Origin of the sequence: Streptomyces sp. WAC 01529 (assembly GCF_003945545.1) — a bacterium.
In the GTDB taxonomy this organism is placed as follows: Bacteria; Actinomycetota; Actinomycetes; order Streptomycetales; family Streptomycetaceae; genus Streptomyces; species Streptomyces anatolicus.
Map to the genome: position 1 here is coordinate 4,635,001 of NZ_CP029617.1, position 113,885 is coordinate 4,748,885.

The following is a 113,885-nucleotide window of genomic DNA, read 5'->3' on the forward strand; positions in this document are numbered from 1 at the left end:
AGGCAGTGGTGGACGGTTCACGAGTGAGAATGCAGGCATGAGTAGCGATACATACGTGAGAAACGTGTGCGCCGATTGACTAAGGGTTCCTGGGTCAAGCTGATCTGCCCAGGGTAAGTCGGGACCTAAGGCGAGGCCGACAGGCGTAGTCGATGGATAACCGGTTGATATTCCGGTACCCGCTGTGAAGCGTCAAACATCGAGCCCATTAATGCTAAGGCCGTGAAGCCGCCCTGATCTCTTCGGAGTTGAGGGGAGTGGTGGAGCCGCTGACCCAAGGTGGTAGTAGGTGAGTGATGGGGTGACGCAGGAAGGTAGTCCAGCCCGGGCGGTGGTTGTCCCGGGGTAAGGGTGTAGCCCGTCATCTAGGTAAATCCGGATGACATACAGGGTGAGACCTGATGCCGAGCCGATTGTGGTGAAGTGGATGATCCTATGCTGTCGAGAAAAGCCTCTAGCGAGTTTCATGGCGGCCCGTACCCTAAACCGACTCAGGTGGTCAGGTAGAGAATACCGAGGCGTTCGGGTGAACTATGGTTAAGGAACTCGGCAAAATGCCCCCGTAACTTCGGGAGAAGGGGGGCCATCACTGGTGATCCGTTTTACACGGTGAGCTGGGGGTGGCCGCAGAGACCAGCGAGAAGCGACTGTTTACTAAAAACACAGGTCCGTGCGAAGCCGTAAGGCGATGTATACGGACTGACGCCTGCCCGGTGCTGGAACGTTAAGGGGACCGGTTAGTGCACTTTCGGGTGTGCGAAGCTGAGAACTTAAGCGCCAGTAAACGGCGGTGGTAACTATAACCATCCTAAGGTAGCGAAATTCCTTGTCGGGTAAGTTCCGACCTGCACGAATGGCGTAACGACTTCTCGACTGTCTCAACCATAGGCCCGGTGAAATTGCACTACGAGTAAAGATGCTCGTTTCGCGCAGAAGGACGGAAAGACCCCGGGACCTTTACTATAGTTTGATATTGGTGTTCGGTTCGGCTTGTGTAGGATAGGTGGGAGACTTTGAAGCGGGCACGCCAGTGTTCGTGGAGTCGCCGTTGAAATACCACTCTGGTCGTGCTGGATGTCTAACCTCGGTCCGTGATCCGGATCAGGGACAGTGTCTGATGGGTAGTTTAACTGGGGCGGTTGCCTCCCAAAGAGTAACGGAGGCGCCCAAAGGTTCCCTCAGCCTGGTTGGTAATCAGGTGTTGAGTGTAAGTGCACAAGGGAGCTTGACTGTGAGACCGACGGGTCGAGCAGGGACGAAAGTCGGGACTAGTGACCCGGCGGTGGCTTGTGGAAGCGCCGTCGCTCAACGGATAAAAGGTACCCCGGGGATAACAGGCTGATCTTCCCCAAGAGTCCATATCGACGGGATGGTTTGGCACCTCGATGTCGGCTCGTCGCATCCTGGGGCTGGAGTCGGTCCCAAGGGTTGGGCTGTTCGCCCATTAAAGCGGTACGCGAGCTGGGTTTAGAACGTCGTGAGACAGTTCGGTCCCTATCCTCTGTGCGCGTAGGAATATTGAGAAGGGCTGTCCCTAGTACGAGAGGACCGGGACGGACGAACCTCTGGTGTGCCAGTTGTCCTGCCAAGGGCATGGCTGGTTGGCTACGTTCGGAAAGGATAACCGCTGAAAGCATCTAAGCGGGAAGCCTGCTTCGAGATGAGTATTCCCACCCCCTTTGAGGGGTTAAGGCTCCCAGTAGACGACTGGGTTGATAGGCCAGATCTGGAAGCCCGGTAACGGGTGGAGGTGACTGGTACTAATAGGCCGAGGGCTTGTCCTCAGTTGCTCGCGTCCACTGTGTTGGTTCTGAAACCACGAACAACCCCGTCATGCCACATGGCGGTGCGGTTGTCAGTTTCATAGTGTTTCGGTGGTCATAGCGTGAGGGAAACGCCCGGTTACATTCCGAACCCGGAAGCTAAGCCTCATAGCGCCGATGGTACTGCAGGGGGGACCCTGTGGGAGAGTAGGACGCCGCCGAACTAATTTTGAACGGGAAACCCCCGCACCTTTTGGTGCGGGGGTTTTCTGCGTTTCGGGGCGAAGTGTTGTACGTCCGTTTTCCTTGCCGCCGGACCGGGCCGGTACGGTGACGGGCATGAGCGGGCGCGCACAGCTGATGTGGGACGAGGCAGTAACGGGCTATGACTTCGGCCCGGGGCACCCCATGGATCCGGTCAGGCTCGGGCTGACCCGAAGTCTTGTCGGTGCCTTCGGGCTCGACCGGGAGCTGGACGTGGTCGCGGCCAAGCGTGCCGGGGACTCGACGCTGCGGCTCGTGCACCGCGAGGACTATGTGGCGGCGGTGAAGGCGGCCTCCGCGGACCCCGCGTCCGCGCGCGGGGAGTACGGCCTCGGTACGGAGGACGACCCGGCCTTCGCCGGCATGCACGAGGTGTCGGCGTTGATCGCCGGGCAGTCCGTCGGGGCCGCCGAGGCGGTGTGGCGCGGTGAGGCGCTGCACGCGGTGAACTTCGCGGGCGGACTGCACCACGCCATGCCCGGCGGCGCCTCCGGGTTCTGCATCTACAACGACGCGGCGCTGGCGATCGCGCGCCTGCTGGAGGTGGGCGCCGAGCGGGTCGCCTATGTGGATGTCGACGTGCACCACGGCGACGGGGTGCAGGCCGCGTTCTGGGACGACCCGCGGGTTCTGACGATCTCCCTGCACGAGCACCCCCGTACCTTGTTCCCGCAGACCGGATGGCCCGAGGAGACGGGCGGGGCGGGCCTGGCCGAGGGCTCCGCGGCCAATGTCGCGCTGCCGGCCGGGACCGGTGACGCGGGCTGGGTGCGGGCCTTTCACGCCGTGGTGCCCGAGCTGCTCGCGGAGTTCCGCCCGCAGGTGCTCGTCACACAGCACGGCGCCGACACGCACTTCGAGGACCCCCTCGCACACCTCGCCGTGTCGCTGGACGCCCAGCGGGCCGTACAGGTCGCCTGCCACGAGCTGGCCCACGAGTACGCGGAGGGGCGGTGGGTGGCCCTGGGAGGCGGGGGGTACGCCGTGGTGGATGTGGTGCCGCGCTCCTGGACGCATCTCGTGGCCATCGCCGCAGGACGCCCGGTCGAGCCCGAGGCCCCGGTCCCCGAGGAGTGGCGGCAGGAAGTGTTCGCCCGTACGCGGCAGTTGGCGCCGGGGCGGATGACGGACGGGCGGTGGCCCGTGGGCTGGCAGGAGTGGGAGGCGGGGTACGACCCGGCCGACCGGCTCGACCAGGCCGTCCTCGCGGCTCGGCGGGCCACGTTCCCGCTGCGGGGGCTGCTGGCGTAGCCGCACGAACGCCGGAGCGGGCTCAGTAGGGCACCGGCGGGCCGCATATGCGCCCGCATTGTGCCCCTGTTAGCCCAACTGTGGGGGTTTTTCGGGGTTTTGACGTCCCGTCGTCCGCCGATGCGCCAGCATCGGAGCGTGTTGACCACCGGCGCCCTGCGCGCGCACCTCTTGGCGGCTCGGCTGGCCGGGCCCGTGGCCACCTCCCGGGAAGAGAGCCTGCGCAGTTACCGGCTCTTCGCGGCGAGGGATCCGCGGATACTGCTCGGGCTCGACCCCGAGTGGAGCTGGGGGTGTACGGATCTGCTGCGGCTGATGGCCGACAAGTGCGGGGTGTCCGCGGATCCTCGGCACACCACGGGGGCCGATGTCATCGATCCGGAGCGGACGTTGAGGGCGCTCGACGCCTTCGCGGACCGGCTCTCGGAGGCGGCACGGCGGCGGTTGCCGGTACTCTTCGGGACCGGCCACCCCCATCGATTGCTGGGCTTCTACGCCGCGTTGGCGGACGCCTTGTCGGCGGCGGGATGCACCGTCCTCACCCCCGCGCAGGGCAGCAGTGTCGACATAACGACCCGGTTCGGCCTACGCACGTACAACCTTGACTACGCACAAGGCGTCGCGCTGGTGCGCGAACCCGGCGTGCGTTCCACCGGGAGTGCGACCGGCGCACACACCCATTCTCCGCTCCCGGTTCGGGCCGTTCTGGATGCCGCGGCACAGGCCGGCGGACCGCTTCCCGAGTTGGTCGTCGGAGACCACGGATGGGTCTGCGGGGCAGGTCAGCTGGGGTTTGAGGCGATCGGTCTGGCGGATACGGATGATCCCGCGCTGTTCGTCGGAGAGGCCGAGGGGCGGGTGTCCGTCGTCGTTCCGCTTGATGACGCTGTGCGGTCTGATTACTACCGACCGCTTACTCGCTATGTACTCAATCGAGCGTGTCTGTCACAGTAGGCGGCCGATGGCTGCTCCTCTTCCCCACTCGCATCATCCGCCCCTAGTCTGGGGAGTGAGCGCGCAGCGACGAAGAGTCACCGGAAGGGGAAGCCGGTGCCCGTCATGTGCGGAAGGTTCAGGTGGGGTGTCATGGCTGAGAACCAGAGGCCGCTGAACGAGGTTCAGTTCCTGACCGTGGCGGAAGTCGCCTCGGTGATGCGAGTGTCCAAGATGACCGTGTACCGCTTGGTGCACAGCGGTCATCTGCCCGCCATTCGGGTCGGAAGGTCCTTCCGGGTTCCCGAGCAGGCGGTTCATGAGTATCTCCGCGAGTCGTATGTGGGGGTGGAGGCCGGCTGAGCGCAGGGGCTTTCGGGCCCCTCGCCGCAGGGTCCGCGCGGATCCTTTGGCCCTCGATTACGCCCTTCACGCGGGGGCGGGTAGGCTAGGCCGACGTAGGTCGTGTGGGCCCAGTCTGCTGCCCCGCACCGAGTGAAGAGAAGTGAGCGAGGGTAGTCGTGGGCTCTGTTATCAAGAAGCGGCGTAAGCGGATGGCCAAGAAGAAGCACCGCAAGCTGCTGAAGCGCACTCGCGTTCAGCGTCGCAACAAGAAGTAGGCGATCGCTGCACAGCGGGTTTCGAAGCCCCCCCACCAACCGGTGGGGGGGCTTCGGCATGTTTGGGGCCCCGCAGCGCGGTACTTGCTTGAGGGGCGGGAACTTGGTCCGTACGTAGCCCTGTGTCCGTCGTCACTTCCCGCAGCGCGCGGTCATCACAGCGCAACACCGACCCGCTAGCGTGGGCCCGGACACAGTCTGCGGTGTGCGGCGAGGGTTGGGGAAAGGCAGGCGCTGATCTTGGGCAAGGTCGTGCTCGTGACCGGAGTGGCCCGGCAGCTGGGCGGACGGTTCGTCCGACGCGTCCAGCGAGATCCCGAGGTCGACCGGGTGATCGCCGTCGACGCGGTCCCGCCCGAGCACCATCTCGGCGGCGCCGACTTCGTCCAGGCCGACATCCGGCAGCCCGCGATCGCCAAGGTGCTCGCCGAGTACGGCGTGGACACGGTCGTCCACATGGACGTGACGGCGACCGCGCTCGGCAGGGGCGGCCGGGGCTCGGTCAAGGAGACCAACGTCATCGGCACCATGCAGCTGCTCGGCGCCTGCCAGAAGTCGGCGACCGTGAAGCGGCTCGTGGTGAAGTCCAGTACGAGCGTGTACGGCTCCGCGCCCAGGGACCCCGCGGTCTTCACCGAGACGACACCGCCGAAGTCACTGCCCAGTGGCGGCTTCGCCAAGGACACCGTCGAGGTCGAGGGCTATGTGCGCGGCTTCGCGCGGCGCCGCCCGGACGTGGCGGTGTGCGTCCTGCGCTTCGCGAACATCCTGGGACCCGCGGCGGAGTCCCCGCTCGCCGAGTACTTCTCGCTGCCCGTCCTGCCGACCGTCTTCGGCTACGACCCGCGCCTGCAGTTCGTCCACGAGGACGACGCGGTCGAGGTGCTGCGCCTCGGCTCGCACGAACCGCGGCGCGGGACGCTCAACAGCGGCACGTTCAACATCGCGGGCGACGGCCAGCTGCTGCTCTCGCAGTGCTCGCGGCGGCTGGGCCGCCCCACCGTGCCCGTGCTGCTCCCGGCCGTCACCTGGGTCGGCTCGGCGCTGCGCACGCTCGGCGTGACGGACTTCTCGCCGGAGCAGATCCGGCTGCTCACCCACGGCAGGGTCGTGGCCACCCGCCAGATGCGCGAGACACTGGGCTTCAGGCCCAAGTACACGACCGCGGAGACCTTCGCGGACTTCGTACGCAGCCGGGGTCCCGGCCTGCTGCCGCCAGGTGCCCTCGCGGGGGCCGTGGACCGGATCGCCGCGCTGCCCCTCGCGGGTGGCAACCGATGCGCCAACTGAGGAGAGCGTCAACGATGGCGGACGCCAAGGTCATTCCGTTCGACGACGACCGTTCGCGCGCGGGTGCGCAGCGCGCACCGCGCCGCAGGCCCGCGCCGCGGCGCGCGGGCGATCCCGGGCCCGTGAGCGAGGTCAAGGCACTGCCGGGCCAGCAGGCCCCCGAGGAGCCACCACCTCCGCGCCCGGAACCCGAGGCCCGGGCCCAGGAGGCGCGCGGCGGCGAGTGGGACCGGCGCATCGCGGGAGGCCTGGCCTTCCTCCGGCGGCGGCTCACCGGTGAGTACGAGGTCGACGACTTCGGTTACGACGAGGAGCTGACCGACCAGGTCCTGATGTCGCTGCTCCGCCCCGTCTACGAGAAGTACTTCCGGGTGGAGGTGAAGGGCGTCGAGAACATCCCCGCGGACGGCGGGGCGCTGATCGTCGCCAACCACTCTGGGACGCTGCCGCTGGACGGCCTGATGATGCAGGTCGCGGTGCACGACAACCACCCGCAGGGCCGCCATCTGCGGCTGCTCGCCGCCGACCTCGTCTTCATGCTGCCGGTCATCAACGAACTGGCCCGCAAGGCCGGCCACACGCTGGCCTGCGCGGAGGACGCGGAGCGGCTCCTGGAGCGGGGCGAGCTGGTCGGGGTGATGCCGGAGGGGTTCAAGGGCATCGGGAAGCCGTTCAGCGAGCGCTACAAGCTCCAGCGCTTCGGCCGTGGCGGCTTCGTCTCGACGGCGCTGCGCACGGGCTCGCCGATCGTGCCGTGCTCGATCGTCGGGGCGGAGGAGATCTACCCCATGATCGGCAACGCCAGGACGCTCGCCCGCATCCTCGGCTTCCCGTACTTCCCGATCACGCCTACGTTCCCGCTCCTCGGCCCGCTGGGCGCGGTGCCGTTGCCGACGAAGTGGACGATCCAGTTCGGGGAGCCGATCCCGACGGACGGCTATCCGCCGGAGGCGGCGGAGGACCCGATGCTGATGTTCAACCTGACGGATCAGGTGCGGGAACAGATCCAGCATTCGCTGTACAAGCTGTTGGTGCAGCGGCGGTCGGTCTTCTTCTGACCGCGGGATTGCCCCGCGCGTGTACGTACGCACGCCACTGGGGGCGCTCTCCTCGGAGGGAGGGCGCCCCCAGTGGCGTACTGATGAGGGTTACTTCGCGTCCCCCTCTTCGATGCCCAGCTCCGGGAGCAGACCGGGCAGGAGCGGGGGCAGGGTGACGTCCGGCTTGGCGGAGGGGCGGTCCTTGCCGGGTTTGGGCTTGCCGGCCGACGGGGGCTGTGTGGTCTTCTCGTCCGGCGGGTCGAGGAGGCCGCCCACGCTGCCGCCCAGGACGTCGTCGCCCTGGCTGTGCGGTGAGGAGGGTCTGGGCTTGCCGGAGTCGCCCGGGTCGCCGCGGTGTCCGCCGCCGCTGCCCGAGGGGGCGGAGGGCCGTCCGTCGGTGCCCTCGGAGCCGCTGGGGCGCTGGGGGGACCGGCCGGAGGGGCCGCCCTTCTCGGGCGCGCGGGGCAGCAGTGCGCGCAGGGGTTCGACCTCTTCGTCCATGGCGTCGAAGACGGAGTCCACCTGTGCGCCCACGTCCCCCAGCTGGACCGGCAGGCGGTCCTGGAGGTCGCTCCAGCTCTCCCGGTGCGACCGGGAGAACGCGGAGAGCGCCTGGATGGGGCCGAGTGAGCCGTCGCGCTCGTACGCCTCGAGGAGCAGGCGGTGGCCCTCGGTGGCGTCGTGCCGCATGCCGGAGAGGGCACGCCTGACCTCGCCGAGCGACTCGTGGTCGAGCGTGCCGGAGCGGCCGCGCTCCATGAGCCTGCGGGCCTCGTTCAGCCGGGTGGAGGCCTGGTCGAGGTAGAGCCTGCCGCGGTCGACGTCGCCGTCGGCCATGCCCAGCTTGAGGTCCTCCATGCCGCGCTTGAGGCCGTACAGCGAGTCGCCCGGCAGGGCGTCCGAGCTGGCGGCCGCGACTCCGCCGAAGGCTCCGGCCGCGACGCCGACGGTGAGGCCGCCGGCCGCGATGCCCTTGGAGAGGCGGGAGCGGGGCCGCAGCTTGCGCAGCGGGCCCGCTCGGTGGGCGCCCTTGCGGGAGCGCTGTTCGGGCACCGAGGCGCCGGCGCCGCCCTCCAGGAACATGGCTTCCATCGCGGCCACGAGCTGGGCGCGCTGGACGACCTTGACCTCGGGGTCGAGGACGGGTTTGGGCAACGCGTCGAGACCGTCCGCGAGGGCCAGCATGCGGCCCTGCTCGGTGGGCTCGGCGCGGGCCACGGTGGTTTCGGTGGACTCCACGGACGCGGCCGCGGGCGCGGTGGGCGCGGAGTCCTCGGACTGCTCGGACTGCTCGGCCGCCGGGTCCTGGTCGGAATGCTCCTCCAGGGCCTGGGCGAAGGCGTTCGCCCGCCGGTGGGCCGATACGTTCGCGATCACTGGCGGCACCTCCTCTCGTCATGACGGTCGACTCCCCAGGGGGTCCTGAGGGTTGCTTGCCCGGAACGCTTCCACACGATCGAGTGAGCGTAGGCGATCAGGGGGCAACCACAGGGAGCCTGCATCCCGCACAACGAGCGTCGCGGCACTTGGGTTACGGACGGCGGATGATCGGACCGCGAAGAATCGACGAAGGGCCGTGGCGGCCATCTGGCCGCCACGGATGGTGAGTTGAGCGCCACGGACCGTGAGCGGGTGCCGTGGGAGAGGCGCTAGCGCGCGTCGTCCGGCAGGAGGCGGGCGAGCGTGCGCACCGCGCGGTACTGGAGCGTTTTGATCGCGCCTTCGTTCTTGCCCATGACGCGCGCGGTCTCGGCCACGGAGAGGCCCTGGAGGAAGCGCAGGGTCACGCACTCCTGCTGCTGGGGGTTGAGGCGGCGGACGGCTTCGAGCAGTGCCGCGTTCGAGAGGGACTCCAGGACGGAGTCCTCGGGGCTGCGCTCGACCTCGTTGGCGTCGAGCATTTCGCCGGTGGTCACTTCGAGGCGGAAACGGCTCGATTTGAAGTGATCGGCTACCAGATTGCGAGCGATCGTGACCAGCCAGGCGCCGAAGTCGCGGCCCTGCCAGGTGAAGGTTCCGATACGGCGCAGGGCGCGCAGAAAGGTCTCGCTGGTGAGGTCCTCGGCGGTCGCCTTGCCGCCGACGCGGTAGTAGATGTAGCGGTAGACCGTGTCGCTGTACTGGTCGTAGAGGCGGCCGAAGGCGTCGGACTCGCCGGCCTGGGCGCGCTCGACCAGCTCCATCATGCGGGCGCTGTCGCTGTCCGCGGCGGGACGGCGGGGGGTGGGCGTTGAGGTGGCGGCAGCGGCGCCGGAACGGGCCCGTCTGTTGACTGCCGCACCGCCGTCCGCCAGGGCATAGCACGGCCCGGCGGGTGCGGGGACGGCGAGGGCGGGGACGGCCGGGACGGCATACGCGGTGGGGACGAAGCCGCGCAAGCGGTCGATGACCGTTGCGCGCAGCGTAGCCAGGCCCGAGGCGTCAACCCCGACGTGTGGGTACACGGGACTCCCAGAGGCAGAGCTTCCATCACGTGCAGTACGGAACCGTTCACTCGTCGTAGCGACGCGCGGGGTCCGTCATGCGTTTGAGGAGAATAACGCTTCGTACAGGCAGTGCTACACCCAGTTGCTCAAATCATCGATTACGTCGCTTCTGTAACCGAATGGCGGCGCTTCAAGTACCAGAGAGTGACCGCTTGTTGATCAGAATGGTTCACATTCCGTCGCCACGCGGGGCGTGTTGTGGCCGAGTGCAACCATCGGGACTGGCCGGATGCGGGGCGGGGTAGGAGCGGGGGAATGCGCGGTGACCGGCGGCGTTACGGGCGCGGGCCGGTGACGGTCGGTCAGTGGCGGCGGCGGTGCAGGGCGATCGCGGCGGCCGTGCCGCCCGCGAGCGCGCCGACGCCGGCCGCGGCGGGGATGCCGACCTTGGCGGCCTTGCGGCCGGTGCGGTAGTCGCGCAGCCGCCACTCCCGCTCGCGTGCGTATTTGCGCAGCTTGGCGTCGGGGTTGATCGCGTACGGGTGTCCGACGAGCGAGAGCATCGGGATGTCGTTGTGCGAGTCGCTGTACGCGGCGCAGCGGGCGAGGTTTAGGCCCTCGGCGGCGGCCAGCGCGCGGACGGCCTCGGCCTTCGCGGGGCCGTGCAGCGGTTCGCCGACGAGCTTGCCGGTGTAGACGCCGCCGATGGACTCGGCGACGGTGCCGAGGGCGCCGGTCAGGCCGAGGCGGCGGGCGATGACGGTGGCGATCTCCACGGGGGCGGCGGTGACCAGCCAGACCTTCTGGCCCGCGTCGAGGTGGGCCTGGGCCAGGGCGCGGGTGCCCGGCCAGATGCGCTCGGCCATGTACTCGTCGTAGATCTCCTCGCCGATGGTCATCAGCTCGGTGACGCGGTGGCCCTTGACGATGGAGAGGGCGCTGTCGCGGGCGTCCTGCATGTGCTCGGGGTCCTCGACGCCCGCGAGCCTGAACCACGCCTGCTGCCAGGCGAATCGGACCAGTTCCTGGCGCTCGAAGAACTTCCGCTTGTACAGGCCGCGGCCGAAGTGGAAGATCGCGGCGCCCTGCATCACGGTGTTGTCGAGGTCGAAGAAGGCGGCGGCGGCCACGTCGCCGACGACGGGGAACGCGGGTTCCGCCGGGCCCTGCTCGGGCGTGGTCCGGCCGGTGAGTTCCTCCAGCTCCTGGGAGGACTTGCGGGCGGCCTCGGCCGAGGCCTCGCCTGCCAACACGCTCCGCGCCGTGGCGGAGCGCCTACGGGGGGTGAGCCATCCGAGAGCGGCCATGCCGTGAGCATAGCTAGTTCGTTCGGTGGTTCCGGAGTCGGCGGGATGCGCCCTTGTGAACTCTTCGCGACCGAGCAGTTAAACGGTGCGGGCCCGGTGCGGCCGCCGGGCGCGTCGGCGGGGCGAGAATGGGGGGCATGAGCCCGATTTTTCGTCGTACGGAGAAGAAGAACCCGGCGGACCGCACGGTCACCTTGATCGGGAAGCCGGGCTGTCATCTGTGTGATGACGCACAGCTGGTGATCGAGAAGGTCTGCGGGGAGTTGGGGGCCGCGTGGGAGAAGAAGGACATCACGCGGGACGAGGAACTGCACCGCGCCTACTGGGAGCAGATCCCGGTGGTCCTGGTCGACGGGGAGCAGCACACCTTCTGGCGCGTGGACGAGGCCCGGCTGCGGCGTGAGCTGACCGGCTGACCGGCCGAGGTTACTGACTGGGTAGTCCAAACTGGACCCCAAGTCGTTTACGCTTTGGGGCGGTTTTGGTCTCGGGGGCGATGATCGTGAGGAGAGTGTGCGGTTTTGCCCCCATCCAGTGAGCAACGATGTCGCCCGTGCGCCGGTTCCACGATCGTGCGCCGGGGGCGCGTGACCCCGGTCACGTTGGCCGGGCAAATCGGACACAATCTTTGTGCACGCGTTCACAAAGACATAGCCTGCTGTCGACGGGGCGGTCTGGGGACGTGTGACCGCCTGCAGCCCCGCTCTACCCGCAGGAGCACCGTGGCAACTGGCCGAACTCACCGACCGGCGACCCGCAGCCGAGGGATTCCCGAGGCCACCGTCGCCAGGCTTCCGCTGTACCTCCGAGCCCTCACCGCACTGTCGGAGCGCTCGGTGCCCACGGTCTCCTCCGAGGAGCTGGCGGCCGCCGCGGGGGTCAACTCCGCGAAGCTGCGCAAGGACTTCTCGTACCTCGGTTCGTACGGGACGCGAGGCGTGGGCTACGACGTCGAGTATCTCGTCTACCAGATCTCCCGTGAGCTGGGCCTGACGCAGGATTGGCCGGTTGTCATCGTCGGCATCGGCAACCTCGGCGCCGCGCTGGCCAACTACGGCGGGTTCGCCTCCCGTGGCTTCCGCGTCGCCGCGCTGATCGACGCCGATCCGGCAATGGCCGGAAAGCCCGTCGCCGGGATGCCCGTGCAGCACACCGACGAGCTCGAGAAGATCATCGAGGACAACGGCGTCTCGATCGGCGTCATCGCCACCCCGGCCGGCGCCGCCCAGCAGGTCTGCGAGCGGCTCGTCGCCGCCGGTGTGACCTCCATCCTGAACTTCGCGCCGACTGTCCTCTCCGTGCCGGACGGTGTCGACGTACGCAAGGTCGATCTCTCCATCGAGCTGCAGATCCTCGCCTTCCACGAGCAGCGCAAGGCCGGCGAGGAGGCCGCCGCGGACGGTGTCGTGCCGCCCGTCGCCGCCAAGCCGCACCGCAAGGGACCCGACGGGGACGTCCCCGCCGTGATGCCGGCATGAGTCTCCTGGTCGTAGGGCTGAGCCATCGCAGCGCTCCGGTGAGCGTCCTGGAGCGGGCCGCGCTGCCCGCGGACACGCAGGCCAAGCTGTTGCAGGACTCGGTGGCCGCCGAGCCCGCCGCCGAGGCCGCCGTGCTCGCCACGTGCAACCGCATCGAGCTGTACGCGGACGTCGACAAGTTCCACGCGGGCGTCGCCGAGCTGTCGACGCTGCTCGCGCAGCACAGCGGCGTGGGCCTGGAGGAGCTGACTCCTTATCTGTACGTCCACTACGAGGACCGGGCCGTCCACCACCTCTTCTCGGTGGCGTGCGGTCTCGACTCGATGGTCGTCGGCGAGGGGCAGATCCTCGGGCAGATCAAGGACGCCCTCGCGCGTGCGCAGGAGCTGCACACCGCGGGCCGTCTCCTCAACGACCTGTTCCAGCAGGCCCTCAGGGTCGGCAAGCGGGCGCACTCCGAGACCGGCATCGACCGCGCCGGGCAGTCCCTGGTCACCTTCGGCCTCGAACAGCTCGCCGTGCGCGAGCCGGTCGAGACCTGGGCCAAGGGCAAGCGCGCCCTGGTGATCGGCGCGGGTTCCATGTCCTCGCTCGCCGCGGCGACGCTCGCGCGGGCCGGGGTCGAGGAGATCGTCGTCGCCAACCGCACGCTGGAGCGCGCCGAGCGGCTCGCCGCCATCCTGGGCGAGCAGGGCGGCGCGGCCGTGAGCGCGCGCGCCGTGCCGATGGACCAGGTGGCCCACGAACTGACACGTGCAGATGTGGCGGTCTCCTGCACGGGCGCCACCGGTCTGGTGCTGACGGCCGAGGCGGTCACCGCGGCCGTCGAGGGGCGCGTGCCCGCGGGCAGCTGGGCCGGTGACGTACCGGCGCAGGCGAGGAACGGATCGGGCGGGCAGACCGCGCAGCCGACCGTCGCCGACGAGGGCTGCCCCGTCGACCTGGCAGCGCCGCGCGGCTTCTCCGTCGCCGGTGAGGCCGCGGTCGCCGGGATGGACGCCGCCTCCCTGGAGCAGCACGCCGCCTGGGTGGACAACGCCCCGGCCGAGCGGCGCGAGGAGAAGGCCGACCCGCGGGCCGAGGCCGACGCCATCACCGCGCTGGTGGCGGCCGCGCGCGTCTTTGGCCGGCTGCCGGAGCGGCGCAGGCCCGTCTCGTCCGCGAGCGCGGCCCGCCCGGCCGTGCTCGCCCTGCTCGACCTCGCCATGCCCCGCGACATCGACGCCGCCGTGCACCGCGTCCGCGGCGTACGGCTCGTGGACATCGAATCGCTTGCCGAGGCCTCCGCCGACGCCCCCATGGCCGCCGACGTCGAGCAGGTGCGCGGCATTGTCTCCGACGAGGTCGCCGCCTTCGGTGCCGCGCAGCGCGCCGCGCACATCACGCCGACCGTGGTCGCCCTGCGCACCATGGCCGCCGATGTGGTGGCGAGCGAGATCGCGCGGCTCGACGGACGGCTGCCGGGCCTCGCGGAGAAGCAGCGCGCGGAGATCACCCAGACGGTGCGCCGCGTGGTGGACAAGCTGCTCCACGCGCCGACGGTACGGGTCAAGCAGCTGGCCGGTGAGCCGGGCGGCGCCGGGTACGCGGACGCGCTGCGCACGCTCTTCGACCTCGATCCGCAGACGGTCGCGTCGGTCAGCAGGGCCGACCACCTGGGCGCGGACCGCACGGGCGCGGAGCAGCCGGACCCCGATCACGTGAACCCCGACCACTCGAACAACGAGAACGACGACCCGAATAGAGGCCGGGCATGACCGAGAGGGCTCTGAGGCTCGGGACCAGGCGCAGCAAGCTGGCCATGGCCCAGTCGGGCCAAGTGGCGGAGAAGGTACGGCAGTTGACCGGCCGCCCCGTCGAACTCGTGGAGATCACGACGTACGGCGACACCTCGCGCGAGCACCTGGCGCAGATCGGCGGCACCGGCGTCTTCGTCGCCGCCCTGCGCGAGGCGCTGGTGAAGGGCGAGGTCGACCTCGCCGTGCACTCGCTCAAGGACCTGCCCACCGCGCAGCCCGCGGAGCTGGTCCTGGCCGCCGTGCCGGAGCGCGAGGACCCCCGCGACGTCCTGATCGCGCGCGACGGGCTGACCTTCGCCGAGCTGCCCGAGGGCGCTCGCGTGGGCACCGGCTCGCCGCGCCGCATGGCGCAGCTGAACGCGTACGCGCGCAGCCACGGCATGACCATCGAGACCGTGCCGATCCGCGGGAACATCGACACCCGCGTCGGATACGTGCACAACGGAGAGCTGGACGCCGTCGTGCTCGCCGCCGCCGGACTGAGCCGCATCGGCCGGACCGACGAGGTGACCGACTTCCTGTCGGTCGACACCGTTCTGCCCGCCCCCGGCCAGGGGGCACTGGCGATCGAGTGTGCCGCGCACAACGCGTCACTCGCCGCCGCGCTCGCCGAGCTCGACGACCCGTACACCCGGGCCGCCGTCACCGCCGAGCGGTCCCTGCTCGCCGCCCTGGAAGCCGGTTGCAGCGCACCTGTGGGTGCGTTGGCCGACCTCCTGGCCGACGGGCAGATTGTCAAGGAAATGCGCCTGCGCGGCGTCGTCGGTACGACCGACGGCTCGACGCTGGTGCAGCTGTCCACCACCGGTCCCGTGCCCGAGACGGAGACCCAAGCCATGGCGCTGGGCCGCGAACTCGCGGTCGAGATGCTCGCCAAGGGCGCGGCCGGTCTGATGGGGGAGCGAGCACTTTGAGCCCCACCTCGAACCTTCCCGGCATTCCCGCACACGGGCACGTCACCTTCCTCGGTGCCGGACCCGGAGATCCGGGACTGCTGACCCTTCGCGCCGTCGAGGCGCTGGCCCGAGCGGATGTGCTGATCGCCGAGCCGGATGTGCTCGATGTCGTCCGTGTGCATGCCAAGGGAGGTGTGGACACACCCCTGCCGCCGGCGGCTGACGACACGTCAGCGACCGCGGACACGGCGACGATCCGAGTCGCCACCAATCTTGTCATGGAGGCCGCGAGGGGCGGCAAGCGGGTCGTGCGCGCGGTCAGCGGCGACCCCGGCCTCGACACGGACGCGGCCGAGGAGATGCTCGCCTGCGCCGCCGCGGGCGTCTCCTTCGAGGTCGTGCCGGGCATCGCGGCCGCGGTCGGTGTGCCCGCGTACGCCGGTGTGCCGCTGCGGGACGCGCAGGGCGCGGACGTCCGTTTCGTCGACGCCCGCACGGCCTCCGACCGTTGCTGGAGTGAGGTCGGCGCGTCCGACGGGACCGCGGTGGTCTCCACGTCGCTCGACTCCGTCGCGGCGGCCGCGGGCGAGCTGGTGGCCGCGGGCCGCAAGCCGGACACCCCGATGACGGTGACCGTCGCCGGTACGACGACGCGCCAGCGCACCTGGAACGCGACGCTCGGCACCATCGCGCAGGTGCTCAAGCAGGCGAAGGTGCTGCCCTCGCCCGACGGGGGGCAGCCCGTCATAGCCGTGGTCGGCGAGCGCTCCGCCGCCGCCCGGCGCGAGCAGCTGTCGTGGTTCGAGTCGAAGCCCCTCTTCGGCTGGCGCGTGCTCGTGCCGCGTACGAAGGAGCAGGCGGCCTCGCTCTCCGACCAGCTGCGCTCCTACGGCGCGGTGCCGCACGAGGTGCCGACCATCGCCGTCGAGCCGCCGCGCACGCCCCAGCAGATGGAGCGCGCGGTCAAGGGCCTGGTCACCGGGCGGTACGAGTGGATCGCCTTCACGTCGGTCAACGCGGTGAAGGCGGTGCGGGAGAAGTTCGAGGAGTACGGGCTCGACGCGCGTGCCTTCGCCGGGATCAAGGTCGCGGCCGTCGGTGAGCAGACCGCCGCCGCGCTGATCGCCTTCGGCGTCAAGCCCGACCTGGTGCCGAGCGGCGAGCAGTCGGCCGCGGGGCTCCTGGAGGACTGGCCGCCGTACGACCCGGTCTTCGACCCGATCGACCGTGTCTTCCTGCCGCGGGCCGACATCGCCACGGAGACGCTGGTCGCCGGTCTCATCGACCTGGGCTGGGAGGTGGACGACGTCACGGCCTACCGGACCGTGCGCGCCTCGCCGCCGCCGGCCGAGACGCGGGAGGCCATCAAGGGCGGCGGTTTCGACGCCGTGCTCTTCACGTCCTCCTCGACCGTGCGCAACCTCGTGGGCATCGCGGGCAAGCCGCACAACGTGACCGTGATCGCCTGTATCGGCCCCGCCACCGCGAAGACCGCGGAGGAGCACGGGCTGCGGGTGGACGTGATGGCCCCGGAGCCGTCGGTCCTCAAGCTGGCCCAGGCGCTGGCCGACTTCGGTTCGCAGCGGCGGGCGGCGGCGCTCGACGCCGGGGACCCGGTGACGCGGCCGAGCGAGCGGCGGCCCGGTTCGCGCAGGCGACGCACCGCGCCGTAGGTTCTTGTGGGCGGGCCCCCGGGCCCGCCCACAACGACATCAGCAGCGAATCCAGGTGACGTCAGTGACGAAGTACGGATCTTTCCCAGGAGCGCGGCCGCGGCGGCTGCGGACGACTCCGGCCATGCGGCGCATGGTCGCCGAGACGCGGCTGCACCCGGCCGATCTGATCCTGCCCGCGTTCGTGCGCGAGGGGATCAGCGAGCCGGTGGCGATCGGCTCCATGCCCGGCGTCTTCCAGCACACCCGCGACACCTTGAAGAAGGCGGCCGTCGAGGCGGTGGAGGCCGGGGTCTCCGGGATCATGCTCTTCGGCGTGCCGGAGGAGTCCAAGAAGGACGCCGCGGGGACGGTGGGCACCGAACCCGACGGGATCCTGCAGCTCGCTCTGCGGGACGTGCGCTCCGAGGTCGGTGACGACCTCATCGTCATGTCCGACCTGTGCCTGGACGAGTTCACCGACCACGGCCACTGCGGTGTCCTCGACGCCGAGGGGCGGGTCGACAACGACGCGACCCTGGAGCGGTACGCGGAGATGGCGCAGGTCCAGGCCGACGCGGGCGCCCATGTGGTGGGTCCGAGCGGCATGATGGACGGTCAGGTCGGCGTCGTCCGCGACGCGTTGGACCAGTCCGGGCACGAGGACGTGTCGATCCTCGCGTACACCGTGAAGTACTCCTCGGCGTTCTTCGGCCCCTTCCGCGAGGCCGTCGGCTCCTCCCTCAAGGGCGACCGCAAGACCTACCAGCAGGACCCGGCCAACACCCGGGAGTCCCTGCGGGAGCTGGCGCTCGACCTGGAGGAGGGCGCCGACATGGTGATGGTGAAGCCGGCCGGGCCCTACCTCGACATCCTCGCGAGGGTCGCCGACGCGGTGGACGTGCCGGTGGCCGCGTACCAGATCAGCGGTGAGTACGCGATGATCGAGGCCGCGGCCGAGCGGGGCTGGATCGACCGGGACAAGGCGATCATGGAGTCCCTCACGGGGATCAAGCGCGCGGGCGCGAACATGATCCTCACGTACTGGGCGACCGAGGTGGCGCGGCAGCTGTAGCGGGCCCTTGACCTGAAGTTCGGTTGAGGTCGCAGGGTGGTGTGCAGAGGCCCACGGAGGGCCTGTCCGAGGAGGACATGATGCACGCCGTTGTTCTGCATGAGTTCGGGCCCGCCGAGAATCTGCGGTACGAGACCTGGCCCGACCCCGTCGCGGGGCCCGGCCAGGTGCGGATCGCCGTGCGGGCGGCCGGGGCGCACTTCGTGGAGACCGTGATGCGGGCCGGTGAGGCCTCGGACAAGGCGCCGCCGCTGCCGGAGCTGCCGTCCGTGTTCGGCGGCGAGGTCGCGGGCGTCGTCGACGCGGTCGGCCCCGGTGTGGACGCCTCATGGCTGGGCCGGTCCGTGGTGACCTCGCACGGGGCGCCCGGTGGGTACGCCGAACTCGCGGTCGCCGACGTCGGCGGGCTGCATGCCGTGCCGGACGGCCTCGGCTTCGAGTCCGCGGTGACCATGGTGATGACCGGGGCCACCACCATGGGGCTGCTCGGGGTCGCCCGACTCGGCGCCGATGACGTGGTGTTGGTGACGTCCGCCGCCGGGGGCGTGGGGCGGCTCGTCGTGCAGTACGCGCACGCTCTCGGGGCGACGGTCGTGGGGGCGGCGGGCGGCCCCGGCAAGGTCGACGCGGTGCGGGCGCTGGGCGCCGATGTCGCCGTGGACTACAACCGGCCCGGGTGGGCCGACACCGTCCGCGAGCGGCTCGGGGGGCGTCCGGTCACCGCCGTCCTGGACGGGGTCGGGGGCGAGAAGGCCGCCGCAGCCTTCGAGTTGATCGGGCGGGGCGGGCGGTACGTCGTCATCGGCTGGGCCTCCAAGGAGGCGTTCGAGCCCGCGCCGGAGCTTCTCGCCGAGCGGGAAATCTCGTACGCCAATGCCCTCATGGAGCTGCTCGGGCACCCCGAGGAGGCGCCCGCGCGCGAGCGGGAGGCTCTGGAGGCCGCGGCGAAGGGGGAGTTGGTGCCCTCCTGGCAGGCGTTCCCGCTGGCGCGGGCGGCGCAGGCGCACGCGGCGATGGAGCGGCGGGAGACGACGGGCAAGGTGGTCCTGGTCCCGTAGCCGGATGTCTGCCGGCCGCGCGCGGCGCCGGTCAGAAGGCCGGTGCGGAGCCCTCCAGGCGACGCGTGCGGTAGCTGTCGGCGTCGAGGGTGATGATCTCCGCGTGGTGGGCGAGGCGGTCCACCGTCGCGGAGGCCATCGCGCTGTCGCCGAACACCTCGTCCCAGCGGCCCAGCGGACGGTTGCCGGTGACGATCAGCGAGGCCCGTTCGTAGCGGTGCGAGACGAGCTGGAAGAGCAGGTGGGCGACCTCGGAGTCGAAGGGCACGTAACCCACCTCGTCCACGACGAGCACGGGGTACGCGTCGAGCCGGGCCAGTTCCTTGCTCAGCCGTCCCGCGGCCTTGGCGTCCGCGAGCCGGGCGCCCCACTCGGCGGCGGTCGCGAACAGCACCTGGTGACCGGCCTGGCAGGCCCTTACGCCGAGGGCGACGGCCAGGTGCGTCTTGCCCGTGCCCGGCCCGCCGAGCAGCACCACGTTCGCCTTGCGGGTGACGAAGTCGACCTTGCCGAGCCGGGTGATCACGTGCGGTTCGGGCGCCCGCAGATGGCCCTCGTCGAACATCTCAAGGACCTTCCGCGCCGGGAACCCGGCGGCCTCGATGCGCTCCTCGGCGCCGTCGCCCGGCTCCGCCGCCTCCTCGGCCCCGTCGGCCGCACCGCCGTCCCGCTGGGCCGGGATGACGGTGCGGCCCACGGGGTGCACGCCCTCCTTCGCGGTGCGCGACCTGCTCTCGTGCGCCGCCATGGGCCCGGACATGTAGGCGAGGATCGCCGCGGAGGCGATGAACGCCATGTGGATGACCGTCCCCCACAGCAGGTCGTGCCGGGGCGTGTGGTGCACGTCGACGAACATCTGGAGCAGATGCACCGACGAGATGCCCACGATGGCGGTGGCCAGCTTCACCTTCAGCACGTTGGAGTTGACGTGGGAGAGCCATTCGGGCTGGTCCCGGTGGCCTTGCAAGCCGATCCGCGAGACGAAGGTCTCGTACCCCCCGACGATCACCATGATCAGCAGATTGGCGATCATCACCACGTCGACGAGCTTGAGGACGGCGAGCATGACGTGCGTCTCGTCCGCGTGCCCGCTGATGACGTGGTGGATGAGGTGCCACAACTCGTTGAAGAATTTGTACACGTACACCCCCTGCGCGGCCACCAGGCCGAAATACAGGGGCGCTTGGAGCCAACGGGTCGCGAAGAGGGCACACCCCAGAGTGGTCATGTTCGGCGGGGACGAGGCGGAGCGGGACACGAGACCTCCAACGGCCGTAAGGCTCGTCATTCTTGTGCGCCGCCGCCGACAATCTGAATTCGTGCCACCCGTTGGGGTTAATAGAAATCCAGTCGGACCGGTCCTCCCCTCCGGCCGTTCGACCCCGTCCTCACTCCTTCTTGATCAGGGTGGCGAGGCGGGAGAGGCCGTCGGCGCCGTATCCCTCCTCGACCGAGCGGTCCAGGAGGGCCTGGAGCGGCTCGAACAGGGCGCCGCTCAGGCCCTGCTGGGCGAAGGCGTCCAGGAAGTTGGGGAGCGCGGCCTGGTTGATCGCCAGGGACGACACGTCCGTGAGGTGCTGCCCGGAGTCCAGCGCCTCGGCCATGCCGGGCACCAGGCCGTCCGTCATCGCGTTGACCCACTCCTTGAGCAGGGGCGCGAAGTCACGGGCCGGGACCCCTCCGGTGCCGATCAGGGCGTAGGCCTGGGCGACGCCCATCACCATGCCGTACATGCCGGTGAGCAGGGACAGGTCGTACAGCGCGGCGGCGCCCGGGTCCTTGCCGACCCACTTGGTCTCCGCGAGCGCCGCCAGCGTGGGCCGGTGCGTCTCGTACGCCTCTTCGTCGGTGCCGCTGTACAGGATGTACGCGCCGGGTGTGGCGATCATCTGCGGTACGGCCATGATGCCGCCGTCGATGTACGTGATGCCGTGCTCGGCCGCCCAGTGCGCCAACTCCCGTGCCTGTGCCGGGGTTCCGTTGGTGAGGTTCACGACGGTGCGGCCGGCGAGGGCGGCGGCCTCGGGCTCCAGGAGGGTGCGGACGTTGTCGTTGGTCGTCAGGCAGACGATGACGAGGGCGCTCGCCTCGATGGCCTCCGCGGCCGTCTCGGCGGGGGTCGCGCCCTGGGCGGCCAGGGGGCCGGTCTTGGCGGCGGTGCGGTTCCAGACGGTCGTCCGGTGGCCCGCCCTGAGCAGGGCGGCGGCGAGAGCGCTGCCCATCAGGCCGAGGCCCAGGACGGACACGGACGCGGGGTATGCGGTGCGGGTGGGCACGGGGGCTCCTTCAGAGGCGCTGTTCCGGGGACTCCTCCGAGCTTCGCGTGACCCTTCGGTTCGGACAAGTACCGACTAATTAGTGCGGTACTTACCTTTCGGTGTGTGAGCGGGGCCGCGCGGTGCGCCGGTTGGCGGTCGGACGCGGAACCGTGCTGTGCTTGTTCGCCGTCTGTGCCAGGGGTGTTGCCTCACCCGGCAGGTGGTGGGAAACGTGGGACGGAAGGGTGGAGGGTGTGCATGGCGTCTCTCGCGGAGCTGCTGCGGGAGCTCAAGGAGCGGTCCGGGCTCAGCTACGGGGTGCTGGCCAAGCGGCTCCACATGAGTACGTCCACCTTGCACCGGTACTGCAACGGCGACGCGGTGCCGGTGGACTTCGCCCCCGTGGAGCGGCTCGCCCGGCTCTGCAAGGCGTCGCCGGAGGAGATGGTGGAAGTCCACCGCCGGTGGATCCTCGCGGATGCGGCGCGGGGGCGCAAGGCGGGGCCCGCGGGGGAGCCGGAGGCCGAGGTCTCGCCGTCTGACCTCCCGCCTCCGTCCGGTGGCCCGGCGCCAGGCGCCGTGCCCGCCCGCCCCGCCGTGCGGGGTGCCCGCCCTGCCGTGCGAGATGCCCGCCCTGCCGTGCGAGATGCCTGTCCCCAGCGGGAGCCGGGGCCCGCCAAGAGGCGTCGCGTCATCGCTCTCGTCTCCGGTGTCGCCGCCGCCGTCGTCGGCATAGGGTCCGCCGCCCTCGCTCTCAACGGCGGTGACGACGACGGACGTAAGCGGAACGAGGCCGCAGCTTCCGCGCAGGCAAGCCCGGAGGCCTCCGCGGGCGCCCCCTCCGGCGCGGGCGGCCCCAAGGGTCCCGCCGACGCACCCGAGGCGAAGAGGGGCGAGGGCAAGCCCTCCTCCTCGCCCTCGCGGAAGGCGAGCCCGCGGCCCGGCACCTCCCCGGGCGAGCGCGGCGGCAAGGGTCCCGCCTCCGTGGGGGAGGCGCGCGGCGACGATCTCGGGGCGCCGATCGCCGTCCGCACCAGGCCCTACGTCTACGAAAGCCCGTGCAGCCAGCGCTTCCTGGTCAACCGCAAACCCCACCAGGTGCCCCAGCCGCCCTCCGTCGAGCAGGACGCGCCGGGCTGGGCCGCCGACCTCGGCGCGGTCTCGGCCGGCGAACAGCTGATCGAGGTCACCGTGCAGGGGCTGAGCAAAGACACCGTCGTCCTGCAGGGGATGAGCGTCCGCGTGCAGAGCACCAGTTCGCCGCTGGCCTGGAACGACTTCCAGATGGGCGTCGGCTGCGGCGGCAGGGTCTCCACCAAGTCCTTCGCCGTCGACCTCGACGACGGGGCGCCGCGCCTCACGCCCAAGGCGGGCCAGCGCGACTTCCCGTACAAGGTGAGCGAGGACGACCCCGAGGTCTTCTACGTCAAGGCCGATGTGGAGGCCCACGACGTCCGCTGGTACCTGGAGCTGGAGTGGTCGAGCGGCAAACGGCACAACGTGCTCCGCATCGATGACCAGGGCAAGCCGTTCCGCACCAGCGGCAACGAGGGCCGGCCCACGTTCGGCTGGCCGCTCGGCGGGTCCAAGTGGGAGGCCCCGCTCGGCAGTTGAGACCCCAGGGCGGATGAGGCTCGTCCGTATCCCGGAATGGCGCGTGTAGACGGCACGGACGTGCCTAGGGTGCGGGCAGAGCCGTCCGAGCCGAAGGAGTCACCGCCGTGACCGTCACCGAGCCAGCCCCCGCCGTCGCCCCCATGCCGCCGCTCGCCGCGCGCGCCGCCACGGTCGGTGGCTCGCCGGTACGGGACATCCTCGCGGTCACCGCGCGCCCCGAGGTCATCAACTTCGCGGGCGGCCTGCCCGCCCCCGGCCTCTTCGACGCCGAGGGCATCGCGGCCGCCTTCCGCGCGGTCCTCGCCGAGACGCCCGAGCGGGCGCTCCAGTACTCCACGACGGAGGGCGAGCCCGTCCTGCGTACCGCCATCGCGGCGCGGACCTCCGCGCGCGGGCTGGCCACCGGACCCGACGACGTACTGATCACCACGGGGTCGCAGCAGGCCCTCTCGCTCCTCGCGACCGCGCTTGTCGAGCCCGGAGACACCGTCCTCGTCGAGAACCCCTGCTATCTCGCGGCGCTCCAGGCCTTCGCCTTCGCGGGCGCGCGGATCGTGCCCGTGCCGGGTGACGAGCGGGGCATGGACCCCGCCGCCCTGGACGAGCTGGTCGCCCTGCACCGGCCGAAGCTGCTCTACACCGTGCCCACCTTCCAGAACCCGACAGGCCGGACCCTGCCCGCGGCTCGGCGCGCCGCGGTCGCCGAGGTCGCCGAGCGGCGCGGGGTGTGGATCGTGGAGGACGACCCGTACGGGGAGCTGCGGTTCGAGGGGGAGCGGGTGCCGTGGATCGCCACGTATCCGGGGGCCGAGGAGCGGACCGTGCTGCTCGGGAGCTTCTCCAAGGTCATGGCGCCGGGGCTGCGGCTCGGCTGGCTGCGGGCGCCCGGCGCGTTGCTGCGGGCCTGCGCGGTGGCCAAGCAGGCGGCGGACCTGCACACGCCGACCGTCAACCAGCTTGCCGCGGCGCGGTACTTGGCGGACTCGGATCTGGACGCGCATGTCGCCCGCGTCGCGGGCGTCTACCGCGAGCGGCGGGACGCGATGCTTGCGGGCCTCGCGGACGCGTTGCCGGAAGGGGCCGGCTGGGTTCGGCCGGAGGGTGGGATGTTCGTGTGGGTGAAGTTGCCTGAGGGGTACGACACGGGGGCGTTGCTTGGGGGTGTCGTTGCGCATGACGTGGCGTATGTGCCGGGGGCGCCCTTCTTTGCGGGGGCGCCGGACGTTTCTACGTTGCGGCTGTGCTTTGTGACGCAGGGCGTCGCGGAGATCGCCGAGGGGCTGCGTCGGCTGCGGGCCGCGTTCGTGGGGTGAGATCTGCGGGCCGTATGGGGCTGGGCGCGCAGTTCCCCGCGCCCCTTACGGGGCTTTCCCCGCGCCCCTCTTCGGGGCGCGGGGTCAGCAGGGGCTCAGAGGCGCTCAGGGGTCCTGATGCCCAGGAGGGCCATGCCCTTGTGCAGGGTGCGGGCCGTGATGTCGCAGAGGAACAGGCGGTTCTCCACCTGCGCCGGGGTCTCCGCCTTGAGCACCGGGCACTTGTCGTAGAACGAGGTGTACAGCGACGCCAGCTGGTAGAGGTACGCGGCCAGCTTGTGCGGGGCGTACTCCGCGGCGGCCTCCGCGAGCGTGTCGCCGAACGCGTCCAGGTGGAGGCCGAGCGCCCGCTCCGCCGGGGCCAGTTCCAGCTCGGGGTGGGCCGCCGGGCCGCCGGTCTCCGCGCCCGCCTTGCGCAGGATCGACTGGATCCGGGCGTAGGCGTACTGGAGGTAGACGGACGTGTCGCCGTGCAGGGAGACCATCTGGTCGAGGTCGAACTTGTAGTCGCGGTTGGCCGAGGTCGACAGGTCCGCGTACTTCACCGCGCCGATGCCGACCTGGAACGCCCGCTCCTGGATCTCCTCCTCGGTGAGGTCGCGCGCCTTCTCGCGTACGACCTCCGCCGCGCGCTGCACCGCCTCGTCGAGCAGGTCCTCCAGGCGTACGGTCTCGCCCTCACGCGTCTTGAACGGCTTGCCGTCCGCGCCGAGCACCGTGCCGTAGCCCATGTTGTGGGCCGTGACCTCGTCGTTCAGCCAGCCCATCCGGCGGGCCGCCTCGAAGACCATCTTGAAGTGCAGCGACTGCCGCACGTCCACCACGTACAGCAGGGTCGTGGCGTGCAGGTCGACGACGCGGTCGCGGATCGCCGAGAGGTCGGAGGCCGCGTACCCGAAGCCGCCGTCCGCCTTCTGCACGATCAGCGGGACCGGCTTGTCGTCCTTGCCCTTGATGTCGTCGAAGAACACGACGAGCGCGCCCTCGGAGCGGACCGCGACGCCCGACTCCTCCAGGAGCCGCGCCGTCTCGGCCATCATGTCGTTGTACGCGGACTCGCCGACGATCTCCTCGTCGCGGACCTCCATGTCCAGCTTCTCGAAGACGGAGTAGAAGTAGACCTTCGACTCGTCCACGAAGCGCTGCCACATCTCCAGCGTCTCCTTGTCGCCGGACTGGAGGGCGACGACCCGCTTGCGGGCCCGGTCCTTGAACTCCTCGTCCGCGTCGAAGACGGCGCGCGAGGCCTTGTAGACACGGTTGAGGTTGCTGATCGCCTGCTCGCCGTCGACGTCGGCGGCCGGGGCCAGCTGGTCGGGGTTCTCGACCAGGTACTGGATGAGCATGCCGAACTGGGTGCCCCAGTCGCCGATGTGGTGGCGGCCGATCGTCTTCTCGCCCGTGAAGTCCAGCATCTGGTGCAGGGCGTCACCGATGACGGCGGACCGCAGGTGGCCGACGTGCATCTCCTTGGCCACGTTCGGCTGGGCGTAGTCGATCACCGTCGTGCCCGCGCGCGGGTTGAGCGGGACGCCGAGCCGGTCGCCGTCCGCCGCACGCGCCGCGAGGTTCTCGGTGATCGCCCCGTCGGCCACCGTGATGTTGAGGAAGCCGGGGCCCGACACCTCGATGTCCTTGATCAGGTCCGGGGCGGTGATCCCGGACACGACCTGCGCGGCCAGCTCCCGCGGGTTGCCCTTGAGCTTCTTGGCGAGCGCCAGGATGCCGTTGGCCTGGAAGTCGGCCCGGTCGCTACGTCGCAGCAGCGGGTCCGCGGAACCGGCCTCCGGCAGGGCAGCCGAGAGGGCGTCCGCGAGGCGCTGGTGGACGGAGGCGGTGAGGGACGTGACCGAGGCCATGAATGGGTGCCGTTCTGCTCGGGTGCCTGGGTGTGCTGAAGCTACGAAAACCGAGTATCCCACGCGGTGAAAAGCGGTTTTCGCGGTTACGGGGCTACCTGGGAGAATGGCTCCGTCAAGCGGTACTCACAGAGAAGAGGAAAGGCGTGCCGATCGTGGCTCAGAGCACCGATACCACCGACTGGGTCTCCCGCTACGCGGACGAGGTCATCGCCGAGTCGGAGCGTCGTGCCCCGGGCGCGAAACAAGCCGGTGCCGCCGCGCCGGTGGTGGTCGTCGCCTCCGGACTCTCCCCCTCCGGCCCGATCCACCTCGGCAACCTCCGCGAGGTCATGACCCCGCACCTGGTCGCCGACGAGATCCGCCGGCGCGGGTACGAGGTCCGTCACCTGATCTCCTGGGACGACTACGACCGCTACCGCAAGGTGCCGGCCGGTGTCCCCGGCGTCGACGAGACCTGGGCCGAGCACATCGGCAAGCCGCTCACCTCCGTGCCCGCCCCCGCCGGGTCCGCGTACCCGAACTGGGCCGAGCACTTCAAGGCCGCCATGGCCGAGGCGCTCACCGAGCTGGGCGTGGAGTACGACGGGATCAGCCAGACCGAGCAGTACACCTCGGGTGCCTACCGCGAGCAGATCCTGCACGCGATGCGGCACCGCGGTGACATCGACGCGATCCTCGACCAGTACCGCACCAAGAAGGACCCCGCGAAGGGCGGCAAGGGGAAGCAGGCGCAGAAGCCCGTCGACGAGGCCGAGCTGGAGGCCGCCGAGGGGTCCGGCGCCGCGAGCGAGGACGACGGCAGCGGCGGCGCCAGCGGGTACTACCCGTACAAGCCCTACTGCGGGAAGTGCGAGAAGGACCTGACGACCGTCGTCTCGTACGACGACGAGTCCACCGAGCTGGTCTACACCTGCACGGCGTGCGGCTTCGGCGAGACCGTCAGGCTCAGCGAGTTCAACCGCGGCAAGCTGGTCTGGAAGGTCGACTGGCCGATGCGCTGGGCGTACGAGGGCGTCGTCTTCGAGCCGAGCGGCGTGGACCACTCCTCGCCCGGGTCGTCGTTCGTCGTCGGCGGGCAGATCGTGCGGCAGATCTTCGACGGCGTGCAGCCGATCGGCCCCATGTACGCCTTCGTGGGCATCAGCGGCATGGCGAAGATGTCGTCCTCCAAGGGCGGTGTGCCGACCCCGGCCGACGCCCTGAAGATCATGGAGGCGCCGCTGCTGCGCTGGCTCTACGCGCGCCGCAGGCCCAACCAGTCCTTCAAGATCGCCTTCGACCAGGAGATCCAGCGGCTCTACGACGAGTGGGACAAGCTGGAGGCCAAGGTCGCCGACGGTTCCGCGCTGCCGGCCGACGCCTCCGCGCACTCCCGCGCGGTGCGCACCGCCGCGGGTGAGCTGCCCCGGACCCCGCGGCCGCTGCCGTACCGGACGCTGGCGTCCGTCGCGGACATCACCGCGGGGGCGGAGGACCAGACGCTGCGGATCCTGAGCGACCTGGACCCCTCGGCGCCGCTGGCCTCGCTCGACGAGGTCCGGCCGCGGCTCGACCGCGCCGAGAACTGGATCACCACGCAGGTGCCGGCCGACGCCCGCACCATCGTGCGGTCCGAGCCGGACACCGAGCTGCTCTCGTCCCTGGACGACGAGGCGCGCGAGTCGCTGCGGCTGCTCCTGGAGGGCCTGGACTCGCACTGGTCCCTGGACGGGCTCACCCACCTCGTGTACGGCGTGCCGAAGGTGCGGGCCGGGTTCTCCGCGGACGCGACGGCGAAGGAGCTGCCGCCGGAGATCAAGGTGGCGCAGCGGACGTTCTTCGCGCTGCTGTACCGGCTCCTCGTGACCCGGGAGACGGGGCCCCGGCTTCCCACGCTGCTGCTCGCCGTGGGCGCGGAGCGGGTGCGCAAGCTGCTGGGCGCGTAGCGGCTGGCGCCGGGCTGCTTCGGAGCTGTCTGCATCCTTTGGACTACCCGGGGTTCGGTCCTCGGCAGGACGCCGGGGGCCGATCCGTCCGTGATCGTGGACGCATGAAGGAAATCATCGCCATCGTCGGATGGGTCGTGGGAATCCAGGGCGGCCTCGGGGCCGCCGGAAGGATTTTCGGGGACGGCCCCTGGGGGCTGCTGCACAAGTGGTGGGACGTGCCCACGCCCCTGTATGTCGCGCTCTTCCTGTTGGGGGCCGTGCTCGCGGTCTACGGGGAGCTGGGGAAGAAGCGGGAGAAGAGCAGAGCCTGACCGGCCCGGGGGAAGAGATCAGGGGCTGCGGCGGCGGAGGGTGAAGAAGGCCAGGGCGGCCATCGCTGTGAGGGCGATGGCCGCGATGGTGATCGTCGTCGGGGTCCAGTCGTCGGACGTGCCGGACTTGGCCGCGCACTCGGGGCGGGGAGACGAACGGCCGGGTGCGCCGACCCGTACCTCGCCGTTCGTTTTTGCCTCGTCGGGCGGGACCGGCTGGTCGAAGCGGAGGGCGTGGCTGCCGGGCTTCGCGTCGCAGCGGACCGTGGCCCGGCCCTGCCAGGAGACCTTTCCGGAAGGGGCCAGCTTCACCGGCCCGGTGAAGGCGTCGGAGTGGACGGTCACGCGGTGAGCGTCGTCCATCTGGTCCATCAGTTCGGGGTTGAGGACGGAGAGGGTGACGCTCTCGCCCGGGGCCACCACGCCTGGTGTGGCGGTGAGTTCGCCCTTTCCGCCCGCCTCCGCGGCGGCGCTCGGAATTCCCGCCAGTGAAAGGGCGAGGGCGAGCGCTCCAGCGGCCGCGGCGGGTTTACGTGGCATAAGGTGCAGTCCTCGGGTTCGGCCGGCCGGAGTCCATTCCCGGTTCGCTGGATCCGTTCTTTGCGATCTTAACCAGGGGGAGTCTGGACACCCGCCGACCTCGGGTGTGCCAGCAGAAAGGCAGTAGTGCGCATTTCCCGTTGGGCTAGGGCTCTCGCCGTGGGGGTGAGCAGCGGATTCCTCGTTGCTTCGGCGACGGCCACCGCATCCGCAGAACCCGTCGCACCCATTGACGGAGACGGTGGTAACGCCGCCGTTCCGAAAGAAAGCGGGCCCCAATGGGGGGTCGCCGCGGCGGAACGTTTCTGGACCGCCGCGCGTATGGAATCGGCGACCCCGCCGGAGCCGAAGCCAATGCCGGGACCGGTACAGGGACCGGTGCAGGGCGGCGCGTCCGCCTCCACGGTGGCCGCCCCGGCCGCGTACACCGCCGCCGCCTCCGTCCCCAAGGCCGAGACCGGCTACGCGGGCTCCAGGACCATCGGCGTTCTCTACTACGTCGACAAGGGCATGGCCACGCACAACTGCACGGCCAGCGTGGTGCACAGCCCCAAGGGCAACCTCATCCTCACCGCCGGGCACTGTGGCAACGGCGACAAGTACGCCTTCGTGCCGCAGTACCGCACCGGGAAGACCCCGGCGCAGCAGCCCCACGGCATATGGGCGGTCGACCGGGTCTTCCGGGACCCGCGGCACACCGACTACGGCCCCGGATCGGACCTCGACTTCGCGTTCGCGACCGTCAAGCCCGACAAGGAGGGCCGGCAGGTCGAGGGGGTGACGGGCGCCAACACGCTGACGCGTACGCCCGGTTACCAGGTGGCGGTCACCGTCGTCGGCTATCCGTCGGCCAGGAACGCGCCCAGGGACCAGGCGATCAAGTGCCGGGTGAAGACCACCCGGCTCTCCGGCTACAAGCAGCTGCGCATGGCCTGCGGCGGCTTCTACGGCGGCACGTCCGGCAGCCCGTGGCTGATGGACTACGACGAGCGGACCGGCACCGGCAAGGTCGTCGGCAACCTCGGCGGCGTGGGCGGCGGCGGCGCGACCGACTCCGTCTCCTACGCCCCGTACTACGACGGCGAGGTCTTCAAGCTCTACGACGACGCGGTCAACGACGTCGGCGTGGTCGAGCGGCCCCCGCTGCCCGCCTCGCTCGGCACCGGCGAGACCTGGCAGCACGCCAAGCACCTGGCGGGCGGCGACTTCACCGGCGACGGCAAGGCCGACCTCCTCGTGGTGTGGGACGACGGGAAGGTCACCCTCAACTCCGGCGACGGCAAGGGCGGCTTCACCGGCGAGGCCCGCCTGAAGAAGGCCAACGCCACCTGGAAGCACGCCACGACCATCACCGGCGGCGACTTCACCGGCGACGCGCGCTCCGACCTGATCGTGCGCTGGTCCGACGGCGAGGTCACCCTGTACGGGGACGTGTCCGCCACCGGTCTCGGCACGGAGACCAAGCTCGCCGCGGCCGGTTCCGTCTGGAAGCACGCGGGCCAGCTCACCGCGGGCCGCTTCAGCGGCAACAAGCGGATCGACGACGTGGTCGTACGGTGGAGCGACGGCGAGGTCAGCCTCCACACCGACGTGGGCGCCGGCCTCAAGAAGGAGACCAGGCTCCGGAAGGCCAACGCCACCTGGAAGCGGGCCACCCTGCTCGCCGGCGGTGACTTCACCGGCAACGCCTCCTGGGACCTCGTCGTCCGCTGGTCCGACGGCCGGCGCTCCCTCTACCAAGACGTGGGCGCGGGCGGCCTCGGCAAGGAGACGCGCACGTCGGCCTCCGCCTCCTTGTGGAAGCACGCCAAGGCGGTGACGGCGGGCGCCTACACAGCCAACGGCCGGCCCGACGATCTGCTCGTGCGGTGGAGCGACGGAGAGGTCAGCCTCTACGCCGACACCACGACGAAGCTCGGCCGCGAGGTCAACCTGGTTCCGCCGAAGGCCTCCTGAGCCGCGCGACGGGGTTAAGCGACAGGGTTACGCGATGTGTTCCGCGCCCGCGTCCAGGTCCTGCTGGTAGCGGGAGCGGAAGTCGCGCAGGTACGGGCGCAGGGTGCTCTCCGTGAGAGGACCGCCGGCCTGGCCCGTCACGCCGTACAGGTCCATCAAGTACAGGCTGAACTGGCGGGCGTTGGGGTAGTCGCCCAGCTCGCTGACGTACTTGCGGAACGCCGTGAAGTACGCCTCTTCGCGGCTGATGTCCTCCGGGAGGCCGGGGATGTCGACCACGGGCTCTGCTTCTGCCTCCGCCTCTGTGACTGCTTCCGGCTCTGCCTCTGGCCCGGCTTCGGGTTCCGGGGCGGTCTGCCGGGGAGTTTCCTCGCGCTCGTCGGCGTGCGGCCCGTGGTCGTAGGGCGCCTGCTCCTCGTACCACTGGTCGTACGGCTCCTCGGGGACGTACGACGCGGGGTACTTGGCGAACCACGGGCTCGCGTGCGGCAGGACCTCGGGCTCGGGCTGCGGCTCGGGCTCCCGCTCCCGCTCGGGCCGGGGTTGGGGCCGAGGCTCGGGCTCGGGCTGCGGCTGGGGGCGGCGCGAGGCCTGGGGGAGTTCCGCCTGCGGGGGCGTCGTCAGCTCCGGCTGGCGCGGGGCCGGGACCGGGGCGGGGGCTGGGGTCGGGGCCGGGGGCAGCAGGGCCGGTTCGATGCCCGCCGCGGCCAGGCCCGCGGGGGCCGTCTCCGCCAGCGGGACGCCGTAGCGGGCCAGCCGCAGCGGCATCAGGGACTCCACCGGCGCCTTGCGGCGCCAGGCGCGGCCGTAGCGGGAGCGCAGGCGGGCCTGGTAGACGAGACGTTCCTGCTCCAGCTTGATCACCTGGTCGTACGAGCGCAGCTCCCACAGCTTCATCCGCCGCCAGAGCCGGAACGTCGGCACCGGCGAGAGCAGCCAGCGCGTGATCCGTACGCCCTCCATGTGCTTGTCGGCCGTGATGTCCGCGATCCGCCCGACCGCGTGCCGGGCCGCCTCGACCGCGACGACGAAGAGCACCGGGATCACCGCGTGCATGCCCGTGCCGAGCGGGTCGGGCCAGGCCGCCGCGCCGTTGAAGGCGATCGTCGCGGCCGTCAGCAGCCACGCCGTCTGGCGCAGCAGCGGGAAGGGGATGCGGATCCAGGTGAGCAGGAGGTCCAGGGCGAGCAGGACGCAGATGCCCGCGTCGATGCCGATCGGGAAGACCGCCGAGAAGCTGCCGAAGCCCTTCTGCTCGGCGAGTTCGCGCACGGCCGCGTACGACCCCACGAAGCCGATCGCGGCGATGACGACCGCACCGGCGACGACCACCCCGATGAGTATCCGGTGCGTGCGTGTCAGCTGCATCGCGGCCACCCGCGAACCCCTCCCTGTTCAGCCTGTTTCGGCTTGTTGCGATCGATAGCGTGGCACACGTGTGCGGGGCGCCCGGCGGCCGGTACGGCGGAAGCCCGGTCCCAGGGGGCCGGGCTTCCTCAACTACCGCACGGGCGCGGCCACTTCGCCACTCCGCTACTTCTCCGCTTCAGGACTTGGCCTTGGCCTTCGGCTTGCTGTCGTCCGACGCGGAGTCCTCGGACGTGGAGTCGTCCGACTTCGAGACGGCCTTCTTCGGCTCGTCCTTCTTCGGCTCGTCCTTCTTGGGGTCGTCCTTCTTCGCGTCGTCCTTCTTGGGCTTCTCGCTCGCGCCGGACGGTGCCTTGGCGCCGCCCTCGTTGGCGGCGACGACCGACGCCGCGGCCTCCTTCGCCGCCTTCTGCGCGGCCTTCGACAGGTCGCCGGCGTCGGGGGACTTGTCGCCCGCGAGGCCCGCGCCGTTGTAGTCGACCGTGACGACCGCGTTCTCCACGCGCGTCACGAACGTCTGCTGCTTGAAGGTGTCCTTGTCCTTCTTCAGGTCATAGCGCACGAGCGTCGCCTGCTCGCCCACGCCCTGCACCGGCTCCGCCTTGACGCCCTTCGCGTCCTTGGTCGCCTGGGCGTCCGCGACCTGCTTGGCGAAGTTGTCCTGCGCACGCTTCGCGCCGCTGCCGAGCGAGGCGTCCGAGTCGAAGCGCATCAGCGAGACGCGCAGCCAGCGGAACTGGGAACCGTCCACGCCGTTGTTGTCGAGGCTGTCCCAGGAGCAGCTGCCGCGCAGCGCGGTGTCCGTGGACGTGCCGGCCTTGCCCTTGTCCTTGGCCTTCGGCACCAGGTCCGCGAGCGTCTTCTTCGACAGGACCTCGCAGGGCTCGGGGAGCTTGCTGTACGCGGCCTTCTCCACGGTCGCGGGCTTGTCCCCGGCCTTCTTCGACGCCGACGCCTTCGCGCCCGCGTCCTTCTTGGCGCCGTCGGAGCCGGAGCCGGAGTCGGAGGAGCAGCCGGAGGCGACGAGGATCACCGGTACGGCGGCCGCGCAGACGATGATGCGGCTGAGGCGCTGTCGCTGTCGCTGTGCAGGTCGGTGCATGGTTCCTTCACTCAGTTCGTCTCGTGACGTCCAGTTCGTCTCGTGACGTCGTCGGGTCCGGGGCCACGGTACGCGCATGGGGCGGCGGGTGGCTCCGCGTCGAGGGTGCCCGGCTCCTGCCCGTACCCGCCGCGGCCACCGGTCACTCGTCGAAGGTCCCGGCGAGCGCGTCGGCCAGTTCCAGCGCCTTGTCCTGCATTTCCTTGCTGTCGGGGACGTCCGTGCGGCGGCCCGGCTGCTCGTCGTACTCGATGGTGACGATGACGTTCGACGTGCGGAACACCACAGTCACGGTGCGGTGTCGGGTGGCCGAGGCGGCGGTGGTGAGGGCGTCGTCGAGGAAGGCCTCCTCGCCGAGGTCGTCGAGGGTGCGGGGTTCGAGGCCGGGGGGAGGGGTCGCGGGGGCGGTGGCGGGCGACTCGTCGTCGCCGCTCTCCTCCGCGCGGGTGCCCTTGGTGCTCTTGCCGTCCTTGCCGCCCTTGTCGGGTTTGTCGTTGTCGTCCTCGTCGCGGGTCGCGCTTCCGGCGCTCTTGCCGCCCTGGGCCTTGTCGCCCGCGGAGTCGTCGGAGTCGTCGGACTCCCTCCCGCCGGAGCCGGCGGGCTGGGAGAGGTCCGCTTCCCGGAGCTTGGTGGCGTAGACCTCCGTGGCGCGGTCGTCGTCGCTGACCGCGCCGTCGTAGGAGACGACGCGCTCGAAGTCGATGAGGAGGTGGTGGGAGGCGCCGGACGACTCGACCTTCCAGCTGCATCCCACGCGCCGGTCGGTGTCATAGGTGACCGTGGGGGTGCCCTCGTACGCCTTCTCGCGCTGTTCGGTGTCCATCTCCTTGAGGCCGGGCAGCATCGCGTCGAGCGTGCCGGGCTCGACCTCGCCGCAGGGCTCGGGGAGGGTGCGGTACTTGCCCGGCTGGGCGGGAGCGGCCGAGCTGCCGGTGTCGCCCGGTTTGGAGTCGGCGGACTCGTCGCCGCCGCCGGAGCCCGCGGTGCAGCCGACGAGCAGCGCCGCGAGGAGCGCGGCGATACCGGGCACGTAGACCTTCCGCTGCACCGTGAGGGCTCCTCTCGAGGGGGATATTCGGTTGCCGCTGGTGGGCGACCGGTGGACACAATGTCTATCGCACGCGCTGCCGTGGACGCCGGTCCGTCATCCCTTTCGTTGACCTTGGCTCCGGTATTTGCGCTTCATGTGCTTCTAGGCTTGTAGTAAACAACGGGGGAATGAGGACGATATGTCGTACGTAGAGGTTCCTGGGGCGAAGGTACCGATCCGGATGTGGGCCGATCCGGCGTCGGTCGAGGAATCGGCGATGCGCCAGCTGCAGAACGTGGCGACGCTGCCGTGGATCAAGGGCCTGGCGGTCATGCCGGACGTCCACTTCGGCAAGGGCGCGACGGTCGGCTCGGTGATCGCCATGCGGGGCGCGGTCTGCCCGGCGGCGGTCGGTGTCGACATCGGCTGCGGCATGTCGGCGGTCAAGACCTCACTGACCGCGAATGACCTGCCGGGGGATCTCTCGCGGCTGCGGTCGAAGATCGAGCAGGCGATTCCGGTGGGGCGGGGCATGCACGATGATCCCGTCGAGCCGGAGCGCTTCCACGGGATGGCGACCGCGGGGTGGGACGACTTCTGGTCCCGCTTCGACGGGGTCGCCGAAGCGGTCAAATTCCGCCAGGACCGGGCGACAAAGCAGATGGGAACGCTTGGATCCGGAAACCACTTCATCGAGTTCTGTCTCGATGAGGCGGGCGCGGTGTGGCTGATGCTGCACTCCGGTTCGCGGAACATCGGCAAGGAGCTGGCCGACCACCACATCGGCGTGGCCCAGAAGCTCGCGCACAACCAGGGCCTGGTCGACCGCGACCTGGCCGTCTTCATCGCGGACACCCCGCAGATGGCGGCGTACCGGAACGACCTGTTCTGGGCGCAGGAGTACGCGAAGCACAACCGCGCCCTCATGATGGCGCTCTTCCAGGACGTGGTCCGCAAGGAGTTCCGGAAGGCGAAGGTGACCTTCGAGCCGGTGATCTCCTGCCACCACAACTACGTCAGCGAGGAGCGGTACGACGGGATGGACCTGCTGGTCACCCGCAAGGGCGCGATCCGTGCCGGAAGCGGTGACTTCGGGATCATCCCGGGCTCGATGGGCACGGGCTCGTACATCGTGAAGGGCCTCGGCAACGAAGCGTCCTTCAACTCCGCCTCCCACGGCGCCGGCCGGCGCATGAGCCGGGGCGCGGCCAAGCGCCGCTTCACGGCGAAGGACCTGGAGGAGCAGACGCGGGGCGTCGAGTGCCGCAAGGACTCGGGTGTCGTGGACGAGATCCCGGGTGCGTACAAGCCGATCGAGAAGGTCATCGATCAGCAGCGTGACCTCGTCGAGGTCGTGGCGAAGCTGAAGCAGGTCATCTGCGTGAAGGGGTGAGCGCGGGCCGCCCGGCCGCCGTGGGGGCCGGGCGATCCGTCGGGCGCCGCTGCCGTCGAGTTCCGCCGCGTGGCGGGCGCGGGCGGCGGTGAGGGCCTTGTCGAAGTCGCGCTGGGTGTCGTCGCACCAGTGGAGCAGGTCGGCGAGGACGCGCTGGAGGGTTTCGCTCGGGCTGTCGCGCCAGCCTTCCTCCGAGAGCGTGTACGCCTGGAGCGCCTCGGCCGCCCGGCGGGAGGCGGCGTCGCGGGGTGAGGTCGTCTCGCGGGGTGGGGTCGGCATCAAAGCTCCCTGTGCACCTTGGTGTTGGAGGCCTGGGCCCGGGGGCGGACCACCAGCAGGTCGATGTTGACGTGGGGCGGGCGGGTGACCGCCCAGGTGATCGTCTCCGCCACGTCCTCGGCCGTGAGCGGCTCGGCGACGCCCGCGTAGACCTTTGAGGCCTTGTCGGAGTCGCCGCCGAAGCGGGTCAGCGCGAACTCCTCCGTCTTGACCATGCCGGGCGCGACCTCGATGACGCGGACCGGGGTGCCGACGATCTCCAGGCGGAGGGTCTCCGCGAGGACGTGCTCGGCGTGCTTGGCGGCGACGTAGCCGCCTCCGCCCTCGTACGTGCCGTGCCCGGCGGTCGAGGAGAGGACGACCACCGTGCCGTCGCCGCTCGCGGTGAGCGCGGGCAGCAGGGCCTGCGTGACGTTCAGCGTGCCGATGACGTTCGTCTCGTACATCTGGCGCCAGTCGGCCGGGTCGCTGGTGGCGACGGGGTCCGCGCCGAGCGCGCCGCCCGCGTTGTTCACCAGGACCGCGATCTTCTTGAACGCCGTCGCGAAGGTGTCCACCGCCGCGCGGTCGGTGACGTCCAGCGCGTACGCCATCGCGTCGTGCCCCGCGTCGGTCAGCTCGGCGGCCAGTGCCTCGATGCGGTCCTTGCGGCGGGCGGTGAGGACGACGCGGTAGCCGGCGGCGGCGAGGCCGCGGGCGGTGGCGGCGCCGATGCCGCTGCTGGCGCCGGTGACGATCGCGATGCGCTTGGCGGCGGCGGTCATGGTGCGCTCCTTGGGCTGGGGGAGGTCAAGGCGGCCGGTGGGCGGCGGGGTTGGTCCAGCCGTCCGCCAGCCAGGATAGGCGGGCACGTCAGCGGGCTCGCGGGGCGTACATGATCACGGCCATTCCCGCGAGGCAGATCAGGGCGCCGATCACGTCCCAGCGGTCGGGGCGGTAGCCGTCCGCGACCATGCCCCAGGCGAGCGAGCCCGCGACGAAGACTCCTCCGTAGGCGGCGAGGATGCGGCCGAACTCGGCGTCGGGCTGGAGGGTGGCCACGAAGCCGTAGACGCCGAGGGCGAGGACGCCGGCGCCGATCCAGGCCCAGCCGCGGTGCTCGCGGACTCCCTGCCAGATGAGCCAGGCGCCGCCGATTTCGAAGAGGGCGGCGAGGAGGAAGAGGGGGGCGGAGCGGGCGATGAGCATGGGGGCAGAGTGACATAGCTGGCGGGGCGCCTTGGGCTGGCGGGGCAGCTTGGGAGTGCCCGTCCCCCTGCGTTGCGGGGGAGCTCCCCACCCACCCGCCCCTCGCCGGTGCCCCCGCCCGGTCCGCCGTACCGCGAGGGAGTTCCCCACCCACCCGCCCCCGCCCGTACGGCACTCGCCCGGTGCCGCGAAACGGGTGGGAGGGTGGGGAAGCATCCGCCGCGAAGCGGCGGAACAGGCTCGCCCACGACGGCGCGCTGCTGGCAAGGGAGTAACGCCAGACCCCCTGCGGCGCACAAGGCGCCGGGCAAGATCAGCCGGTGCTCAAGGCGAGACGCCAGTCATTGCAGGGATGCCAGTTCCCCTTCGGATACTCGACGGTCGAAGCCCCCCGCAGGGTGAAGCCCGCCCTGCGGCACACCCCGTTGGACGCCGCGTGCCCCGTCGCCGGGAACGCGTGGAGGTAGGCGTGACGCCCCGCCGCCCTCGCCTCCCCGGCGACCAGCCGCGCCGCGCCCGCAGCGACCCCCCGGCCCTGGAACTCGGGCAGGACCCCCCACCCGGTCTCCCAGACCGTCTCGCCCTGCCAGGTCGTCTCCCAGTACCCGATCACCCCGGCCGTCTCACCGCCCAGCGTGATGCGGAACATCCGGCCGAAGGGACCGTCGGGCCCGCCGAGGCGCAGATAGCGAAGATGGCGGTCCGCGAGCTTATCCGGCGTCTCGGGGCCGCCCAAGTGCTCCGTCATTTCGGGGGTGTTGAGACCCGTGAGGAGCGCCAGGCCCCCCTCGTCCGACCAGGGTTCGAGGCGCAGGTCCGGCTGCTGTGATCGCTCCATGCCCCCACGCTAAGGGCGAGGTCCGACAACGGAACCTGCTCACCGGGTCTCAGAGCTCCTTGACCATGACCGCGTACACCGGGGAGTCGCCGAACGGTTGCTGCTCGCCGGCTTTGACATACCCCCACGACTCGTAGAGCCCCTGCACCTTGGGGTGGGTCACGTCGACGGGATCTGTACGAGCGAGCAGCCCCTTGGCGGTCCCGGCCGGCGGTGCGCGAGTATGGCGAAAAGCTCCGCGCCTGGGGCCGTCGGCTCCCGCCTGCCGAGGCGGGGTGATCACAAGGGAGTTCGCCGGGTGTCTTGGCCGCACATCCAGCTCAGCGCCGACCCCGCAGCCTTCCCTGCCCACCCGCCGGCCGACCTGAGTGACCCGGCGGTGATCGCGGCGCATGACCAGGCCGCCTTCGACGCCATAGAGACCATGGTCGATCACTGGGACCGGCCCGGCTGGACGGGACAGACCCGGGCGTACTACTGGATGCTCACCTTCCCCGACAACCCAGCACTTGCCGACGTCGCTCTGCGCTGCCAGCGGCACCTCGCGCCGCTCGGCCTGGATCCGGTCCCCGACGACGGGTTGCACATCACGCTCACCCGCGTTGGTTCCGCCGCAGCGCTGCCGCTGCCCCGTCTCGATGACGTCATCAGCGCGGCGGTCCCGCTTCTCCCGGCGGCCTTCCGCCTGCGGGCGGTCCCGCTCGCGGGTTCTCGGGGAGCCGTACGTCTGACGGTCGCCCCTTGGGGGCCGGTACTGGCGCTGCACGCGGCCCTCAGCGAGTCCATGGCTCCGCTGGGGCGGGCACCCCGCAAGCCGACCGCGCTGTTCCGCCCCCACCTGAGCCTGGCCTACAACAACCGGCCACGCCCCGCCGCCCCGGTCATCGAGGCGGTCACCCCACTCCGGGGCCTTGCACCAGTCGATCTGCACGTCCAGGAAGTGCAGTTGGTGGAGCTGCGACGCGAGGACCGCGCCTATCGGTGGAACGTCGTCAAGAGCCTGCCGCTCGGCTGACTGCCATGTCGTACTGCGTTGCGTCGTCCACGCAGGGGACGACGTCGGCCGGCACGGTACGGACCCGGTCACGGGCCGGGGCGAGCGGCGGCGACCGGCCAGGGCCATCCAGTGCTTTCGGTCGGACGAACAGTGCTTCCGGTCGGACGAATGGGCGTGACCCAAAGGCTCCGCTTGTCCGCAGCACGTCTCCACGCCGTCCGGCCGACGCTCATCCGCCGCCCGACTGGCGGGAAGACGGCGTAGCGACGGCGTGGAAAAGGGGTCGGGGCAATGACGGCCACCACCCTCCGCCCCGGTTGCTCCCAGCCCGTGCGAGGCGGACGCTTTCACCAACCGATTCTCCTCCTGGCGCGCTGCGCCGACGGAGGCCAAGGAGGCATTCGCCGCTGCCAACGCCGCGGCGTGGCGGGAGATCGCTCACGCCGATGCCGCACCCTGGACGGCTGTGATGGCCGCCCATGCGGCGGCCTTCCACGCTCACCTGCAAGCCACGCTCGGTACGTTCCCCGCCCGCTGACGATCACGGCGGGAGTCACCTGCGCTGACCACCACTGCGTGTAAGCGGCTGGATGACCGCAGAGCCGCCCGACGCCCGCCGGCTCTCCGGTCAACTGTCCCGGCGAGCGCCGCGTTTCGGTGTGCCGCACCCCGAACGGAGCCGCCCCGGACCTGGCCTGCCCTCCGGGGCGGCGGCGGTCAGGAGGCCGCTCATGAGACCGGCGGCGAAGGCGGCAGACCGGCCCCACCAGGTTGAGGCAAGGATTCCGTTTCTGGTGGTTCACAGGTGTGCAACCCTCGCGTCACCTCGGCTGTCTCCTCTCTGCGGGCCCTGATCAACCTGATCCGAAGGGCCACCAGTCTCAGGAGGAACAGTGCGTCGCTCCCTCGTCGTCGCCATCGCGGCCGCCGCCATCGCCGCGCCGCTGGCGGTAGGCACCGCCACCGCGTCCGCAGCGCCCCGGGCGGAGGCGGCCAAGACCCCGGTCGTCGACTTCAACAAGGACGGGTACGCCGACCTGGCGCTCGGAGCGGCGCACGCGACGGTCGGCGGGAAGCAGGAAGCCGGATACGTGGCCGTGGTGTACGGGTCGAAGGGCGGCGCCGACCAGGCACGCCGGAAGGTCGTCGACCGGTCCAGCGCGGGGGTGCCCGGGGGCGTCAGCAAGCACGGGGCCTTCGGCCGCGAGCTGACCGCCGCCGACCTCGACGGGGACGGCTACACCGACTTGGTCGTCGGCGCCGGTAAAGGCGGCACCGTGGTGCTGTGGGGCTCCGCCGCCGGGCTCACGGACGCGGCCGCCCGACTGCCGGGCGCGGTCGGCTCCCTGGCCGTCGGCGACTTCGACGGCGACGGGCACCGCGACCTGGTGACGCATGATTACAAGGCCACGCCCGAGAGCGACAACCCCGGCATGACCGTCTGGTACGGGCCGTTCACGCGCGGCGGCGAGGCGGCCAGGAAGGACGATATCGGGTTCGAACGGTTTCCCGAGCTGGACGGGTTCGTCGCGGGCGACATGGACGGCGACGGCGTCGACGACCTCGTCACCAGCCACAGCTTTGAGGACCTGGCGTTCAGCAGCCGCTTCTGGAAGGGCGGCGCGTCCGGCCTCGGCCACACGGCCAAGGACCTCAAGGCCTCCGTGGGCGGCGCCGTCGCGGACGTGGACGGCGACGGCTACGGCGACTTCGTCACCCGCGACAACGGCCCCTTCGACGACGACAACGAGCGTGACAAGGGCACCGTCCGCGTCGACTACGGCAGCAAGGACGGGCCCGCCGCCACCCGCACCGTGAAGATCACCCAGGACAGCCCGGGCGTCCCGGGCGTGGGTGAGGACGGCGACCAGTTCGGCGCCTCGATCAGCGCGGGCGACGTCAACGGCGACGGCTACGCCGACATCGCCGTCGGCGTCCCCGGCGAGGACGTCACCGCGAGCGGCAAGAACGTCCGGGACAGCGGCAACGTCGTCCTGCTCAAGGGCGCCAGGAGCGGCCTCGGCGGCAAGGGCTCCCAGTCCTTCACCCAGACCACGCCCGGCGTCCCCGGCGCCTCCGAGAAGGGCGACAAGTTCGGCGCCGAGGTCTCGCTCGCCGACGTAAACGGCGACAAGAAGGCCGACCTGACCGTCACCGCCCCCGGGGAGGATGGCACGTACCGGGACTCCGGTGCCGCCTGGGTGTTCAAGGGCGCGGCCACCGGCCTGACGACGGCCGGGATCAGCTCCTTCGACCCGGCCGCGCTCGGCGCCCCGGAGAAGGACGCCCGCCTGGGCTCGCGCCTGGCGCGCTAGGTCCTGTCGTCAAATGTCACGCCCACATCAGGAGCGATGCCAAGGTGACGGCTGCTTCGTAGGACCGGGCGGTCTTGTCGTAGCGGGTGGCGATACCGCGCCACTGCTTGAGGCGGTTGAAGCACCGTTCCACGACGTTGCGGTGCTTGTGGACCTCACGGTCGAAGCCCGGCGGGCGGCCTCCACGGCTGCCTCGCCGGGCCCGGTTGCCGACCTGGTCGGCCCGCTCGGGAATCGTGTGCGGTATGCCCTTGCGGCGGAGCCAGGTGCGGATCACCTTCGAGCTGTAGCCCTTGTCGCCCAGGACGTGATCGGGCCGGGTGCGGGGCCGCCCCGGTCCGATCCGGGGCACCCGGACCGCTTCCATCACGGCGGTGAACCGGGTGCAGTCGTTGATGTTGCCACCGGTGACGACGAAGCCGAGCGGACGGCCCCTGCCGTCACAGGCCGGGTGAATCTTGCTGGTCAGCCCGCCTCGGGAACGGCCAAGGGCCGGGTCGCAGAGCCCCCTTTTCGAGCTCCGGCCACATGCTGGTGGGCCCGGACGACCGTGGAATCGACCGACACCAGCCACTCGATGTCTCCCGCCGCGTCCGCCTTCGCCTGCGCAGCCCGCAGCATCCGGTCGAACGTCCCGTCCGCCACCCACCTGCGAAAACGCGTATGCAGCGTGGCCCACGGCCCGTAACGCTCGGGCACGTCCCGCCAGGCCGTCCCGGTCCGGAACTTCCACACGATCCCGTTCAGGACCCTGCGGTCATCCAGCCGCTTACGCCCCCGCAACGACTCGGGCAGCAGCGGCCGGACGAACTCCCACTCAGCATCGGACAGTTCATGACGACGTATCACAACACCATGATCCGCCAGCGGTGATCATTTGAAGACACTGCCTAGGGCCACACCAAGCAGTAGGCCTGATGCCCCGCGTCATGCAACCGATGGCTGAAGTCCTGCCACTCGTGGAGGAGTTGGTAGACGTTGAACGCGTCGCGGGGGCCGCCGCGGTCCGGGACCGTGGACCATATGAAGGCCGCGGCGCCCACCGACTCCTCGCCGATGCCGCGCAGCGGGTCCACGACCGTCATGGGGAGTTTCACCACGGCGTAGTCGGGGTGCAGGACGACCAGTTCCAGCGGGGGGACCTGGTGCAGGGGTATGCCCTCGATGCCGGTAAGGACCATCGCGGCCATCGTCTCGGGCTTGATCTTCGTGAACATGCCGCCCATGCCCAGTTCGTCGCCGCCCAGCTCCTCGGGCCGCATGGAGATGGGCACCCGGGCCGCGGTCGCGCCGTTCGGAGCCCCGAAGTACTTGTACGTCACCCCCACCCCGCCACTCCTGCTGCTCATCCGGTCCTGCCGGGGATCGCCGGACTCGCTCCGCGCCTGGTCATACGCCTCGTCATACGTCTGGTCGGGCGCCTGCGCCGGTGGCGCCTGAGCCTCGCGTCGGTGCTTGCCCCGCCGGGCACGCCGGGGGCCCAGGCCGTCGGTCCCCTCGCCCAGTCCGCCACCGCGCTGCATATCTCCACCCGACTGATTTCCAGGGCGGCACGGCCCTGTCTTTTCTAGGCCTCGCGGCCCCCGCCACGCAACCCGATCATCGTGTCAGTGACCTCCCCCACGGTCACCCTCTAAAACGTGGAGTGAAACACCTGTCCGCAGGATGTCCGGACCCTCTGACACCATGGCTCGTGTGAGCTTCCCGTATAGCGCCCCAGTTTCGCAGACTCTTTTCGACCGTGCGGCGGCCGTGACGCCCGGCGGTGTGAACTCTCCCGTGCGCGCGTTCCGCGCTGTGGGTGGTACGCCCCGTTTCATGGTGTCCGGTACCGGTCCGTACCTGACTGACGCCGACGGCCGCGAGTACGTCGACCTCGTGTGTTCGTGGGGTCCGATGATCCTCGGGCACTCCCACCCCGAGGTGATCGCCGCCGTGCAGGAGGCCGTCGCCCGCGGCACCTCCTTCGGCACGCCGGGCGAGGGCGAGGTCGCGCTCGCCGAGGAGATCGTGGCCCGCATCGAGCCGGTGGAGCAGGTGCGGCTCGTCTCCAGCGGCACCGAGGCGACCATGTCCGCCATCCGTCTCGCCCGCGGCTTCACCGGCCGCGCCAAGGTGGTCAAGTTCGCCGGCTGCTACCACGGGCACGTCGACGCCCTGCTGGCCGCCGCCGGTTCGGGCGTGGCGACCCTCGGTCTTCCCGACACCCCGGGCGTCACCGGCGCGCAGGCGGGCGACACCATCGTCGTGCCGTACAACGACCTGGACGCCGTGCGCGCCGCGTTCGCCGCGCACGAGGGCCAGATCGCCTGCGTCATCACCGAGGCCTCGCCGGGCAACATGGGCGTCGTACCGCCGGGAGAGGGCTTCAACCAGGGCCTCGCGGACCTGTGCCGCGAGAACGGCGCGCTGTACATCTCCGACGAGGTCATGACCGGCTTCCGTACGTCGAAGGCCGGCTGGTACGGCGTCGACGGCGTGCGGCCCGACCTGATGACCTTCGGCAAGGTCATGGGCGGCGGCTTCCCCGCCGCGGCCTTCGGCGGGCGCGCCGACGTCATGGCGCACCTCGCCCCGGCCGGCCCCGTCTACCAGGCGGGCACCCTCTCCGGGAACCCGGTCGCCACGGCCGCGGGCCTCGCGCAGCTGCGGCTCCTGGACGATGCCGCGTACGAGAAGGTCGACGCGGTCTCGGAGCGGCTGCGGGGGCTGGTGAGCGAGGCGCTGGGCAAGGAGGGCGTCGCGCACACCGTGCAGAACGCCTCCAACATGTTCTCCGTCTTCTTCACCGCGAACGAAGTGAGGAACTACGCCGACGCCAAGGCGCAGGAGTCCTTCCGCTTTACCGCCTTCTTCCACTCGATGCTGTCGCAGGGCGTCTATCTGCCGCCCTCCGCCTTCGAGTCCTGGTTCGTCTCCACCGCCCACGACGAGCGGGCGATCGAGCGGATCGCCGCCGCCCTGCCGGCTGCCGCGCGCGCCGCCGCGGAAGCGACGGAGGCCACCGCATGAGCGCCACCGCGGTGGGCGACGAGCTGACCGTCGTCCATCTGATGCGCCACGGCGAGGTGCACAACCCCGACGGGATCCTCTACGGGCGGCTGCCCGACTACCACCTCTCGGAGCTGGGCCGGCGCATGGCCGACCGCGTCGCCGAGCACCTCTCCCAGCGTGACGTCACGCATGTCGTGGCCTCGCCGCTCGACCGCGCCCAGGAGACGGCCACGCCGATCGCCAAGGTGCACGGCCTGGACCTCGCCACCGACGCCCGGCTCATCGAGGCGGGCAACGTCTTCGAGGGCAAGACCTTCGGGGTCGGCGACGGCGCCCTGAAGAACCCCGAGAACTGGCGGCACCTGGTCAACCCCTTCAAGCCGTCCTGGGGCGAGCCGTACATCGAGCAGGTCGTACGGATGATGGGCGCCCTGGACGCGGCCAAGGACGCGGCCCGCGGGCACGAGGCGGTCTGCGTCAGCCACCAGCTGCCGATCTGGATCGTGCGCAGCTTCGTGGAGAAGCGGCGCCTGTGGCACGACCCGCGCAAGCGGCAGTGCACGCTCGCCTCGCTGACCACGTTCACCTACCGCGGCGACAAAATCGTTTCGGTGGGTTACTCGGAGCCTGCCCGGGACCTCGTGCCCGCGCATCTCCTCGCGGGCGCCAAGCCGGTGAAGGGCAAGAGCAAGGCCTTCGGGGCCTGAACACCCTCTTCATCGACGTCGCGTAATCGCTTCGGCACTGTAAGTCCCTTTCGGGTAAAGCGCGGTAAATAATCCGCGATGTACAGGAACCCCACTGTTCGTCGCGCCCTCTCACAGGGCGTCCCTCCCGCAAGCCGGATACGGCGGGACGGACCCAAGGGCGCGACGAATGGGGATGGGAATGCGCGACTTCAGCCGCAGGGGAATGCTCGGGCTCGGAGCCGGTGCCGCGGCGGCTTTCGGGCTCGCGGCATGCGGCACCGGAGGCGACGGGGATTCCTCGGGGCCCGCGGACAAGGCGAAGGACGGGCGGGCCGAGCCCGGAAAGCACCCGGCCAAGCCGATCGGTGACGGATCGACCTCCTACACCGGCAAGCAGCCCAAACAGCCGGGCAAGCCCGTGCCGCTCGAACCCGGTGAGACGCCCCCGCAGTTCGTGGTCTTCTCCTGGGACGGCGCCGGCGAGGTCGGCAACGGCCTCTTCCCGCGCTTTCTGAAGCTGGCCGAGGACCACAACGCGCACATGACGTTCTTCCTCTCCGGGCTTTATCTGCTCCCGGAATCGAAGAAGCGCATGTACCGCCCGCCGAACAATGCGGTCGGCGCCTCCGACATCGGTTATCTCACCGACGGTCACATCAAGGACACGCTGAAGTACGTGCGGCAGGCCTGGCTCGAGGGCCATGAAATCGGCACGCACTTCAACGGGCACTTCTGCACGGGCACGGGAACGGTCGCCAACTGGACGCCCGCGCAATGGCAGGACGAGATCGACCAGGCCAAGTCCTTCGTGAAGAAGTGGCGTACGAATACCGGCTGGACCGATCTGCCCTCGCTGCCCTTCGACTACGACAAGGAACTCGTCGGCGGCCGCACGCCCTGTCTGCTCGGCCAGAACAATCTGCTGCCGACCGCGAAGAAGCTCGGCTGGCGCTACGACGCCTCCTCGCCCGGCGGCCGCCAGCGCTGGCCCCAGAAGAAGATGGGCGTATGGGACCTGCCGCTCCAGGCGGTGCCCTTCCCCGGCCACTCCTTCGAGGTCCTGTCGATGGACTACAACATCCTCGCCAACCAGTCGCAGAACTCCACGAAGGCGCCGCCCCACAACTACCCGGGCTGGCGCAAGCAGGCCACCGAGGCCTACATATCCGGGTTCAAGCGGGCCTACGAGACCAACCGTGCCCCGTTCTTCATAGGCAACCACTTCGAGGAGTGGAACGGCGGCATCTACATGGACGCCGTCGAGGAGGCCCTGAAGCACATCGCGGGCAAGAAGGACGTACGCCTCGTCTCCTTCCGGCAGTTCGTCGACTGGCTCGACGTACAGGACCCCAAGGTGCTCGCGCAGCTCCAGGGACTCGATGTCGGCCGGCCGCCCGCGGGTGGCTGGAAGGGACTCGGAAAGGCCGCCTGAAATGGGACTTTCCGCAACCGCGGGGGGTGCGGAAGATCCCCGAAACAGACATGCGAAACTTTTCACATGAGTGCCGCCTGCCGCGCCCCCCAGAGCACGAACCGCAGCCGTAGCCGCCGCCCCGGCGGCCGTGGCCGCGCGACCCTCCTCGCCGCGGGCGCCGCGGCCGCCGCTCTGGCACTGTCGGCCTGCGGCTCGGGCGGGATGTCGGGCGGCTCCGGCAACACCAACTTCGTGGCGGGCAAGGACGGCATCTCCACCGCGAAGAAGGGGGACCGCAAGGCGCTCCCCGAGCTGGACGGCGAGACCCTCGACGGCGAGAAGCTGGACATCGCCGACGCCTACAAGGGCAAGGTCCTCGTCATCAACGTCTGGGGCTCCTGGTGCGCCCCCTGCCGGGCCGAGGCGCCGAACTTCGTGAAGGTCGCCAAGGAGAAGAAGGCCAAGGGCGTCGAGTTCGTCGGGATCAACACCCGCGACCCCGAGCGCGGCCCGGCGCTCGCCTTCGAGAAGGCGCACGAGGTGCCCTACCCGAGCGTGTACGACCCGACGGGCAAGCTGATGCTGCGCTTCCCCCGGGGCTCGCTCAACCCCAACGCCATCCCCTCCACGCTCGTCGTCGACCGGGACGGGAAGATCGCGGCCCGCACGCAGCAGCCCCTCAACGAGGCGAAGCTGCGCAAGATGATCGACCCCGTGGTCGCGGAGAAGTGATGCTCACGCTCGCGGCCGTCGCCGGCACGAACCAGACCGTGATGAGCGGGGCCCTGCTCCTCGCGATCCCGGTCGCCGTGCTCGGTGGGCTCATCTCCTTCTTCTCTCCCTGTGTCCTGCCCCTCGTGCCCGGCTATCTGTCGTACGTCACCGGGGTCAGCGGCCAGGACCTCGGCGAGGCGCGGCGCGGCCGGATGGCGGCCGGCGCCTCCCTCTTCGTCCTCGGCTTCACCGTCGTCTTCGTCTCCGCGACCGTCTTCTTCGGGGCGCTGGGGCGCACGCTCAGGGAGCACCAGAGCACCATCAACACGGTGCTCGGTGTGGTGATGATCGTGCTCGGGCTCTTCTTCATGGGGCTCATGCCGTGGCTGACCCAGCGCGAGTTCCGCTTCCACAAGCGGCCCGCCGTCGGACTGATCGGGGCCCCGGTCGTGGGCGCCCTCTTCGCCGTCGGCTGGACGCCGTGCATCGGCCCGACGCTCGCCTCGGTCCTCACGCTCGCCGCGGACGACGGCGACCCGCAGCGCGGCGCGGTGCTCGGAGTCGCGTACTCCCTGGGGCTCGGCATCCCGTTCATCCTCGCGGCCGTCGCCTTCCGCAAGGCGCTCGGCGCCTTCGGCTGGGTCAAGCGGCACTATGCGTGGGTGATGCGCGTCGGCGGCGTCATGATGATCGCGACCGGCCTGCTGCTCGTCACCGGAGTGTGGGACAGCATGGTGCAGCAGATGCAGGTCTGGACGAGCAGTTACAGCGTGGGGATCTGATCCATGAGCAAGACCGAAGCCCCCGGGCAGCGAGACGACCTCGGTGCCGCGGGCGAGCACCTGTCGACCGCTCCCCAGGAGGAGTCGCCGAACCTGCCCTCCCTGGGGGTGATCGGCTGGCTGCGCTGGTTCTGGCGGCAGCTGACCTCGATGCGGGTCGCGCTGATCCTGCTCCTGCTGCTCTCCCTGGGCGCGATCCCAGGGTCGCTGATCCCGCAGAGCAACGTCGACGAGCTGAAGGTCCAGGACTTCAAGGACCGGCACACCACGCTCGGGCCGCTCTACGACAAGCTCCAGCTCTTCGACGTCTACAGCTCGGTGTGGTTCTCCGCGATCTACATCCTGCTCTTCGTCTCCCTCATCGGCTGCATCGTGCCCCGCACCTGGCAGTTCGTCGGCCAGCTCCGCGGCCGCCCGCCGGGCGCCCCCAAGAAGCTGACGCGGCTGCCCGCGTACACGACGTGGCGTACGGAGGCCGAGCCCGAGCAGGTGCACGGCGCCGCGCTCGCCCTGCTCAAGCAGCGGCGCTTCCGGGCGGACCTCACCGCGGACTCGGTCGCCGCCGAGAAGGGCTATCTGCGCGAGGCCGGGAACCTCGTCTTCCACATCGCGCTGATCGTGATGCTGATCGCCTTCGCCGCCGGACAGCTCCTCAAGTCCGAGGGCGGCAAGCTGGTCATGGAGGGCGACGGCTTCTCCAACACCCTCAGCCAGTACGACGACTTCAAGTCCGGCAGCCTCTTCGACACCGACGACCTGGCGCCGTTCCACTTCAGGCTCGACGACTTCCAGGGCACGTACGAGAAGTCGGGCCCCAACCGCGGCACGCCCCGCACCTACCGGGCGAACGTCACCTACAGCGAGGGCGCCGACGGCCCCGAGAAGAAGAAGTCGATCGAGGTCAACAAGCCGCTGGAGGTCGACGGCTCGAAGGTCTACCTCATCGGCCACGGCTACGCCCCCAAGGTCACCGTCCGCGACCCCAAGGGCAAGGTGGTCTACGAGGCCGCCGTGCCGCTGCTGCCCATCGACCAGAACGGCACCGCGACCGGCGCCATCAAGGTCCTCGACGGCTACAAGAACAAGAAGGGCGACAAGGAGCAGCTCGGCTTCAACGCCTTCTTCGTGCCGACCTTCGCGGGCGAGGGCAAGGGCCAGATGTTCTCGCAGTTCCCCGCCGCCGACTTCCCCGTCCTCGCGCTCTCCGCGTACCACGGCAGCCTCGGCGTCGACTCCGGTGTCCCGCAGAACGTGTACCAGCTGGACACCCGGAAGATGAAGAAGTTCAAGGACTCCCAGGGCGAGCTGTTCAAGAAGCGGCTGCTGCCCGGCGAGACGATGGAGCTGCCGAACGGCGCCGGGTCGATCACCTTCGAGAAGGACCTCAAGGAGTGGGCGACCTTCCAGATCTCGCAGGAGCCCGGCTCCGTGTGGGCGCTGGGCGGCGCTCTCGCCGCGATCGCGGGCCTCGCCGGATCGCTGTTCATCCAGCGCCGCCGCGTGTGGGTGCGGGCGGTGCGGGGCGCCGACGGCGTCACGGTCGTGGAGATGGCGGGCCTCGGCCGCAGCGAGTCCGCGAAGCTCCCCGAGGAACTGTCCGACCTCGCCGCGCACCTGCACGAGAAGGCGCCGAGCGCGCCGGACCCCCACCCAGACCCGGACGCGGAAGCCGCCTCCGACTCCGACCCCGATGCCGTACCTGCCGAAGGGGCTGAGAAGTGAATCTCGCCGCCACCCTGGCCGCCGAACCGAACGAGGACCTCGCGCACATCAGCAACGTGCTGATCTACTCCGCGATGGCCGTCTACCTCCTGGCCTTCTTCGCGCACATGGCGGAGTGGCTCTTCGGCAGCCGCAGCAAGGTCGCCCGCACCGCCGCCGCCCTCACCCCGAGCAAGACCGCGGCCGCGGCGCCCGCGGTGGCCGTCAAGGCCAAGGGCGGCACCGCCACCCTGGAGCGCCCGCAGGTCGTCACGCGGTCCGTGACCGGGTCCCGGGACGTGCCGGACGGGCCCGGCGCCGCGGCCGGGGACGAGAAGGGTGACCTGTACGGCCGTATCGCGGTCTCCCTCACCGTGCTCGCGTTCCTGCTGGAGTTCGGCGGGGTGCTCACCCGCGCCCTGTCGGTGCGGCGGGCGCCGTGGGGCAACATGTACGAGTTCAGCATCACCTTCTCCACGGTCGCCGTGGGCGTGTACCTGGTGCTGATGGCGCTGAAGAAGAACATCGCCTGGCTGGGCCTGCCGCTCGTCACGACGATCCTGCTCGACCTCGGTCTCGCCGTCACCGTCCTGTACACCTCAAGCGACCAGCTGGTCCCGGCCCTGCACTCGTACTGGCTGTGGATCCACGTCTCCACGGCGATCTTCTGCGGCGCGGTCTTCTACGTCGGCTTCGTCGCGACGATGCTCTACCTCTTCCGGGACAGCTACGAGGCGAAGCTCCAGAGCGGCGGGCGGCCCGGCAAGTTCGCCACGTCGGTGATGGAGCGGCTGCCCGCCGCGGCCTCGCTCGACAAGTTCTCCTACCGCCTGAACGCGGCGATCTTCCCGCTGTGGACGTTCACGATCATCGCGGGCGCGATCTGGGCGGGCGACGCCTGGGGCCGCTACTGGGGCTGGGACCCCAAGGAGGTCTGGTCCTTCATCACCTGGGTCGCGTACGCCTGTTACCTCCACGCCCGCGCCACCGCCGGCTGGAAGGGCCGCAAGGCCGCCTACCTGGCCCTCATCGCCTTCGCCTGCTGGCTGTTCAACTACTACGGAGTCAACATCTTCGTCACCGGCAAGCACTCGTACGCCGGGGTCTGACCCGCCGACGTACGCGCAAGGGGTGCGGAACGGGCCGCTCCGGGCCAGGCTTGTGCCATGACCGAGACGATCGGGCAGGGCACGAGCCGGACCGAGGGCGCCACCCAGCACCTCCACTACGAACTGAGCCTTCCCCACCCTGTGGAAAACGTCTGGGCGGCGGTGGCCACCCCCGAAGGGCTGCCGGGGTGGCTGGCCGCCGCCGACGTGTTCGAGCCCCGGCTCGGCGGCGCCATCACGCTGCGCTGGCTGAACGGCGAGGCTGATGCCGTGCACTCCGGGCACATCACGGCCTGGGACCCGGACGTGGTCGCCGAGTACACGATCGACCTGCACGGCCGGTGCCGCTTCCACCTCGAACCGGCCGGAGCCTCCGCCACGACGCTGCGCTTCACCAACGAGTTCGAGGGCGACGACGCGCTGCGCCTGGACTGCCTCGCCGGCTGGCACGACCACTTCGAGTACCTGACGGACGCGCTCCAGGGCCGCCCCAAGGACTGGTCGACATGGAGCACGGACCGCTGGCGCGAGCTGCGCGAGACCTACGCGGCCGACTGACCGGACGCCGCCGACCAGGCCTCATCGACGGCGCCGATCGGCCCATCGGCAGGACGCCCCACCAGGCCGTGGACCAGCGCGTTCGCCCGCTCGTACGTTCCTGGCATGACCCCAGAGAACAAGGGCACCGTCCAGCTCACCGCCGCCATGACGCTCTCCGGCACCCTCGGCGTGTTCGTCGTGGAGTCCGGTGCCTCCGTCTTCAACGTCGTCTTCTTCCGCGTCCTGTTCGGCGCCCTCGCCCTCGGCGCGTACGCCTTCGCCCGCGGCTACTTCCGCGACCACGGGCTCACCCCCAAGAAGCTCGGGCTCGCCGCGCTCGGCGGGCTGTTCATCGTCTTCAACTGGGTGTTCCTCTTCAAGGCGTACGAGGCCACCTCGATCTCCCTGGCCACCGTCGTCTACCACACGCAGCCCTTCTTCCTGGTGCTGCTCAGCGCCCTCGTCCTGCGCGAGCGCCCGACCCGGTCCCAACTGGGCTGGCTGGCCGCCGCGTTCGCGGGGCTCGTGCTCGTCTCCGGGGTGCGCCCGGGGGACACCGGCTCGCTCGCGGGCATCGGGCTCGCGCTGCTCGCCGCCGTCCTCTACGCCCTGTCCACCCTCGTCACCAAGCGCGTCACGGGCGTACGTCCCCACTTGACCGCCCTGGTCCAAGTCCTGGTCGGCATACCGCTGTTGCTGCCCTTCACCGACTTCGGCGCGATGCGCGGCACCGGCACCGGATGGGCCTGGCTCGTCGGCCTCGGCGTGATCCACACCGGTCTGATGTACGTCCTGATGTACGCGGCCTACGCGAAGCTCCCCACGCCCAAGATCGCCGTACTCGCCTTCACTTACCCGGCGGTCGCGATGGTCGCCGACTGGGCCGTCTACGGCCACCACATCGGGCTCGTCCAGGCGCTCGGCGTCCCGCTGATCGTCCTGGCCGGGCTCAAGGTGACGCTTGCTCCCGCACGAGCCGCACGGCCTGCTCCACGAACAGCCGCACATGCGGGGGAAGCCGCTTCCCCGACCGCCACGCGAGCTGCGTCCACAACGTGAACGGCGGCTCCCAGGGCAGCCGTACCAGCGTGCCCGCCGCCAGCTCCCGCGCCACGGCCACGGCCGGCAGCAGCGCCACCCCGAGCCCGCCCGCCACGCCCTGCTTGGTCGCCTCGATGGTGCCGAACTCCATGAACGGCGGCGGCGCCCCCGTCCGCTCCCGCAGCTCCGCCTCGAACAGGTCCCGGTAGGGGCAGCCGGGCTCGGTGCCCACGAGCTGCACCGCCGCCAGGTCGGCCGTGGTGAGCGCGGCCGCGCCGCGTGCCGCCAGCGCGTGGCCGGGGGCGCAGACCAGGACGAGCGGCTCCTCGGCGAGCACCTCGCTCTCCAGGCCCTGGTGCTCGGTCCCCGGCTCCATCAGGAACCCCACGTCGTACGTCCCCTGCCGCAGCGCCTGCCGGGTCTCGTCGCCCAGCGTGGGGCGCAGCGAGAGCCGCACCTTCGGGTAGCGGTGGTGGAAGAGTTCGAGGAGCGGTGGCAGCCGGTAGGAGGTCAGCGACTCCATGGTGCCGACCGCGATCGCGCCGGACGGCTCCTCGGCGCCGACGACCGCGGCCCGCGCCTCGTCGGCCAGCTCGATCAGCTGCCGGGCGTAGGGCAGCAGTCGCGTGCCCGCCTCGGTCAGGCGGATGCGGCTGCCGAGCCGGTCGAAGAGTTCCGTGCCGAGCGAGGACTCCAGGGCGCGGATCTGGCTGGTCACGCTCGACTGCGCGTACCCCAGTCCGGTGGCGGCCCGGGTGAAGCTGAGGACGGTGGCGACCTTCTCGAAGGTGACAAGCAGGCGCAGCTCCATCAGCCGTCGCTGCCCTTGTCCCGCTTCTTCTCGTCGGGGTCCTCGTCGCGGGTCTCGTCCTTGAGGGACTTCAGGAACTCGGGGTTGTCGTCCGGCGCGACCCAGCGCGTACGGCCCGTGCGGCCCCGGGCGGTGCCGGTGCCCGGCGCGTGCCGCACCTTGCCCGTGACGAACCAGGCGATGGGGCCGAGCAGGACCTCGCCGAAGAGCAGGACGATGATGACCCACACCACCTTGGGCAGATGCCTGACCTCCTTCTCGGGAGTGTTCAGGACATCGATGAAGGCGTAGATCCATACCGCCAGGACCAGCACGAACGGCAGATACCTGAGCATGGTGGTGCGATCCCCCAAGCGATGACGGCGAGAGGCGTGCGTGCCCCCGGTGACGGGGCCAGGGTAGCCGGTGCCGGATACTGGAACGCATGGCTTACGACGATCTTCGCTCCCTGCTCCGCGCACTGGAGCGCGAGGGCGATCTCAAGCGCATCAAGGCCGAGGTCGACCCGTACCTGGAGGTCGGTGAGATCGTCGACCGGGTACAGAAGGCCGGCGGCCCCGCCCTCCTCTTCGAGAACGTCAAGGGCTCGGCGATGCCCCTGGCGATGAACGTGTACGGGACGGACCGCCGCCTGCTCAAGGCGCTCGGCCTGAAGTCGTACGGCGAGATCAGCGAGAAGATCGGCGGCCTGCTCAAGCCGGAGCTGCCGCACGGCTTCGTCGGGGTGCGCGAGGCGTTCGGCAAGCTCGGCGCGATGACGCACGTACCGCCGAAGAAGGTGAAGGCGGAGAACGCCCCCGTCCAGGAAGTGGTCCTCACCGGCGACGACGTGGACCTGGAGCGGCTGCCCGCGCTCTTCACCTGGCCCGAGGACGGCGGCTCCTTCTTCAACCTCGGCCTGACCCACACCAAGGACCCCGACACCGGGGTGCGCAACCTCGGCCTCTACCGCCTCCAGCGCCACGACAAGCGCACCATCGGCATGCACTGGCAGATCCACAAGGACAGCCGCAACCACTACCAGGTGGCGGCCCGCAGGGGTGAGAGGCTGCCCGTCGCGATCGCCTTCGGCTGCCCGCCCGCCGTCACGTACGCGTCGACGGCCCCGCTCCCCGGTGACATGGACGAGTACATGCTCGCCGGGTTCATCCAGGGCAAGCGGGTGGAGATGGTCGACTGCAAGACGGTCCCGCTCCAGGTGCCCGCGCACGCCGAGGTCGTCATCGAGGGCTGGCTGGAGCCCGGCGAGATGCTGCCCGAGGGGCCCTTCGGCGACCACACCGGCTTCTACACGCCGCAGGAGCCCTTCCCCGCGCTGAGGATCGACTGCGTGACGATGCGGAGGCGGCCGCTGCTCCAGTCGATCGTCGTCGGCCGCCCGCCGACGGAGGACGGCCCGCTGGGCCGCGCCACCGAGCGCTTCTTCCTGCCGCTGCTCAAGGTGATCGTGCCGGACATCGTCGACTACCACCTGCCGGAGTCGGGCGGCTTCCACAACTGCGCGATCGTCTCGATCGACAAGAAGTACCCCAAGCACGCGCAGAAGGTCATGCACGCCATCTGGGGCGCGCACATGATGTCCCTGACGAAGCTGATCGTCGTCGTGGACAAGGACTGTGACGTCCACGACCTGCACGAGGTGTCCTGGCGGGCGCTCGGCAACACGGACTACGCCCGTGACCTCACCGTCGTGGAAGGCCCGGTCGACCACCTCGACCACGCCTCCTACCAGCAGTTCTGGGGCGGCAAGGCGGGCATCGACGCGACGCGCAAACTGCCCGAGGAGGGGTACACGCGCGACGGCGGCTGGCCGGAGATGGTGGTGTCCGACCCGGAGACCGCCTCGAAGGTGGACCGTCGCTGGAAGGAGTACGGACTCTCGTGACCTCAGCATCCGCCGCGCTCCCGCGGCAGCCGGGCAGGACCAAGGCCTTCCTGCGCCTCGTCATGATCGAGCACTCGGTCTTCGCGCTGCCCTTCGCCTACATCGCCGCCCTGTCCGCGATGTTCCAGCTCGACGGGAACATCCACTGGGTGCGGCTGCTCCTGGTGACCATCTGCATGGTGGGGCTGCGGACGTTCGCCATGGCCGCGAACCGCATCATCGACCGTGAGATCGACGCCCGTAACCCGAGGACCGCCCACCGCGAGCTGGTCACCGGCGCGGTGTCGGTGAAGTCCGCGTGGACGGGCGCGCTGATCGCCCTCGCCGTCTTCCTCGGCGCGGCCGCGCTGCTCAACCCGCTGTGCCTGGCGCTCGCGCCCATCGCGGTGATCCCGATGGTCGTCTATCCGTACGGCAAGCGGTTCACGAACTTCCCGCAGGCGATCCTCGGTCTGGCCCAGGCGATGGGCCCGGTCGGCGCCTGGATCGCCGTCACCGGCGAGTGGTCGTGGCAGGCCGTCATCCTCGGCCTCGCGGTCGGCGTGTGGATCGGCGGCTTCGACCTGATCTATGCCTGCCAGGACGTGGAGACCGACCGCGAGGTCGGCGTGATGTCGGTGCCCGCGCGGTTCGGCATCCCGGCCGCCATCCGGGGCGCGCGCGGCTGCCACCTGGTGACCACGGGCCTCTTCGTCTGGTACGGGCTCGACACGGGCGCCGGCGCGTTCTTCTGGCTGGGGCTCGTCATCGTCGCGGCCGCCTTCCTGTACGAGCACTCGATCGTGAAGCCGCACGACCTGTCCCGGCTCGACCGGGCCTTCTTCCAGGTGAACGGCTTCATCGGCATCGCGCTCTTCGTCTGCGCGCTGCTCGATCTGCTCGTCCGCGGGCTCACCGTCTAGGCTGCACAGCGTGAATCCAGGAGATACGCAGCGTAGGCCTTGGATCGTGGGGGTCTCGGGGGCCTCGGGAACGCCGTACGCCGCCGCGGTGCTGCGCGCGCTGCTCGCGGCGGGCGAGAGCGTCGACCTCGTGGTGTCGCGGGCCTCGCGGCTGACGCTGCTCGACGAGACCGGCATCTCCTTCCGGGACGCGCACTGGCGGGACGACCTGCGGCAGTGGCTGGCGCGCGGCGCGGACGGGAAGCCGGACACCTTCGACGTGCCGGGGGAGTCCCTGGCGGAGGTGCGGTACTGGGCGGCCGGTGATCTGGCGGCGGGCCCGTCCTCGGGGTCGTACGCGACGAAGGGGATGCTGATCGTGCCGGCGTCCACGGCGTGCGTGGCGGGGGTGGCGCTCGGGCTCTCGAAGGACCTGTTGCAGCGGTCGGCGAGCGTGACGCTCAAGGAAGGCCGACGGCTGGTGGTCTGCGTACGCGAGACACCGCTGAACGGGCAGACGCTGAAGCACCTGGTGAGCCTGGACGAGGCGGGCGCGAGCGTGCTGCCCGCCTCCCCGGCGTTCTACGCGGGGGCGACGCACATCCAGGACCTGGTGGACTTCGTCGCCGGCCGGGTCCTTGACGCGGCGGACGTGCCGCACGACTTGTACCGCCGGTGGAAGGGGCAGCTGGGGAGCGCTTCCGGTGAAGGGTGACCGCCCCCAGGGTGAGCGCCCCGAAGGGGCGCGGGGAACTGCGCGAGCAACCAAGACGAACCCGCACCCGGCACCGACCCCGACCCCCACGGCGGGACTACCGCTTCTTAGTGCCCCGAGCCTTCTTAACGCCCCGACGCGCCGCCGCAACCTCCGCACGGGAGCGGTTGGCCAGGTCCTGGAGCTCGCGCATACGGGCGTAGGCCATCTCGATCGAGTACACGGGGTGACTCACTCCTGAAGGATCGTCGTTGATCTGCTGAGATTGAGAAAGATTCACAGGGTGCAGACCCTGTTGCGCCTTAGATTCTACACATAGACTCGCGGTATCGCTGAATAATGAAAGGCATCGCACCTATGGACGCCGTGGACAGGCAGCTCATCCAGGCCCTGCGGGAGAACGGTCGCGCCTCGTACGCCGAACTCGGCCGGCTCGTGGGCCTCTCCGGGCCGAGCGTCACGGACCGGATCAACCGCCTCGAAGCGGCCGGTGTCATCACCGGCTACCGCGCGACCGTCGACTCCGCCTCGCTGGGCCTCGGCGTCATCGCCCTCATCGGCATCTCGCTCTCCGACGCCGCCGACCACGAGGACGTGGCCCGCCGCCTGAAGGACCTGCACGAGATCGAGGACTGCTGGTTCATCGCCGGCGACGACTCGTACATGCTCAAGGTCAGGGCGAGCGACGTGGACGGCCTGGAGAAGACGATCCGCAGGCTCAGCGGCACGCGCGGGGTCTCCCGGACGCGTACGACGATCGTGCTCTCCACCAAGTGGGAGAACCGCGTCGGGGAGCTGCCCGAGGAGGAGTGAGGTCCGGGGCGTACCGTTGGCGCAGGTTTGTCGTAGGTCGTAGGTCGCTGGAGAGGTAAGGGCGAGGGCATGGACGCAGGTCTCAAGCGCGAGCTGGAGCAGAAGGTCCGGGACGGCGAGCGGCTGTCCCGCGAGGACGGCATCGCGCTCTACGAGTCGGACGACCTGGCCTGGCTCGGCGGCCTCGCCCACGAGGTGCGCACCCGCAAGAACGGCGACGTCGTCCACTTCAACGTCAACCGCCACCTCAACATGACGAACGTGTGCACCGCCTCGTGCGCGTACTGCTCGTTCCAGCGCAAGCCGGGCGAGAAGGACGCGTACACGATGCGCATCGAGGAGGCCGTCCGCCTCGCCAAGGCGATGGAGGGCGAGAACCTCACCGAGCTGCACATCGTCAACGGCCTGCACCCGAACCTGCCGTGGCGCTACTACCCGCGTTCGCTGAGCGAGCTGAAGAAGGCGCTCCCGAACGTCTCCCTCAAGGCCTTCACGGCCACCGAGATCCACCACTTCGAGACGATCTCCGGCATGTCGGCATCCGACATCCTGGACGAGCTGATCGAGGCGGGCCTGGAGTCGCTGACCGGCGGCGGCGCGGAGATCTTCGACTGGGAGGTGCGGCAGCACATCGTCGACCACCGCACCCACTGGGAGGACTGGTCCCGCATCCACCGCCTCGCGCACGAGAAGGGTCTGAAGACCCCGTGCACGATGCTGTACGGCCACATCGAGGAGCCGCGCCACCGCGTGGACCACGTCCTTCGGCTGCGGGAGCTGCAGGACGAGACGAACGGCTTCCAGGTCTTCATCCCGCTGCGCTACCAGCACGACTTCGTCGACGTGAAGGACGGCAAGGTCAGGAACCGCCTCCAGGCGCGCACCACCATGGCGTCCGGCGCCGAGGCACTGAAGACCTTCGCCGTCTCGCGCCTGCTCTTCGACAACGTCCCGCACGTCAAGGTCTTCTGGGTCATGCACGGCCTCCAGACGACGCAGCTCGCGCTGCAGCACGGCGCCGACGACATGGACGGCTCGGTCGTCGAGTACAAGATCACGCATGACGCGGACAACTTCGGCACGCCGAACAAGCTGACCCGCGAGGACCTCCTCGACCTGATCCGCGAGGCCGGCTTCCGCCCGGTGGAGCGGAACACGCGCTACGAGGCGATCCGGGAGTACGAGGGCCCCGACCCGCTGCTGCGCGAGACGCCGCAGGCGATGCGGGTCTGACCCCCTTGCCGGGCGCGGGCTCCGCCATGCTTCACTGGAGAGGCTCGTCCAGCTCGGGCCCATTTCGGAACGGAAGAGTGGATTGCCATGCTCCGCTACACGCTGATGCGCCTCGGAATCTTCGTGGGTTGCTTCGTGGTCGTCTGGGGCCTCGTCTACTCCGAGATCCTGCCGCGCGGACTCGGCGACTCGAACCTGCTGTGGGTGCTGCTGCTCGCGCTGGTCGTCTCCGCCCCCATCAGCTTCGTGGTGCTCCGCAAGGAGCGTGACCGCGCCTCGGAGCAGGTCGTCGCCAAGGTCGACCGCGCCAAGGCCAACCTGGAGGCGAACCGCACCCAGGAGGACGAGGCGGACGACGTGGCGCGGGCGCGCGCGCAGGGCAGGGCGCAGGCGCAGGGCTCGTAAGCTTCGTCACACACTCATCGGGACCCCGGTCCGGAGCATGCGGCTCCGGGCCGGGGTTCTGTGCGTGCGGGGGCTCCCGGGGACTCCTGGGGGAGGCGCTACCTCAAACAAGACCTTTGATGTTCTCAAAGTACGAGTGTTAACGTATTCGACATGAAGACAGCAGCAGCGCACCACCACGCCATGAGCGTCCCGCTCGTGGCGCGCCTGCATGTCGATCTCTGCCGCTGCATGTCCGCGGCCTGTCACGTCTGACCGTGACCCCCGCCGCAGCGGCCCCGCTGACCCTTCGCGGTCGCCGCTCCCGTACGTCCCCCTCCCCCTGATTTTCCTCACCGGAGTGTGTCCGTGTCCGCGAATTCCGCGACGCCCGCCGACAAGGCGGGCCAGACCGAGAAGCCCGAGTCCCGCTTCCGGATAACCAAGTTCCTCAAGATCCCCTTCTGGGCGCAGATCCTCGCCGGTCTGGTGTTCGGCGTGCTGCTCGGCTGGATCGCCCGCGACCAGGACGTGTCCTGGCTCGTCACCACGCTGGACAAGGTGGGCAGCACCTTCATCGGCCTGCTGAAGCTCGCGGTCGCCCCGCTCGTCTTCTTCGCGATCCTGGTCTCCATCACCAACCTGCGGAAGGTCAACAACGCCGCGCGGCTCGCCACCCGCACCCTGCTGTGGTTCATGATCACGTCGCTGATCGCGGTGGCCATCGGCCTCACCATCGGCCTGCTCACCAACCCCGGCTCCGGCACCGGCCTCACCCCGAAGGACGGCAAGGCCCCCGACCACGCGGGCTCCTGGATCGACTTCCTCACCGGGATCATCCCGACGGACGTCATCACGCCCTTCACCGAGCTGAACGTCCTGCAGATCGTCTTCATGGCCGCCGTCGCCGGTGTCGCCGTACTGAAGATCGGCGACAAGGCGCAGCCGATCCTGGAGCTGAGCGAGTCGGTCCTCGCGCTGCTCCAGAAGGCCCTGTGGTGGGTCATCAAGCTCTCCCCGATCGGCACGGTCGGCCTCATCGGCTTCGCCATCGCGGACTACGGCTGGAACCTCATCAGCAAGTACGCGACGTTCACCGCGGACATCTACATCGGCTGCGCCCTGGTGATGTTCGGCGTCTACCCGCTGCTGCTCGCGTTCGTCGCCAAGGTGAACCCGCTCCAGTTCTTCAAGGGCGCCTGGCCCGCGATCCAGCTGGCGTTCGTCTCGCGCTCCTCGGTCGGCACGATGCCGGTCACCCAGAAGGTCACCGAGCGGCTCGGCGTGCCGAAGGAGTACACGTCCTTCGCGGTGCCCTTCGGCGCCACGACCAAGATGGACGGCTGCGCGGCCATCTACCCCTCGATCGCCGCGATCTTCGTCGCGCAGATCTTCGACGTGGACCTGGGCGTCAAGGAGTACCTGCTCATCGCGTTCGTCTCGGTGGTGGGCTCGGCGGCGACCGCCGGTCTGACCGGCGCGACCGTGATGCTGACGCTGACCCTCTCCACGCTCGGCCTGCCGATGGAGGGCGTCGGCCTGCTCCTCGCCATCGACCCCGTCCTGGACATGATGCGCACCGCCACGAACGTGGCCGGGCAGGCGCTGGTGCCGGTGATCGTCGCGGCCCGCGAGAAGATCCTCGACCGGGAGGCGTACGAGAGTGCCTCGGCGTCGCCGCTCGACGACTTCGGGACGGCCGAGGGTGACTCCTCGCGGGCGGTGCCCGCGACCGCCTGACGGCACCCATGGTGAACGACTGAGCCCTGTCCCGGAGTTGATCCGGGGCGGGGCTCTTTCATGGGCGGGGGCCGGGGCGGAGTCCGGTAATCGTTCGGCTCGCTCCGACGACCGTACGCTGACGTGTGAACGGGCGGCGTGCGGAACAGGGGGCAGGGTGGGCGAGAAGCGGCGGCAGAAGCGGATGCCGCGGGCCGTGCGCGAGCGGCAGATGCTGGACGCGGCGGTGCGGATCTTCGGGCAGCGGGGGTACCGGGCCGCTTCCATGGACGAGATCGCGGAGCTGGCCGGGGTGTCGAAGCCGCTGGTGTACCTGTATCTGAACTCCAAGGAAGAGCTGTTCAGCGCCTGCATACGGCGGGAGGCCGGGGCGCTCGTCGACGCGGTGCGGGACGGGGTGAGCGCCGCCGCGGGGGAGCCGGCCGACCGGCAACTCCGGGACGGGCTGCGGGCGTTCTTCACACACACCGCGGAGCGGCCGGACGGCTGGGCGGTGCTGCACAGTCAGGCGCGGACGCAGGGGGAGCCGTTCGCCGCGCTCGTCGCGGCGATGCGGGAAGAGATGCTGGCCTATGTGACGTCGCTGATCGCGACGGCGGCACGGGAGGCCCACGGGGACCCCTCGCTGCCGGACCGGGAGGTGGCGGGCCTCGCGCGGGCGCTGGTGGGCGCGGCGGAGTCGCTGGCGGACTGGGCCAACGAGGAGGAGTCGGTCTCGGCGAGGGAGGCGGCGTCCACGTTGATGAACTTCGCCTGGGTGGGGCTGGGAGGGCTGGTCGAGGGGAGATAGGCCCCCCGGACCCCCGGTGAGGCGATGGGCCCCGGCCCCCGACCCCGCTACGGAGAGTGAGGGGGCGAGGGAGGAAAGGGGCGTTTAGGGTGGGGCTGGGGGAGAGCCCTGGGAGGTTGCCGTGCGGGGAACTGTCGCAGTCGGCGCAATAGCCGTGCTGACCGTCCTGGGAACGGGCGCCCCCGCTCTCGCCCCACCGGCGACCGGCCGCCCCGACCTTTCGCGGTACTACACGCAGAAGATCAAGTGGGGCCCCTGCAAGGGCTCGACCGAGGCCGTGGCGGACGCCACCGGGCACGCCAAGGACGTCCAGTGCGCGGACCTGACCGTCCCGCTGGACTACGCCGAGCCCGCCACCGGCACGGTGGACCTCGCGATGATCCGGATGAGGTCGAGCGCGAGCGGCAAGCCGCGAGGCTCCCTGCTGCTGAACTTCGGCGGGCCCGGCGGCCCCGGCGTCTCCGCGCTGGCCGGGGCGCAGAAGGAGTTCGGCTTCCTCAGCAAGGGCTACGACGTCGTCTCCTTCGACCCGCGCGGAGTGGGCCAGAGCGACCCCGTCAGCTGCGGGGACGCCGACGGGCAGACCGAGCCCGTGGCGGGGGAGGGCGACGACCCGGCCGCCGTCCTCGCCGAGTTGCGCAAGGTCGCCAAGGAGTGCGAGGCCAAGTCCGGCCCCGTACTGCCGTACATGGGGACCATCAATGTCTCGCGCGACCTGGACGTCATGCGGGCCGCCCTCGGCGACAAGAAGCTCAACTACCTCGGTTTCTCGTACGGAACGCGGCTCGGCGCCGTATACGCCGCCCAGTTCCCGAAGAAGGTCGGGCGGATGGTGCTCGACGGAGTGGACACGCTGACCGAGCCCGTCGCCGAGCAGTCCCTCGTGACCGCCGAGGGACGCCAGACGGCCCTCGACAACTTCCTCACCTGGTGCACGGGGAACGCGGGCTGCGTCTTCGGCACCGACGCGCGGGCCGCCCGGCACGGCATGGTCCAGCTCATCCGGGACATGGACGAGATGCCGCTGCGGTCCATGGAGGGCGAGGAGTTCACCGGCCAGGACGTCGTCGGCGTACTCGGCCAGGCCCTCTACAGCAGGCAGGCGTGGCCCGCGCTGTCGCAGGCGCTGGGCGCGCTGCTCGCGGACGGTGACCCCCGGGCGCTGATCCGGATGAGCGGCGGGCTCGCGGGCGGTGTGGGCGGCGGGGGAGGCGGCGGCACGGGCCTGGCGGGTGAGGAGGTGCCCATGGACAACATGTCCGCCGCCCTCATGGCCGTGAACTGCGCCGACGACCCCGACCGGCCCGGTGCCGCGCGCATCGAGAAGGAAGTGGGCAGGCTTCAGGAGGAGTTCGAGGAGGCGTCGCCCGTCTTCGGCAAGTCGATGCTGATGCCGGTGCTGCTGTGCTTCGGGCGGCCCCCGGGGACCCGGTACATCCGCGAGGACGTGCGGGACCTGAAGTCGCCGAAGCTGCTGCTCGTCGGTACGCGCGGCGACCCCGCGACGCCCTACCGCTGGACGGAGGAGACCGCGCGCCGGCTCGGCCCGCAGGCCGTCGTCCTGGACAACAAGGGTGACGGGCACACCGGTTACCTCGGGTCCAAGTGCGTACAGGACAAGGTGGACGGGTTCCTGCTGTACGGGGAGATGCCGAAGAGCGGGAGCTCTTGCGGGCTGGACAGCCGGACCGCCGAGTGAGCCTCGTCAGTGGGGCTTCAAGGGGTCAGGGGTGTGCCGGCGAGGTGAGGGCCAGCATCGCCGCCTCGTCGCTCGTGCCCTCCTTGGCCTGGTAGACCACCATGCGCTGGCCGCCCGTCCTCGCCAGCTTCAGCACCTCGTACGTGAGGGTCATCGCGCCGACCCTCGGATGCGCGAAGGACTTGGTGCCGCCACCCCGTTCCCGTACGTCGTAACGCTCCCAGATCCGGGCGAAGTCCGGTGATTTGAGGAGGAGTTCGCCGACGAGGCTGGTCAGGCGCGGCGAGTCCGTGTCCGTGCCGCCGACCGCGCGCAGATGCGCCACCGACGTGGCGACCGTCTCCTCCCAGGGCTGGTAGAGCGTGCGGCCCACGGGGTGCAGGAAGAGGTAGCGGGTGACGTTGCGCTGCTCGGCGGGCCAGTCCCACAGGCCGGGGAGCAGGGCCCGGCCGGGGGCGTTGGCGGCCAGCATGTAGCTGTGCCTGCTCACGACGTACGCGGGCAGCGGGGCCAGCGCGTCCAGCATGCGCGTGGTGGACTCGCGGACCGTGTCGTCGGCGGTGGGGTGCGGTTCCGTGAGGCGGCCCGAGGCGAGTTCGGCCAGCTCGTGCAGGCGCTCGTGGGCGTCGCCCGACAGGCGCAGGGCGCGGGCCAGGGCGTCGATGACGGCGGGGGAGGGGTTCGTCTCGCGGCCGCGCTCCAGGCGGGTGTAGTAGTCGACGCTCACTCCGGCGAGGGTCGCCAGTTCCTCGCGGCGCAGCCCCGGAGTACGGCGCAGGCCGGTGCCGGCGGGGAGCCCGGCGTCGGCGGGGGTGACGCGGGCCCTGCGGGCGCGGAGATATCTGCCGAGTTCCGTTCCGGTGGCGCGGGCTGTCGTCATCCCGCCATTGTCGCTGGTCGCGGGGGTGTGTGGGGGGCCCTGTCAGGGCCAGGAACGGGGCGGTCTGGCGGGGGTCCCCGGGCGCGGGCATCGTCGGGGTTCCGCCGCTACCGCGGCGGCTGATCGTCGCCGCTCTCACCCACCCGCCCGTCACCTCGCACACCCCCCCGCCGTAGGAGCCTCATGTCCGCCACCCTCGCCCCCGAGCCCGTCCGCACGGCCGCGCCCCCCTCCCCCCGCACCGGCAGCCCCGTCGCCCTCGTCGCCTCGCTCCTCGGCTTCAGCGTCATCACCATCGACGTCACCGCCGTGAACATCGCGCTGCCCGGCATCCGCGCCGACCTCCACGGCGGCATGGCCGGGCTCCAGTGGGTCGTGGACGCGTACACGCTGATGTTCGCCGCCCTGATGCTCTCCGCGGGGGCGCTCGCCGACCGGGCGGGGGCCCGGCGGGCCTACGCCTGGGGCGTGGGGCTCTTCACCGCCGCCTCGCTCGCCTGCGCGCTCGCGCCCGGCATCGGCGCGCTGATCGCCGCCCGCGTCGCGCAGGGCGGGGCCGCCGCCATCGTGATGCCCGCCTCCCTCGCGCTGATCCGGCAGGCGTACGACGATCCGCGCCGCCGCGCCCGCGCCATCGCGCTGTGGACGGTCGGCGGCTCGGCGGCCGTCGCCGTCGGGCCCGTACTCGGCGGCGTCCTCACGGAGACCGCCGGGTGGCGTGCCGTCTTCCTGCTCAACCTCCCCGTGGGCGCGCTCATCCTCGCCCTCCTCGCCCGCACCGCCCGCTCCCCGCGCCGCCCCGCCCCGCTCGACCTCGCGGGGCAGGTGACCGCCGTGCTGGCCCTCGCCGGGCTCGCTTTCGCCGTCATCGAGGGCGGGCACCTGGGGTGGACGAGCGCGCCGGTGCTCGCCGCGTTCGCCGTGGCCGCCGCTTCCGGCTTCGCCTTCCGCGCCGCCGAGAAGCGGCACAGCGCGCCCATGGTCCCGCTCGGGCTGCTGCGCCGGCGGCAGGTCTCGGTCGCTCTGGCGGTCGGCTTCGCGGTGAACGCCGGGTTCTACGGCGTGACGTTCCTCCTCGGCCTCTACTACCAGCAGCTGCGCGGTATGTCGGGGATCGAGGCGGGCCTGATGTTCGTGCCGCTGGCGGCGTTCATCACCGGTACGAACCTCGTCTCGCCCCGCCTCGCCGAGCGCGTCGGACGGCGCCGGGTCGTCGTCCTGGGCCAGGCCGTGCTCGCGCTCGCCATGTTCGCCCTGCTCCCGCTGGCGGCGCACACTCCGCTCTGGCTCGTGCTGGTGCTGCTGATCCCGACCGGTATCGGCGGCGCGCTCGCCGTCCCCGCGCTGACCGCGCAGCTCATGGACAGCGTGCCGGGCGAGCGCGCGGGCACCGCGTCGGGGCTCCTCAACTCCCTGCGCCAGACCGGCGGCGCCATGTCCGTCGCCCTCTTCGGCGCCCTCCTCGCGGGCACGGACTCCGGCTTCTCGCTGCCGGGCATGCGGACGGGGCTCCTGGTCGCGGGCCTCACCCTGTGCGCGACGACCGCCCTCGCGGCGCGCCTGCTGCCCCGCGACTGACCTCGCGGGACAGGGCCTGGGGCCGGACCGTGAACGCCACCTCGTGGACGGAGTTGCGGGAGCCCGGCGGCGGCTGGACGCGGCCCGTGGCGTCCGTGGCCCGGGAGCGGACGGTGTGCGGGCCCGGCGGGAGCGCGCGGCGCAGGGAGAAGCCCTGCCAGGTCGGGTCGGCGCCCAGCGCGTCCAGCGTGGCCGGTTCCCAGGGGCCCGAGTCGAAGGAGAGGTCGACGCGTACGACCTCCGTCGTGCTCCAGGCCCGGCCCCTGAACTGCGTGTGCCCGCGCGGGAGTTCCGTGTCCGGGGCCGGCGTGAGGAGTCTGCTGTTGACGTCCACGTCCCGCACCGGCTGCGGGGCCCCGCCACCGGGCGGCGTCCGCGTGTAGAACGTCGTCGTGAACATGTGCTCCGCCCGCTCGTCCGTCAGGACGATCCGCGTCAGCCACTTCACCGAGTTCGTGCCGAACATGCGGGGCACCACGGCCCGCAGCGGATGGCCGTGCCGGGGACGCAGGGGCTCGCCGTTCATGCCGTGCGCCAGGAACACCCGGCGGCGCGCGGTCTCCAACGGCAGGTCCTTCACGTACGACAGGCCGTCCTCGCCGTGGAAGGAGCCGGTGTCCGCGCCCTCGAAGCGCACGTGCCGGGCGGCGGGCAGCGGCCCCGCCCGGTCCAGGAGTACGGCGAGGGGGAAGCCGGTCCACTCCACGTTCGCCACCGCGCGCGTCGGCACGTCGGGGCGCAGCGGGCTGCCGAAGCACTCGTGGACGGCGGTCAGCTGCCGCGAGGGCAGGGCCAGGAGCGCGGGCAGGTCCAGGCGCAGGGGCCGCTCGACCAGGCCCTCCACGGTCAGCGTCCAGGCACTCGCGTCGAGGTCCGGGACGCCCAAGTGCGTACGTACGAAGAGGTGGTCGAGCGGTGTGACGAAGTCCGGGCCCGGGGCGGGGTCGCTCCGCGAGGGGTCGTCCGGCGGAGGCGTCAGCGGCGCGGAGGAAGCGGGTGTGGTCATCGCCTCTCGCTTCCCCCTTCGACCCCCTCCGGTTCCGTGAACAGGGCGTACAGAGCGAACAACGCGAGCATGGCCAGCGACAGGGCCGCGGACGATATGGGCATGACGAGAATTCCCCCGGGTTCCTCAAGTCCTGCGAACCTCGGAATCCTAGGGGGGTGGGTCAGGCGGCGCCCACTCATTTTCAGCGGGGCGTTCTCGGCGGGGCGTTTTCCGCGGGGCCTTCTCCGCGGCACGCCGGTGGGGGCGGCCCTCGCCCCGTGACGAGGGAGAGCCGCCCCCACCGGTCCGCCGCGCTCAGCAGTTGCCGCGCACCGGCTTCCCAGCGAAGCGTTCCGCCAGCCACTGGGCGGCGTGTGGCGACTGTGTGATCACCCCGCTGACGTGCTCACCTATCGGGATGGTGTGCCACTCGACGTTCGCGCCCTTCGCGCACCAGTCGGCGCGGACCTGCCTGCCGACGCCGTACGGGATCAGCTCGTCGGCCAGCGCGTGGTACAGGTACACCGGCGCGGCCGGCTTGGTGGTGCCGACCTGCGACTCGCGCAGGCGCCGCTGCCAGTCGGGCTGGTCGAGGGGGTTCTTGGTCGTCATCGAGTCGATCGACTTGAAGGAACCGAGCACCGCCCCGTCCGCCACGCAGGTGTTCTTCATGGCGCCGATGAGCGTCCTGCCGGCCGGGTTCAGATAGGAGTCGAGCCTCAGCTCGGGAAAGGCCGCGTTCTGGCCGATCGCCGCCATGAATATCAGGCCCGAGCCGTACGAACCGTCGTTGAACTCCGCGACCTTCATCAGGTCGCCGGGGACGCCGCCGGTCGCCGTGCCCTTGACGTCGAGGTCGGGGGCGTACGAGCCGTGCAGCTCGGCCGCCCAGGAGGAGGCCTGGCCGCCCTGCGAGTAGCCCATGATGCCGACCGGGGTGTCCTTCCCGAGGCCCGCCTCGGGGTGGCGGATCGCGGCGCGGGCCGCGTCCAGCATCGCCTGGCCGGCCGAGCGGCCCACGGTGTAGGTGTGGTCGCCGGGGGTGCCGAGACCCTCGTAGTCGGTGACGGCCACCGCCCAGCCGCGCAGGGTGAGCTGCTGGATGAGGTTGGCCTCCATGGTGGTCCCTCTCGGGAAGCCCGCGCTGGGCGCGCAGCGGTCGGCCACGCCGACCGTCCCCACCGCGTACGTGATCAGGGGGCGTGGGCCCGTCCTGCCGTCCTGCGGCACGATGACCGTGCCGGAGACGGTGTTGGGTTCGCCCTTGGCCGTCGTCGAGCGGTAGTGGATCTTCCAGGCCTTGGTGTTGGTCGGCTGGCCCGGCAGGGGGTGGAAGCTGCTCGCCTCGGAGCTGACGATGTCACCCGGGGACGCGGGCGCGGAGGCGCCGCTCTCCGCGGCCGTGCCGGTCCCCGCGGCGTGGGCCGCGCCGAGTGGAGTAATGGCCGACAGGCCGAGCGCGGCCACCACGGCCCATGACCGGAAGCTGATGCGTGTGTGCATGCGGCTCTCCCAACTGCACAGGGGCTGGGAACTTCGGGCCTCGACCGTAGTGACTGGTGAGTAAGTGGAGGGCTGACCGGGACGCTCAGCTTCGTTGACCGCAGCTCAACTTTCCTCAGCCGAGGCCGCCCCTGCTCGTGCGGTACGCGCCCGGCGTCGTCCCCGTCCAGCGGCGGAACGCCCGGTGGAAGGCCGTGTCCTCGGAGAAGCCGAGCCGCGCCGCGAGCTCCGCGATCGGCTCGTGGCCGTCCGCGAGGCCCGCGATCGCCGCGTCCCGCCGCACCGCGTCCTTCAACTGCTGGTACGACGTGGACTCCTCGGCCAGCCGGCGACGCAGCGTCGCGGGGCTCACCGCGAGCCGGGCCGCGATCTCGCCGAGCGAGGGGAGCCGGGGCGAGGAGCGCAGGGAGCGCGCGAGGGTGCGGCGCACTTGCTCGGCGACGGTCGTGCCGTACTCGCGGCGGGTCAGCAGCTCGAAGGGCGCGCGGCGCAGCATCTCGTCCAGCGCCTCCTCGTCCCTGACCAGCGGGGCGTCGAGCCAGTGCGTGGCGAACCCGGCGCCGGTGCGCCCCGCGCCGAACCGCACGGGGCAGCCGAAGAGCAGCTCGTACTCGTCCTTGTGCGCGGGCGGCTGGTGCCCGAACTCCGCCCAGCGCAGCGGAATGCGGCGGCCGATCAGCCAGCTGCACAGGCGGTGCCAGATGATGACCAGGCACTCGGCGAGGAAGTAGTCCTGTTCCAGGTCGCTGCGGACGCCGAACACGGCCTCGTCGCCCCGGCGTTCCAGGACGAGGTCGGGGCCGCCGGGAAAGAGGCCGTAGAAGGTGACGCCCCGCTGCACCGCGGCGCCGAGGTCACGGCAGCCGAGCGCGGCCTGGCACATCATCGCGAACGTGCCCGGCCTGCTGACGGCGGAGCCGAGACCGAGGAACTCGTCCTGCGTGGCGCGGTACAGCCCCCGGAAGAGCCGGGCGAACTGCGGGACGCTCACGCGGGCCCGGTCGTCGCCGAGGAGCAGCGGCGGGATCCCGGCGCCCCGCAGCAACGGCACGGTGTCCACGCCGCGCCGTTCGGCACCGCGCAGCACGGCCCGCACATGGTGCACGGTGATCGTCCGCCTGGCCATGTCCTGACGGTAGCGCCGCGCTGAGCGCCCCGGCCAGCGGCGCTGACGTTTCGCGTCATCCCGTGCGCGGGGCGCGCTCCCTAGCGTCGTACGCATGCAGCAGACGCGCAAGGACCCCCTGACGGCGGCGGAACTCCCCACGACACTGGCCCTGTTGACGGAGTGGGCCGCGGAGCGCTACAGCGAGCTGCCCGCCCTGCGGTTCCGCCGCGACGGGGCCTGGACCGAACTCTCCTACGTGGGTCTGCGGGACCGCGCACGCCAGGTGGGCCGCGCCCTGCTCGCGCTCGGCGTCCGTCCCGGCGACCGCGTGGCGATCCTCGCCGAGACCCGCCCCGAGTGGACCCACGCCCATTTCGGGGCGCTCGCGGCGGGCGCGGTCGTGGTGCCCGTCTACCCGACGGCGGGCGACGAGGAGGTCACGTGGGTGGTGACGGACTCGGGCGCGACGGTGATCCTCTGCGAGGACGCCCGCCAGGCGGCGAAGGTCGAACGGCTGCGGGGGGAGGGCCGGTTGAAGGGTCTGCGGGAGGTGGCCCTGCTGACGGCTCCCGATCCTGCCGACACCGCCGCCGAGGGCGCTGCTGTTGGGCGGTGGATGGTGCTCGGGGCACAGGACGCGCAGCGGCCGGTGGAAGGTGCCGCCGCGCTCGACGTCCTGCTGGAGAGGGCCGCCGCCCGGGGCGAGGACGACCTGGCCACCATCATCTACACGTCCGGCACCACCGGCGCGCCCAAGGGATGCCTCCTGACCCACGGCAACCTGCTAGCCGTGCAGCGCGCCAGCGTGCCGCTCGTCGGCGGGGGCCCCGGCGATTCCACGTACCTCTATCTGCCGCTCGCCCATCTCCTCGCCCAGCTCATCGAGTTCACCACGCTCCTCCAGGGCGGCACGCTCACCTTCTTCGGCGGGCGGATCGAGGACGTCGTCGGCGAGCTGGCACAGGCGCGGCCCACCCATCTGCCGTCCGTGCCACGCCTCTTCGAGAAGGTGCGCTCGGTCGTGCTGTCGCTCGCAGAGGCGCAGGAGGGCGGGCGCGAACGGTTCGAGGAGGCCGTCCGCATCGGCGTCATGGCCGCCGACGGCACCCTTCCGCCCGACCTCCAGGACGCGTACGAGGCCGCCGACAAGGCCCTCTACGGCCTGGTCCGGCAGGCGCTCGGCGGCCGGGTCCGCTGGGCGCTCACCGGCGGCGCGCCCATCGCGCCGGACACCGTCGACTTCCTGCGGGCCTGCGGCATCGCGGTCTACGAGGGTTACGGCATGACGGAGTCGGCCGGGGTCCTCACCCTCAACCACCCCGGCGCCGTGCGCCACGGCACGGTGGGCCGCCCGGTCGACGGCGTCGAGCTGCGCATCGCGGCCGACGGCGAGGTCCTGGCCCGGGGGCCCATGGTCTTCCCCGGCTACCACAACAACCCCGAGGCCACCCGCGAGACCGTCGACGCCGAAGGCTGGCTGCACACGGGCGACCTGGGCGCGCTCGACGACGACGGCTACCTCACGATCACCGGCCGCAAGAAGGAACTGATCATCACCTCCGCGGGCAAGAACCTCACGCCCTCCCTGAGCGAACTCGCCGTGCAGAACTCGCGGTTCGTCTCCCGCGCCGTCATGGTCGGCGACCGTCGCCCCCACCCCGTCGCCCTGATCACCCTGGACACCGAGGAGGTCACCGGCTGGGCCGCCCGCGAGGGCGTGGAGCTGACCGAGCCGCTCTCCCGCGACCCGCGCGTCCGCGCCCTCGTCCAGGAGGCCGTGGACACCGCCAACGCCACCGTCTCGCGCCCCGCCCGCATCCGCCGGTTCGCCGTACTGGACGAGGACTTCACGGTGGAGGAAGGCCTGCTCACCCCGAGCCTGAAGGTGCGCAGGCGCGCGGTCACGGAGAGGTACGCGCACGTCGTGGACGCGCTGTACGAGGAAGGCCCCCTGTAGTACGAGGAAGGGCTCAGGCCCGTCACGACACCCCGGCGAGCCGCAGCAGCGCGGTCACCGCCGACGCGGCCACCACGACCACGGCGAACGGCGCCCTGCGCCAGGCGAGGACCCCGCCGACCAGCACCCCGGCGGGCCTCGCCCACCCCGCGAAGTCCCGGCCCTCCGTGAGGGCGACCGTGGCGAGCAGCGCGACCAGCAGGACCGTGGCGCCGGTGGTCAGCAACTCCTGCACGCGGTCCGGGAGTTCGACGCGGCCGTGCAGCACGGGCCCGGCCAGGCGGAAGGCGTACGTGCCGACGGCGAGGGCGAGGACACAGGCGAGCGTGGCGTTCATGAGGCGCTCCCGGGAGGGGTGGTGCGGCGAGAGGCGGTACGGGGAGAGGGGGTACGGGGACGGCGGCGCCCGGGGCCGCGGCGCGCCGCGAGCAGACCGAGGAGGGCGAGCAGTACCGGCAGCCCCGGAGGCAGCAGCGGCGCCGCGACGACCGCGATCACCGCGCCGGCCGCCGCCGCCCGCCGGGCCGCGCCGTCACCGCGCAGCGCGGGCAGCACCAGGGCGAGCAGCACCACGGGGAACGCCGCGTCGAGCCCGAACCGGTCCGTGTCGCCGAGCGCCGAGCCGGTGAGGGCGCCCGCGAGCACGCTGAGGTTCCACGCCACGAACAGCCCGACGCCGGATATCCAGAACGCCGCCTTGCGCTGCCCGCGGCCCTTCTGCGCGAGGACGAACGCCGCCGTCTCGTCGGTGATGAGGTGCGCGCCGATCAGCCGCGCCGTCCAGGTGCGGCCGATGTCGTCGGCGAGGGCCAGACTGAAGGCGGCCGTACGGGTGTTGAGCAGCAGCCCGGTCGCCGCCGCGGCCACCGGACCGCCGCCCGCGGTGAGGATGCCGACCGCGCTGAACTGGGCGGAGCCCGCGTACACGAGCAGCGACATGAGGACAGGCACCCACAGCGGAAGGCCGCCCCCGACGGCTATCGCGCCGAAGGAGACACCGACGAGGACGTCGGCGAGCAGTACGAGCGCGATGTCGCGCAGGACGCCGGGCGGGAGGTCGGAGAAGCGGACGAGCCCCGGCGCGGCATTCTCGTCCGTTCGCTGGGATGGGTCTTCTGTTCGGTGTGGCGAACGCATGCATCGTAGGATGGGGCGAGAAGGTTCCGTTCGTCAAGGCGAACGATCGGTCCGCCGCAGCGAACGCTCGGTGGGCGAGGCGACAGGAGTGAACGTGATGACTGAGGGCACCGGTACCGGCACTGGCCTCGGTTCCGGCACCGGCACCGGCCCCGCTTTCGGCGGCGGGAGCGGCACCGGCACCGGCGGCACCCGCGAGGCCCCGCCCTCCCGCATGCCCCGCGAGTGGGTCGCCACCGCCCTGCGCCGCGAGCGCGCGAAGGCCGGGATCTCCCTCTCCGAGCTGGCCAAGCGGGCCGGTATCGCGAAGTCCACGCTCTCCCAGCTGGAGGCGGCCACCGGCAATCCCGGCATCGAGACGGTCTGGGCGCTGGCCGTGGCGCTCGGGGTGCCGTTCAGCGTGCTCGTGGAGTCGCCCGCCCCCGCGGTGACGGTGATCCGCGCGGGCGAGGGCCCGTCCATGCGGGCCGAGAACGCGCCGTACGTGGGCACGCTGCTCTCCGCCGGCCCGGCCGGCGTGCGGCGCGACGTCTACCACGGGGCGATGGAGCCGGGCGCGGCCCGCGAGTCCGATCCGCACATCCCGGGCTCGGTGGAGCACGTCGTCATCAGCACGGGCCGCCTCCTGGCGGGCCCGCGCGACGAGACGGTGGAGCTGGGCGCCGGGGACTACATGTCGTACCCGGGAGACGTCCCCCACCTGTACGAGGCGCTGGCCCCCGGCACGACCTTCGTCCTGATCATGGAGCACCCGTAGGCGGCACGGGCCCCGGCGGCGCCGACCGCTCGGGGCCCCGGAGAAAGGCAGGAGCCCCGCTTCTCCGCTCGCGCGGAGGAGCAGGGCTCCTTGGGTACTGCATCCATGTCCGGATCAAGTCACCGGAGAATCACACGCCCCACTTACGTGAGGCGTCCGATTACTGAGGGGTGACGTTCTCCGCCTGCGGACCCTTCGGGCCCTGCGTCACGTCGAAGGAAACGGCCTGGTTCTCCTCGAGGGAGCGGAAGCCGTTCGCGTTGATCGCGGAGTAGTGGACGAAGACGTCCGGGCCGCCGCCTTCCTGGGCAATGAAGCCAAAGCCCTTTTCAGCGTTGAACCACTTCACGGTTCCGGTAGCCATAAGCCCTCCTTGGGCCAAAGGGTTGCCCTGCTCCAGAACCAGCGATTGTTTAAACAACTGCGTAAGTCTGAAAACGACGAGAGCCTACGGAGTTACATGCTCCGCAGGCTCTGTACTGCAAGGGAAACCAAACTGCAACTTGCGGCGAGCTTAGCACGCAGGCAGGGGAATGCAATAGGGGGCAAGATCACGTCACCCGCAGGTTTGACGAGGCTCCCGGCGGGGTTGACGGAGGCCCCGTAAGGGACCCGGCGCCCGCACCGTACCGCATGGGGGCTAGCCTCCCCGATGTGGACAATTCTCCCCTGGACGCCTTCGCGGGAGCAGGCGCCGAACAGCTGCCCGACTCCCGTCGCACCCCCCGGCCGCGCGTCGGCCACATCCAGTTCCTGAACTGCGTGCCCCTCTACTGGGGGCTCGCGCGGACCGGGACGCTCCTCGACTTCGAGCTGACGAAGGACACCCCCGAGCGGCTCAGCGAGCAGCTGGTGCGGGGCGAGCTGGACATCGCGCCCGTGACGCTCGTGGAGTTCCTCAAGAACGCCGACGACCTCGTCGCCTTCCCCGATCTCGCGGTCGGCTGCGACGGGCCCGTGATGTCCTGCGTGATCGTCTCGCAGGTCCCGCTCGACCGGCTCGACGGGGCGCGGGTCGCCCTCGGCTCGACCTCGCGCACCTCGGTGCGGCTCGCCCAGCTGCTGCTCGCCGAGCGGTACGGCGTGCAGCCCGAGTACTACGCGTGCCCGCCCGACCTGGGCCTCATGATGCGGGAGGCGGACGCCGCCGTCCTCATCGGCGACGCGGCGCTGCGCGCCAACCTGATCGACGCGCCCCGCCTCGGCCTCGACGTGTACGACCTGGGCGAGATGTGGAAGGAGTGGACGGGCCTGCCGTTCGTCTTCGCCGTCTGGGCCGCCCGGCGCGACTACGCCGAGCGGGAGCCGGAGGTCGTGCGGGCGGTGCACAAGGCCTTCCTCGCCTCCCGCGACCTCTCCCTGGAGGAGGTCGCGAAGGTCGCCGAGCAGGCCGCGCGCTGGGAGTCCTTCGACGCCGGCGTCCTGGAGCGGTACTTCACGACGCTCGACTTCCGCTTCGGCCCGGCCCAGCTGGAGGGCGTCACCGAGTTCGCCCGCCGGGTCGGCCCGACGACGGGCTTCCCGGCGGACGTACGGGTGGAGCTGCTGGAGCCTTAGCGAGGCCAGGCGTCAGGCGTCAGGTGTGAGGCGTGAGGCGTCAGGCGTCCGGGATCGGCGCCTGCATGTGCTCGCTGATCCACTGGATGGGCCCGTCGGCCATGGCAGGGACATAGGTGCGGGCGTTGTGCTCGCCGCCCCGGATGACGTTGAGGCGGGTCTTCACGGGGCCCTTCCCGTACGTCTTGATGAACGAGCGCAGGCTCGCCTGGCCGGACTCCCCGGAGCCGATCTGGAAGGCGAGGTCGACCTCGGGCCCCTTGCGCTCGACGAGGCGCCGGGCCAGCCTGCCGGGGTCGTTGGCGCGGCGCTCCTTCTCGTGCCCGGCCCAGAGCGGCGAGTCCGGAACGGTGTCGGGTCCGCTGGCGATGACGGCACGGAACTTCTCCGGATGCTTCAGCACCGACTTCAGCCCCACGAAGCCCCCGGACGACGAACCCATGAAGGCCCAGCCGTCACGGGACTTGAAGGTGCGGAAATTGGCCTTGACGAAATCGGGGACGTCCTCCGTCATCCACGTACCCATTCTGGGCTGCCCCGGTATATCGCTGCCGTCGTAATAGTTCTTGGCGTCCGGATTGAGCACCGGCATCACCACGACGAACGGCAGGCTCTTGCCCTCCCGTGACCACTTGGCGATGCTGCTCTCCAGCTTGAGGTCGGTCCCCATCCAGTAATTGTTGGGGTAGCCGTTGCCGCCCGGCAGGGCTATCAGTACGGGAAAGCCACTCTTCGCGTACTTCGGGTCGAAGTACTGCTTCGGCGCCCAGACCCATACCTTGCCGGTGAATCCGGACTTCTTTCCCTTCAGTGTCGTCACGCCGATCTTCGTGCCGTCCTCCAGGGTGCTCTCCGTGGTGAACGCGGACTTCGGTCCGGTGGGCAGCAGCGTCTTGTCGGCCGCCGCGCCTTTCCCTTTCGCCCCGGGCGTCGCCTGTGACGACTTCGGGCCGTCGAAAGTCACCGGGTCGCCCTTGTCGGAGGAGCAGGCCGACAGGAGCAGGGTCGAGGCCAGGGCGGTGGCGGTGGCGAGGGCGAGGGTGGTGGGGCGGCGGTTCATGGGGACCTCGGGGAGGGGGAGGGGACGTAGGTGCTCAATACGGTCATTACTCCCATGTAGAGGGGAGAGCGGGCGGGGCCGTTCCCTCGGGCGGTTCCCCACTACGCTGATCAGCGCGCGCGAGGGTCCGGCCGCGCGCCTGGGGGGAGGCCAACGTCATGCGACCGCTCGAAGCCGACGAACCCGCCGTGATCGGCCCCTACCGGCTGCTCGGCCGGCTCGGCTCGGGCGGCATGGGCCGGGTCTACCTCGGCCGCAGCGAGGGTGGCCGCACGGTCGCGGTGAAGATCGTGCATCCGCACTTCGCGCTCGACGAGGAGTTCCGCGCCCGCTTCCGGCGCGAGGTCGACGCGGCCCGGCGGGTCGGCGGCGACTGGACCGCGCCCGTCCTGGACGCGGACCCCGAGGCCGCGGTGCCGTGGGTCGCCACGGGGTACGCGGCCGGGCCCTCGCTCACCGAGGCGGTCCGGGAGGGCGCGCCGCTGCCCGCCCACTCCGTACGCGTCCTCGGCGCGGGCCTCGCCGAGGCGCTGGCGCACGTCCACTCCCTGGGGCTCGTCCACCGCGACGTGAAGCCGTCGAACGTGCTGCTCACCCTCGACGGGCCGCGCCTGATCGACTTCGGCATCGCGCGCGCCACGGACGGCACGGCCTCGCTCACCTCCACCGGTGTCTCGATCGGCTCGCCCGGCTATATGTCGCCCGAGCAGATCCTCGGCAAGGGCGTCACGGGAGCGGCGGACGTCTTCTCGCTGGGGGCCGTCCTGGTCTACGGGGCGACGGGGGAGTCCCCCTTCCCCGGCGACTCGTCGGCCGCGCTGCTCTACAAGGTCGTCCACGAGGAGCCCGAACTGGGCGCCCTCGAAGGCGACTTGCGGGACCTCGCCGCGGCCTGCCTCGCCAAGGACCCGGCTGCCCGGCCCGCCCCCGCGGAGCTGGCCCGCCGCCTCGCCCCCGAGGGCACGGCCCGGCTGGTGGCGGCCGGGTGGCTGCCGGGGCCCGTGGTGGAGCGGGTGAGCCGCAGCGCGGTGCGGCTGCTCGACCTGGACACGGGGTCTGGGCCGGTGGCCTTCAACAGTGCGGCCGTACCGGGGTCGTTCGGGCCCCCGGACCCTTCGTACGCGGCCCCTTCGCCGCACGACGCACCGCCCACGTCCGGCGCTTCCGGCGCCTCTCCGGCGTCCGGCGCTTCTGCCGCGTACGCCGATGAAGCCGCCGCCGCTTCCTCCCTGCCGGAAACCCGCCCACCCGGCAAGCTGTCCGTCTCCGTGGCCGCCACCTCCACGACCGAGGGGGTGAACGGGCGTGGCCGCAAGGTGAGTTGTACGGTCGCCCTCGCCGTCGCCGGGGCGATGGCCGCCGTCACGGTGGGCTCGGTCTTCGTCTTCGGGATGCTGCCGAAGGACGACGACGCGTCGAAGGACTCGGACGGCGGACAGGAGCCCCCGGCGGCGACCGCCCCGGCCGACCCCTCCCAGGACGACGGCGCGGGACGGGTCCCCGGGGCCTACCTCGGCAAGTGGCGCGGCAAGGCCGACGCGAGCGGCGGCACGATCCCCCTCGGCACGTTCGAGGTCACCCTGCGCCAGGCGGAGCCGGGGGAGCGGGTCGGCGCGGTGGTCCAGCACGATCTGATCGGCAACACCTGCACGGACGTCCTCACCCTCAAGTCGGCCTCGGCCAAGGAACTGGTGGCAACCGGCAAGGGCGCCAAGAGCAACGGCGGCCAGTGCGCGCAGACGCCCCACACGGTCACCCTGCGCCTCGACGGCAAGGCCCTCAAGTACACCTCGGACGACCCGGACGCGGGGGACCCGAAGGCACGGCTCTCCCGAATCGACTGAGCAACGCCCCTGCCGGGCCGGGCCGCACCATGCCACGTCGCGCCGGGGCGATTTAGCCCGGCAACCCCCGGAACCCGTTCCCCGGCCGCCGCTCTCGTGACGCCGGTGCAACGGCGGCCAGTGCGCGCAGCCGCGGGACCCCAAGGCGCGGCTGCCCCGCATCGACCGAGCCGCGCCGCGCCACGCCGTGCGATGCCGCGCCACGCCGCGCCGGGGCGATTTCGCCCCGGCAACCCCCTCGGAACCGCCCCCCCCTACAACGGAGTCGTCAACGTAGCCAGTTCGCCGTTGCCCAGATGCAGCATCCCCTTGCCCGGCGTCACCGGCCCGCCGACCACGCTGCGTGAGATCCGCAGGCCGATCAGGTCGCCGCTCGAGCTGTCCTGCGGGGAGAGCAGAATGCCCCGGCGCCCCTTCTTCGCGTCGACCTGCCAGCCCGAGAAGCCGCTGCACACGTCCTCCTCGTCACCGGCGAGCACCATCGCCAGGCCGAGGTCCGCGCCGCGCTGGATGATCCGCTTGAAGTGGCTCGCGGCGTCCGCGTCCTCCAGGATCTCGGCGTCGTCGATCAGTACGACGACCGGGTCCTCCGGCGACGCGTCCGCCTCGTCGATCAGCTCCTCGAACTCGTCCTCGTCGATGTCGTCACCGGTGAAGACCTTCAACACGCCCTCCTGGCCCTCCAGTTCGCGAAGGGGCGACTGGCGCGGGGCCGCGACGACGAGACGTACGCCCTGGGCGCGGAACGAGCGCGCCATGTTCAGCAGCACCGTGGAGCGGCCCGACTTCGCCGGGCCCGCGATGACGAACGCGGGCACGCCCTGCGCGAGGTCGGGGCCGTGGCCCATGACCTCGTCGCCGCCGATGCCCACCAGCGCCCACAGCTTGGAGCGCGAGGCCTCCGGGTCGCGCAGCTCCCACGCCTCCTCGAAGGAGATGCGGCTCGGCAGCGTATCGACGCGGAACGGCCTGCGGTGGCGCGGCACATCCGCGTCGCGCGCCGCGGCCTGCTCGCCGATCGCGGCGATCGCCGCGGCCTGCCCCTGCCCCGTGGAGTCCTCGGAGAGCAGCGCGAACTGCGTCTCCGTACCCGACTCGTTCTTGAAGGCGCGGCCCGGCGCGATCTCCTCGGGGACCTTGCGCGCGGGAATGCCGAGCATCGAGAAGTCGGAGCGGTCCGCGAGGCGCAGACCGTACTTGTCCTCGGTGAGCGAGGAGATACGGCCCACCAGGATCTGCCGGTCACCGGTCATCACCATGTGGATGCCGACGCTCGCGCCTTCGCGCATGATCGTGGTGATCTCGTCGGTGAGCGAGCCGTGGTCGATCTCGCCGAGCGTGGGCAGCCAGCCCTCCCAGCGGTCGAGCAGGACGACGAGGTGCGGCAGGCGCTCGTCCTCGGCGGCGTCGGCCCGCTGCTCGCCGATGTCCGCGTACCCCTTGTCGGCCAACAGGTCCTGGCGCCGGGTGAGTTCACCCTTGAGCCGGTTGATGAGGCGCACCACGCGCTCGGTCTGGTTACGGCCGACGACCGCGCCGCAGTGCGGCAGCCGGGTCAGGGCGTTGAGCGCGCCGTTGCCGCAGTCGATGCCGTACAGGTGGACGTCGGCGGAGGAGTGCGTACGCGCCAGCGAGCCCGCGATCGTGCGGAGCACCTGCGAGCGGCCGGAGCGCGGGGCGCCGCCGATCATCAGGTGGCCGAAGGTCGCGAAGTCGACGACGACCGGGCGGCGCGCCTGGTCGGCGGGCAGGTCCTCGATGCCGTACGCGGCGGGCGCCAGGGCGCCGGGTGCCGTGCGGGGCGCGGGGACCGGGATCTCGTCGAGCAGCAGCTTCTCGCCGAGGGCGGGCAGCCACGGGCTGTGCTGGGCGGGGATGCCGAGGGTGTGGTTGGCCTCGATGATCGTGTCGACAAGGACCTTGAGGTCGGTGATCTCCTCCTCCTCGCGGGCCTCGGCCTTCGGCTTCACCAGCGAGGCGCGGCCCAGCGCGGCCCAGTCCAGGGCGTCGGCCCAGGGCGCGAGGGCCCTCGGGTCGGCGGCACCGGGGCGGCGGCCACCGACACGCCCGGACTGGAAGGGCACCAGGGAGGCGTGGCCCAGACGTACGTACGCGCGTCCCGGGGTGTTCTTGGAGATGTGCCCGGCCTCGGGCGAGTCGATGACGTCGCTCGACTCGCCGCCGTCGGTCACGCGCAGCGCGATGCGGAGGTTGGTGTTGGCGCGGATCTCGGGGGAGACCACACCGGAGGGCCGCTGGGTGGCGAGCAGCAGGTGGATGCCGAGCGAACGGCCTCGCTGGGCGATGTTGACGAGGCCCGTCACGAAGTCGGGCAGGTCGCGCACCATCGAGGCGAACTCGTCGATGACGATGAGGAGTCGGGGCACGGGCGGGTGTGAGGGATCGCGCCGCACCAGGTCCTGGTAGTCCTCGATGTCCTTGGCGTCGGCGTCGGCGAGGATGTGCTCGCGCCGCTTCAGCTCGGCGCCCAGCGACTCCAGGGCGCGTTCCACGAGGTGCGCGTCGAGGTCGGTGACCATGCCGACCGTGTGCGGCAGCTTCACACAGTCCTTGAACGCGGAACCGCCCTTGTAGTCCACGAGGACGAAGGTCATGTTCTCGGGCGTATTGGCCACGGCCAGGGCGGCCACGATCGTCTGGAGCAGCTCCGACTTACCGGAACCGGTGGTACCGGCGATCAGGCCGTGCGGGCCGTCCTTGCGCATGTCGATGCCGAACGGACCGTCGTACGACTCACCGATGACGGCCATCGTCGACTGCCCGCCCGCCTGCCAGCGGGCCGCGATCGCGCCGGGCGTCGGCGGTTCGAGCTCCAGCACGTCCAGGAGCCGGCTCGACGCGGGCAGCGCGGAGTCCTCGGTCTCCCCGCTGATGTCGCGCAGCGGCGAGACGGCACGGGCGAGCCGCAGGCACCAGGAGGGGGACACGAAGTCGGGGCGTACGTCCGTCAGACGCTCGGCGCCCGTCATCTCCACGCGCAGCCGCAGCTCCCGCGGGGCGTTCTCCTGGGCGGGGTCGGAGGCGGTCCGGTGCCAGGCCTGGAAGGAGGGGAAGCCGCCGCCGGGGGGCGGCTGCGGCACGCCGCCGTACTGTGCCTGTGCCTGTGCCTGCGGCTGTGGTGCCTGGCGCGCCAGGCCGTCGAGCTCCCGGGGCTTGGGCTCGGCGACGACGAAGGCCTGGCACTCGCCGGGCAGAAACCGTTCTTCGGTGTCGAGGCAGAGGGCGAACATCCGCACGGCGGGCCCCTCGCGCAGCAGCCGTACGACACCGGGAAGGGACCGCAGCCGCCGGGAGCCGTCCCACACCACGACGATGTCGGGGTCGGAGAAGGCGGCGCCCTGACCCCTGTTCTCCTCCATCGCCTTCACGCGCGCGTCGAGGATCTGGGTCAGCTCGCCGATGCGGGCACCGACGGTCTCGGCGTCCGTGCCGATGAGTACGTTGATGTCCTGGCCGCCCGACGGCCTGGCGTGCGGCAGCCAACGCACCCAGTCCCAGGTCTCCTTGGCGGTGTTCTCGGTGAGGACGTAGAACTGCACGTCCATCGGGCTGTGCAGCGTCGCGGCCTGCGCCACCGCCCAGCGGCCGAGGGCGGTGGCGGAGTCGTCGGGGCCCGCGATGCCGATGACGCCGAGGCCCTTCAGGGGCAGCGCGACGGGCGCGTCCTCTATGTGCCAGGTCACCTGCCGCCGGTGCTCGTCCTTCTCCGGGTCGTCGAGGACCACCTCGGAGGGCAGCCGTCCGGTACCGACCCGGATCAGCAGATGGTCGGCGTCGGTCCGGCGTCGCTCCCACAGACGGGTGCGGGGCCCGGTGCCGAGGGCGAGGACGGTCGCGGGGTCGGGGATGGCGTGGCGCCGGTCCATCCGCTCGGCGACCAGGGCGTCCTGGGCGTCCTTCTCGATCCGCGCCTTGGTCTCCTCGTACTCCTTGACCTGCTTCGCATGGGACTTGCGCCCGTGCTTCTTGTCCATGAAGTAGTTGCCGAAGAGCATGATCGGGCTGAGCCCCGCCATGATCAGGTAGTACCAACGATTGAAGATCATCGCGGCGACGACGGCACCGACGAGCGGGAAGAGCGCCATCAGCCAGGGCAGCGGCCGCGCCTCGAACTCGCGGGGCGGGGACGGCAGCCGGAAGGTGGTCTGCCGCTCGGGTGGCCGGAGCCGAGGGGGCCGGTTGTAGTCGAGGCCCGCGCCGTCCTCGGACCACTTGAGGGCGGCGTTCGGAGGGGTGTAGCGGGCGAGTTCGAGGAGGGTGTTGCCGAGGGCGATCTGGGCGCCGAGGGGCCACTGGACGGTGTCGCGCCGGGGCCCGCCGGCGCGGCCGCCGGCCCGTCGCTGCTGCTTCTCACGCTTGGCGCGGGCCTTGGCCCGCTTCTTCCGCGCCTTCTCGCGCTTCTTCCGGGCCTTCTCCCGCTCCTTGGCCAGCTTCTCGGCGTCGCGAGGGCTCCCGGAGGCCCGCCCGAGCCCACCACCTGCCCCCTCTATACCCCCCGTCCCCTCTATCTCGTCTGTCTCCTCGGGCTCCTCGCCGAAGGGGGCGCCGTCGAGGGTGACGCCGTCCTTGTCCTTCTCCTCGCCGTGCAGGGTGACTTGGCAGGTGCCATCGGTTGCAACTGACAACGTGAGGGCGCGCGACGCCATCTCGGGATCATCGATCCGGATGTACGAGGCGGGCCCGCTGCCGATGTCGTACCGCCCGATGCCGAGCCGGTGCACGGCTCCGGCGGAGGGCCCGCCGGCGACGCGCAGCTCGACCAGGCCGGAGGGCTCGCCGGGCAGGCAGCCGGCGGGGTCGTCGAGGCTGACGACGGCGCCTTCGCGCAGCGGCGAGGTGACGACGGTGGCGGTGGGATCGACGGCGTACCCGTCCACATAGATCATCGGGCCACCGCCGGCGGCGGAGTGCGGACCCTGCCCGATCGGAATGATCTGCGCACCGCTGTGGCCGACCTGCCGGGCCAGTTCCACCGCGATGTCCCGCACGGTGGACTCGGGATCGGCATCGAGGACCACGTCGGCGGAGCCCCCGCCGAACGGATCGACGACGGTCAGAGTCAGGCGCACGACAGTCCTCCCCGGAGCTGGACAATGGGCCTGACGATATCCGCTCCACCCTTCCCACAGGCAACGCCCTGTGCCCGGTCTCACCGCGGAACCGGGGGCGCTCTCATGGCAGACCTGTGACTCGACCGGACTGGGATCCCATCCGCCCCACCCGTAAGCTGCTGGCGCAAGAGCGGACGATCACACCATCCGCTCAACGGGAGCCACGGGGGTTGGCCCTGCGGCGAGTTGATGAGGAGAGAGCCACATGGCCAAGGACCTTGATGTCACATATCAGGACATGCGCGACGCGGCCAAGCACGTGGTCAAGGAGAAGGACAAGCTCAACGAGAAGCTTGACGGCCTGAAGAAGTACATCAAGAACCTCGTCGAGACGGGCTTCGTCACCAAGAGCGCCTCGAAGGCGTTCGACGAGAACTTCGACGAGTTCGTCGAGGGCGCGAAGAAGACGCTCGAGGGCCTGGACGGCATGGGCGACTACCTGACCAACGCCGCGGACAAGTACGAGCAGATCGATGATGAGCTGGGGCGGGCTGCGAAGAAGTAGCAGCGGGCGCTCGCCAGGGGAATGGGGTGACGGGGATCTTCCTGTCACCCCATCCTCGTCGGCGGCTTGCGGCGGGAGGCGGCGGGGCGCGGCGGGACGTGTGCGCGGATGGTTCGCAGGTGGGAAACGACGGGGTGTTACGAGGGAGCCGAGGAGGGGCGCTCGTGGGCGAGAGCACGCGGATCGACGACCTGAACGTGATCCGGGAGATGGGGCTCGGGCTGGGTCGGATCAAGGACGCGTTCGACGGCCTGGGGAAGCTGAAGGGGCAGTACGAAGGCGACTTCGGTGAGCATGACCTCTCCTGGCAGTTCGGGGACTTCGTGGAGAACTGGGAGAGCCACCGCGAGGAACTGGGTGGCGAGATCAAGCGCCTGGCCGAGATCGCCAAGGCTGCCGCGAAGACGTACGAGAGCATCGACAGTGAACTGGCCAGAGTGCTGCGCGAGTCAGACAGGAAGAAGAAGTCCTGATGGCCGGTGCGCGCCCCAGGGACTGGCAGCCCTTGGCCGACGGCGACCCCGTCCCCGGCGACCCTGATCGACTGGAGCAGCTGGGCCGCAAGCTCCGCAAGACGGCCGACGAGCTCGAACGGCAGGTACGTCATCTCAAGGCTGCGTCCGAGGTGGAATCCTGGGACAGCGACGCCGGCAAGGAATTCCGCGAGAAGGCGAAGAAGTGCCGCGGCCGTTTGGAGGCCGCGCACAAGCGCTATGAGGCGGTGGCCGGTGCGATCGGCGACCGGATCGTGGACCACGGACCCGACTACGAGTCGAACGCCGCAGCCCGGCCAGGCGGTTACGCCACTGAACTCCACCGCGCTCAGCGGATCGCGGAGATCGCCAGGCAGGAGGCCAAAGACGCCGAGGCCGACAAGAGCGCAGCCCAGAAGGGCCTGGATGGTCTGTCCGGTGATTCCGGCAAGGCAAAGGGCGATGGGGGAGAAGGCGGCAAGGGTCGCAAGGAGAAACTGGAGGACCGGGCGGAGTCCGCGGGCAAGGCCTTGGAGGCGGCCCGGGACAAGCTGCGGAAGGCCCAGGAAATTCGCGACGCGGCCGCACGTAAAGCGCGTGAGGCCATCGACGATGCGATCTCTGACGACGCTCTCAAGGACGGCTTCTGGGACGACTTCGCAGGCTGGGTCGAGGAGCTGGCGAAATGGACCGAGAACATCTCCAAATGGGCTGGAATCGCCGCGCTTGTCGTCGGCTGGATCCCTATCATCGGCCAAGGGCTTGCGGGCCTCCTGGGAGCGATCTCCATGGCCGCCACACTGGTCAACATCGCGTGCACGGCGGTTCAGGTCGGTATGGGTGACGCGTCCTGGACGGACCTCGCGACGGCGGCGGTGGGCTTGCTGATGATGGGGGCGGGCAAGGCGATGACCAAGGTCAGCGGCCGCTACGCCAAAGGCATGCTGGACCGCATGCAGCTCGCCAAGGGGGGCAAACAGACTCCCCGGCAGACCAAACGGAACCGCCATAAATTCAATCGTGACGCGGGAGTCGTGAAGGGGCTCGAGAAGGGCGACATCTCGAAGTCGGTCCGGGAGCCCATCACCGAGATCTTCAAGGGCTCCACCTGGAGTGACGCCTTCAAGGGCGGCTACCGTGAGTCGGTACGGGTTCTGAGGGACCGCGGGAATGGCAGCGTCTTGAAGGGAGCCGGCAAGTCGGTGACGCTGGCGGACCCCTCCGCGGCATCAGCACTCAACGAAGCAAAGCACTTGGGCAAGAGCCTGGGTGACGGTTACGCGGTCAACAAGTTGTCGCGCCAGGCAACAAAATTGAGCGTGGCCGGTAGTGGAGTCACAGCCGGTGGTCTATTCATTGACGAGGTGTCTTAATGGCTCAGGAGCAGGAGCAACAGGAATCAGGCGGGGGCTTTCCAGGACCCGAGGATGATTACCTCGTCGATTTCGACTTCGGCGGCGACTGGCTCGGTTTGACGCTCCACGAGGGCACGCAAGAGGAGGCCCGGCGGGTGGCCGCGGACCTCGTGGAGCAGTTCGACCCCTTGCGTCTCGGCGTCAGCAAGACAGCCTTGCAACACGAACTGGAGAACCTCGCCCTCACGGCATACGAGTCGGGCCCGCTCTTGACGAGGGTCGCGTATACGGAGGGGGGTGAGTTGTTGGCGGACCTGTCAGTCCTCGCCTACGGAGAGGACGGCGTTCCGCGGCCGTCACCCGAGGAATATCGACCGATGCTGTTGAAGTGGTCGTACGCCGAGGTGAAGGGCGAACCTCAGGTAACCGAAGTCGAGTTGCCGATCGGGCCGGCTGTCCGGGTGCAGGCCGTGCTCGCTGAGAAGCGGCGCTTCGGATGGGGCAAGAAGCTCAGCGAGTGCCTCAGATACTGGGTCTGGCCGACCGGTCAGGAAGAGATCCTGCTGGTCGAGGCGAGGTGGCTCAATTTCGAGCGCACAGACGAGTTGACGGAGCTGGTGGACCGGCTGGCGCCGACGATGCGCCTCGTTCCAGGCGCGGAGCCCGCAACCGACCATGCCCCCGAGCCCTCCAGCGAGTCCTGACATGGCCCTCCGCACTGAATGGGACACACCGCCGAGCGACTACACGATCTTCGTTCCCGCCGGTTGGTTCCAGCTGCACCTCGACCCCGACGAACGCGACCGCGGTATCGCCGCGCTGGCCGACCGGCAGTTCGCTGGCATCGACCACGCGCCCGTACTCAAAGAAAACCTGATGAGGGACCTGCAGAAGCAGGCAAAGGCGGCATACCGCTCAGGTGGTCTGGAACTGTACATCTCACTTCTGACGGTCAGGGGCCTGCCGCTGGCGTCCTCACTGCTCGTGAGCCTGCTGCCGGAAGGTTGGCCGGGCTGTCGCACGCCGTACGACCTGGCCCGGCGGCTCGCGGAGACCGGCCGTCGGGCCGAGGTGCGCAAGCTGGAGGTCGCGGGCGACGCCGTACGGGAGCAGCGCACCGAGGGGCCCGACCCCGAGCGACAGATGGGCAACACGCTCGACACCACGACCGTGATCTACCACGTGCCTGTCCCCGCCAGCGAACAGTGGCTGACTCTTACCTTCTCCACTCCTATGGAAGGCCTGGCTCCGGCCATGGTGGAACTCTTCGACACCGTGGCCGGGACACTTCACTGGGAGTAGACGAGATCGCGTAGGGGCCTCAGCGGTTGATCGACTGCACTTCCTCGACCGTGATCTCCTGCACGACCTCGATCGTGCCGTCAGGCATGCTGACCGGGTCCGACTGGCCGGTGCCGGTCCAGCTGATTTCCCAGGTGAGGGCCGCCTTCAGGGGGAAGGTGCCGCCGTTCGAGGAGCGGTTGTAGATGATGCCGCAGGGCGGGGTCTCCTTGGACTTGCCCTTCGCGTACGGCTCGCCGATCTTGCCGTCGACTATGGGGCATTCACCGCCGGCCGGGAGCATGGTGGCGTCCTCGGTACCCGGGTTCAGGGTGAGGGACTTGGGCTTGGCGGTTGTCGTCGCGCTGATGCTGAAGCCGGGGACGTCGATCGCCGCGGTGGCCCGAACCTCGTCGAAGGCCGCCTTGTCGAGCCAGGCCCACGTGGGCAGGTTCACCTTCGTGGTGTTCTCCGGCGCGAGGGAGACCTTCGTCTTGGGCAGCTGCATGCGCTGGTAGGCCAGGTCGGCGAGCATCTCCGGCTTGATGGCCTCCTCGTACTGCGGCGGCGGGGCCTCGCCCTCGTCGACCCAGAAGGGGATGTCGTTGCACGAGCTGCGCTTGAGGATGTCCGGCTCGTTGGGGTTCTCGACGGCGGCCCAGAACATCCCCTTGCCGTCCTTGGCGACGTTGTAGTCCTTGTAACCGGGGGTGTCGGTCCAGCCGTAGTCGTCCTCGTAGTGCCGCTGCAACTCCGCGAGCGCGGCGCCCGCGTGACCGGCCATGCCCGGCGCGCTCATGGAGTCCTTGAGCTCCTTGGACATCTTCTTCTTGAAGTCCTTGGCACCGAGGTAAGGGGCGTACCAGCAGGGCGGAGGATTCCAGGTGACGTCGGAGGAGGCGACGTTTCCGGGGCTGCCGTTGTCGGTGACGGCGCCGGTGTATTTGATGCGTGCGGCGGCGTAGATGCTGGTGCCGTCGGTGCCGCCCTTCTCCTCGGCGGTGGCGCCCTTGCCGGAGCCGACCGGCTTCGCCGCGTAGGCGGATTCCGTGAGGACAAGGGCGCTGAGTGTGAGTGTCAGAGCCGTGGTGCTGAGGGCAGTACGCCGGGTTCTGTTCACTGGCACTTCTCCGCCTCCGTCTCGACGAACACCTTCGATGCCTGCCACAAGCCGTTGCCCGTCGGGAACTTGACCATGATGAGCTTGAAATGGTCGAAGTCCTTGATGCTCCTCTTGGTCTTCAGGAGCTTCCCGGACTTGATCTCCTTGCCGTAGAACTTGCCCGAGTCGGCGCAGAAGGCGACCTCTACCGAACTGCCGTTGGGAGCGGACCGAGTGGTGGCCTGGTAGTGACGCAACGTGCCGGTAGCCGTCCATCCGCCCTTGATCCACTCATTGATCTGCACCTTCGCGTAGTGCAGTCCGTCGCCAGTGGAATACGCGGTCACCGCCGCGTCCTTCGACGTGCGCTTGTCGACGCCCCGGTAAATCGCCCGCATGAAATTCGCCGCGTCGCTCATCGCGGCCGCCTCGTTCTTGTCCTTCGGCTTGTTCCAGTCGAAGACCAGGTTCATGTCCTTGGACAGGGAGACGTCCACACCGTCCGGCTTGTCCTCTGCGGGCGCGGCCGACGGCGACGTCGACTTCTTCGGCTTCGCCGGGTCCTGGTCGGCGCCGGCGATCTTGTCGTTGTCCTTGGACTTGTCGTCGTCCCCGCTGCCGCAGCCCGTCAGGAGCAGGGCTGCGGTCGCGGCGAGCGCGGCGGTGACGGGCAGGGTGCGGCGGTTCACGGTCGGCTCCCGGTGGGGCGAGGATGTCTCCAACGGGCCGACGTTATCTATGGGGTTGGTGGTTCCGCCAGGGTCGATAGTGGGGCAAGGTGTGCCATCCCGGCGGACTGTCATCGTGTCGTGACGCGTCATTTGCCTTGATGGAAAGGTCAATGGCGTTGGGAAGCGTGCCGCCGGTACGCCCGTGCCCTACTCATGACCCCGTCCGCGGGTTCCAGATGCCCAGCGTCCGTGCGAGTTCCTCCAGGTCCTCCGCCGCGCGCATGACGTGCGCGATGTCCTCGGAGGCGGTCCAGATGACGACGTCCGCCCCGTGCTCCTCGACCTGCCACGCGTAGCGGACGCAGGCCAGCAGGTGGGTCGAGTCCTCCTGCGGGACGTAGCGGAAGGTGGTCATCCCCTTGCCGAGCTTCTCGGATTTGACGGTCTTGACGACAGGCGGCTCGACCGCAGTCGCGTCGTCCGCCATGGTGAGCGCGCGCAGCGTCTCCTCGCGCGGGCCCGACGCGGGGCCCAGTGCCGCGAGGACCGGGAGCGGGGCGTCGGCGGGGTGGTCGACGTGGAGAAAGACCCAGTGGTCCGAGCCGGGCGGCGCGAAGGTCTCGGCGCACCGCAGCAGGGTCCCGGCGACGAAGTCGACGCCGTTCGGGCCGGGGTCGAGATCGCTGTCCTGCCACAGGTCCTCGGCTACCTCCCGCGCCCAGGTGCCGATGTCCTCCCACGTCTCCGAGGGCGCCGTGCGGCCGGCGCGGGGCGGGACCATGATCCATGCGTCCTCGTCCACGTCCTCGATGTCGATGACGGGCCAGAAGTACTTCTTGGTGGGCTCCTCGCCGCCGAGCTGGGTCACACCACCGCGGGGCTCGCTCACGTCACCGTGGGGCTCGGTCGCACCACCGCGGGGCTCGCTCACCTCGTACGTACCGCTCATATCTGATGGCATCGTCATCCTCGGGTCCAGCGGAAGTTCGCCATCACGGCGTCGAACCATTCGACGAGCGCCTCGGCCAGCTCGTCCCGGGGGTCGCCGCCCCCGACCGTCGAGAACGCCGCCACGAACCAGCGGTCGGGGTCCCCGGGCACGGAGAGGATGTACTCGACGCGGCGCGAGGCCAGTTCCGCGCCCTTGGCCGGAGCGGCTTCCACCACGTGCTCGCGGCGCACGGCGAGGGCGTCGTCGATCTCTCCCGAGCTGAGGTCGGCGTTCTCCACGCCGTCCCTGGACAGGAGTTGCACCGCGACCTCGGTCGGCTCGGACTCCGTCCGCGGTTCGCCCGGGCGCCGGGGCACCACGGACTCCGAGACCAGGATCGAGGCCCCGACGCTGACGCCGCCCATCGGCTTCACCGGCAGGTAGAGGTCGAGCGCCTTGCTCTTCTGGGCGTCGGCGACGGAGGAGCGGAAGCGGCGCTCCAGTTCACGCTTGTAGGGGCCGATGCGGTCCTGCGGGGCGTCGGCGGGTATGCGGGCGAAGGCGTCGTCGAGGATGCGGCGGACGGCCTCCTCCGTACCCTGCCGCAGCGGGATCTGGGCCCACTGGTCGGGCAGCAGGACGCGGTAGCCGGTCGCCGGGGAGTCGGTGACGGGTGGCTCGGTCGCCGGAGGGTCGGTGACGGGCGGATCGGTGGGCTCCGCCTCGGGGCCGGTCTGTTCAGGCAGCACGAAGTCGTTCCTTGCGGTTGAGATGCCACATCGAGGCGAAGCCGACGAGGCAGATGCCCGCGGCGACCCAGAGGGACCAGTGGTTCCGGCCGATGGCACCCATCAGCGCGTACAGGAGATACAGAGCGAGCGCCCCCCTGATGAGGCTGCGCTCCCCCGCCAGCTCCTTCCAGTCGTCCGGACGCCGGGACAGGAGGATCAGGGTCACGGGTACGAGGGCACACACGGCCCAGTCCCAGGTCGGCCACGGCACGAGCTGCTCGTCGAAGAAGTCCTTGCTGGCGGGGGCGGCGAACATGCGCAGCATCGACAGCAGGAAGACCCACTTGAAGATCCCGAGGCGCAGCGCCAGCCGCCGCTCGGTGCGATCCGTCGCCTCAGGGCGTCGTTCTTTCCCGGCCATCAGAGCGCCGCCGCCTTCGCCCTCGTCACCATCGCGATCCCACCGGCTGTGTCATGCGGTCCTTCATACGGCTGTACTCACCGTCCGAGACCAGGTCGCCGCCCTTGTCGGCCGTGTCGAGGCCGGTGCCGACCGCCCACGAACCGCGCAGGGCGTCCTTCTGGCGCGCGGCCTCCCGGGCGTTCTCCGCGAGCTTGGTGTTGTCCGGGTACTTGTCGCGCCACTTGTTGATGTCCTTCATCTGCTGGCCGAGCTTCGCGTCGCCGAGCACACTGGCCTTCTCCTGGGCGGTGATCTGGGGCAGCTCGGCGTCGCGCACCTTGTTGCCCGCCGCCTGGTTCTTCTGCTCCATCCGCAGTCGGCGGGCGCGGTTCTTCTGGCGGTCGCCGCCCGACCTGCCTCCGCCCTTCTTCTCGCCCTTGGCCGCGTTCTTCATCGCGTTCTTCCGGGTCTCCGCCGCGCCTTCCTTCGCCACACCGGCGGCGGTCTTGCGGGAACTCTGCTGCAGCGCCTTGATGGCCTTGGCGGCCTTCACGCCATTACGTGCCATCTTCAGCGCGCCGATGTCCATCACGACGTCGAACCACGAGCCGTTTCCTGTGACCGCCATCAACAGGTGGGCGGCGGCGACGACAGCCGTCAGGGCGAGTGCGATGACGCCGAGGGCGGGGAAGAACATGGCGGCGATACCCACGACCGTGGCGAGCCAGCTCAGTTTGTCGGCCCAGTCGCCTATCCAGTCGGCGTCACCGACCCACGCCTTGAAGTCGTTCCACCAACTGTCCTTCATGTCGTCGTCGATGGACTTACGGATTTTCCCGGCGTAATGGCCCGCGCGCTCGTTGTAGTCACCGGCCGCGGAATTGACACGGCCGCGGGCGTCCGCCAGGTCCTCCTTCGCCTTCTTGAGCGCGGGATCCTCGGTATCGGACCCCTTGTCGCCCTTATCGTCCTTGCCGTCCTTGGCGCCCTTCTCGTCGTCCTTGCCCTTTTTCTCGGACTCCGGCTTGCTCTCGTGGGCGTCGATGATCCGCTTGGCGTCCTTGGCGTCACCGAGCGCCTTGTCCGCCCGCTTCTGGAACCCTTCGAGCTCTTCGGCCCAACCGGACAGGTGCCCCTTGACCTCGCGGTAGCGGTCCTCCGCCTCGTCGAGCTTGCGGCCGAGGGCACGGGAGTCCTCGCCCAGCTTCTCCGCGTACTTGCCCTTGAGATTGTCGGCGTCGGCCATCGCGGTGAGCGCCTCGGCCTGCGTACGCAGGTACTCGGCGATCTTCTTCATGTGCTTGACCTGCTCGCGGACCGCGACGGGATCACCGGGTACGGGATCGCTCTCGCGCAGCGGCTGCCAGTCCTTGGGTCGTGCCATTTCCTTCTCCCCCGAAATGAACGTCTCGCTCCGGCGTCGCTACTTCTCGCCGGCCCTCACTTCTTCTTGCCGGTCTTCGCCAGCTGATCCTCGAGCTTCTTGAACGCGTCCCTGGTGTTCTCCACCATTTTTCCGACTTCGCCCAGGGACTCGAGGAGACGCTTGCGGTTCTTGTCCCAGTTGTCGACGAAGTCGGTCATGGCGTCCTTGATGTCGGGTGCGCCGACCGCCGACTTGACGTCGTCCTTCCATTCGCCGAGGTTCTTGAACTCGGTCTCGATGGCGCTCAGTTGGCTCGCCGACTTGTTCAGCAACTGAAAGTCGACGATCAGGTCCGATGCGGACATATTCCCCCGTTCCTGGCTGCTTTCCGGAGTCCGACCGCGAATGGGGCGGGTGCGCGGAAGGATACCCAGGAGCGTGCGCGTTGCCGATTTCCCGGGCAACCGGAGCGCGGTGGTACACCCGCCTCGGCATGATGGCCCAATGCCCGAAGAAACCCGCACCCCCGCCTCTCACACCCCCACCCCCCTCACCCCCACCCCCCTCACCCCCACCCCCCGCCGCACCGACCCCCCACGCTCCGCCGCAGGCGAACGCGTCTCCCTCACCGCCTTTCTCCAGTACCAGCGCGAGACCCTCGCGATGAAGTGCGCCGGGCTGACCGTCGAGCAGCTCAAGGAGCGGGCCGTGCCGCCCTCGGAGATGTCGTTGCTCGGGCTGGTCCGACACCTTGCCGAGGTCGAGCGGAGCTGGTTCAGAAACGTGCTGAACGGTGAGGCGCTGAAGACCAATTGGAGGGGGCGTCTGCCCGGTGAGCCCGCCGATTTTGACGTGGCGGACGCCGATGCCGACGAGGCCTTCGAGGTCTGGCACGCGGAGTGCGCCCGCTCCCGCGCCGTCGTGGACGCCCTCGACTCCCTGGACGCCACCGGTGAGCACGACGGAGAGGCGTACTCCCTCCGTTATGTCCTCACGCACATGATCGAGGAGTACGCCCGCCACAACGGCCACGCCGACCTGCTCAGGGAGCGGATCGACGGCGTCACGGGGGAGTAGCGGGCGGCGGCCCGGCGGTGACCGGAGCCTCGTAGGCTGGCCCGGGCCGGACCGGCGAGCAGTCGGCCGGCCGGCCCGGCATACGCCGACGAAGGGGACGAGAACAGCCATGGCCCGCTACACAGCACCGCAGACCATCGCGCGCGGCGGATTCAGCATCAAGGTGCCGGAGACGTGGTGGGAGTTCGACGTACGCCCCGAGTCCCGCGACGCCGCCATCCGCCAGATGATCAACGACCGTGTGCGGGCCCGGCCCGAGCTGGCCCCGTACCGCGAGACCTTCGAGGGCTTCCTGCGCAAGGCATCGAAGGACGCCTGGCAGTCCGGTGCCCTCTACTGCGGCTGCATGGCGGAGACCTTCGGCGGCGATACGCCGGTCACCGGCTCGGTCACCGTCTCCCTGGTCGGCGCCCGCACGCCCAGCGGCGACATACTCCCGACCGACCCGGACCGCATCGTCGCCCAGCTCGGCGTGCGCGAGGCCAAGCGAGAGGGTGACGCGTGGCGCAAGGTCACGACGGTCGAGATCCCGGGCGTCGGCCTCGCGGCGCGCACGTACGGCGTCGAGGACATCTCCGTGCCGGGCGACGACCGCACGATCCGCGTCGTCCTGATGCAGACGTTCGTTCCGGTGCCGGGTCAGGAGGGGAAGGTGGCGCTGGTCTCGGGGAGCAGCCAGATCCTCGAACTGGCGGACTCGTTCTTCGACATCTTCGACGCGGTGACGTCTACGTTCCGCTTCGCGGAGTAAGGCCCCCGAGAGGGGCGGGCCGCTCGGAAGTGCGGCCCGCCCCGCGCCCTTGTTCAGGCCGGCGCCCGCCGCGTCAGCGGCGGTTCAGCGCCCGCTTGATCTTCTTGGCGGACGGCGACTCGTCCAGCGTCTTCCACAGCTTCGAGGAGCTGAGGGACGTATAGACGCCGGGGGCACCCTGCGCGCCGCAGCCGTCGCCGTAGGAGACGACGCCGATCAGAATCGGGGCCTCGCGGCCCGGTACCTTGCGGAAGATGGGGCCGCCGCTGTCGCCCTGGCAGGAGTCCTTCGTCTCGACTCCGGCGCAGAAGTTGACCTTCGCGTCGTACTCCTTGTAGCTCGTCCGGCACTCGGCGTGCGAGAGGATCGGGACCCTCACCTGGCGCAGGCGGTCCGGCGTGTGGGTCAGCTCCGTGTCCGTGTTGCCCCAGCCCGCGACCGTCGCCTTCTGGCCCGGACGGATCAGCGCGTCGGTGCCCTGGGTGGGCAGCGCCACCGGGGAGATGCCGCGGACCGGCTTCGCCAGCTGGAGGAACGCCACGTCGTACGCCTCCTGGCCCTTGAGGTAGCGCGGGTGCACGACGACGCCGCCCTTGGCGATGTTCCGTATCTGGCCCTGCCGGGCCGAGAGCACCGTGCGGCCCACCGCGACCTGGAGCGTCTTCGGCTTGACCGGCTTGCCCTCGTCGTCGACCAGGCAGTGCGCGGCCGTCACGACCGTGTCCGGGGTGAGGAGGCTGGCCCCGCAGAACTGCCGGTCGCGGACGCTGCCCGGGCCCTTCTCCAGGACCGCCGTCATGAACGGGTAGGCGTCGTTGGGGACTTCGGTGCCGCCGATGATCGCGTGGGCGGCGGGGGCGGAGGTGGCGACCATCGCGAGGGCGGCGCCGGTCGCCGCGATGCCGGCGGCGAGGGAGGTCCGGCGGGTGGGGGTTCTCGGAGTGGTGGTCATGCGAGTCATGGGGGGTTCGCTTCTCTTTCGTGTCGGCCAACAGGCGCTTGGCGGAACGCGTTTCCTTCGCGCGGAATAAGAGAGGGGGAATAGGCGAGGCGGGTTCACTCCGCCGGGCGCCGTCCCGCCCTCATCGGGCAACCGAGTTGCGTGGGTTGTGAGGAGGAACGCGGGCGGTTCAGTGCCCCCGCACGCGGACTTGACCCCGCGCGGGAACCGGCCGCGCCCCCCGCCGCGTCCCCCACGGGGCCGGCGGATCACGACACGGGCCGCTTATTCGCGTACGCACACAAATCCCGTTCCCCGCAATCCGGGAACGGCGTCGGAACCGGCGAGTGCGGATCGCGCGTGGATAACGATGGGGCTTGTGAGCTTCGCGATCTTTAACGTGCCTTGAGGGGCTTATATGCTGCTGATACGGTGCGATGACTTGACACTGAGCCTGGGGCTGAATAGCCCGCCCGAGGCGGGGCGTAGAGAGTCGCGAGTGTCACAAATGACGGAAATTGACCGAATCTTCTTGGGCGTGCGGGGAGCAGTTGCGTGAAGATCCAGGAGCGTATGGGGGCGGGCAACAGCCGTTCCGCCGCGCCGGCTCAGCCGACCGTCGGTGAGCGCCTTCCCGCGCCGCCTCGCGAGCGCAAACCGGCACTGGCCGCACTGGCCGTTCTGCTGATCCTGGTCGGCGCGCTCGGCGCCACGGTCCTCGTGCTTCAGGCCGGTGACCGCATCGAGGTCGTCAAGGTCACGAAGGAGATCCCGGCGGGCGAGGCGCCCGTCGAGGGCGAGAACATCACCAGCGTGATGGTCGCCGAGGACAAGTCCATCAACTACGTCCCGTGGGCCCAGGTCGACGCCCTCTCCAGGCTCAAGGCCAAGAACACCATCCCCGGCGGCACGGTCGCCGTCGGCGAGATGTTCGGTGCCAAGGCCGGTCTGCCCGCGGGCAAGGCCTCCGTCGGCCTCTCCCTCAAGGAGGGCCAGTACCCCGCCGACCTGAAGCCCGGCGACACCGTCGCCGCCTACCCCGTGCTCTCCGGCACCTCGACCGGCAAGGGCTCCGGCGGAAGCGGCTCCAGCGGAAGCAGCTCCGGCAACTCCGGCAGCGGCTCGCCCCTGGTCGCCGCCGCCAAGGTGAGCACCCTCACCGCCAAGAGCGACGCCACCGTGAGCACCGGCAACCAGAGCATCACCCTCCTCGTCCCGCGGGAAGAGGTCGCGGCTCTGGCGAGCGCCGCGTCCGAGGGCAAGGTCGTCGTCGTCCGCGTCACCGACAACAGCAACTAGAGGCGAGCAGAAGAGACATGGCGCTCATCGCACTCGCCGCCGACAAAGGGTCGCCCGGCGTCACCACCGCTGCCGTCGCGCTGGCCGCCGTCTGGCCGCGCCGCGTCCTGGTCGCGGAGACCGACCCCGCGGGCGGCGACCTCGTCTACCGCAGCGCGGCCGCCCACGGCGGCCCGCTCAACCCCAACACCGGCATGCTCTCCATCGCGGCCACGGCCCGCCGCGGTCTCGTCCCCGACCAACTCTGGGACCACACCCAGCCGTTGAGCGGCGGACTCGAAGTCCTCGTCGGGCTCGGCAACGCCGAGCAGGCCGCGGGCCTCGCCGGGCTCTGGCCGACCCTCGGGCGCGCCTTCTCCCAGCTCGCCGACTCGCCGCACGCGCCCGCCGACGTCATCGCGGACTGCGGACGCGTCAGCGGCGACACCCCGGCCGTCGAACTCTTCCCGCAGGCCGCCCTCGTCCTGCTCGTCTCGCGCACGGAGCCCGAGGCGATCGCCCGCGTACGCGACCGGGCCGCGGCCCTCGCCACCAAGCTGCACGGCGGCGCACGGGGCGCCGCCTCGCTCGCGACGCCGCTCATCGGCGTACTCCTGATCGCGGACCCCTCGACGTCGGGCAAGCTCGTCCACCAGGTCAACGACATGCTGATGGCCGCCCAGACCGGCGCCCGCGTCGTGGGCACCCTCGCCGACGACCCGGCTGGCGCCGACCAGTTGGCAGGCCGCAAGCGCGGACGCCTCGACAAGTCGCTGCTCATCCGCTCCGCCCGCAAGGTGACCGTCGACCTGTACCAGCAGTACGGCGCCGCCTGGACCAACCCCGTGGCGCAGCAGCGCCAGCAGCACGGAGCGGGCCGATGAGCACGCCCGTCGATCACCAGCTGGTGAAGCGGTTCCGGCAGGAAGCCGGTGACCGCATCGCCGAGCAGCGCCGCCTCGACCAGGTCTCCGGCGTCACCCCGATGTCGGGCGAGGACGAGCGGCACTACGCCCGCGCCGTCATCGCGCAGATCCTGGAGGAGTACGCGCGCGCGGAGATCAACGCCGGGCGCACCCCCCTCGACGCGGAGACCGAGGAGCAGTACGCGGCCGCCGTGCACGCCGCGCTCTTCGGCGTCGGACGGCTGCAGCCGCTGCTCGACGACCCCGAGGTCGAGAACATCGACATCAACGGCTGCGACCAGGTCTTCGTCGGATACGCCGACGGCCGCGAGACCAAGGCCGACCCGGTCGCCGAGACCGACGAGGAACTCGTCGAGCTGATCCAGGTACTCGGCGCCTACTCCGGTCTCTCCTCCCGGCCCTTCGACTCCGCGAACCCGCAGCTCGACCTCCGGCTGCCCGACGGTTCGCGTCTGTCGGCGGTCATGGACGTCACGCGCCGCCCGGCCCTGTCCATCCGCCGCGCCCGCATGGGCAAGGTCTTCATGTCGGACCTCGTCGGCAACGGCACGCTCACCCCGGAGATCGGCCACTTCCTGGCCTGCGCGGTCCGGGCCCGCAAGAACATCATGATCGCGGGCGCGACCAACGCCGGTAAGACCACGCTCCTTCGCGCCCTCGCCAACGAGATCCCGCCGCACGAGCGCCTGGTGACCGTCGAGCGCGCCCTGGAGCTCGGCCTCGACCAATTCGCCGACCTGCACCCGAACGTCGTCGCGTTCGAGGAGCGGCTGCCCAACTCCGAGGGCCAGGGCGAGATCACGATGGCCGAGCTGGTGCGCCGCTCGCTGCGCATGAACCCCTCGCGCGTCATCGTCGGTGAGGTCCTCGGCGACGAGATCGTCACGATGCTCAACGCGATGTCGCAGGGCAACGACGGCTCGCTCTCCACGATCCACGCCAACAGCTCCAGCGAGGTCTTCAACCGCATCTCCACCTACGCGCTCCAGGCCGCCGAACGCCTCCCCATCGAGGCGAGCCAGATGCTGGTGGCGGGCGCGGTCAACTTCGTCGTCTTCATCCAGCGGCGCAACAACTACCAGTCCGGCGGCAAGCTCCAGCGCATGGTGACCTCGGTCCGCGAGGTCAACGGCGTCGACGGCCGCGTCCTGTCCAGCGAGGTCTTCGCGGAGGCCCCCGACGGGCGGGTCGTCGCGCACGCGCCGATAGCCTGCATGGACGACCTGGCCGCTTTTGGCTACCGCCCCGCCGGGCAATGGGGGTGAGCACGACATGAACGCATCCGATCCGCTGGCAGCGGGTTCCCTCGGCTCCATGGGCGGCCTCTTCTCGCTGCCCGTCCTGTACGCACTGGGGTGCGGCGTCGCCGCGGGCGGCGGCATCGCGCTCCTGGCGATCGCGCTCCGCGGCCTGCCCGTCAAGCCCGCCCACGAGAAGCACAAGGCGAGCGAGCGCTGGAGCGAACTGCTCCGGTTCGCCGGGCGGCGCGGTTCGCTCGCCGCCGGTGTCGGCCTCGCCGTCCTCCTCCTCACCCGCTGGGCCGTGGCGGGCATCGCCGCCGGCGTCCTCGTCTTCTTCTGGGACAAGCTCTTCGGCGGCGCCGCCGAGGAACGCGCCCAGATGAAGCGCGTGGAGGCCCTCGCCGCCTGGACGGAATCGCTGCGCGACACGATCGCGGGCGCGGTCGGCCTCGAACAGGCCATCCCCGCGTCGGCCCGCGCGGCGGCCCCCGTGCTCCGCCCCCACCTGGACGCCCTGGTGGACCGGTTGCGCGCCCGCACCCCGCTCCCCGAGGCCCTGCAGATCCTCGCCGACGAGATCGACGACGCGTCGGCGGACATCATCGTCGCGGCGCTCATCCTCAACGCCAAGCTGCGTGGCCCCGGCCTGCGCCAGGTGCTCGGCGCGCTCGCCAAGTCGGCGCGCGAGGAGGTCGACATGCGCCAGCGCGTCATGGCGCAGCGCGCCTCGACCCGCCGCTCGGTGCAGATCGTGGTGGCGGTCTCGGTCGCCTTCGTCCTCGGCCTGTCCATCTTCAACCGCGAGTTCGTCGAGCCCTACGGCACCCCGGTCGGGCAGCTCGTGCTCGCCATGGTCTGCGCCCTGTTCGCGCTGGGCTTCTGGTGGCTGCGGAAGCTGTCGACGGTGGAGACGCCGGACCGCTTCCTGGTCAAGGACGAGCCGGGCGTGCAGTTCGTGCGCCCCCGGGGCCCGGCCGCCACCGCCGACCAGCCCCAGCAGCCGTCGCCGCAGGGCCTGCCGGGCTACTCCAACTCTCCCGAGGGGGTACGTCGATGAGCCTGACGATGCCGATAGTGATCGGCGCGGTGCTCGGCCTCGGCGTCTTCGCCCTCGTACGCGCCCTCATGCCGTCCAAGCAGAGCGCGGTCGCCCAGGTCGCCCGCATCGACGCGCTGCGGGCGCGCGGCGCGGCGTACGAGTCGCACCGGGCCACCTCGGACACGGAGAAGCCGGGCCGCATCGGATCGATGCGCACCCGCGTCGGCACGCGCGTCGCGGACTTCTACCTCCAGCAGGGCTGGGAACTGCGCTCGCTCCGGGCCGACCTCGCGGTCCTCGACCGCAGCTGGGAGAAGTTCCTGGCGACGAAGGTGCTGCTCGCCGCCGCCGGTGTCTTCTTCGGCCCGTTCCTCTTCGCCATCATCTTCACGCTCGGCATCGGCCGCAGCCCGGTCATCCCGGTCTGGCTCGCGCTGATGTTCGGCGTGCTCTTCTTCTTCCTGCCCGACCTGGAAGTACGCAGGGACGCTGCGGACAAGCGGCGCGATCTGCGCCGCGTCATCGGCGCCTATCTGGACCTGGTGTCGATGAGCCTCGCGGGCGGCCGCGGTCTCCCCGAGGCGCTCATGGCGGCGGCGGAAGTCTCCGACGGATGGGCGACGCAGCGCATCAGGACCGCGCTGGCCGACGCCCGCATCACCGGCGTCAGTCAGTGGCAGGCCCTCGGCGCGCTCGGCGAGGAACTGGGCGTCGAGGAGCTGAAGGACCTGTCGGCGTCCCTGGCGCTGGTGGCGGACGACGGCGCGAAGGTGCGCGAGTCGCTCGCCTCCCGCGCGGAGACGATGCGGCATCGCGAGATGGCCGAGATCGAGGGCAGCGCGGGCGAGAAGTCCCAGTCGATGCTGGTGGCCCAGCTGCTGCTGTGCGCGGGCTTCCTGGTCTTCCTCATCTTCCCTGCGGCGATGCGGGTGTTCCAGGTCTAGCCGCCCTTCGACGACGGTGCCGGCGACAACGGGGCCCGGTACCTCCTCCCCCCACCACTCCTGAGAGGACACACACCATGAACGGACCGAACGAAACGAACGGACTGGACGCCCCCAGCGGTCCGGGCGGCCTGAACGGGCGGAACTTCCGCACCGGCAACCCCGGCCTCGACTTCGTCATCACCTTCCTTCAGGGCCGCGTGCAGCGCGTCCGCTCCGGCGAGCTGGACCGCGGCGCGTCCGCGGTCGAGTGGGTCATCATCTCGGCGGTCGTCGTGGCGATCGTGGGCGCGGTGGCCGCGGTCATCAACGAGGCGCTGGACAAGGGCGCCGACAAGGTCGGCAAGTGCATCGAGGGCGCGGACGCCGACAGCACCTGCTGAGGTGGCGGCGCACCGGGTGAACCGAACGGGGACGGGAGCGGACACGCATGCGCGAGCGTGCAAGACGATGGGTACGCCGCAGGGTGGAGGCCGCCTCCGCCCGCGGCGAATCCGGCATGACCGCGATCGAGTTCGTGCTGCTCACCCCGGTGCTGTTCTTCATGATCTTCGCGACGGTCCAGTTCGCGCTGTACTTCTTCGCGGATCACGTCGCCCAGGCGGCGGCGCAGGCGGGCGCGCGCAAGGCCCGCGCGACGGCGGACGAGAACGCGGGCGGCTGGCGCGGCGAGGCGCGTGACGTGGCCGACGCGTACATCCGCCAGCTCGGCCCGCAGCTGGTGCTCGACCCGGAGGTGCGGACGATCCAGCCGGACCCGGGCACCGTCGGTGTGGAGATCACGGCGAGGGTGCCGATGGTCTTCCCCGGCCTCGACTTCACCGTGCACGCGCAGTCCGCGGGGCCGGTGGAGCGGTTCGTGGAGGACAACGGCTGATGCGTGACGTGGGGGTTGGCGTGGGGGCCGGTACGGGGGCCGGGGCCGCGGCGGGAGGCCGCCTGCGGGTGGCGCTCCGGGCGCGCGCCCGGGCCCGGACGCGCGGGGGAGACCGGGGGCTCTCGACCATCGAGGTCGTGATCCTCGCCCCCGTGATGATCCTGTTCATCCTCGTCCTGGTGGCCTTCGGGCAGCTCGTCGACGGCCGAGGGGCCATCGACGGCGCGGCGCGCGACGCGGCGCGCGCGGGCTCGATCCAGAAGGAGCACGGCACGGCGCTCGCGGAGGCGCGCAGGGCCGCGCGGGCGGACCTCGCCGACGTCTGCTCGGGGCCGGTCAGCGTCGTACAGAAGAGCGCCGGTTTCGACCCCGACGTCGACCCCTTCTTCACGGTCGAGGTCAGCTGCCAGGTGCGGGGCCTGGCCATGATCGGCGTGGATGTGCCGACCACGCTGAAGGCCAGCTTCAGCTCCCCGCTCGACCCGTACCGGAGGTCGGCGTGACGACGAAGCACACTGGCGTACGCGCCTTCGCCGCCGCCCGCCGGGAAGCGCTGGACGACCGGGGCTCGGGCGCGGGCGCGGTCATCATCTTCGCGCTCGTCTTCCTCTCCCTCGCCGCGTTCGTGATCGACGGCGGGCTCTCCATCTCCAAGCGGGAGCGGGCCGCGGACATCGCGGAGCAGGCCGCGCGTTACGCAGCGCAGGACCTCGACATGGAGGGCATCTACGAGGGAGCCAAGGGCGCCCCCATCAACTTCGAGAACTGCGGCGCCCGGGTCCAGGCCTTCGTCAGGGAGGCGGGCCTGACCGGCGCGGACGCGGCGGCGACGCACTGCGTGACGGCGAACGCGCAGCAGGTCGAGGTAGAGGTCCGGATGACCTACAGCCCCGTCTTCACGGGGATGTTCTACGGCGGGGACGTCACGGTGACGGGGCGCGCGGTCGCGGAGAACGAGGTGGGCTGAGGCCAGGCCTGGCGCGGGGCGCGGCTACTTCCCGTCGCCCTTGCCGCCGCCCTTGCCGCCCTTCCCCTCATTCGCCTTCACCGCGTCATTGACCTGCTTGGCCAAGTCGTCGTCCAGCTTCTTGAACTCGCGCACCACCGCGTCCGACAGCTCCGCGAGCTGGTCCAGTTGCTGGCCGATGTCCTCGCGGCCGTCCTCCCAGTTGGACTCGAAGTCGTCCAGGGAGTCGTACACCCCGCCGTCGCCGATGTCGTCGCGGTAGGACTCGAAGATCTTCTTGGTGCGGTTCATGCGGTCCTTGATGGAGCGCAGCCGCCTGCCGTAGTCCTCCAGGTCGGTGATCGGAACCGCGAGGTCGCTCTTCCCCTTGCCCATGGTCATCTCCCCCTTCGCACGCCACTGACGACGCTACCGTGTCATGAATCGGGCCTTTGGTACGGCCGGTTGTCAAACGGGCGGCCACCCCGCCCACGCCCCTGTCTGACCTCCGGCACCTTCCGTACCATCGCCTCAGTACGCTCTTGCTACCACCATTCAATCCGCCCCCCTCTACGCCCTCCCACAGGACACCAGGACACCCGCCATGGCGCGCACCACCTCACGCTCGACGAGCCCGCCTGATCCGATGTCGCCGCGGAACCGGACGCCGCAGCCCCTGCCGCGGCGCCGGCGTTCCGTCGGGGACTTCGTCAAGGCATTCCTCGCCTTTGTCGCGCTCGCCGTGCTCCTGGTCGGCGTGCCGGGGGCCCTCGTGGTGTTCGTGGGGTGGCCGCTGCCGGGTGGATCGCCCTCGCTGAGCTGGCTCCAGCAGGAGATCACCGTCAGTACGTTCATCAACGTACTGACCGTCGTCGTCTGGTTCGCCTGGGCGCAGTTCACCGCCTGCGTACTGGTCGAGATAAAGGCCGCGCTCTCCGGAGTCGGCATCCCGAGCCGGGTGCCGGGCGCCGGTGGCAGCCAGCTGCTCGCGCGGCAACTGGTCGCCGCCTTGCTCCTGGTCGGCGCCACCGCAGCCAGCTTCGCGCCCGGGCTCTCGCAGTTCGGGCAGTCGTTGGAGGGCAACCAGAAGCCCGCGTCCGCCGCGAGCGCCCAGCAGACCCCGGGCGGCCTCTTCGGGCAGGAGCGGCAGACCGCCGCGTCCGCCGCCGACGCGCTCGCCGCGCAGGCCGAACAGGCCGCCGCGCACGCGGGCGGTGGCGCCGCCGCCAAGGACGGGGACACGAAGTACTACCGGATCCAGCCCCCCGAGGGACGCCACCACGACTCCCTGTGGGAGATAGCCGAGCGGCACCTCGGCGACGGCCGCCGGTACAAGGAGATCTACCAGCTCAACAAGGACCGCGAGCAGCCCGACGGCTCCAAGCTCTCCGAAGCGAGCCTCATCCGGCCCGGCTGGATCATGGAGATGCCCGCGGACGCGCACGGCGGCGAGCTGGTCGAGATGCCCGACGAGGCGCCCAAGGTCTCCGAGGACGTCAAGGAGCAGATCTCCGACTACTCCAAGACCGGCGACCAGCGCCAGGGCGGCGGTCAGCAGGACGGCGGCGACCAGCACGGCAGCGGCGACCGGCAGGGCAGTGGCGGGCAGCACGGCGGCAGCTCCGTCGACCGCGACACCGCGCACATCGTCCTGCCCGAACAGCGCCCCGCCGCCCCCGAGAAGCCCGCCATGCCGCAGGCCCCGGCCACCCCGGACGCCCCCGCCGCCGAAGCCCCCTCCGCGACCGGCGCCGGTCAGTCCGAGGACTCCGGCTTCGGGCTGCCCGAGGCGCTTCTCGGCGCGCCCCTCCTCGCCGCCGGTCTGCTCGGCGCCCTCGGCCGCCGCCGTCGGCACGCCCTGTGGCAGTCGGCCATGGGCGCGGTCGGCGCACGCCGAGGCATGCAGCCGCCGACCCCGACCGGGGACGCCGCCGATGTGCAGGACGCGCTGCTCGTGGGCGCCGACCCCGAAGGCGTACGCCTCCTGGACCTGTCGCTGCGCGGTCTCGCGGCCTCGCTCGCCGAGGAGAACCGCGCTTTGCCGACCGTGTACGCGGCCTGGCTGACCAACGGCGACCTGCACCTCCAGCTCGCCCAGCCCGCCGGACGGCCGCCCGCGCCCTGGCAGTTGGGGCAGGACCAGACGTTCTGGGTGCTCTCCCGCACGGACGCCGAGCGGTACGAGGACGTCGGCACCGCCGCTCCCTACCCGGGGCTGGTCAGCCTCGGCACCCTCGGCGCCCCCGAGGAATCGCGGCTGCTCCTCAACCTGGAGTCCGTGCCCGGCATCGTCTCGCTGAGCGGCAGCGCCAGCGACCGCGCCGCCGTCTTCGCCTCGGTCGCCGCCGAACTGGCCACCAACGGCTGGTCGGACCGCATGACCATCACCCTCGTCGGCTTCGGCCAGGACCTCACGCCGCTCGCGCCCAACCGGCTGCGGCACCTGGAGGACGTCGAAGCCCTCCTGGAGACCATGGAGGCCGAGACCCGCCAGCGGCGCGGCGCGCTCGGCGCCGCCGGACACGACTCCGTGCTCACCGGCCGCACCGGCCCCGCCCAGCACACCCGCTGGGCCCCGCACCTCGTGCTGCTCGCCGCCGAACCGGCCGGCGAGGACGCCGTCAAGCTCGCCGAACTGGCCGCGGACGCCAGCCGGTTGGGCATCGGCTATCTGGTCGGCACGGAATCCGGGGACCTGCCCGGCGCCGCCTGGGAGATGGAGATCACCCGGGAGGGCAAGCTGCTCGCGCCGCTGCTCGGCCTCGAACTGGCGGCCCAGACGCTGCCCGAGCCCCAGCAGCGCGCCGTCGTCCGGCTCTTCACCGACGCCGACCCGGACGGCTCCTCGGGCCCCACGGGCCCCGACGACGGCCCCGCGGCCGCCGCGCCCCCGTTCCTCGTCGACGTCACCGAGCAGGGGCGGCCCGCGGTCTACGCCCGCCTCGTCGGTACGTACGAGATCATCGGCCTCGGCACTCCGGACGGCGAGCGCAGCGCGCTGATGCACGAGGCGCTGGCCCTGCTGCTGATGCACCGCGAGGGCGTACACCCCCGGGTGCTCGCCTCCGCGCTGTGGCCGCGCGGTGTCACCGACGACGTGCGCGACGCGCTCGTCGAGCGGTTGCGCGAGTGGCTCGGCACCGACCCCGACGGCTCGCCCCGGCTGCGGGCCGACCGCAGCGGGCGGCTCACGCTCGCCAAGTCCGTCGTCTCGGACCTGGACGTGCTGCGGTCCCTGTACTACGAGGCCACCCAGGGGCGCGGCTCGGGCAACCGTGCCGTGCGCGGGCGGATGCTCACCGACGCGCTGGTGCTCGTCCGCGGACCGCTGCTCGCCGACCGGCCGCAGGGGCGGTACGGGTGGCTCACGCACGAGATCATCGACGCGCAGCTGCCGTTGCTCGTCGCCGACATCGGCCTCGCCCTGTCGGAGTTCCATCTGGAGAAGGGGCGGGCGGAGAAGGCGATCGAGGCGTTGAACGCTGCGCTGGGCTCGGCGCCGGGGGACGAGCGGCTCTGGAACGAGTTGCTCCGGGCTACGGCCGCGACGGAGGACCCTGCCCGCTTGCGGCGGGTCGCCGCGGATCTGGTTGCCCGGAGTGGGGCTCGGGGGCTGCCGCCTCGCACGGAGGCCTTGCTGGACGAGTTGCTGCCGGGTTGGCGTAGTGGGGTCTCCGCGGCGGGGTGAGTGGCTCTGCCGCCGCTTCGCGGCGGATGCTTTCCCACCCGCCCGTTACCCCGTGTCGAATAGGTGAACGTCTTGATCGCTCTCCTCGCCGTTCTCGGGGCGCTCTGGGGTGGCCTCGTCGGGCTCCTCGTTCCCCGTGCCGCCTACCGGCTCTCCGTCCAGCCCGAGGAGAGCTGGCGGCAGGAGTGCCCCGAGGGGCATCCCCTACAGGGGTGGGCCGGGCTCGCCCGCTGTTCCCGGGGCGGCTGGTACGGGCCCCGCACCGCCCTCGTCGCCCCTGCCACCGCCCTCGTCTGCGCCGCCCTCGCCGCCGCCACCGGCGCCCGGCCCGAGTTGGGCGCGTGGCTGCTGCTCGCGCCCTTCGGCGTGCTGCTCGCCGTGGTCGACTTCGGCGTACACCGGTTGCCGGACGTGCTCACCCTGCCACTCGCCGGGGGCGCGCTCGCGCTGCTCGGCGGTGCCGCGCTCGCGCCCGAGCACGCGGGGGAGTGGACCGGCGCGCTGTACGGGTCGCTCGCGCTGGCCGGTGCCTACTTCGTGCTCTTCCTCATCAACCCCAACGGCATGGGCTTCGGCGACGTGAAGCTCGCCCTCGCGCTCGGGGCGGTGCTCGGGTGGTACGGGTGGGGCGTGCTGCTGCTCGGCACCTTCGCGGGGTTCGTCCTCGCCGCGCTGTACGGCATCGGGCTCGTCGCCGCCCGCCGCGCCGGACGGAAGACGGCGATCCCGTTCGGGCCGTTCCTGATCGGCGGAGCCTTCGTGGGCGTGCTGCTGGGGGCGTACACCGCCTGACGTCAGGGCCCCGGAAGGGCTGGCGTACGCTGGCTTGGTCCGTCCGCAACCCTTACGAAAGGGACGTCCCGGTGACCGAGAAGGCCGACCTCACGTCGTTTGATGTCACAGCCGTCCTCGACCGTGCCGCCGCAGGTGGGCGGATCACCCCCGAAGAGGCGCTCGTCCTCTACCGTGACGCCCCGCTGCACGCGCTCGGCGCCGCCGCCGACGCCGTGCGCCGCCGCCGCTACGCCGGTACGGAGCACATCGCGACGTACATCATCGAGCGGAACATCAACTACACGAACGTCTGCGTGACGGCCTGCAAGTTCTGCGCCTTCTACGCCGCCCCGAAGGACACCAAGAAGGGCTGGAGCCGCGACCTCGACGACATCCTGCGCCGCTGCGCGGAGACCGTCGAGCTGGGCGGCACGCAGGTCATGTTCCAGGGCGGACACCACCCGGACTACGGCGTCGAGTACTACGAGAAGCACTTCGCGGCGATCAAGAAGAACTTCCCGCAGCTGGTCATCCACTCCCTCGGCGCGTCCGAGGTCGAGCACATGGCCCGCATCTCGAAGGTCTCCGTCGAGGAGGCCATCCAGCGGATCAACGCCGCCGGGCTCGACTCCTTCGCGGGTGCGGGCGCCGAACTGCTGCCCGAGCGGCCGCGCAAGGCGATCGCCCCGCTCAAGGAGAGCGGCGAGCGCTGGCTGGAGATCATGGAGATCGCCCACAACCTGGGCGTGGAGTCCACCTCCACGATGCTCATGGGCACGGGCGAGACCAACGCCGAGCGCATCGAGCACCTGCGGATGATCCGTGACGTACAGGACCGGACCGGCGGCTTCCGCGCCTTCATCCCGTACACGTACCAGCCCGAGAACAACCACCTCAAGGGCCGTACGCAGGCGACGATCTTCGAGTACATCCGCATGATCGCGATCGCCCGTCTCTTCCTCGACAACGTCGCGCACATCCAGGGCTCCTGGCTGACCACCGGCAAGGAGGCGGGCCAGCTGACGCTGCACTACGGAGCGGACGACCTCGGCTCGGTCATGCTGGAGGAGAACGTCGTCTCCTCGGCGGGCGCCAAGCACCGCTCGAACCTGCGCGAGATGATCGACATGATCCGTACGGCGGACCGGGTCCCGGCACAGCGCGCCACGACCTACGAGCACCTGGTGGTGCACGACGACCCGGCGAACGACCCCGTCGACGACCGCGTCGCCTCGCACATCTCGTCCACGGCGATCGAGGGCGGCACGGCACATCCCGAGCTGAAGCTCCTCGCCACGAACTGAGGCCCTGTTGCTCACCCTGCACGTCGCCGAGCACTCTCCGGAGGCGGCGGTCCTGGTCGACGGGTCGGTCGTCGCGGCGGTCGGTCCGTACGAGGATCTCGCCGCCGCCCACCCCTCGGCCCGGGTCCGCCGCTGGCCCGGCATCCTCACCCCCGGCCTGCTCAATCCGTACGGCCCCGAGCTGCTGGAGGCCGCCTACCACCCCGACCCGCGCGAGGCCGGCCGGCTGGGCACGGAGCCCATCGGCGGGGAGGGGGCGCAGCGGCTCTTCCGCACCGACCCGTCCCGTCTCGGCGCGAGCGCCCGGCGGGGCGTGCAGCGGATGCTGGCGCACGGCACGGTGGCCATCGCGGGCGACCTCCGCGCCCGCCCGGTCCTGGACGCGGTACGCAGGGCGGGCCTGGCCTCGGGCCACCGCCCACCCCGCCTCCCCGGCCCGCCGTCGCTCTCCCCGACCCCCCTGATCCTCCTCCCCCCACTGACGAGGTCGGCCCCGGCCCGCTTCGCGATCTTCGACGTCCCGTCCCGCGCCGAACTCGTACGCCAGGGCCCGCAGACATGCGTGGCGACGGTGGTAGCAGGCAGATTGGTCTACAGGGCCCGCTGAGGCGCCCCGTAAGGGGCGCGAGGAACGGCGCGAGCAACCACTCCCAACCCGCACGGGAGCGCCCGTAAGGGGCGCGAGGAACTGCGCGAGCAACCACAACAAACCCGCACGCGCCCACCGTCCCGCCCGCCAAGGCAGAAGACCGGCCTGACACAATAGGCCGGGTGACCCGCGCCTCATTGGACAAGCAGCCGCACGACGTCGCCACGATGTTCGACGACGTCGCGGAACGATACGACCTCACCAACGACGTGCTCTCCCTCGGCCAGGCCCGCCTCTGGCGCAAGGAGGTCGCGAAGGCGGTCGACGCGCGCCCCGCGCAGAAGATCCTGGACCTCGCCGCCGGCACCGCCACGTCCTCGCAGCCCTTCGCCCAGGCCGGTGCGTACGTCGTCCCCTGCGACTTCTCGCTCGGCATGCTTCGGGTCGGCAAGGCGCGCCACCCGTGGATGCCGTTCACCGCGGGCGACGGGACCAAGCTGCCGTTCAAGGACGACACCTTCGACGCCGTCACCATCTCCTTCGGCCTGCGCAACATCCAGGACACCGACGCCGCGCTGCGCGAGCTGTACCGCGTGACGAAGCCCGGCGGGCGGGTCGTGATCTGCGAGTTCTCCAGCCCGACCTGGGCGCCGTTCCGGACGGTCTACACCGAGTACCTGATGCGGGCGCTGCCGCCGGTCGCCCGCGCGGTCTCCTCCAACCCCGACGCCTACGTCTACCTCGCCGAGTCGATCCGCTCCTGGCCCGACCAGCCCGCGCTCGCCGCCCGGCTGCGGGAGACCGGCTGGTCGAAGGTGGCCTGGCGGAACCTGACCGGCGGCGTCGTGGCGCTGCACCGGGGCTTCAAGCAGGGCTGATCCACACAGGAGTTGAGGGCGAACGCTCCGTAACGCTTCAGTCGAGACCCGCGCCGGACCTTATGCGGTTCTTATAGGGTCGGTCCTTTCCCGCTCGCGGGTGATCTCCTGGACTGTGACGGAGCGTTTGATGGCGTTGTACTGCCCGCACTGCGGGGCCCCCGCCCCTGATGAGGCCCGCTTCTGCATGAAGTGCGGCAAGGAACGCCTTCCAGAGGCACCGGCCCCGGACGCGTCGGAACCGGAGGCGTCGGCGCCGGAAGCCCCGGATGCTCCGGACGTCCCGCCCGCTCCAACGAAGGCCCCCGAGACGGAAGTTCCCGCTCCGGAAGCCTCCCCGGCCTCCCCGGCCTCCCCGGCCGCCCCCGCCACACCGCCCCCACCGCCCGCCCACACCCCGGCCCCCGCCGCACTCGCCGCACCCGCCGCCCCCTCCGCCGTCGGCGTCTTCTTCGGGCGGACGTTCCGCGGCGACTGGGCCGGATCCGCGCAGGCCGCGCTCTGGCCCCTCGCGCTGCTCCTCGTCGGCGCCATCGGCATCGCGATCCCCTCGTACGGCCAGGACGACGAGGTGGTCGTCGACTTCACCGACCGGCTGCGGATCGGCCTCGCGCTGCTCCTCCAATCCGTGGGCGGCAGCTTCGACCTGACGGGCAGTGAGCAACAGCCCGGCCTCGGCTCGGGCGGACTCGACTCCGGCGGGTTCGGTTCGAACGGGCTGGGTTCGAACGGGCTCGGTTCGGACGGCCTCGGCTCGGACGCCTCCGGATCTGCCCTCGAAGGCACCGCCTCCCTGCACTTCGTTCCGCTCACGGTGACCGCGCTGGTGATCGTGGCGCTCTTCATCGGCGTACGCATCCTCCGCGGCCGCCTCCTCGCACGGGCCCAGGGCGGACACGGCGGCGGTACCACGGCAGGGCTCGAAGCAGCCGTGCGCGTCGCCCTGTTGGTGACCGCGGGCGTACTGGTGCTCGCCCTGTTCGCGCAGCCCGAGATCGAGGGCATCGAACTGTCGTCGTCCCCGGCGCTCGCCGCGCTCGGCGCGCTGTTGCTGACACTCGTCGTCTCCTGTGGCGTGCTGCACCCCTGGGGCTCCGCGCGGCCCGGCGCGCAGGCCGCGATCCGGGCCGTGGGCACCGCGCTGCGCGCCCTCGCCGTCGTCCTCGTGCTCTGCTCGGTCGTCGCCTTCATCAGCCTCGCGCAGGTGGACGACCTGAAGGAGATCACCGACCTCGACGACGCCGACATCTCGCCGCTCCTGATCGCGCTGCTCCTCCTGCCGAACCTCGCGATCGCCGCGCTCGGCATCGGCTGGGGCGCGGGCGCGGAGGCCTCCGTGAGCGGCAGCAGCTCCTTGCTGGCCGGCGGCTCCGAGAGCAGGTCCTTCGGCCTCTCCGAACTGGGTGACGCCACCAACGACTGGGCGATCGTGGGCGCGTTGGCGCTCGGCCTGGTCTGCGCGCTGACGCTCGGTGTCCTCGCCGCCCGCCGCTGCGCGAACCGCGGCGAACAGCTCCTCTCCGCCGCCGTCTTCCTCGGCCTCGTCCTGCTGCTCGCCGGGTCCGGCGGCATCGGCGTCGAGGGGTCCGGCGCGGCCGCCCCCGGGAGTTCGGGCATCGGCGGGGCCAGCGGCAACGGCAGTGTGGAGCTGGGGCTGAGCGTCCCCGAGGTGCTGCTCTTCGGGCTGCTGTGGGTCTTCGCGGCCGCACTGCTCGGCCCGTACCTGCTGCGGATGGCGGGACAGAGCGCCGCCCCGGCCGCCCCCGCGTACGCCCCCGGCGCGCCGCAGGCCCCCACTACCCCGGCAGCCGCCACCGGCCCCACCGGCCCCACCCCGACCGACCCCACCCCCGCCGAAGCCGCCGCGTACGTCACCCAGACGGCGCCCGGCACGCCCCCGACAGCCACCCCCACACCCGCGTACGCCCCCCAGACCCCCCAGACCCCCCAGACCCCGCACACCCCTCACATCCCGCACGCCGTCCACCTCGGCCACCAGCCCCCCGCCGCCAAGCCGCGCGGCAGGGCCGGAGTCTGGGTCGGCACGCTCGCCGGGGCCTTCCTCATCGGTGGCGGCGCGACGGCCGGAATCCTGATCTGGCAGGACAACGCCGACGACAAGTCGGACAGCGCGGGCAAGGACAGGCCCTCGGTCAGCCGGTCCGACGAGCCGAGCCGCGCCCCGAGCCAGGCGCCCGCCCCGGCCGTCTCGCAGGAGCCCCGGAGCCCGGAACCGAGCGACAGCACGGACCCCGGCACGGCCGACGACACCAACGCCCCCGAGGGCTCCGATGTGGTGACCGACTCGGAGGGCTTCTCCTTCGCCGTCCCCGAGGGCTGGACGCGGCAGCCCGTGAACCCGGAGCGCCCGGGGCAGATCACGTACGCCGGTTCGACCGGCCGTGAGGAGTTCCTCGTCGGTGTCGTCAAGGACGCGCCCTACACCTCGTACGAGAACTTCACGAACATCGAGAAGCACACCAAGTCCGCCCCGGACAAGTCGGACTACGACCGGATCCGGATGGAGAGGAACACCTTCCGGGGGCAGGACGGGGCGCTCTGGGAGTACACGTACACCGACGAGGCGGGCAGGACGATCCACGCCGTCAACCAGAGTTACGTCGCTCAGAACGGCACGGAGTACGCGATCCAGCTCTCCTGGCGCGAGGACTTCTGGCCCGCGGGCGAGGGCGTGGAGACGCACCGGACCGCACTGGAGACGTGGCGGCTCACGGACTGAACGCGGGGTGGGGGCCCGTCGAAACCGCCCACCCACCAGGCCCCCGGCCCGCTACAGCACCAGCCGGAAGCAGTACGCCACGCGCCGCTCCCCGTCGTTCCCCGGCCCGGGCGGCGTGGTGAACGTCTCGGCCAGCTCCATCCCGAGCCGCCGCGTCACGGCGACGGAGCGTTCGTTCCCGGCGGCGACCATCGCCACCACGCTCGGCACCCCCGCCGCCCGCAGCCGTTCGACGGTGGCGCGGGCGGCGGCGGTCGCGTACCCCTTGCCCCAGGCCGCGCGGGCAAGGCGCCAGCCGATCTCGATCTCGCCGGCCGGGCCCCAGGGGCGGTTCCACGGCTGGGCGCCCGTGAAGCCGATCGGCTCACCGGCCTCGTCCAGCAAAGTCCAGAAGCAGAAGCCAAGTTCGGCGTCGTGTCTGCGCTGGCGCGCGGTCAGCTCCTCGTACAGGGAAAGCTCCGCGGACGCGCCCCCGTGGAACTCCATGACCTCGGGATCGTCGAAGAGCCGGTGCCACGCGAAGGCGTCCTCGTGGGTGGGAACGCGCAGCCCTACGGCGGGAAGCCGTACGGCGGGCGGGGTGTCGATCTGCTCGGTCACGTGTGGCCCTTCGGCTGGCTGGTCGGTACCGCCTCATAGACTGCCCATACACCGTGCCGGTCGGCACACAGATTTCGAGCCTTGGGGAGAACCCGCCGTGACCGAGCCCCTCTCCGAACACACAGCGGACGTCATCGTCGTCGGAGCCGGGCCCGCCGGTTCGACCACGGCGTACTACCTGGCCAAGGCCGGGCTCGACGTCCTCCTCCTGGAGAAGACCGCGTTCCCGCGCGAGAAGGTCTGCGGCGACGGACTCACCCCGCGCGCCACCAAGCAGCTCGTCGCCATGGGCATCGACATCTCCGAGGAGGCGGGCTGGCTGCGCAACAAGGGCCTGCGCATCATCGGCGGCGGTGTCCGGCTCCAGCTGGACTGGCCCGAGCTGGCCTCGTACCCCGACTACGGCCTCGTACGGAAGCGCGACGACTTCGACGAGCAGCTCGCCCGGCAGGCCCAGAAGGCGGGCGCGCGGCTGTACGAGCGGTGCAACGTGGGCGAGCCGGTCATCGACGACCGCACCGGCCGCATCACCGGCGTGCACGCCAAGCTCGGCGAGGAGAAGACGCCCGTGCGCTTCCGCGCCCCGCTGGTCGTCGCGGCCGACGGCAACTCCTCGCGGATCTCGCTCGCCATGGGCCTGCACCGGCGCGAGGACCGCCCGATGGGCGTCGCCGTGCGGACGTACTTCACCTCGCCCCGCCACGACGACGACTACCTGGAGTCCTGGCTCGAACTGTGGGACCGCCGCGGGGCCCAGGACCGGCTCCTGCCCGGCTACGGCTGGATCTTCGGCATGGGCGACGGCACCTCCAACGTGGGCCTCGGCATCCTCAACTCCTCCAAGGCCTTCCGCGAGCTGGACTGGCGCGAGGTCCTCAAGGCGTGGTGCGCCTCGATGCCGCAGGACTGGGGGTACACCCCGGAGAACATGACGATGCCGATCCGCGGCGCCGCCCTGCCGATGGCCTTCAACCGCCAGCCGCACTACACCAAGGGGCTGCTGCTCGTCGGTGACGCGGGCGGCCTGGTGAACCCCTTCAACGGCGAAGGCATCGCGTACGCCATGGAGTCCGGCCAGATCGCGGCCGACGTCATCGTGCAGGCACACGCGCGTGCCACCCCGGCCCAGCGCGAACTGGCCCTCCAGAACTACCCGAAGACCCTCAAGGACACCTACGGCGGCTACTACACGCTGGGCCGCGCCTTCGTGAAGCTCATCGGCAACCCGAAGGTCATGAAGATCGCCACGCAGCGCGGCCTGACCCACCCCCTCCTGATGAAGTTCACGCTGAAGATGCTGGCGAACCTCACCGACCCGACGGGCGGCGACGCCATGGACCGCGTCATCAACGGCCTGAGCAAGGTGGCACCGAAGGCGTGAGCCCCGGCTCCGGCTCCGGGCCGTCATCGCCCGATTTGCCCACCCATTGCACGCAAGGCACGCTGAAGTCATGATTTTCATCGCCGTCAAGTTCACCGTCCGCCCCGAACACGCCGACACCTGGCTGGAGCGGACCGCCGAATTCACCCAAGCCACGCGTGCCGAGCCCGGCAACCTGTTCTACGAGTGGTCGCGCAGCGTCGACGACCCCAACCAGTTCGTGCTCCTGGAGGCCTTCGCCTCGCCCGAGGCCGGCGCCGCGCACGTCGACTCCGACCACTTCAGGGCGGCCATGGAGACGATGTCCGAGGCGATCGCCGAGGTCCCGCAGATCGTGAACACGGAGATCGAGGGCAACGACTGGTCGCGGATGTCGGAGCTGTCGCCGAAGAGTGACTAGCCGTTCGCCGCTGGAACGGCTGTACGGCCGTCTGAGGGCACGCCAAGGGCCGGAACCCCACCCGGGGGTTCCGGCCCTTGTTACGTCGCTCTAAGGGGCCGTCAGAGGACG

General features: G+C 70.7%; 105 protein-coding genes, 2 rRNA genes and 2 pseudogenes (2 of these 109 only partly in view). 70 read left to right on the forward strand and 39 right to left on the reverse strand.

Features of this window, described 5'->3' with window-relative positions:
• The 8 genes from DMA15_RS20935 to DMA15_RS20970 form a co-directional block, all read left to right on the forward strand.
• Window positions 1-1,784, forward strand: a 23S ribosomal RNA gene (locus DMA15_RS20935) (it extends 1,341 nt beyond the left edge of the window).
• 86 nt (window positions 1,785-1,870) lie between these two features.
• Window positions 1,871-1,987 (forward strand): 5S ribosomal RNA (gene rrf, locus DMA15_RS20940).
• Window positions 1,988-2,102: 115 nt separating this feature from the next.
• A complete protein-coding gene (locus tag DMA15_RS20945) occupies window positions 2,103-3,278 on the forward strand; it encodes an acetoin utilization protein AcuC (protein WP_125514314.1) in 1,176 nt (391 codons plus the stop codon).
• Window positions 3,279-3,416: 138 nt separating this feature from the next.
• Window positions 3,417-4,232 carry a phosphatase gene (locus DMA15_RS20950; protein WP_125514315.1) on the forward strand — a complete coding sequence of 272 codons (816 nt, stop codon included), beginning with the start codon at window positions 3,417-3,419 and terminating at the stop codon, window positions 4,230-4,232.
• A 132-nt stretch (window positions 4,233-4,364) separates the two neighbouring features.
• Window positions 4,365-4,574: a helix-turn-helix domain-containing protein gene (locus DMA15_RS20955; protein ID WP_062770509.1), complete on the forward strand. Its 210-nt coding sequence runs from the start codon at window positions 4,365-4,367 to the stop codon at window positions 4,572-4,574.
• Window positions 4,575-4,732: 158 nt separating this feature from the next.
• On the forward strand, window positions 4,733-4,831 hold the full coding sequence (locus tag DMA15_RS20960; RefSeq protein WP_003948845.1) for an AURKAIP1/COX24 domain-containing protein: 99 nt from the start codon (window positions 4,733-4,735) through the stop codon (window positions 4,829-4,831).
• A gap of 240 nt (window positions 4,832-5,071) precedes the next feature.
• Entirely contained in the window at window positions 5,072-6,121 is a 1,050-nt protein-coding gene (locus DMA15_RS20965) for an NAD-dependent epimerase/dehydratase family protein (protein ID WP_125514316.1), read from the forward strand.
• A gap of 14 nt (window positions 6,122-6,135) precedes the next feature.
• Window positions 6,136-7,179 (forward strand): lysophospholipid acyltransferase family protein, encoded by a 1,044-nt coding sequence (locus DMA15_RS20970; RefSeq protein WP_125514317.1) that lies wholly within the window; start codon window positions 6,136-6,138, stop codon window positions 7,177-7,179.
• A gap of 90 nt (window positions 7,180-7,269) precedes the next feature.
• On the opposite strand, the gene DMA15_RS20975 is transcribed toward DMA15_RS20970, so the two are convergent.
• From DMA15_RS20975 to DMA15_RS20985, 3 genes are all read right to left on the reverse strand, one after another.
• The gene (locus DMA15_RS20975; protein WP_125514318.1) at window positions 7,270-8,538 is read right to left on the reverse strand and encodes a DUF5667 domain-containing protein; all 1,269 of its coding nucleotides are present in this window, start codon (window positions 8,536-8,538) and stop codon (window positions 7,270-7,272) included.
• Window positions 8,539-8,810: 272 nt separating this feature from the next.
• Window positions 8,811-9,605, reverse strand: a complete 795-nt coding sequence (locus tag DMA15_RS20980) for an ECF subfamily RNA polymerase sigma factor, BldN family (protein WP_125514319.1) — start codon at window positions 9,603-9,605, stop codon at window positions 8,811-8,813.
• Between the two features lie 344 nt (window positions 9,606-9,949).
• Complete coding sequence (locus DMA15_RS20985) at window positions 9,950-10,894, reverse strand: HAD-IB family hydrolase (protein WP_125514320.1); 945 nt, start codon at window positions 10,892-10,894, stop codon at window positions 9,950-9,952.
• Between the two features lie 128 nt (window positions 10,895-11,022).
• On the opposite strand from DMA15_RS20985, the gene DMA15_RS20990 reads away from it, so the two are divergent.
• From DMA15_RS20990 to DMA15_RS21020, 7 genes are all read left to right on the forward strand, one after another.
• The gene (locus DMA15_RS20990) at window positions 11,023-11,310 is read left to right on the forward strand and encodes a glutaredoxin family protein (protein WP_125514321.1); all 288 of its coding nucleotides are present in this window, start codon (window positions 11,023-11,025) and stop codon (window positions 11,308-11,310) included.
• Window positions 11,311-11,616: 306 nt separating this feature from the next.
• Entirely contained in the window at window positions 11,617-12,372 is a 756-nt protein-coding gene (locus DMA15_RS20995; protein ID WP_125514322.1) for a redox-sensing transcriptional repressor Rex, read from the forward strand.
• On the forward strand, window positions 12,369-14,129 hold the full coding sequence (locus DMA15_RS21000; protein ID WP_125514323.1) for a glutamyl-tRNA reductase: 1,761 nt from the start codon (window positions 12,369-12,371) through the stop codon (window positions 14,127-14,129). Before DMA15_RS20995 ends, DMA15_RS21000 begins: the two co-directional genes overlap by 4 nt.
• Window positions 14,126-15,085, forward strand: coding sequence for a hydroxymethylbilane synthase (gene hemC / locus DMA15_RS21005; RefSeq protein WP_125514324.1), 960 nt, complete (start codon window positions 14,126-14,128; stop codon window positions 15,083-15,085). Before DMA15_RS21000 ends, hemC begins: the two co-directional genes overlap by 4 nt.
• Window positions 15,082-16,740, forward strand: a complete 1,659-nt coding sequence (locus tag DMA15_RS21010; protein ID WP_125514325.1) for a uroporphyrinogen-III synthase — start codon at window positions 15,082-15,084, stop codon at window positions 16,738-16,740. Before hemC ends, DMA15_RS21010 begins: the two co-directional genes overlap by 4 nt.
• Before the next feature lie 64 nt (window positions 16,741-16,804).
• Entirely contained in the window at window positions 16,805-17,794 is a 990-nt protein-coding gene (gene hemB / locus DMA15_RS21015; RefSeq protein ID WP_125514326.1) for a porphobilinogen synthase, read from the forward strand.
• 80 nt (window positions 17,795-17,874) lie between these two features.
• The gene (locus tag DMA15_RS21020) at window positions 17,875-18,852 is read left to right on the forward strand and encodes a zinc-binding dehydrogenase (RefSeq protein ID WP_125517914.1); all 978 of its coding nucleotides are present in this window, start codon (window positions 17,875-17,877) and stop codon (window positions 18,850-18,852) included.
• 31 nt (window positions 18,853-18,883) lie between these two features.
• On the opposite strand, the gene istB is transcribed toward DMA15_RS21020, so the two are convergent.
• Together istB and DMA15_RS21030 are read right to left on the reverse strand one after the other, a co-directional pair.
• A complete protein-coding gene (gene istB, locus DMA15_RS21025; RefSeq protein WP_346428918.1) occupies window positions 18,884-20,110 on the reverse strand; it encodes an IS21-like element helper ATPase IstB in 1,227 nt (408 codons plus the stop codon).
• Window positions 20,111-20,240: 130 nt separating this feature from the next.
• Window positions 20,241-21,128 (reverse strand): NAD(P)-binding domain-containing protein, encoded by an 888-nt coding sequence (locus tag DMA15_RS21030; protein ID WP_276314361.1) that lies wholly within the window; start codon window positions 21,126-21,128, stop codon window positions 20,241-20,243.
• 240 nt (window positions 21,129-21,368) lie between these two features.
• Here DMA15_RS21030 and DMA15_RS21035 point away from each other — a divergent pair, with 240 nt between their 5' ends.
• Complete coding sequence (locus DMA15_RS21035) at window positions 21,369-22,724, forward strand: transcriptional regulator (protein ID WP_125514327.1); 1,356 nt, start codon at window positions 21,369-21,371, stop codon at window positions 22,722-22,724.
• 107 nt (window positions 22,725-22,831) lie between these two features.
• Window positions 22,832-24,040, forward strand: coding sequence for a PLP-dependent aminotransferase family protein (locus DMA15_RS21040; protein ID WP_125514328.1), 1,209 nt, complete (start codon window positions 22,832-22,834; stop codon window positions 24,038-24,040).
• Between the two features lie 95 nt (window positions 24,041-24,135).
• Here DMA15_RS21040 and argS read toward each other — a convergent pair whose 3' ends face one another.
• Window positions 24,136-25,899: an arginine--tRNA ligase gene (gene argS / locus DMA15_RS21045; RefSeq protein WP_125514329.1), complete on the reverse strand. Its 1,764-nt coding sequence runs from the start codon at window positions 25,897-25,899 to the stop codon at window positions 24,136-24,138.
• Between the two features lie 146 nt (window positions 25,900-26,045).
• Here argS and lysS point away from each other — a divergent pair, with 146 nt between their 5' ends.
• Complete coding sequence (gene lysS, locus DMA15_RS21050; RefSeq protein WP_125514330.1) at window positions 26,046-27,827, forward strand: lysine--tRNA ligase; 1,782 nt, start codon at window positions 26,046-26,048, stop codon at window positions 27,825-27,827.
• Window positions 27,828-27,931: 104 nt separating this feature from the next.
• The gene (locus tag DMA15_RS21055; protein WP_125514331.1) at window positions 27,932-28,141 is read left to right on the forward strand and encodes a hypothetical protein; all 210 of its coding nucleotides are present in this window, start codon (window positions 27,932-27,934) and stop codon (window positions 28,139-28,141) included.
• Between the two features lie 18 nt (window positions 28,142-28,159).
• Here DMA15_RS21055 and DMA15_RS21060 read toward each other — a convergent pair whose 3' ends face one another.
• A complete protein-coding gene (locus DMA15_RS21060; protein WP_125514332.1) occupies window positions 28,160-28,681 on the reverse strand; it encodes a hypothetical protein in 522 nt (173 codons plus the stop codon).
• A 354-nt stretch (window positions 28,682-29,035) separates the two neighbouring features.
• Between DMA15_RS21060 and DMA15_RS21065 the strand changes: the two genes are divergently transcribed.
• Window positions 29,036-30,637, forward strand: a complete 1,602-nt coding sequence (locus DMA15_RS21065) for an FG-GAP-like repeat-containing protein (RefSeq protein WP_240659881.1) — start codon at window positions 29,036-29,038, stop codon at window positions 30,635-30,637.
• A gap of 27 nt (window positions 30,638-30,664) precedes the next feature.
• On the opposite strand, the gene DMA15_RS21070 is transcribed toward DMA15_RS21065, so the two are convergent.
• From DMA15_RS21070 to DMA15_RS21080, 3 genes are all read right to left on the reverse strand, one after another.
• Entirely contained in the window at window positions 30,665-32,005 is a 1,341-nt protein-coding gene (locus tag DMA15_RS21070; RefSeq protein ID WP_240659882.1) for a DUF2637 domain-containing protein, read from the reverse strand.
• Between the two features lie 178 nt (window positions 32,006-32,183).
• Entirely contained in the window at window positions 32,184-33,107 is a 924-nt protein-coding gene (locus tag DMA15_RS21075; protein WP_125514335.1) for a DUF3558 domain-containing protein, read from the reverse strand.
• 142 nt (window positions 33,108-33,249) lie between these two features.
• Window positions 33,250-34,155, reverse strand: coding sequence for a DUF3558 domain-containing protein (locus DMA15_RS21080; protein WP_125514336.1), 906 nt, complete (start codon window positions 34,153-34,155; stop codon window positions 33,250-33,252).
• 181 nt (window positions 34,156-34,336) lie between these two features.
• Here DMA15_RS21080 and DMA15_RS21085 point away from each other — a divergent pair, with 181 nt between their 5' ends.
• Window positions 34,337-35,530 (forward strand): RtcB family protein, encoded by a 1,194-nt coding sequence (locus DMA15_RS21085; protein ID WP_125514337.1) that lies wholly within the window; start codon window positions 34,337-34,339, stop codon window positions 35,528-35,530.
• Window positions 35,531-35,808: 278 nt separating this feature from the next.
• Here DMA15_RS21085 and DMA15_RS21095 read toward each other — a convergent pair whose 3' ends face one another.
• From DMA15_RS21095 to DMA15_RS21110, 4 genes and pseudogenes are all read right to left on the reverse strand, one after another.
• Window positions 35,809-36,573 carry an SDR family oxidoreductase gene (locus DMA15_RS21095; protein ID WP_125514338.1) on the reverse strand — a complete coding sequence of 255 codons (765 nt, stop codon included), beginning with the start codon at window positions 36,571-36,573 and terminating at the stop codon, window positions 35,809-35,811.
• Window positions 36,574-36,661: 88 nt separating this feature from the next.
• Complete coding sequence (locus tag DMA15_RS21100; protein ID WP_125514339.1) at window positions 36,662-36,997, reverse strand: YnfA family protein; 336 nt, start codon at window positions 36,995-36,997, stop codon at window positions 36,662-36,664.
• 313 nt (window positions 36,998-37,310) lie between these two features.
• Entirely contained in the window at window positions 37,311-37,835 is a 525-nt protein-coding gene (locus DMA15_RS21105) for a GNAT family N-acetyltransferase (protein ID WP_125514340.1), read from the reverse strand.
• Window positions 37,836-37,884: 49 nt separating this feature from the next.
• Window positions 37,885-38,004 (reverse strand): annotated as a pseudogene (locus tag DMA15_RS21110) (GNAT family N-acetyltransferase); the annotation flags it as partial.
• A gap of 129 nt (window positions 38,005-38,133) precedes the next feature.
• Here DMA15_RS21110 and DMA15_RS21115 point away from each other — a divergent pair.
• Together DMA15_RS21115 and DMA15_RS21120 are read left to right on the forward strand one after the other, a co-directional pair.
• Window positions 38,134-38,850, forward strand: a complete 717-nt coding sequence (locus DMA15_RS21115) for a 2'-5' RNA ligase family protein (protein WP_125514342.1) — start codon at window positions 38,134-38,136, stop codon at window positions 38,848-38,850.
• An 875-nt stretch (window positions 38,851-39,725) separates the two neighbouring features.
• Window positions 39,726-41,147, forward strand: coding sequence for an FG-GAP-like repeat-containing protein (locus DMA15_RS21120; protein WP_125514343.1), 1,422 nt, complete (start codon window positions 39,726-39,728; stop codon window positions 41,145-41,147).
• Between the two features lie 16 nt (window positions 41,148-41,163).
• Here DMA15_RS21120 and DMA15_RS21125 read toward each other — a convergent pair.
• Window positions 41,164-41,993: pseudogene (locus tag DMA15_RS21125) on the reverse strand (IS5 family transposase).
• Window positions 41,994-42,037: 44 nt separating this feature from the next.
• A complete protein-coding gene (locus DMA15_RS21130) occupies window positions 42,038-42,670 on the reverse strand; it encodes a hypothetical protein (protein WP_125514344.1) in 633 nt (210 codons plus the stop codon).
• A gap of 163 nt (window positions 42,671-42,833) precedes the next feature.
• Between DMA15_RS21130 and hemL the strand changes: the two genes are divergently transcribed.
• From hemL to DMA15_RS21170, 8 genes are all read left to right on the forward strand, one after another.
• Window positions 42,834-44,159, forward strand: a complete 1,326-nt coding sequence (gene hemL, locus DMA15_RS21135) for a glutamate-1-semialdehyde 2,1-aminomutase (RefSeq protein WP_125514345.1) — start codon at window positions 42,834-42,836, stop codon at window positions 44,157-44,159.
• Window positions 44,156-44,848, forward strand: coding sequence for a histidine phosphatase family protein (locus tag DMA15_RS21140; protein ID WP_125514346.1), 693 nt, complete (start codon window positions 44,156-44,158; stop codon window positions 44,846-44,848). Before hemL ends, DMA15_RS21140 begins: the two co-directional genes overlap by 4 nt.
• 181 nt (window positions 44,849-45,029) lie before the next feature.
• Entirely contained in the window at window positions 45,030-46,262 is a 1,233-nt protein-coding gene (locus DMA15_RS21145; RefSeq protein WP_206302784.1) for a hypothetical protein, read from the forward strand.
• 66 nt (window positions 46,263-46,328) lie between these two features.
• Complete coding sequence (locus DMA15_RS21150; RefSeq protein WP_125514348.1) at window positions 46,329-46,976, forward strand: TlpA disulfide reductase family protein; 648 nt, start codon at window positions 46,329-46,331, stop codon at window positions 46,974-46,976.
• On the forward strand, window positions 46,976-47,740 hold the full coding sequence (locus DMA15_RS21155) for a cytochrome c biogenesis protein CcdA (RefSeq protein WP_125514349.1): 765 nt from the start codon (window positions 46,976-46,978) through the stop codon (window positions 47,738-47,740). Before DMA15_RS21150 ends, DMA15_RS21155 begins: the two co-directional genes overlap by 1 nt.
• Window positions 47,741-47,743: 3 nt before the next feature.
• Window positions 47,744-49,462, forward strand: a complete 1,719-nt coding sequence (locus DMA15_RS21160; RefSeq protein WP_125514350.1) for a cytochrome c biogenesis protein ResB — start codon at window positions 47,744-47,746, stop codon at window positions 49,460-49,462.
• On the forward strand, window positions 49,459-50,550 hold the full coding sequence (gene ccsB, locus DMA15_RS21165) for a c-type cytochrome biogenesis protein CcsB (protein WP_125514351.1): 1,092 nt from the start codon (window positions 49,459-49,461) through the stop codon (window positions 50,548-50,550). Before DMA15_RS21160 ends, ccsB begins: the two co-directional genes overlap by 4 nt.
• A 57-nt stretch (window positions 50,551-50,607) precedes the next feature.
• On the forward strand, window positions 50,608-51,108 hold the full coding sequence (locus DMA15_RS21170; RefSeq protein WP_125514352.1) for an SRPBCC domain-containing protein: 501 nt from the start codon (window positions 50,608-50,610) through the stop codon (window positions 51,106-51,108).
• Here the strand turns inward: DMA15_RS21170 and DMA15_RS38020 are convergent.
• Window positions 51,093-51,215, reverse strand: coding sequence for a hypothetical protein (locus DMA15_RS38020; protein WP_276314362.1), 123 nt, complete (start codon window positions 51,213-51,215; stop codon window positions 51,093-51,095). The genes DMA15_RS21170 and DMA15_RS38020 overlap by 16 nt on opposite strands.
• Between DMA15_RS38020 and DMA15_RS21175 the strand changes: the two genes are divergently transcribed.
• A complete protein-coding gene (locus DMA15_RS21175; RefSeq protein ID WP_125514353.1) occupies window positions 51,214-52,149 on the forward strand; it encodes a DMT family transporter in 936 nt (311 codons plus the stop codon). The two genes, DMA15_RS38020 and DMA15_RS21175, sit on opposite strands and share 2 nt — an antisense overlap.
• Here DMA15_RS21175 and DMA15_RS21180 read toward each other — a convergent pair.
• Window positions 52,040-52,942, reverse strand: a complete 903-nt coding sequence (locus tag DMA15_RS21180; protein ID WP_125514354.1) for a LysR family transcriptional regulator — start codon at window positions 52,940-52,942, stop codon at window positions 52,040-52,042. The two genes, DMA15_RS21175 and DMA15_RS21180, sit on opposite strands and share 110 nt — an antisense overlap.
• Entirely contained in the window at window positions 52,942-53,277 is a 336-nt protein-coding gene (locus DMA15_RS21185; RefSeq protein ID WP_125514355.1) for a PLD nuclease N-terminal domain-containing protein, read from the reverse strand. Before DMA15_RS21185 ends, DMA15_RS21180 begins: the two co-directional genes overlap by 1 nt.
• Window positions 53,278-53,366: 89 nt before the next feature.
• Between DMA15_RS21185 and DMA15_RS21190 the strand changes: the two genes are divergently transcribed.
• From DMA15_RS21190 to DMA15_RS21230, 9 genes are all read left to right on the forward strand, one after another.
• Window positions 53,367-54,827 (forward strand): menaquinone biosynthesis decarboxylase, encoded by a 1,461-nt coding sequence (locus tag DMA15_RS21190; RefSeq protein WP_125514356.1) that lies wholly within the window; start codon window positions 53,367-53,369, stop codon window positions 54,825-54,827.
• On the forward strand, window positions 54,824-55,729 hold the full coding sequence (gene mqnP, locus DMA15_RS21195) for a menaquinone biosynthesis prenyltransferase MqnP (protein ID WP_125514357.1): 906 nt from the start codon (window positions 54,824-54,826) through the stop codon (window positions 55,727-55,729). The genes DMA15_RS21190 and mqnP overlap by 4 nt, the downstream gene beginning before the upstream one ends.
• Window positions 55,730-55,739: 10 nt before the next feature.
• Entirely contained in the window at window positions 55,740-56,423 is a 684-nt protein-coding gene (locus DMA15_RS21200) for a UbiX family flavin prenyltransferase (protein ID WP_125514358.1), read from the forward strand.
• 357 nt (window positions 56,424-56,780) lie between these two features.
• A complete protein-coding gene (locus DMA15_RS21205; RefSeq protein WP_030791839.1) occupies window positions 56,781-57,236 on the forward strand; it encodes an Lrp/AsnC family transcriptional regulator in 456 nt (151 codons plus the stop codon).
• Between the two features lie 69 nt (window positions 57,237-57,305).
• A complete protein-coding gene (gene mqnE, locus DMA15_RS21210) occupies window positions 57,306-58,469 on the forward strand; it encodes an aminofutalosine synthase MqnE (protein ID WP_125514359.1) in 1,164 nt (387 codons plus the stop codon).
• Window positions 58,470-58,556: 87 nt separating this feature from the next.
• Window positions 58,557-58,874, forward strand: coding sequence for a DUF4229 domain-containing protein (locus DMA15_RS21215; protein ID WP_125514360.1), 318 nt, complete (start codon window positions 58,557-58,559; stop codon window positions 58,872-58,874).
• Window positions 58,875-59,222: 348 nt separating this feature from the next.
• Window positions 59,223-60,593: a dicarboxylate/amino acid:cation symporter gene (locus DMA15_RS21220; protein ID WP_125514361.1), complete on the forward strand. Its 1,371-nt coding sequence runs from the start codon at window positions 59,223-59,225 to the stop codon at window positions 60,591-60,593.
• Between the two features lie 184 nt (window positions 60,594-60,777).
• Entirely contained in the window at window positions 60,778-61,383 is a 606-nt protein-coding gene (locus DMA15_RS21225; RefSeq protein ID WP_125517917.1) for a TetR/AcrR family transcriptional regulator, read from the forward strand.
• A gap of 121 nt (window positions 61,384-61,504) precedes the next feature.
• Complete coding sequence (locus tag DMA15_RS21230; protein ID WP_125514362.1) at window positions 61,505-63,082, forward strand: alpha/beta hydrolase; 1,578 nt, start codon at window positions 61,505-61,507, stop codon at window positions 63,080-63,082.
• A 25-nt stretch (window positions 63,083-63,107) separates the two neighbouring features.
• Here the strand turns inward: DMA15_RS21230 and DMA15_RS21235 are convergent, their stop codons facing one another.
• Window positions 63,108-63,962, reverse strand: coding sequence for a helix-turn-helix transcriptional regulator (locus DMA15_RS21235; protein ID WP_125514363.1), 855 nt, complete (start codon window positions 63,960-63,962; stop codon window positions 63,108-63,110).
• Between the two features lie 183 nt (window positions 63,963-64,145).
• On the opposite strand from DMA15_RS21235, the gene DMA15_RS21240 reads away from it, so the two are divergent.
• Complete coding sequence (locus DMA15_RS21240; protein WP_125514364.1) at window positions 64,146-65,540, forward strand: MFS transporter; 1,395 nt, start codon at window positions 64,146-64,148, stop codon at window positions 65,538-65,540.
• On the opposite strand, the gene DMA15_RS21245 is transcribed toward DMA15_RS21240, so the two are convergent.
• The 3 genes from DMA15_RS21245 to DMA15_RS21255 all read right to left on the reverse strand — a co-directional run bounded on the left by DMA15_RS21245 (window position 65,488) and on the right by DMA15_RS21255 (window position 69,157).
• On the reverse strand, window positions 65,488-66,546 hold the full coding sequence (locus DMA15_RS21245; RefSeq protein ID WP_125514365.1) for a molybdopterin-dependent oxidoreductase: 1,059 nt from the start codon (window positions 66,544-66,546) through the stop codon (window positions 65,488-65,490). The two genes, DMA15_RS21240 and DMA15_RS21245, sit on opposite strands and share 53 nt — an antisense overlap.
• Before the next feature lie 297 nt (window positions 66,547-66,843).
• On the reverse strand, window positions 66,844-68,031 hold the full coding sequence (locus DMA15_RS21250) for a lipase family protein (RefSeq protein ID WP_125514366.1): 1,188 nt from the start codon (window positions 68,029-68,031) through the stop codon (window positions 66,844-66,846).
• Window positions 68,032-68,146: 115 nt separating this feature from the next.
• Window positions 68,147-69,157: an AraC family transcriptional regulator gene (locus DMA15_RS21255; RefSeq protein WP_125514367.1), complete on the reverse strand. Its 1,011-nt coding sequence runs from the start codon at window positions 69,155-69,157 to the stop codon at window positions 68,147-68,149.
• 94 nt (window positions 69,158-69,251) lie between these two features.
• Between DMA15_RS21255 and DMA15_RS21260 the strand changes: the two genes are divergently transcribed.
• Complete coding sequence (locus tag DMA15_RS21260; RefSeq protein ID WP_125514368.1) at window positions 69,252-71,096, forward strand: long-chain fatty acid--CoA ligase; 1,845 nt, start codon at window positions 69,252-69,254, stop codon at window positions 71,094-71,096.
• 22 nt (window positions 71,097-71,118) lie between these two features.
• On the opposite strand, the gene DMA15_RS21265 is transcribed toward DMA15_RS21260, so the two are convergent.
• Together DMA15_RS21265 and DMA15_RS21270 are read right to left on the reverse strand one after the other, a co-directional pair.
• Window positions 71,119-71,433, reverse strand: coding sequence for an AzlD domain-containing protein (locus DMA15_RS21265; RefSeq protein ID WP_125514369.1), 315 nt, complete (start codon window positions 71,431-71,433; stop codon window positions 71,119-71,121).
• A complete protein-coding gene (locus DMA15_RS21270; protein WP_125514370.1) occupies window positions 71,430-72,233 on the reverse strand; it encodes an AzlC family ABC transporter permease in 804 nt (267 codons plus the stop codon). The genes DMA15_RS21265 and DMA15_RS21270 overlap by 4 nt, the downstream gene beginning before the upstream one ends.
• A 214-nt stretch (window positions 72,234-72,447) precedes the next feature.
• Here DMA15_RS21270 and DMA15_RS21275 point away from each other — a divergent pair, with 214 nt between their 5' ends.
• Window positions 72,448-72,990 carry an XRE family transcriptional regulator gene (locus DMA15_RS21275; RefSeq protein ID WP_164551947.1) on the forward strand — a complete coding sequence of 181 codons (543 nt, stop codon included), beginning with the start codon at window positions 72,448-72,450 and terminating at the stop codon, window positions 72,988-72,990.
• A gap of 160 nt (window positions 72,991-73,150) precedes the next feature.
• Here DMA15_RS21275 and DMA15_RS21280 read toward each other — a convergent pair whose 3' ends face one another.
• Entirely contained in the window at window positions 73,151-73,354 is a 204-nt protein-coding gene (locus tag DMA15_RS21280; RefSeq protein WP_018528239.1) for a cold-shock protein, read from the reverse strand.
• 338 nt (window positions 73,355-73,692) lie between these two features.
• On the opposite strand from DMA15_RS21280, the gene DMA15_RS21285 reads away from it, so the two are divergent.
• Entirely contained in the window at window positions 73,693-74,547 is an 855-nt protein-coding gene (locus DMA15_RS21285; RefSeq protein WP_240660237.1) for a menaquinone biosynthesis protein, read from the forward strand.
• Between the two features lie 40 nt (window positions 74,548-74,587).
• On the opposite strand, the gene DMA15_RS21290 is transcribed toward DMA15_RS21285, so the two are convergent.
• The gene (locus DMA15_RS21290; RefSeq protein ID WP_125514373.1) at window positions 74,588-75,607 is read right to left on the reverse strand and encodes an alpha/beta hydrolase-fold protein; all 1,020 of its coding nucleotides are present in this window, start codon (window positions 75,605-75,607) and stop codon (window positions 74,588-74,590) included.
• A gap of 158 nt (window positions 75,608-75,765) precedes the next feature.
• Here DMA15_RS21290 and DMA15_RS21295 point away from each other — a divergent pair, with 158 nt between their 5' ends.
• A complete protein-coding gene (locus DMA15_RS21295) occupies window positions 75,766-77,451 on the forward strand; it encodes a serine/threonine-protein kinase (protein WP_125514374.1) in 1,686 nt (561 codons plus the stop codon).
• Window positions 77,452-77,705: 254 nt separating this feature from the next.
• On the opposite strand, the gene DMA15_RS21300 is transcribed toward DMA15_RS21295, so the two are convergent.
• Window positions 77,706-82,541, reverse strand: a complete 4,836-nt coding sequence (locus DMA15_RS21300) for an FtsK/SpoIIIE domain-containing protein (RefSeq protein WP_125514375.1) — start codon at window positions 82,539-82,541, stop codon at window positions 77,706-77,708.
• A gap of 247 nt (window positions 82,542-82,788) precedes the next feature.
• Here DMA15_RS21300 and DMA15_RS21305 point away from each other — a divergent pair, with 247 nt between their 5' ends.
• The 5 genes from DMA15_RS21305 (at window position 82,789) to DMA15_RS21325 (ending at window position 86,218) form a co-directional block, all read left to right on the forward strand.
• Window positions 82,789-83,088 (forward strand): WXG100 family type VII secretion target, encoded by a 300-nt coding sequence (locus DMA15_RS21305; RefSeq protein ID WP_125514376.1) that lies wholly within the window; start codon window positions 82,789-82,791, stop codon window positions 83,086-83,088.
• 164 nt (window positions 83,089-83,252) lie between these two features.
• On the forward strand, window positions 83,253-83,561 hold the full coding sequence (locus DMA15_RS21310) for a hypothetical protein (protein ID WP_125514377.1): 309 nt from the start codon (window positions 83,253-83,255) through the stop codon (window positions 83,559-83,561).
• On the forward strand, window positions 83,561-84,934 hold the full coding sequence (locus DMA15_RS21315; protein ID WP_125514378.1) for a hypothetical protein: 1,374 nt from the start codon (window positions 83,561-83,563) through the stop codon (window positions 84,932-84,934). Before DMA15_RS21310 ends, DMA15_RS21315 begins: the two co-directional genes overlap by 1 nt.
• A complete protein-coding gene (locus DMA15_RS21320) occupies window positions 84,934-85,620 on the forward strand; it encodes a hypothetical protein (RefSeq protein ID WP_125514379.1) in 687 nt (228 codons plus the stop codon). The genes DMA15_RS21315 and DMA15_RS21320 overlap by 1 nt, the downstream gene beginning before the upstream one ends.
• Before the next feature lies 1 nt (window position 85,621).
• Window positions 85,622-86,218: a hypothetical protein gene (locus DMA15_RS21325; RefSeq protein WP_125514380.1), complete on the forward strand. Its 597-nt coding sequence runs from the start codon at window positions 85,622-85,624 to the stop codon at window positions 86,216-86,218.
• Window positions 86,219-86,237: 19 nt separating this feature from the next.
• Here DMA15_RS21325 and DMA15_RS21330 read toward each other — a convergent pair whose 3' ends face one another.
• The 7 genes from DMA15_RS21330 to DMA15_RS21360 all read right to left on the reverse strand — a co-directional run bounded on the left by DMA15_RS21330 (window position 86,238) and on the right by DMA15_RS21360 (window position 91,766).
• Entirely contained in the window at window positions 86,238-87,317 is a 1,080-nt protein-coding gene (locus tag DMA15_RS21330) for a hypothetical protein (RefSeq protein WP_125517918.1), read from the reverse strand.
• On the reverse strand, window positions 87,314-87,988 hold the full coding sequence (locus DMA15_RS21335) for a hypothetical protein (RefSeq protein WP_125514381.1): 675 nt from the start codon (window positions 87,986-87,988) through the stop codon (window positions 87,314-87,316). Before DMA15_RS21335 ends, DMA15_RS21330 begins: the two co-directional genes overlap by 4 nt.
• Window positions 87,989-88,181: 193 nt before the next feature.
• Window positions 88,182-88,931, reverse strand: coding sequence for a hypothetical protein (locus DMA15_RS21340; protein ID WP_240659883.1), 750 nt, complete (start codon window positions 88,929-88,931; stop codon window positions 88,182-88,184).
• 2 nt (window positions 88,932-88,933) lie between these two features.
• The gene (locus tag DMA15_RS21345; RefSeq protein ID WP_240659884.1) at window positions 88,934-89,650 is read right to left on the reverse strand and encodes a hypothetical protein; all 717 of its coding nucleotides are present in this window, start codon (window positions 89,648-89,650) and stop codon (window positions 88,934-88,936) included.
• Window positions 89,640-90,053: a hypothetical protein gene (locus DMA15_RS21350; protein WP_125514382.1), complete on the reverse strand. Its 414-nt coding sequence runs from the start codon at window positions 90,051-90,053 to the stop codon at window positions 89,640-89,642. Before DMA15_RS21350 ends, DMA15_RS21345 begins: the two co-directional genes overlap by 11 nt.
• Before the next feature lie 25 nt (window positions 90,054-90,078).
• The gene (locus DMA15_RS21355) at window positions 90,079-91,419 is read right to left on the reverse strand and encodes a putative T7SS-secreted protein (RefSeq protein WP_125514383.1); all 1,341 of its coding nucleotides are present in this window, start codon (window positions 91,417-91,419) and stop codon (window positions 90,079-90,081) included.
• A 56-nt stretch (window positions 91,420-91,475) separates the two neighbouring features.
• Window positions 91,476-91,766, reverse strand: coding sequence for a hypothetical protein (locus DMA15_RS21360; RefSeq protein WP_125514384.1), 291 nt, complete (start codon window positions 91,764-91,766; stop codon window positions 91,476-91,478).
• Window positions 91,767-91,905: 139 nt separating this feature from the next.
• On the opposite strand from DMA15_RS21360, the gene DMA15_RS21365 reads away from it, so the two are divergent.
• A complete protein-coding gene (locus DMA15_RS21365; protein ID WP_125514385.1) occupies window positions 91,906-92,478 on the forward strand; it encodes a DinB family protein in 573 nt (190 codons plus the stop codon).
• Window positions 92,479-92,587: 109 nt separating this feature from the next.
• Window positions 92,588-93,229, forward strand: a complete 642-nt coding sequence (locus DMA15_RS21370) for a hypothetical protein (protein WP_125514386.1) — start codon at window positions 92,588-92,590, stop codon at window positions 93,227-93,229.
• 73 nt (window positions 93,230-93,302) lie between these two features.
• Here the strand turns inward: DMA15_RS21370 and DMA15_RS21375 are convergent, their stop codons facing one another.
• A complete protein-coding gene (locus tag DMA15_RS21375) occupies window positions 93,303-94,181 on the reverse strand; it encodes a serine protease (RefSeq protein ID WP_125514387.1) in 879 nt (292 codons plus the stop codon).
• A 543-nt stretch (window positions 94,182-94,724) separates the two neighbouring features.
• Between DMA15_RS21375 and DMA15_RS21380 the strand changes: the two genes are divergently transcribed.
• The 9 genes from DMA15_RS21380 (at window position 94,725) to DMA15_RS21420 (ending at window position 101,441) form a co-directional block, all read left to right on the forward strand.
• Window positions 94,725-95,468 (forward strand): hypothetical protein, encoded by a 744-nt coding sequence (locus DMA15_RS21380; protein WP_125514388.1) that lies wholly within the window; start codon window positions 94,725-94,727, stop codon window positions 95,466-95,468.
• 17 nt (window positions 95,469-95,485) lie between these two features.
• Window positions 95,486-96,331, forward strand: a complete 846-nt coding sequence (locus tag DMA15_RS21385; RefSeq protein ID WP_125514389.1) for a hypothetical protein — start codon at window positions 95,486-95,488, stop codon at window positions 96,329-96,331.
• Window positions 96,328-97,638 (forward strand): ATPase, T2SS/T4P/T4SS family, encoded by a 1,311-nt coding sequence (locus DMA15_RS21390; protein WP_125514390.1) that lies wholly within the window; start codon window positions 96,328-96,330, stop codon window positions 97,636-97,638. Before DMA15_RS21385 ends, DMA15_RS21390 begins: the two co-directional genes overlap by 4 nt.
• Window positions 97,639-97,645: 7 nt before the next feature.
• Window positions 97,646-98,671: a type II secretion system F family protein gene (locus DMA15_RS21395; RefSeq protein WP_125514391.1), complete on the forward strand. Its 1,026-nt coding sequence runs from the start codon at window positions 97,646-97,648 to the stop codon at window positions 98,669-98,671.
• A complete protein-coding gene (locus DMA15_RS21400) occupies window positions 98,668-99,597 on the forward strand; it encodes a type II secretion system F family protein (protein ID WP_164551799.1) in 930 nt (309 codons plus the stop codon). Before DMA15_RS21395 ends, DMA15_RS21400 begins: the two co-directional genes overlap by 4 nt.
• Before the next feature lie 131 nt (window positions 99,598-99,728).
• Window positions 99,729-99,980, forward strand: coding sequence for a hypothetical protein (locus DMA15_RS21405; protein WP_125517922.1), 252 nt, complete (start codon window positions 99,729-99,731; stop codon window positions 99,978-99,980).
• Between the two features lie 47 nt (window positions 99,981-100,027).
• Window positions 100,028-100,474: a TadE family protein gene (locus DMA15_RS21410; protein WP_125514392.1), complete on the forward strand. Its 447-nt coding sequence runs from the start codon at window positions 100,028-100,030 to the stop codon at window positions 100,472-100,474.
• Window positions 100,474-100,977, forward strand: coding sequence for a TadE/TadG family type IV pilus assembly protein (locus tag DMA15_RS21415; RefSeq protein ID WP_125514393.1), 504 nt, complete (start codon window positions 100,474-100,476; stop codon window positions 100,975-100,977). The genes DMA15_RS21410 and DMA15_RS21415 overlap by 1 nt, the downstream gene beginning before the upstream one ends.
• The gene (locus DMA15_RS21420) at window positions 100,974-101,441 is read left to right on the forward strand and encodes a pilus assembly protein TadG-related protein (protein WP_206302786.1); all 468 of its coding nucleotides are present in this window, start codon (window positions 100,974-100,976) and stop codon (window positions 101,439-101,441) included. The genes DMA15_RS21415 and DMA15_RS21420 overlap by 4 nt, the downstream gene beginning before the upstream one ends.
• Before the next feature lie 24 nt (window positions 101,442-101,465).
• Here DMA15_RS21420 and DMA15_RS21425 read toward each other — a convergent pair whose 3' ends face one another.
• Complete coding sequence (locus DMA15_RS21425; protein WP_125514394.1) at window positions 101,466-101,816, reverse strand: hypothetical protein; 351 nt, start codon at window positions 101,814-101,816, stop codon at window positions 101,466-101,468.
• A 208-nt stretch (window positions 101,817-102,024) separates the two neighbouring features.
• Here DMA15_RS21425 and DMA15_RS21430 point away from each other — a divergent pair, with 208 nt between their 5' ends.
• The 6 genes from DMA15_RS21430 (at window position 102,025) to DMA15_RS38025 (ending at window position 111,393) form a co-directional block, all read left to right on the forward strand.
• Window positions 102,025-105,108 carry a bacterial transcriptional activator domain-containing protein gene (locus DMA15_RS21430; RefSeq protein WP_125514395.1) on the forward strand — a complete coding sequence of 1,028 codons (3,084 nt, stop codon included), beginning with the start codon at window positions 102,025-102,027 and terminating at the stop codon, window positions 105,106-105,108.
• A 63-nt stretch (window positions 105,109-105,171) separates the two neighbouring features.
• Window positions 105,172-105,900: an A24 family peptidase gene (locus DMA15_RS21435; protein WP_125514396.1), complete on the forward strand. Its 729-nt coding sequence runs from the start codon at window positions 105,172-105,174 to the stop codon at window positions 105,898-105,900.
• A gap of 71 nt (window positions 105,901-105,971) precedes the next feature.
• Complete coding sequence (gene mqnC, locus DMA15_RS21440; protein ID WP_125514397.1) at window positions 105,972-107,186, forward strand: cyclic dehypoxanthinyl futalosine synthase; 1,215 nt, start codon at window positions 105,972-105,974, stop codon at window positions 107,184-107,186.
• Window positions 107,187-107,193: 7 nt separating this feature from the next.
• Complete coding sequence (locus tag DMA15_RS21445) at window positions 107,194-107,793, forward strand: hypothetical protein (RefSeq protein ID WP_125514398.1); 600 nt, start codon at window positions 107,194-107,196, stop codon at window positions 107,791-107,793.
• A gap of 164 nt (window positions 107,794-107,957) precedes the next feature.
• Window positions 107,958-108,653, forward strand: a complete 696-nt coding sequence (locus tag DMA15_RS21450; protein ID WP_125514399.1) for a demethylmenaquinone methyltransferase — start codon at window positions 107,958-107,960, stop codon at window positions 108,651-108,653.
• A gap of 130 nt (window positions 108,654-108,783) precedes the next feature.
• Window positions 108,784-111,393 carry a zinc-ribbon domain-containing protein gene (locus tag DMA15_RS38025; RefSeq protein ID WP_125514400.1) on the forward strand — a complete coding sequence of 870 codons (2,610 nt, stop codon included), beginning with the start codon at window positions 108,784-108,786 and terminating at the stop codon, window positions 111,391-111,393.
• 51 nt (window positions 111,394-111,444) lie between these two features.
• Here DMA15_RS38025 and DMA15_RS21460 read toward each other — a convergent pair whose 3' ends face one another.
• Window positions 111,445-111,993, reverse strand: a complete 549-nt coding sequence (locus DMA15_RS21460; RefSeq protein ID WP_240659885.1) for a GNAT family N-acetyltransferase — start codon at window positions 111,991-111,993, stop codon at window positions 111,445-111,447.
• 97 nt (window positions 111,994-112,090) lie between these two features.
• Between DMA15_RS21460 and DMA15_RS21465 the strand changes: the two genes are divergently transcribed.
• Both DMA15_RS21465 and DMA15_RS21470 read left to right on the forward strand, forming a co-directional pair.
• Entirely contained in the window at window positions 112,091-113,374 is a 1,284-nt protein-coding gene (locus DMA15_RS21465) for a geranylgeranyl reductase family protein (protein ID WP_125514401.1), read from the forward strand.
• A gap of 70 nt (window positions 113,375-113,444) precedes the next feature.
• Window positions 113,445-113,774 (forward strand): putative quinol monooxygenase, encoded by a 330-nt coding sequence (locus tag DMA15_RS21470; RefSeq protein WP_125514402.1) that lies wholly within the window; start codon window positions 113,445-113,447, stop codon window positions 113,772-113,774.
• A 101-nt stretch (window positions 113,775-113,875) separates the two neighbouring features.
• Here DMA15_RS21470 and DMA15_RS21475 read toward each other — a convergent pair whose 3' ends face one another.
• Window positions 113,876-113,885: the 3' end of a C40 family peptidase gene (locus DMA15_RS21475; RefSeq protein WP_125514403.1), read on the reverse strand. 824 nt of this gene lie beyond the right edge of the window; the window shows 10 of its 834 coding nt (coding positions 825-834); the start codon falls outside the window, past its right edge; its stop codon occupies window positions 113,876-113,878.

Coding starts and splice junctions, on each gene's coding strand:
- DMA15_RS20945 (WP_125514314.1), top strand. CDS start 2,103: ATGAGCGGGCGCGCACAGCTGATGTGGGACGAGGCAGTAACGGGCTAT.
- DMA15_RS20955 (WP_062770509.1), top strand. CDS start 4,365: ATGGCTGAGAACCAGAGGCCGCTGAACGAGGTTCAGTTCCTGACCGTG.
- DMA15_RS20970 (WP_125514317.1), top strand. CDS start 6,136: ATGGCGGACGCCAAGGTCATTCCGTTCGACGACGACCGTTCGCGCGCG.
- DMA15_RS20985 (WP_125514320.1), bottom strand. CDS start 10,894: ATGGCCGCTCTCGGATGGCTCACCCCCCGTAGGCGCTCCGCCACGGCG.
- DMA15_RS20990 (WP_125514321.1), top strand. CDS start 11,023: ATGGGGGGCATGAGCCCGATTTTTCGTCGTACGGAGAAGAAGAACCCG.
- DMA15_RS21000 (WP_125514323.1), top strand. CDS start 12,369: ATGAGTCTCCTGGTCGTAGGGCTGAGCCATCGCAGCGCTCCGGTGAGC.
- hemC (WP_125514324.1), top strand. CDS start 14,126: ATGACCGAGAGGGCTCTGAGGCTCGGGACCAGGCGCAGCAAGCTGGCC.
- DMA15_RS21020 (WP_125517914.1), top strand. CDS start 17,875: ATGCACGCCGTTGTTCTGCATGAGTTCGGGCCCGCCGAGAATCTGCGG.
- DMA15_RS21035 (WP_125514327.1), top strand. CDS start 21,369: ATGGCGTCTCTCGCGGAGCTGCTGCGGGAGCTCAAGGAGCGGTCCGGG.
- argS (WP_125514329.1), bottom strand. CDS start 25,899: ATGGCCTCGGTCACGTCCCTCACCGCCTCCGTCCACCAGCGCCTCGCG.
- DMA15_RS21055 (WP_125514331.1), top strand. CDS start 27,932: ATGAAGGAAATCATCGCCATCGTCGGATGGGTCGTGGGAATCCAGGGC.
- DMA15_RS21060 (WP_125514332.1), bottom strand. CDS start 28,681: ATGCCACGTAAACCCGCCGCGGCCGCTGGAGCGCTCGCCCTCGCCCTT.
- DMA15_RS21065 (WP_240659881.1), top strand. CDS start 29,036: ATGCCGGGACCGGTACAGGGACCGGTGCAGGGCGGCGCGTCCGCCTCC.
- DMA15_RS21070 (WP_240659882.1), bottom strand. CDS start 32,005: ATGCAGCTGACACGCACGCACCGGATACTCATCGGGGTGGTCGTCGCC.
- DMA15_RS21075 (WP_125514335.1), bottom strand. CDS start 33,107: ATGCACCGACCTGCACAGCGACAGCGACAGCGCCTCAGCCGCATCATC.
- DMA15_RS21085 (WP_125514337.1), top strand. CDS start 34,337: ATGTCGTACGTAGAGGTTCCTGGGGCGAAGGTACCGATCCGGATGTGG.
- DMA15_RS21095 (WP_125514338.1), bottom strand. CDS start 36,573: ATGACCGCCGCCGCCAAGCGCATCGCGATCGTCACCGGCGCCAGCAGC.
- DMA15_RS21100 (WP_125514339.1), bottom strand. CDS start 36,997: ATGCTCATCGCCCGCTCCGCCCCCCTCTTCCTCCTCGCCGCCCTCTTC.
- DMA15_RS21105 (WP_125514340.1), bottom strand. CDS start 37,835: ATGGAGCGATCACAGCAGCCGGACCTGCGCCTCGAACCCTGGTCGGAC.
- DMA15_RS21130 (WP_125514344.1), bottom strand. CDS start 42,670: ATGCAGCGCGGTGGCGGACTGGGCGAGGGGACCGACGGCCTGGGCCCC.
- hemL (WP_125514345.1), top strand. CDS start 42,834: ATGGCTCGTGTGAGCTTCCCGTATAGCGCCCCAGTTTCGCAGACTCTT.
- DMA15_RS21140 (WP_125514346.1), top strand. CDS start 44,156: ATGAGCGCCACCGCGGTGGGCGACGAGCTGACCGTCGTCCATCTGATG.
- DMA15_RS21145 (WP_206302784.1), top strand. CDS start 45,030: ATGCGCGACTTCAGCCGCAGGGGAATGCTCGGGCTCGGAGCCGGTGCC.
- DMA15_RS21150 (WP_125514348.1), top strand. CDS start 46,329: ATGAGTGCCGCCTGCCGCGCCCCCCAGAGCACGAACCGCAGCCGTAGC.
- DMA15_RS21155 (WP_125514349.1), top strand. CDS start 46,976: ATGCTCACGCTCGCGGCCGTCGCCGGCACGAACCAGACCGTGATGAGC.
- DMA15_RS21160 (WP_125514350.1), top strand. CDS start 47,744: ATGAGCAAGACCGAAGCCCCCGGGCAGCGAGACGACCTCGGTGCCGCG.
- DMA15_RS21170 (WP_125514352.1), top strand. CDS start 50,608: ATGACCGAGACGATCGGGCAGGGCACGAGCCGGACCGAGGGCGCCACC.
- DMA15_RS21175 (WP_125514353.1), top strand. CDS start 51,214: ATGACCCCAGAGAACAAGGGCACCGTCCAGCTCACCGCCGCCATGACG.
- DMA15_RS38020 (WP_276314362.1), bottom strand. CDS start 51,215: ATGCCAGGAACGTACGAGCGGGCGAACGCGCTGGTCCACGGCCTGGTG.
- DMA15_RS21180 (WP_125514354.1), bottom strand. CDS start 52,942: ATGGAGCTGCGCCTGCTTGTCACCTTCGAGAAGGTCGCCACCGTCCTC.
- DMA15_RS21185 (WP_125514355.1), bottom strand. CDS start 53,277: ATGCTCAGGTATCTGCCGTTCGTGCTGGTCCTGGCGGTATGGATCTAC.
- DMA15_RS21190 (WP_125514356.1), top strand. CDS start 53,367: ATGGCTTACGACGATCTTCGCTCCCTGCTCCGCGCACTGGAGCGCGAG.
- DMA15_RS21205 (WP_030791839.1), top strand. CDS start 56,781: ATGGACGCCGTGGACAGGCAGCTCATCCAGGCCCTGCGGGAGAACGGT.
- mqnE (WP_125514359.1), top strand. CDS start 57,306: ATGGACGCAGGTCTCAAGCGCGAGCTGGAGCAGAAGGTCCGGGACGGC.
- DMA15_RS21215 (WP_125514360.1), top strand. CDS start 58,557: ATGCTCCGCTACACGCTGATGCGCCTCGGAATCTTCGTGGGTTGCTTC.
- DMA15_RS21225 (WP_125517917.1), top strand. CDS start 60,778: ATGCCGCGGGCCGTGCGCGAGCGGCAGATGCTGGACGCGGCGGTGCGG.
- DMA15_RS21235 (WP_125514363.1), bottom strand. CDS start 63,962: ATGACGACAGCCCGCGCCACCGGAACGGAACTCGGCAGATATCTCCGC.
- DMA15_RS21240 (WP_125514364.1), top strand. CDS start 64,146: ATGTCCGCCACCCTCGCCCCCGAGCCCGTCCGCACGGCCGCGCCCCCC.
- DMA15_RS21245 (WP_125514365.1), bottom strand. CDS start 66,546: ATGACCACACCCGCTTCCTCCGCGCCGCTGACGCCTCCGCCGGACGAC.
- DMA15_RS21250 (WP_125514366.1), bottom strand. CDS start 68,031: ATGCACACACGCATCAGCTTCCGGTCATGGGCCGTGGTGGCCGCGCTC.
- DMA15_RS21255 (WP_125514367.1), bottom strand. CDS start 69,157: ATGGCCAGGCGGACGATCACCGTGCACCATGTGCGGGCCGTGCTGCGC.
- DMA15_RS21260 (WP_125514368.1), top strand. CDS start 69,252: ATGCAGCAGACGCGCAAGGACCCCCTGACGGCGGCGGAACTCCCCACG.
- DMA15_RS21265 (WP_125514369.1), bottom strand. CDS start 71,433: ATGAACGCCACGCTCGCCTGTGTCCTCGCCCTCGCCGTCGGCACGTAC.
- DMA15_RS21270 (WP_125514370.1), bottom strand. CDS start 72,233: ATGCGTTCGCCACACCGAACAGAAGACCCATCCCAGCGAACGGACGAG.
- DMA15_RS21275 (WP_164551947.1), top strand. CDS start 72,448: ATGCCCCGCGAGTGGGTCGCCACCGCCCTGCGCCGCGAGCGCGCGAAG.
- DMA15_RS21280 (WP_018528239.1), bottom strand. CDS start 73,354: ATGGCTACCGGAACCGTGAAGTGGTTCAACGCTGAAAAGGGCTTTGGC.
- DMA15_RS21290 (WP_125514373.1), bottom strand. CDS start 75,607: ATGAACCGCCGCCCCACCACCCTCGCCCTCGCCACCGCCACCGCCCTG.
- DMA15_RS21295 (WP_125514374.1), top strand. CDS start 75,766: ATGCGACCGCTCGAAGCCGACGAACCCGCCGTGATCGGCCCCTACCGG.
- DMA15_RS21305 (WP_125514376.1), top strand. CDS start 82,789: ATGGCCAAGGACCTTGATGTCACATATCAGGACATGCGCGACGCGGCC.
- DMA15_RS21315 (WP_125514378.1), top strand. CDS start 83,561: ATGGCCGGTGCGCGCCCCAGGGACTGGCAGCCCTTGGCCGACGGCGAC.
- DMA15_RS21320 (WP_125514379.1), top strand. CDS start 84,934: ATGGCTCAGGAGCAGGAGCAACAGGAATCAGGCGGGGGCTTTCCAGGA.
- DMA15_RS21325 (WP_125514380.1), top strand. CDS start 85,622: ATGGCCCTCCGCACTGAATGGGACACACCGCCGAGCGACTACACGATC.
- DMA15_RS21340 (WP_240659883.1), bottom strand. CDS start 88,931: ATGCCATCAGATATGAGCGGTACGTACGAGGTGAGCGAGCCCCGCGGT.
- DMA15_RS21350 (WP_125514382.1), bottom strand. CDS start 90,053: ATGGCCGGGAAAGAACGACGCCCTGAGGCGACGGATCGCACCGAGCGG.
- DMA15_RS21355 (WP_125514383.1), bottom strand. CDS start 91,419: ATGGCACGACCCAAGGACTGGCAGCCGCTGCGCGAGAGCGATCCCGTA.
- DMA15_RS21360 (WP_125514384.1), bottom strand. CDS start 91,766: ATGTCCGCATCGGACCTGATCGTCGACTTTCAGTTGCTGAACAAGTCG.
- DMA15_RS21365 (WP_125514385.1), top strand. CDS start 91,906: ATGCCCGAAGAAACCCGCACCCCCGCCTCTCACACCCCCACCCCCCTC.
- DMA15_RS21370 (WP_125514386.1), top strand. CDS start 92,588: ATGGCCCGCTACACAGCACCGCAGACCATCGCGCGCGGCGGATTCAGC.
- DMA15_RS21375 (WP_125514387.1), bottom strand. CDS start 94,181: ATGACCACCACTCCGAGAACCCCCACCCGCCGGACCTCCCTCGCCGCC.
- DMA15_RS21385 (WP_125514389.1), top strand. CDS start 95,486: ATGGCGCTCATCGCACTCGCCGCCGACAAAGGGTCGCCCGGCGTCACC.
- DMA15_RS21390 (WP_125514390.1), top strand. CDS start 96,328: ATGAGCACGCCCGTCGATCACCAGCTGGTGAAGCGGTTCCGGCAGGAA.
- DMA15_RS21395 (WP_125514391.1), top strand. CDS start 97,646: ATGAACGCATCCGATCCGCTGGCAGCGGGTTCCCTCGGCTCCATGGGC.
- DMA15_RS21400 (WP_164551799.1), top strand. CDS start 98,668: ATGAGCCTGACGATGCCGATAGTGATCGGCGCGGTGCTCGGCCTCGGC.
- DMA15_RS21410 (WP_125514392.1), top strand. CDS start 100,028: ATGCGCGAGCGTGCAAGACGATGGGTACGCCGCAGGGTGGAGGCCGCC.
- DMA15_RS21415 (WP_125514393.1), top strand. CDS start 100,474: ATGCGTGACGTGGGGGTTGGCGTGGGGGCCGGTACGGGGGCCGGGGCC.
- DMA15_RS21425 (WP_125514394.1), bottom strand. CDS start 101,816: ATGGGCAAGGGGAAGAGCGACCTCGCGGTTCCGATCACCGACCTGGAG.
- DMA15_RS21430 (WP_125514395.1), top strand. CDS start 102,025: ATGGCGCGCACCACCTCACGCTCGACGAGCCCGCCTGATCCGATGTCG.
- DMA15_RS38025 (WP_125514400.1), top strand. CDS start 108,784: ATGGCGTTGTACTGCCCGCACTGCGGGGCCCCCGCCCCTGATGAGGCC.
- DMA15_RS21470 (WP_125514402.1), top strand. CDS start 113,445: ATGATTTTCATCGCCGTCAAGTTCACCGTCCGCCCCGAACACGCCGAC.